The sequence below is a fragment of the Bradyrhizobium arachidis genome (assembly GCF_024758505.1).
Classification (GTDB): Bacteria; Pseudomonadota; Alphaproteobacteria; order Rhizobiales; family Xanthobacteraceae; genus Bradyrhizobium; species Bradyrhizobium manausense_C.
On sequence record NZ_CP077970.1, the window covers coordinates 620,917 to 736,259 of the forward strand.

The 115,343-nt window shown below is 64.3% G+C and carries 94 protein-coding genes and 1 riboswitch (2 of these 95 only partly in view); of the genes, 37 read left to right on the forward strand and 57 right to left on the reverse strand.

Translation table 11 applies throughout. The features are described from left to right. On the reverse strand, positions 1-1,023 hold the 5' portion of the coding sequence (gene solA / locus KUF59_RS02945) for an N-methyl-L-tryptophan oxidase (RefSeq protein ID WP_212460764.1). 165 nt of this gene lie to the left of the window's left edge; 1,023 of the gene's 1,188 nt are visible here — the first part of the coding sequence; it begins with the start codon at positions 1,021-1,023; its stop codon lies beyond the left edge, outside the window. A 230-nt stretch (positions 1,024-1,253) separates the two neighbouring features. On the opposite strand from solA, the gene KUF59_RS02950 reads away from it, so the two are divergent. Further along, the gene (locus tag KUF59_RS02950) at positions 1,254-2,810 is read left to right on the forward strand and encodes an amidase family protein (RefSeq protein WP_212460763.1); all 1,557 of its coding nucleotides are present in this window, start codon (positions 1,254-1,256) and stop codon (positions 2,808-2,810) included. A 62-nt stretch (positions 2,811-2,872) separates the two neighbouring features. Here the strand turns inward: KUF59_RS02950 and KUF59_RS02955 are convergent, their stop codons facing one another. Then, a complete protein-coding gene (locus tag KUF59_RS02955; RefSeq protein WP_212460762.1) occupies positions 2,873-3,121 on the reverse strand; it encodes a hypothetical protein in 249 nt (82 codons plus the stop codon). Between the two features lie 263 nt (positions 3,122-3,384). Between KUF59_RS02955 and KUF59_RS02960 the strand changes: the two genes are divergently transcribed. Together KUF59_RS02960 and KUF59_RS02965 are read left to right on the forward strand one after the other, a co-directional pair. After that, positions 3,385-4,221, forward strand: a complete 837-nt coding sequence (locus tag KUF59_RS02960) for a hypothetical protein (RefSeq protein ID WP_212460761.1) — start codon at positions 3,385-3,387, stop codon at positions 4,219-4,221. 226 nt (positions 4,222-4,447) lie between these two features. Then, positions 4,448-6,031 (forward strand): sensor domain-containing diguanylate cyclase, encoded by a 1,584-nt coding sequence (locus KUF59_RS02965; protein WP_212460760.1) that lies wholly within the window; start codon positions 4,448-4,450, stop codon positions 6,029-6,031. Between the two features lie 97 nt (positions 6,032-6,128). On the opposite strand, the gene KUF59_RS02970 is transcribed toward KUF59_RS02965, so the two are convergent. Beyond that, positions 6,129-6,689 (reverse strand): carboxymuconolactone decarboxylase family protein, encoded by a 561-nt coding sequence (locus tag KUF59_RS02970; RefSeq protein WP_212460759.1) that lies wholly within the window; start codon positions 6,687-6,689, stop codon positions 6,129-6,131. A 167-nt stretch (positions 6,690-6,856) separates the two neighbouring features. Here KUF59_RS02970 and KUF59_RS02975 point away from each other — a divergent pair, with 167 nt between their 5' ends. Both KUF59_RS02975 and KUF59_RS02980 read left to right on the forward strand, forming a co-directional pair. Then, positions 6,857-8,032, forward strand: coding sequence for a cupin domain-containing protein (locus tag KUF59_RS02975; RefSeq protein WP_212460758.1), 1,176 nt, complete (start codon positions 6,857-6,859; stop codon positions 8,030-8,032). Position 8,033: 1 nt separating this feature from the next. Continuing rightward, a complete protein-coding gene (locus KUF59_RS02980; protein ID WP_212460757.1) occupies positions 8,034-8,609 on the forward strand; it encodes a hypothetical protein in 576 nt (191 codons plus the stop codon). Positions 8,610-8,627: 18 nt separating this feature from the next. Here KUF59_RS02980 and KUF59_RS02985 read toward each other — a convergent pair whose 3' ends face one another. Further along, the gene (locus KUF59_RS02985) at positions 8,628-9,791 is read right to left on the reverse strand and encodes a PLP-dependent cysteine synthase family protein (protein ID WP_258768192.1); all 1,164 of its coding nucleotides are present in this window, start codon (positions 9,789-9,791) and stop codon (positions 8,628-8,630) included. A gap of 108 nt (positions 9,792-9,899) precedes the next feature. After that, positions 9,900-10,364 (reverse strand): Lrp/AsnC family transcriptional regulator, encoded by a 465-nt coding sequence (locus KUF59_RS02990; RefSeq protein WP_212460755.1) that lies wholly within the window; start codon positions 10,362-10,364, stop codon positions 9,900-9,902. A gap of 163 nt (positions 10,365-10,527) precedes the next feature. Between KUF59_RS02990 and KUF59_RS02995 the strand changes: the two genes are divergently transcribed. Further along, complete coding sequence (locus KUF59_RS02995; protein ID WP_212460754.1) at positions 10,528-11,541, forward strand: 1-aminocyclopropane-1-carboxylate deaminase; 1,014 nt, start codon at positions 10,528-10,530, stop codon at positions 11,539-11,541. Between the two features lie 268 nt (positions 11,542-11,809). Here KUF59_RS02995 and recQ read toward each other — a convergent pair whose 3' ends face one another. The 4 genes from recQ to KUF59_RS03015 form a co-directional block, all read right to left on the reverse strand. Beyond that, positions 11,810-13,675: a DNA helicase RecQ gene (recQ, locus tag KUF59_RS03000; protein WP_212460781.1), complete on the reverse strand. Its 1,866-nt coding sequence runs from the start codon at positions 13,673-13,675 to the stop codon at positions 11,810-11,812. An 83-nt stretch (positions 13,676-13,758) separates the two neighbouring features. Continuing rightward, on the reverse strand, positions 13,759-14,754 hold the full coding sequence (metA, locus tag KUF59_RS03005; RefSeq protein ID WP_212460753.1) for a homoserine O-succinyltransferase MetA: 996 nt from the start codon (positions 14,752-14,754) through the stop codon (positions 13,759-13,761). A gap of 12 nt (positions 14,755-14,766) precedes the next feature. Then, positions 14,767-16,068 carry an O-acetylhomoserine aminocarboxypropyltransferase/cysteine synthase family protein gene (locus KUF59_RS03010; protein ID WP_212460752.1) on the reverse strand — a complete coding sequence of 434 codons (1,302 nt, stop codon included), beginning with the start codon at positions 16,066-16,068 and terminating at the stop codon, positions 14,767-14,769. Between the two features lie 166 nt (positions 16,069-16,234). Continuing rightward, positions 16,235-17,170 carry an alpha/beta hydrolase gene (locus KUF59_RS03015; RefSeq protein WP_212460751.1) on the reverse strand — a complete coding sequence of 312 codons (936 nt, stop codon included), beginning with the start codon at positions 17,168-17,170 and terminating at the stop codon, positions 16,235-16,237. A gap of 151 nt (positions 17,171-17,321) precedes the next feature. On the opposite strand from KUF59_RS03015, the gene KUF59_RS03020 reads away from it, so the two are divergent. After that, complete coding sequence (locus tag KUF59_RS03020; protein ID WP_212460750.1) at positions 17,322-18,209, forward strand: branched-chain amino acid aminotransferase; 888 nt, start codon at positions 17,322-17,324, stop codon at positions 18,207-18,209. A gap of 60 nt (positions 18,210-18,269) precedes the next feature. Here the strand turns inward: KUF59_RS03020 and KUF59_RS03025 are convergent, their stop codons facing one another. The 4 genes from KUF59_RS03025 to KUF59_RS03040 form a co-directional block, all read right to left on the reverse strand. Next, on the reverse strand, positions 18,270-18,881 hold the full coding sequence (locus KUF59_RS03025) for a class I SAM-dependent methyltransferase (RefSeq protein ID WP_212460749.1): 612 nt from the start codon (positions 18,879-18,881) through the stop codon (positions 18,270-18,272). Positions 18,882-19,048: 167 nt separating this feature from the next. Further along, positions 19,049-19,921, reverse strand: a complete 873-nt coding sequence (locus tag KUF59_RS03030) for an acyl-CoA acyltransferase (RefSeq protein ID WP_212460748.1) — start codon at positions 19,919-19,921, stop codon at positions 19,049-19,051. Positions 19,922-20,000: 79 nt separating this feature from the next. Next, positions 20,001-20,981, reverse strand: coding sequence for an amino acid--[acyl-carrier-protein] ligase (locus tag KUF59_RS03035; RefSeq protein WP_212460747.1), 981 nt, complete (start codon positions 20,979-20,981; stop codon positions 20,001-20,003). Between the two features lie 67 nt (positions 20,982-21,048). Continuing rightward, the gene (locus KUF59_RS03040; protein ID WP_212460746.1) at positions 21,049-22,269 is read right to left on the reverse strand and encodes an acyl-CoA dehydrogenase family protein; all 1,221 of its coding nucleotides are present in this window, start codon (positions 22,267-22,269) and stop codon (positions 21,049-21,051) included. A gap of 329 nt (positions 22,270-22,598) precedes the next feature. Here KUF59_RS03040 and KUF59_RS03045 point away from each other — a divergent pair, with 329 nt between their 5' ends. The 3 genes from KUF59_RS03045 to mtnA all read left to right on the forward strand — a co-directional run bounded on the left by KUF59_RS03045 (position 22,599) and on the right by mtnA (position 25,112). Next, a complete protein-coding gene (locus tag KUF59_RS03045; protein WP_212460745.1) occupies positions 22,599-22,871 on the forward strand; it encodes a phosphopantetheine-binding protein in 273 nt (90 codons plus the stop codon). Positions 22,872-23,113: 242 nt separating this feature from the next. Then, positions 23,114-23,989 (forward strand): S-methyl-5'-thioadenosine phosphorylase, encoded by an 876-nt coding sequence (locus KUF59_RS03050; RefSeq protein ID WP_212460744.1) that lies wholly within the window; start codon positions 23,114-23,116, stop codon positions 23,987-23,989. A 16-nt stretch (positions 23,990-24,005) separates the two neighbouring features. Further along, the gene (gene mtnA / locus KUF59_RS03055) at positions 24,006-25,112 is read left to right on the forward strand and encodes an S-methyl-5-thioribose-1-phosphate isomerase (protein WP_212460743.1); all 1,107 of its coding nucleotides are present in this window, start codon (positions 24,006-24,008) and stop codon (positions 25,110-25,112) included. A 98-nt stretch (positions 25,113-25,210) separates the two neighbouring features. Here mtnA and KUF59_RS03060 read toward each other — a convergent pair whose 3' ends face one another. Continuing rightward, complete coding sequence (locus tag KUF59_RS03060) at positions 25,211-25,846, reverse strand: HAD-IA family hydrolase (protein ID WP_212460742.1); 636 nt, start codon at positions 25,844-25,846, stop codon at positions 25,211-25,213. Positions 25,847-25,940: 94 nt separating this feature from the next. On the opposite strand from KUF59_RS03060, the gene KUF59_RS03065 reads away from it, so the two are divergent. The 3 genes from KUF59_RS03065 to KUF59_RS03075 all read left to right on the forward strand — a co-directional run bounded on the left by KUF59_RS03065 (position 25,941) and on the right by KUF59_RS03075 (position 31,800). Then, positions 25,941-26,702, forward strand: coding sequence for a S1 family peptidase (locus tag KUF59_RS03065; protein ID WP_212460741.1), 762 nt, complete (start codon positions 25,941-25,943; stop codon positions 26,700-26,702). 119 nt (positions 26,703-26,821) lie between these two features. Further along, on the forward strand, positions 26,822-28,324 hold the full coding sequence (locus KUF59_RS03070; RefSeq protein WP_212460740.1) for a flavin-containing monooxygenase: 1,503 nt from the start codon (positions 26,822-26,824) through the stop codon (positions 28,322-28,324). Between the two features lie 347 nt (positions 28,325-28,671). Beyond that, entirely contained in the window at positions 28,672-31,800 is a 3,129-nt protein-coding gene (locus tag KUF59_RS03075) for an autotransporter outer membrane beta-barrel domain-containing protein (protein ID WP_212460739.1), read from the forward strand. 180 nt (positions 31,801-31,980) lie between these two features. On the opposite strand, the gene KUF59_RS03080 is transcribed toward KUF59_RS03075, so the two are convergent. From KUF59_RS03080 to KUF59_RS03100, 5 genes are all read right to left on the reverse strand, one after another. Further along, positions 31,981-32,805, reverse strand: coding sequence for an MlaD family protein (locus KUF59_RS03080; RefSeq protein ID WP_212460738.1), 825 nt, complete (start codon positions 32,803-32,805; stop codon positions 31,981-31,983). A gap of 78 nt (positions 32,806-32,883) precedes the next feature. Then, positions 32,884-35,103: an acetate--CoA ligase family protein gene (locus tag KUF59_RS03085; protein ID WP_212460737.1), complete on the reverse strand. Its 2,220-nt coding sequence runs from the start codon at positions 35,101-35,103 to the stop codon at positions 32,884-32,886. Positions 35,104-35,248: 145 nt separating this feature from the next. Beyond that, a complete protein-coding gene (locus KUF59_RS03090) occupies positions 35,249-36,241 on the reverse strand; it encodes a glycosyltransferase (protein WP_212460736.1) in 993 nt (330 codons plus the stop codon). A gap of 179 nt (positions 36,242-36,420) precedes the next feature. Next, complete coding sequence (locus KUF59_RS03095) at positions 36,421-36,987, reverse strand: class GN sortase (RefSeq protein ID WP_212460735.1); 567 nt, start codon at positions 36,985-36,987, stop codon at positions 36,421-36,423. 216 nt (positions 36,988-37,203) lie between these two features. Then, positions 37,204-39,474: a marine proteobacterial sortase target protein gene (locus KUF59_RS03100; RefSeq protein ID WP_212460734.1), complete on the reverse strand. Its 2,271-nt coding sequence runs from the start codon at positions 39,472-39,474 to the stop codon at positions 37,204-37,206. Positions 39,475-39,660: 186 nt separating this feature from the next. Between KUF59_RS03100 and KUF59_RS03105 the strand changes: the two genes are divergently transcribed. After that, positions 39,661-40,419 (forward strand): helix-turn-helix domain-containing protein, encoded by a 759-nt coding sequence (locus tag KUF59_RS03105; protein WP_212460733.1) that lies wholly within the window; start codon positions 39,661-39,663, stop codon positions 40,417-40,419. Between the two features lie 9 nt (positions 40,420-40,428). Continuing rightward, positions 40,429-41,880 carry a glycosyltransferase family 2 protein gene (locus KUF59_RS03110; protein ID WP_212460732.1) on the forward strand — a complete coding sequence of 484 codons (1,452 nt, stop codon included), beginning with the start codon at positions 40,429-40,431 and terminating at the stop codon, positions 41,878-41,880. A 3-nt stretch (positions 41,881-41,883) separates the two neighbouring features. On the opposite strand, the gene KUF59_RS03115 is transcribed toward KUF59_RS03110, so the two are convergent. The 3 genes from KUF59_RS03115 to KUF59_RS03125 all read right to left on the reverse strand — a co-directional run bounded on the left by KUF59_RS03115 (position 41,884) and on the right by KUF59_RS03125 (position 45,991). Beyond that, positions 41,884-43,077, reverse strand: a complete 1,194-nt coding sequence (locus KUF59_RS03115; protein ID WP_212460731.1) for a sulfotransferase family protein — start codon at positions 43,075-43,077, stop codon at positions 41,884-41,886. Between the two features lie 61 nt (positions 43,078-43,138). Continuing rightward, positions 43,139-44,362 carry an ABC transporter substrate-binding protein gene (locus KUF59_RS03120; RefSeq protein WP_212460730.1) on the reverse strand — a complete coding sequence of 408 codons (1,224 nt, stop codon included), beginning with the start codon at positions 44,360-44,362 and terminating at the stop codon, positions 43,139-43,141. Between the two features lie 75 nt (positions 44,363-44,437). Further along, positions 44,438-45,991, reverse strand: a complete 1,554-nt coding sequence (locus KUF59_RS03125; RefSeq protein ID WP_212460729.1) for an acyl-CoA synthetase — start codon at positions 45,989-45,991, stop codon at positions 44,438-44,440. A gap of 271 nt (positions 45,992-46,262) precedes the next feature. Between KUF59_RS03125 and KUF59_RS03130 the strand changes: the two genes are divergently transcribed. From KUF59_RS03130 to KUF59_RS03160, 7 genes are all read left to right on the forward strand, one after another. Continuing rightward, positions 46,263-47,399, forward strand: a complete 1,137-nt coding sequence (locus KUF59_RS03130; protein WP_212460728.1) for an acyl-CoA dehydrogenase family protein — start codon at positions 46,263-46,265, stop codon at positions 47,397-47,399. A 119-nt stretch (positions 47,400-47,518) separates the two neighbouring features. Next, positions 47,519-48,682, forward strand: a complete 1,164-nt coding sequence (locus KUF59_RS03135) for an acyl-CoA dehydrogenase family protein (RefSeq protein ID WP_212460727.1) — start codon at positions 47,519-47,521, stop codon at positions 48,680-48,682. Next, a complete protein-coding gene (locus KUF59_RS03140) occupies positions 48,682-49,338 on the forward strand; it encodes a glutathione S-transferase family protein (protein ID WP_212460726.1) in 657 nt (218 codons plus the stop codon). Before KUF59_RS03135 ends, KUF59_RS03140 begins: the two co-directional genes overlap by 1 nt. A 206-nt stretch (positions 49,339-49,544) precedes the next feature. Next, positions 49,545-50,351: an AraC family transcriptional regulator gene (locus KUF59_RS03145; protein ID WP_212460725.1), complete on the forward strand. Its 807-nt coding sequence runs from the start codon at positions 49,545-49,547 to the stop codon at positions 50,349-50,351. 175 nt (positions 50,352-50,526) lie between these two features. Next, positions 50,527-51,393, forward strand: a complete 867-nt coding sequence (locus KUF59_RS03150; RefSeq protein ID WP_212460724.1) for a beta-keto acid cleavage family enzyme — start codon at positions 50,527-50,529, stop codon at positions 51,391-51,393. Between the two features lie 146 nt (positions 51,394-51,539). After that, on the forward strand, positions 51,540-53,156 hold the full coding sequence (locus KUF59_RS03155; RefSeq protein ID WP_212460723.1) for an acyl-CoA carboxylase subunit beta: 1,617 nt from the start codon (positions 51,540-51,542) through the stop codon (positions 53,154-53,156). Continuing rightward, positions 53,153-55,129, forward strand: a complete 1,977-nt coding sequence (locus KUF59_RS03160) for an acetyl-CoA carboxylase biotin carboxylase subunit (RefSeq protein ID WP_212460722.1) — start codon at positions 53,153-53,155, stop codon at positions 55,127-55,129. The genes KUF59_RS03155 and KUF59_RS03160 overlap by 4 nt, the downstream gene beginning before the upstream one ends. 44 nt (positions 55,130-55,173) lie before the next feature. Here the strand turns inward: KUF59_RS03160 and KUF59_RS03165 are convergent, their stop codons facing one another. The 6 genes from KUF59_RS03165 to kce all read right to left on the reverse strand — a co-directional run bounded on the left by KUF59_RS03165 (position 55,174) and on the right by kce (position 61,764). Next, positions 55,174-56,160: an ABC transporter ATP-binding protein gene (locus tag KUF59_RS03165; protein ID WP_212460721.1), complete on the reverse strand. Its 987-nt coding sequence runs from the start codon at positions 56,158-56,160 to the stop codon at positions 55,174-55,176. Beyond that, positions 56,157-57,167: an ABC transporter ATP-binding protein gene (locus KUF59_RS03170; RefSeq protein WP_212460720.1), complete on the reverse strand. Its 1,011-nt coding sequence runs from the start codon at positions 57,165-57,167 to the stop codon at positions 56,157-56,159. The genes KUF59_RS03165 and KUF59_RS03170 overlap by 4 nt, the downstream gene beginning before the upstream one ends. Then, complete coding sequence (locus KUF59_RS03175) at positions 57,167-58,060, reverse strand: ABC transporter permease (protein WP_212460719.1); 894 nt, start codon at positions 58,058-58,060, stop codon at positions 57,167-57,169. The genes KUF59_RS03170 and KUF59_RS03175 overlap by 1 nt, the downstream gene beginning before the upstream one ends. A gap of 10 nt (positions 58,061-58,070) precedes the next feature. After that, positions 58,071-59,018, reverse strand: coding sequence for an ABC transporter permease (locus KUF59_RS03180; protein WP_212460718.1), 948 nt, complete (start codon positions 59,016-59,018; stop codon positions 58,071-58,073). Between the two features lie 40 nt (positions 59,019-59,058). Then, a complete protein-coding gene (locus tag KUF59_RS03185; RefSeq protein ID WP_258768193.1) occupies positions 59,059-60,657 on the reverse strand; it encodes an ABC transporter substrate-binding protein in 1,599 nt (532 codons plus the stop codon). 183 nt (positions 60,658-60,840) lie between these two features. Continuing rightward, a complete protein-coding gene (gene kce / locus KUF59_RS03190) occupies positions 60,841-61,764 on the reverse strand; it encodes a 3,5-dioxohexanoate:acetyl-CoA acetone transferase (RefSeq protein ID WP_212460716.1) in 924 nt (307 codons plus the stop codon). An 87-nt stretch (positions 61,765-61,851) separates the two neighbouring features. Here kce and KUF59_RS03195 point away from each other — a divergent pair, with 87 nt between their 5' ends. Further along, positions 61,852-62,628: an SDR family oxidoreductase gene (locus KUF59_RS03195; protein WP_212460714.1), complete on the forward strand. Its 777-nt coding sequence runs from the start codon at positions 61,852-61,854 to the stop codon at positions 62,626-62,628. A gap of 109 nt (positions 62,629-62,737) precedes the next feature. Here the strand turns inward: KUF59_RS03195 and KUF59_RS03200 are convergent, their stop codons facing one another. Both KUF59_RS03200 and KUF59_RS03205 read right to left on the reverse strand, forming a co-directional pair. Next, the gene (locus tag KUF59_RS03200) at positions 62,738-64,288 is read right to left on the reverse strand and encodes an AMP-binding protein (protein ID WP_258768194.1); all 1,551 of its coding nucleotides are present in this window, start codon (positions 64,286-64,288) and stop codon (positions 62,738-62,740) included. A gap of 18 nt (positions 64,289-64,306) precedes the next feature. Further along, entirely contained in the window at positions 64,307-65,461 is a 1,155-nt protein-coding gene (locus tag KUF59_RS03205; RefSeq protein ID WP_212460712.1) for an iron-containing alcohol dehydrogenase, read from the reverse strand. 355 nt (positions 65,462-65,816) lie between these two features. Here KUF59_RS03205 and KUF59_RS03210 point away from each other — a divergent pair, with 355 nt between their 5' ends. The 4 genes from KUF59_RS03210 (at position 65,817) to KUF59_RS03225 (ending at position 73,876) form a co-directional block, all read left to right on the forward strand. Continuing rightward, the gene (locus KUF59_RS03210) at positions 65,817-67,016 is read left to right on the forward strand and encodes an efflux RND transporter periplasmic adaptor subunit (RefSeq protein WP_212460711.1); all 1,200 of its coding nucleotides are present in this window, start codon (positions 65,817-65,819) and stop codon (positions 67,014-67,016) included. Further along, positions 67,013-70,171 carry an efflux RND transporter permease subunit gene (locus KUF59_RS03215; protein ID WP_212460710.1) on the forward strand — a complete coding sequence of 1,053 codons (3,159 nt, stop codon included), beginning with the start codon at positions 67,013-67,015 and terminating at the stop codon, positions 70,169-70,171. Before KUF59_RS03210 ends, KUF59_RS03215 begins: the two co-directional genes overlap by 4 nt. A gap of 263 nt (positions 70,172-70,434) precedes the next feature. Then, positions 70,435-71,625, forward strand: coding sequence for an ABC transporter substrate-binding protein (locus tag KUF59_RS03220; RefSeq protein WP_212460709.1), 1,191 nt, complete (start codon positions 70,435-70,437; stop codon positions 71,623-71,625). Between the two features lie 301 nt (positions 71,626-71,926). Then, entirely contained in the window at positions 71,927-73,876 is a 1,950-nt protein-coding gene (locus KUF59_RS03225) for a DEAD/DEAH box helicase (RefSeq protein ID WP_212460708.1), read from the forward strand. 9 nt (positions 73,877-73,885) lie between these two features. Here KUF59_RS03225 and KUF59_RS03230 read toward each other — a convergent pair whose 3' ends face one another. The 4 genes from KUF59_RS03230 to KUF59_RS03245 are packed head-to-tail and all read right to left on the reverse strand — an operon-like array spanning position 73,886 to position 78,487. After that, positions 73,886-74,275, reverse strand: coding sequence for an MAPEG family protein (locus tag KUF59_RS03230; protein ID WP_212460706.1), 390 nt, complete (start codon positions 74,273-74,275; stop codon positions 73,886-73,888). A 27-nt stretch (positions 74,276-74,302) separates the two neighbouring features. Beyond that, a complete protein-coding gene (locus KUF59_RS03235) occupies positions 74,303-75,385 on the reverse strand; it encodes a lipocalin-like domain-containing protein (RefSeq protein ID WP_212460704.1) in 1,083 nt (360 codons plus the stop codon). After that, positions 75,375-77,837 carry an ABC transporter permease gene (locus KUF59_RS03240; protein ID WP_212460703.1) on the reverse strand — a complete coding sequence of 821 codons (2,463 nt, stop codon included), beginning with the start codon at positions 77,835-77,837 and terminating at the stop codon, positions 75,375-75,377. The genes KUF59_RS03235 and KUF59_RS03240 overlap by 11 nt, the downstream gene beginning before the upstream one ends. Then, a complete protein-coding gene (locus tag KUF59_RS03245) occupies positions 77,834-78,487 on the reverse strand; it encodes an ABC transporter ATP-binding protein (RefSeq protein ID WP_212460702.1) in 654 nt (217 codons plus the stop codon). The genes KUF59_RS03240 and KUF59_RS03245 overlap by 4 nt, the downstream gene beginning before the upstream one ends. 148 nt (positions 78,488-78,635) lie before the next feature. Here KUF59_RS03245 and KUF59_RS03250 point away from each other — a divergent pair, with 148 nt between their 5' ends. Then, positions 78,636-79,952: an MFS transporter gene (locus KUF59_RS03250; protein WP_212460701.1), complete on the forward strand. Its 1,317-nt coding sequence runs from the start codon at positions 78,636-78,638 to the stop codon at positions 79,950-79,952. Positions 79,953-80,147: 195 nt separating this feature from the next. Here KUF59_RS03250 and KUF59_RS03255 read toward each other — a convergent pair whose 3' ends face one another. The 4 genes from KUF59_RS03255 to KUF59_RS03270 form a co-directional block, all read right to left on the reverse strand. Further along, positions 80,148-81,863, reverse strand: a complete 1,716-nt coding sequence (locus KUF59_RS03255) for an N-acyl-D-amino-acid deacylase family protein (RefSeq protein WP_212460700.1) — start codon at positions 81,861-81,863, stop codon at positions 80,148-80,150. Between the two features lie 205 nt (positions 81,864-82,068). Continuing rightward, entirely contained in the window at positions 82,069-83,280 is a 1,212-nt protein-coding gene (locus KUF59_RS03260) for an MFS transporter (protein WP_212460699.1), read from the reverse strand. A gap of 330 nt (positions 83,281-83,610) precedes the next feature. Then, positions 83,611-83,772, reverse strand: coding sequence for a hypothetical protein (locus tag KUF59_RS03265; RefSeq protein ID WP_212460698.1), 162 nt, complete (start codon positions 83,770-83,772; stop codon positions 83,611-83,613). Positions 83,773-83,877: 105 nt separating this feature from the next. After that, complete coding sequence (locus KUF59_RS03270; protein ID WP_212460697.1) at positions 83,878-86,148, reverse strand: TonB-dependent receptor; 2,271 nt, start codon at positions 86,146-86,148, stop codon at positions 83,878-83,880. A 112-nt stretch (positions 86,149-86,260) separates the two neighbouring features. Beyond that, positions 86,261-86,457, reverse strand: a riboswitch (cobalamin riboswitch). Positions 86,458-86,591: 134 nt separating this feature from the next. On the opposite strand from KUF59_RS03270, the gene KUF59_RS03275 reads away from it, so the two are divergent. From KUF59_RS03275 to KUF59_RS03295, 5 genes are all read left to right on the forward strand, one after another. Continuing rightward, complete coding sequence (locus KUF59_RS03275; protein ID WP_212460780.1) at positions 86,592-87,617, forward strand: FecCD family ABC transporter permease; 1,026 nt, start codon at positions 86,592-86,594, stop codon at positions 87,615-87,617. Beyond that, positions 87,614-88,393, forward strand: coding sequence for an ABC transporter ATP-binding protein (locus KUF59_RS03280; RefSeq protein WP_212460696.1), 780 nt, complete (start codon positions 87,614-87,616; stop codon positions 88,391-88,393). Before KUF59_RS03275 ends, KUF59_RS03280 begins: the two co-directional genes overlap by 4 nt. A gap of 2 nt (positions 88,394-88,395) precedes the next feature. Beyond that, the gene (locus KUF59_RS03285) at positions 88,396-89,223 is read left to right on the forward strand and encodes an ABC transporter substrate-binding protein (RefSeq protein ID WP_212460695.1); all 828 of its coding nucleotides are present in this window, start codon (positions 88,396-88,398) and stop codon (positions 89,221-89,223) included. Positions 89,224-89,463: 240 nt separating this feature from the next. Beyond that, the gene (locus KUF59_RS03290; protein WP_258768195.1) at positions 89,464-90,792 is read left to right on the forward strand and encodes an HlyD family secretion protein; all 1,329 of its coding nucleotides are present in this window, start codon (positions 89,464-89,466) and stop codon (positions 90,790-90,792) included. Positions 90,793-90,804: 12 nt separating this feature from the next. Beyond that, entirely contained in the window at positions 90,805-92,979 is a 2,175-nt protein-coding gene (locus KUF59_RS03295; RefSeq protein ID WP_212460694.1) for a glycosyltransferase, read from the forward strand. Between the two features lie 114 nt (positions 92,980-93,093). Here the strand turns inward: KUF59_RS03295 and KUF59_RS03300 are convergent, their stop codons facing one another. The 8 genes from KUF59_RS03300 to soxX all read right to left on the reverse strand — a co-directional run bounded on the left by KUF59_RS03300 (position 93,094) and on the right by soxX (position 98,974). Next, complete coding sequence (locus KUF59_RS03300) at positions 93,094-94,134, reverse strand: MBL fold metallo-hydrolase (protein WP_212460693.1); 1,041 nt, start codon at positions 94,132-94,134, stop codon at positions 93,094-93,096. Positions 94,135-94,339: 205 nt separating this feature from the next. Beyond that, positions 94,340-94,795 carry a DsrE family protein gene (locus KUF59_RS03305; protein ID WP_408918105.1) on the reverse strand — a complete coding sequence of 152 codons (456 nt, stop codon included), beginning with the start codon at positions 94,793-94,795 and terminating at the stop codon, positions 94,340-94,342. Continuing rightward, positions 94,795-96,546 carry a thiosulfohydrolase SoxB gene (soxB, locus tag KUF59_RS03310; RefSeq protein WP_258768197.1) on the reverse strand — a complete coding sequence of 584 codons (1,752 nt, stop codon included), beginning with the start codon at positions 96,544-96,546 and terminating at the stop codon, positions 94,795-94,797. The genes KUF59_RS03305 and soxB overlap by 1 nt, the downstream gene beginning before the upstream one ends. A gap of 46 nt (positions 96,547-96,592) precedes the next feature. After that, a complete protein-coding gene (locus tag KUF59_RS03315; protein WP_258769934.1) occupies positions 96,593-96,907 on the reverse strand; it encodes a hypothetical protein in 315 nt (104 codons plus the stop codon). A 5-nt stretch (positions 96,908-96,912) separates the two neighbouring features. Beyond that, positions 96,913-97,776 carry a sulfur oxidation c-type cytochrome SoxA gene (gene soxA / locus KUF59_RS03320; protein ID WP_212460690.1) on the reverse strand — a complete coding sequence of 288 codons (864 nt, stop codon included), beginning with the start codon at positions 97,774-97,776 and terminating at the stop codon, positions 96,913-96,915. Next, the gene (soxZ, locus tag KUF59_RS03325) at positions 97,776-98,087 is read right to left on the reverse strand and encodes a thiosulfate oxidation carrier complex protein SoxZ (RefSeq protein WP_258768198.1); all 312 of its coding nucleotides are present in this window, start codon (positions 98,085-98,087) and stop codon (positions 97,776-97,778) included. Before soxZ ends, soxA begins: the two co-directional genes overlap by 1 nt. A 15-nt stretch (positions 98,088-98,102) precedes the next feature. Beyond that, positions 98,103-98,594 (reverse strand): thiosulfate oxidation carrier protein SoxY, encoded by a 492-nt coding sequence (gene soxY / locus KUF59_RS03330; RefSeq protein ID WP_212460688.1) that lies wholly within the window; start codon positions 98,592-98,594, stop codon positions 98,103-98,105. Positions 98,595-98,620: 26 nt separating this feature from the next. Then, positions 98,621-98,974, reverse strand: a complete 354-nt coding sequence (soxX, locus tag KUF59_RS03335; RefSeq protein ID WP_258768199.1) for a sulfur oxidation c-type cytochrome SoxX — start codon at positions 98,972-98,974, stop codon at positions 98,621-98,623. A gap of 233 nt (positions 98,975-99,207) precedes the next feature. On the opposite strand from soxX, the gene KUF59_RS03340 reads away from it, so the two are divergent. Then, the gene (locus KUF59_RS03340) at positions 99,208-99,879 is read left to right on the forward strand and encodes a DUF938 domain-containing protein (protein WP_212460686.1); all 672 of its coding nucleotides are present in this window, start codon (positions 99,208-99,210) and stop codon (positions 99,877-99,879) included. A gap of 141 nt (positions 99,880-100,020) precedes the next feature. On the opposite strand, the gene KUF59_RS03345 is transcribed toward KUF59_RS03340, so the two are convergent. After that, the gene (locus KUF59_RS03345) at positions 100,021-102,099 is read right to left on the reverse strand and encodes a prolyl oligopeptidase family serine peptidase (protein ID WP_258768200.1); all 2,079 of its coding nucleotides are present in this window, start codon (positions 102,097-102,099) and stop codon (positions 100,021-100,023) included. 195 nt (positions 102,100-102,294) lie between these two features. On the opposite strand from KUF59_RS03345, the gene KUF59_RS03350 reads away from it, so the two are divergent. Both KUF59_RS03350 and KUF59_RS03355 read left to right on the forward strand, forming a co-directional pair. Continuing rightward, a complete protein-coding gene (locus KUF59_RS03350) occupies positions 102,295-103,545 on the forward strand; it encodes an MFS transporter (protein ID WP_212460684.1) in 1,251 nt (416 codons plus the stop codon). A gap of 135 nt (positions 103,546-103,680) precedes the next feature. After that, entirely contained in the window at positions 103,681-104,910 is a 1,230-nt protein-coding gene (locus KUF59_RS03355) for an MFS transporter (protein WP_258768201.1), read from the forward strand. Positions 104,911-105,090: 180 nt separating this feature from the next. Here KUF59_RS03355 and KUF59_RS03360 read toward each other — a convergent pair whose 3' ends face one another. The 7 genes from KUF59_RS03360 to KUF59_RS03390 form a co-directional block, all read right to left on the reverse strand. Then, the gene (locus KUF59_RS03360) at positions 105,091-105,585 is read right to left on the reverse strand and encodes a VOC family protein (RefSeq protein ID WP_212460682.1); all 495 of its coding nucleotides are present in this window, start codon (positions 105,583-105,585) and stop codon (positions 105,091-105,093) included. Between the two features lie 90 nt (positions 105,586-105,675). Next, a complete protein-coding gene (locus KUF59_RS03365; RefSeq protein WP_258769936.1) occupies positions 105,676-106,752 on the reverse strand; it encodes a M48 family metalloprotease in 1,077 nt (358 codons plus the stop codon). Positions 106,753-106,780: 28 nt separating this feature from the next. Continuing rightward, entirely contained in the window at positions 106,781-107,215 is a 435-nt protein-coding gene (locus KUF59_RS03370) for a DUF2846 domain-containing protein (RefSeq protein ID WP_258768203.1), read from the reverse strand. Positions 107,216-107,339: 124 nt separating this feature from the next. Next, a complete protein-coding gene (locus tag KUF59_RS03375; RefSeq protein ID WP_258768205.1) occupies positions 107,340-108,362 on the reverse strand; it encodes an LLM class flavin-dependent oxidoreductase in 1,023 nt (340 codons plus the stop codon). Between the two features lie 248 nt (positions 108,363-108,610). Next, positions 108,611-110,632 carry a YgiQ family radical SAM protein gene (locus tag KUF59_RS03380; protein WP_212460679.1) on the reverse strand — a complete coding sequence of 674 codons (2,022 nt, stop codon included), beginning with the start codon at positions 110,630-110,632 and terminating at the stop codon, positions 108,611-108,613. A gap of 84 nt (positions 110,633-110,716) precedes the next feature. Next, complete coding sequence (locus KUF59_RS03385; protein ID WP_212460678.1) at positions 110,717-111,583, reverse strand: beta-keto acid cleavage family enzyme; 867 nt, start codon at positions 111,581-111,583, stop codon at positions 110,717-110,719. A gap of 40 nt (positions 111,584-111,623) precedes the next feature. Beyond that, positions 111,624-111,917 carry a DUF1330 domain-containing protein gene (locus tag KUF59_RS03390; RefSeq protein ID WP_212460677.1) on the reverse strand — a complete coding sequence of 98 codons (294 nt, stop codon included), beginning with the start codon at positions 111,915-111,917 and terminating at the stop codon, positions 111,624-111,626. An 89-nt stretch (positions 111,918-112,006) separates the two neighbouring features. Here KUF59_RS03390 and KUF59_RS03395 point away from each other — a divergent pair, with 89 nt between their 5' ends. After that, positions 112,007-113,098, forward strand: coding sequence for a hypothetical protein (locus KUF59_RS03395; protein ID WP_212460676.1), 1,092 nt, complete (start codon positions 112,007-112,009; stop codon positions 113,096-113,098). Positions 113,099-113,121: 23 nt separating this feature from the next. Here KUF59_RS03395 and KUF59_RS43965 read toward each other — a convergent pair whose 3' ends face one another. The 3 genes from KUF59_RS43965 to KUF59_RS03410 form a co-directional block, all read right to left on the reverse strand. Continuing rightward, entirely contained in the window at positions 113,122-113,994 is an 873-nt protein-coding gene (locus KUF59_RS43965; RefSeq protein ID WP_309500924.1) for a hypothetical protein, read from the reverse strand. A gap of 110 nt (positions 113,995-114,104) precedes the next feature. Beyond that, the gene (locus KUF59_RS03405) at positions 114,105-114,782 is read right to left on the reverse strand and encodes a hypothetical protein (protein ID WP_212460675.1); all 678 of its coding nucleotides are present in this window, start codon (positions 114,780-114,782) and stop codon (positions 114,105-114,107) included. A 196-nt stretch (positions 114,783-114,978) separates the two neighbouring features. Continuing rightward, positions 114,979-115,343 carry the 3' end of a peptidase M15 gene (locus KUF59_RS03410; RefSeq protein ID WP_212460776.1) on the reverse strand. 895 nt of this gene lie beyond the right edge of the window, so 365 of the gene's 1,260 nt are visible here — the last part of the coding sequence; its start codon lies beyond the right edge, outside the window — the gene reads right to left on this strand; its stop codon occupies positions 114,979-114,981.

Sequence of the window (115,343 nt, forward strand, 5' to 3'; positions counted from 1 at the left end):
GTCCGGATGGCGATCGATGATGAAACGCGCATCCTTGACCTTGGTGTACAGGCAGACTTCAGCCCGGACGCACTGCGATGTGACGCCGTTGAAGAACGGTTCGACGTAGGTCGCAAACATCGAGCGCCGTTCTTCCTCGGAAACGACACGAGACACGCTTTCAGGCGTATCTTCCGTCTGCTCCTGTTCCGTCGCGATCTTCACGCCATCCGAAACGCCGCCCAGCGCAGGAAGTCCATAGATATTCTGATCTCGACCCGGAACCATCCAGATGAAAGCCGGAAAATTCTCCGGCTGATACATCTCCAGGGATTTCCGGTCTGCAAGCGCGAACCAGTACAGCACCTGACGCTGCACCTTCAGCTCTACGGGTGAACGCAGCAACTGCGGAAGCCAGGGCCCCGCGGTGATGATGAGTTGACCGGCGTGATAGACGCCGCGATCCGTAACGACGCAAACTCCGCCCGATACACTCTCGTAAGAAGTGACGCGCTCGTTGATTCTGATGTCAGCCTTTTGTTGACGGGCGCGGACAAGCTGCGCACGGATGCACGCTTCAGGCGTCACGTACCCACTGTCCTTGTCGAAATAGACTTTCTCGTCGTCTGAGATCCGGAACGCGGGATGTCTGGCCATCAATTCGGCAGGTGAGAGTCGCTCATATTTCACACCCGCCAAATCGGCCGCTTCTTCGGTCGTTTCGACAAAGCGGGGATTCTGATGTCGATGCGCGCCTCGCGGGCCGCCTATGACGGCAAGCCCATTCAGCCTCATAAGACTGACATCAAGCTGCTCTTCGAGTTCGGTCCAGATGCGATGGGAGCGCCTTGCGAGAGCCGAATACATGGGACCTTCACCGCAGGCCACGCGGGTGATCCGGCTCTCGCCATGCGTAGAGCCAAGCCGGTGGGGAGGGTCGTACTGATCGATTCCCAGCACGCTCACATTCCGCGACGCGAGCTGATAGAGCGCCGAAGAGCCCATGGCACCGAGGCCGAGTACAATCACGTCGTAATGCTTCATCTTGCTCCCGAGACGGCCGCCCGCGCTATCGAATGATCCGTCGACGCCGCCCCATGGCGCGCGAAAGCCCGAAGCATCATGCAAGCTGCTCCCATTGGCAATCGAAAGTCGCATTGGTCGCTGACAATTCGTCGCATCGGCGCGCCGTTGCAGTGGCCATGCAGAATCGTACCTGTACACATCATTGCATCCCCCATAACCTTCGCCGCGCAATTTTTGGGGGATGCGACGTGGCGAAGAAGACTGTGACGAAGAAGAAGGTAGTGAAAAAGGCATCGCGCCATACCGCGGCAGCGAAGTCGGCGAAGAAAGCAACCAAGACAACGGTCAAGAAGGCCGCACCGGACAAGGCGGCCAAGCCGCGTCGTCCCAAGGGACAGATCTGGCAATGGTCCGCCGTCGAGACCGCGGCGGCGATCCGCTCCGGCGCCGTCTCTGCCGTGGAGGCCGTGGAATCTCATCTCGAGCGCATGCGCGCCGTCAATCCGAAGCTCAATGCCGTTGTCGTCGATCTCTCCGAGGAGGCGCTTGCAGCGGCGCATGCTGCGGACAAGCAGCGCGCCAAGGGCGGCGAACTTGGCCTGCTGCACGGCGTGCCCGTCACGGTGAAGGAAAACGTCGACTACGAGGGCCGACCGAATTTCAACGGCGTGCCGGCAAACAAGGATCTCATCGCGCCGTCGGACTCGCCCGTCGTGCGCAACCTGAAGAAGGCCGGTGCGATCGTCATCGGCCTCACCAACACGCCGGAATTCTCCTTCCGCGGCTTTACCGACAATCCGCTGCATGGCCTCACGCTCAACCCGTGGGATCCTGATATCACCTGCGGAGGTTCGTCGGGCGGCGCAGGCGCGGCAGTCGCCGCCGGCATCGGCACCATTGCGCATGGCAACGACATCGGCGGCTCGCTGCGCTGGCCGGCGCATTGCAACGGCGTCGCGACCATCAAGCCGACGCAGGGTCGCATTCCCGCATTCAACCAGAGCGCCACCTCTGAGCGCCCGATGCTCGCGCATCTGATGTCGGCGCAGGGGCCGCTCGCGCGCCATGTCGGCGACGTCCGCCTGGCGCTGGAGGTGATGAGCCAGCGCGATCCGCGCGATCCCTGGTGGGTGCCCGCGCCCCTGGTTGGGCCGAAGCCGAAGGGGCCGATCAAGGTCGCGCTGGCTAAGATCCCCGAGGATATGGACGTCGATCCGCAGGTCGCCGCGGCGCTGCGGCAGGCTGCCGATCACCTGGAGCGCTCCGGCTATCGCGTCAGCGAAGTCGAGGTGCCCGATATCAGCGGGGTCTGGCAGACCTGGTGCGACATCATCACCAACGAGACGGTGGTGATGCAGGAAGAGGCGATGCTGAAGGTGACCTCGGAGGACTTTCACAAAGCCTGGGGTGGCATGAAGGCCAAGGCCGATGTGCTCGATCTCAAGGCCTGGATGCGCGCCACCGCCGCGCGCAACGGCCATATCCGCGCCTGGCAATTGTTCTTCGAGGAGTATCCGGTCGTGCTGGCGCCGACGACGGTGAAGCCGACGCCGGGCCCGCGCGAGGACACGGTCAGCGCCGAGCGCGTGCAGGAGATATTTTGGGGCGAGATCCGCTTCATCTCCGCGATCAACGTGCTGGGCTTGCCCGGCGCCGTGGTGCCGGTGGCGGTGCATGACGGCAAACCCATCGGCGTGCAGCTCATCGCCGGCCGCTATCGTGAGGACCTCGCGCTGGACGCGGCGGCCGCGATCGAGAAGCGCGCCGGCGTGCTGGCCCATCAACTATGGGAGCGGATGGGCTAGGCTGTTCGGATCGGCTCGCCCTCTTCCGTTGTGTGGGAGAGGGTCGGGGTGAGGTGAAGGGGTTAGGCGCGCGCGTCCAGCACCGCTCTCGCTGCGGCGACATAGTCGCGCCAGTGGAGGTCGGCGTAACGCTCTGCCTGTCGTGCGCAGGTCACGTCAGGCGCGTGGGCGGCGGCGATCATCCGTGCGTAGCGTTCTTCAGCCACCGTCATGTCGGATGCTGCGACGGGCGGTACGAAGGCAGAGACGGCCTGCGGTGCTGCGACAAGCCCGGCCATTCCGGCAAGCATGGTGCGGCGTGACGTCTTCATCGCTATCATCCTATCTGGTCTGCTGACGTATTTGGCGGGCAAGCGTTGTCGCTGTTGCATCAGGGTACCTGCGCCGGCGCCAACAGTCTAGGAGCCGTGGATATGGCTTGACGCTTGGAACGCCTGCGTTCCATCTAGGGGCGGATATGGCGTCGAACCGTCAGGCTGTCGGACGATCACGTGGCCTCCCTGGTCAAACATTGAGATCGGCGTCCGGGGCGCTCGCATGGCTTCCCGGTGCGGCGCTGGCGTGCGTCCTGTCGATGACCTCTGTGGCGCTCGGCGCTGAGGACGGGGAAGACGAGCCGGCCAAGCCGTCGGTCCCGAACGTCTATCTCGACCTGCGAACGAGCTATGCGGCGCTCCCTGCCGGAACGCTCGGCCTCGGCTTCGGCCACTCGTCGATCTCGGCGGCGCTCGAGGCGCTTGTGGCCTTGAAGGGCACCTCGTTTCCAAGCGGCCTGCCGCCGGCGCAGTCGATCGTCGTCGATCTTCCGCTCACCGTCGACGTCACCGATCGCGTGTCGCTCTATGGCGGCGTGTCCGGCAGCAGCATCAATCTCGGCAACAGCGGCTGGTCGTCGCTGGCGATCACGAGCTGGAACATCGGCGTTCAGGCCGATCTGTACCAGCAGAACGGCGGCACCATCCCGACCGTCACGCTGCAATCGACGGTGACCCAGTCGATACCCAACGTGCCTGGTGCGACGACCTCGTTCAACAACATCGTGGAGTTCGACTACGCGCTGGACGAGGACGAGACGCGCGGCTGGCTTGCCGGCATGCAGCACACCTATACCGACATCAACAGCCAGGCCGCACGTATCGGCACCAACAAGATCTTCTACGTCGGCGGCTACTATCAATGGCCGAGCAACTGGAAGTTCACCGGACGCGTCGGCATCCAGTCGTTCGCCGGCGCGCAACTCCTGAACCAGACGCCTTTCCAGCCCTTCACCCAGCCGATCGTCCGGCTCGACCTCGACCGCATGGACGACAACGACAACCGCCTGTTCGGCATCACCGCGCAGATCGCGTGGATGCCAAAGCCGGCCTATCAGGCGACGCTGCGGACGCCGCTCTACGCCGTGCGCAACTGACCGGTGGGCATGGTGGATTTTGAGTAAAGATTTCCCGCCGAAATTCTACGGACAACGACATCCCGCGCCGCACCGGCTTCATTGATGCCGAAGGGATTTTCGCGCCGGCGTCGCGGCCAGAAGGCGTCAACCCTTCGTTAGCCTTCGGTCGAGATCGCCTGCCTTCTTATACCGGTGCAAGGGGCTTTGAGGCAGATTTGGGTTCCTTTCGCCTGGGAGACTGCGAATGTCCCGCTTGGTATCGGAACGAACGTTCCTGGCCGGGAAGATCATCTTCAATTTTGGCCAGTCCTCGATCAACTGCGTCGTGCGCCGGTTGTCGGGGCAGGGGGCGACGCTCGAGATGGAGAGCGGCCTGGGCGTGCCCGAGCACTTCCAATTGCGGGTCGCCGGTCAGGATCTGCTCTCCTGTCATGTGGTCTGGCGGTCGGAACGGCAGGTCGGCGTCGCCTTCGAGCAGCCGGGCAGCGTCGAGCGCCCGACCGGCGAGGATCGGGAACGCTCGCCCGATCAGCTGCTGCGCGGCCAGATGCTGGCGCTGCGCGCCGCGCTCGATCATGTGCCGACCGGCATCGTGCTGCTCGATTCCAACCTCAGGGCGCGCCTGATCAACCGGTCGTTCCGGCAGATGTGGCGCCTGCCTGACGAAGTCGCCGACAGCAATCCGTCCATTATGACGTTGCTTCTCCACGGCCGCGACACCGGTGCCTATGAAGTGCCGGACCCCGAGCTCGATGCCCATGTGGCGGCACGCGTCCGCACGATCGAGGCGGGCGATCCGACGCCGGTCGACGTACGCCGGACCAATGGCGATGTCGTGCGCGTCCAGTGTACGCCGCTGCCCGACGGTGGGCGCATGCTGACCTATACGCCTGTGACCGACATCGTGCGCTTCTCCGACGAGCTGAAGCTGCTTAGGGACGCGCTGGAGAATGTCGAGGACGGCGTGCTGCTGCTCGATCGCGATCTCAATGCGACTTTCATGAATAGGCGCGTGCGCGATTTCTGGGAGATCAGTGAGCACGAGGCGGCCGAGCACCCGGCCTATGCATCGCTGGTCCGTCGCACGCGACGCATGGGTGCGCCCGATCAAAGCGCGGCCGAAGCGGCCAAATTCCCGGCCAAGCGTGTGGAAGAGGTGAAGGCGGGCAACCATGTGCGCGACCTCCAGGCCCCTGACGGCCGCAGGCTCCGGACCCACTGCACCACGATGCAGAACGGCGGCCGCATGCTGACCTATGTGGATATCACCGACCTGACGCAAAAAGCCCAGATGCTGGAAACGCTGGCGACGACCGATCCGCTCACGGGTCTGGTCAACCGCCGGCATTTCCTCACGTGCCTCGAGGCGGAATGGAGCCGCTTCCAGCGCTACTATCGCGCCGTCTCCGTCCTGATGATCGACATCGATCACTTCAAGTCGATCAACGATCGCTACGGCCATGCGGCCGGTGACGATGCGATCAAGGCCGTGGCGGCTGCCTGTATCGAGCGCAAGCGCAAATCCGATGTTGTCGGCCGCATCGGCGGCGAGGAGTTTGCGGTGATGCTGCCGGAGACCAGCCTGTCACGCGCCAGGACGGTTGCCGATCGCATCCGCAAGCGCGTGATGGCGCTGCAGCTCCGCTCGGATCAAGTACAGTTCGGCGTCACGATCAGTGTCGGCATTGCCGAGGCGGCGGTGAGCATGTCCGGCATCGACGCGTTGATGAATGCGGCGGATCAGGCGCTGTATCGCGCCAAGGCCGAAGGTCGCAACCGCTGCATCGCCTGGTCGCCTCCGCCGCCTGCGCCAAAGGCCGCGGAGTAGTCGCGGTATCAGCTAAAGCGCGATCTCATCGCGCCTTAGCTCTCTGTTTGAGCATGATCTCTTCGGAAAAACGCTGCGCACTTTTCCGGTTCATGCTCTAGTCCGGCACCGGCACGTCAAATGTGTTCAGCGTGACCGAGACCATGCAGTAGACGCCCACGAGGTAGGACAGTTCGGCGGCGCCATGCTCGCCAAACTCCTTGACCGCCGCGCGCCAGGTCAATTCCGGCAGCACGCCGCCGCTGACCAGTGCGGAGGCCATGTCGTAGGCCACCGCCTCCTGCTTGGTCAGGTCGACGGGCCGCTGACCGGCGACGATGGTCGCGAGCTTGTCGTCCGGCAGGCCGCGCTGCTCGGCAACCAGCACATGCGCGTAGAGCTCATAGCCGGAGCGGAAGTGCGAGCCCGTGACGAGGATCGCGACCTCACGCACGTTCGGGGGCAATAGCGGATTCGACGCGATCGCCTTGACTAGCTCCCACACCGGCTTGCCGAAGCGCGGCTCGCGGAGCCAGGGATTCCAGGGCCCGAGCAGCGCGCCATCGTCGCGCATGTTCACAAAGCCCTTGAAATGGTCCTTGATGCCGGTTTGCATGTCGTCATAGAGCGGCTTCTGCTCGTCACTCAGGTCTTTTGGATCGAGAATGGGAAGACGCACGGCAAGGTCTCCTCGTTGAGAACGGCGGACCGTCGCCTGCGGTCTCGCTCAAGGCAAGTGAAGTTAAAGTGACAGGCATGTCCCGGGCGCCGGGTGGCGTGGAGGTGCCGACACGACCGTGTTATGTCTCTTCGGGTCAAGGGAAGCAGCGTCAGCGGGAGAGCGGCATGTCCGATTCGCAGCGCCGGGATTTTTTGGTCGCGGCCGCCGGCGTCGCGACGCTGGCAGCGCTCACCGGTTCGCAGCCTGCCGTGGCCGGCGATCCCAGCTTCATGAACAACGTCCCCGATGCCGATCTCTCGGGCAAGGAGCTGCCGACCTTCAAGTTCGCTCTGGAGAAATCGCAGGGCAAGGTGATCGGCGGCAGCTTTGGCAAGGAAGCGACCGTCACGCAGTTGCCGATCTCCAAGGGCATCGCCGGCGTCTCGATGCGGCTTGAGGTAGGCGCGATGCGCGAGCTGCATTGGCACGCCACCGCCGCCGAATGGGCCTTCGTTCTCGAAGGGCGCGTCCGCACCACCGTGATCGATCCCAAGGGATTTGCCGAGACCAACGATTTCGATCCCGGCGACGTCTGGTATTTTCCGCGCGGGCATGGCCATATGCTGCAATGTCTCGGCGACAAGCCCTGCCATTTCATCCTGATCTTCGACAACGGCTACTTTTCGGAGTTCGGCACGTTCTCGATCACCGACTGGGTCGGCCACGCGCCGGCGCCGCTGCTCGCAAAAAATTTCGGCCTGCCGGAGTCGGCGTTCGCAAGCTTCCCGAAGGACGAGGTGTATTTTGCCCGCGGCAAGCCGCCGCCGGCCGAGCCGTCGGTGCCGCTGCAGGGCTGGAAGCTGCCGGCGGAGACCCACAAATATCGGCTGCTGGCGCAGCCGCCGCATGCGACCTATCCCGGCGGCCGCGAATGGCGGGTGGATTCCAGCCGCTTCCCGATTTCGAAGACCGTCACCGGCGTCATCCTCGATCTCGACGCGGGCGCGCTGCGCACGCTGCACTGGCATCCGAACGCCGACGAGTGGCAATACGTCATCGATGGCACCGTGAGCGTCACGCTGTTCGGCTCACACGGCCGCTTCCGCACCGAGCAGCTCGAGCGCGGCGACGTCGGCTACATCCCGCAGGGCTATGGTCATTCCATCGAGAACATTGGCGACCGGCCGGCGCGCATCCTGATCGGCTTCAATGCCGGCCTCTATGAGACGATTGATTTGTCGCAATGGATCGCCGGCAATCCGGTCGACGTGCTCGCGACGAATTTTGGCCAGCCGGCGGAGCTGTTCGAAAAGTTTCCGAAGCAGGATGTGTTCATCGCTGACAGGAATGGGCGAGGATAGGGTGACAGATCTAATCGTTGGGCTCGATAGCTGGGTCATCCAGGATGGAAACTACGGTGAATTCAAGCGAGGCATGACTTCGTCATTCGCTCTTGAATTCAGTCCAATGGTTCCGATTCGAATATGTGGGAGATTCGATAAGAAGGCCCTTTTACTCGTGCACCTGGTGGAGAACGCGTACGAGGTTGTCGGCCAGGTGATGCACGTCGGAAGCGATTGGTGGGCTCTCGATGTAGGGCTTATCCTTTATCGCGATGAGAGTCCTCCCGCTGATATCGGCGTTGGCACGTGGCTACATGGACCGGTCAGTATCGGGATCGATCCGTTTCCCTATTTTGAGAGGCACGGACATGTATCTGGCGCTCCTGCCCTGATCTACGATTGGAAGATCGACAAGATAGAGCGGCAGACGAGTCCTTGGATAGAGACTCAGCCGGGTCAGATGCAACGAGACTTGGACAAACTCGGGTTGGAGGAGGTCATCGAGACCAAGGCATGGGGCAATGACGAAGAGTATTTGCTCCATTGCACTCGCCTTGATGGCCCGCGCTGGCCAAAAAGCAGAGATCGTCCCTGATCGGCGGCGGCGTTCTGGCTATGACACCTCGGAGCTCCGCAGGCTCTGTGGATTGTGCACATCCTCGACCGTGAGGTTGAGAGGCGTGCCCGTCTCCAGGAACGATGACAATTCGGCCTCATAAGGTGCGGGGTCGAGACCGCGCGCATTGAGCCACGCCGGCTCGTAATAGGTTTGCCGGTAGCGCTCGCCGGAATCGCAGATCAGCGTCACCAGCGACCCCGTCACATTCGCCTTCCGCATCTCGGCGGCCAGCCGGCACAGCACCAGAAAATTGGTGCCGGTGGATCCGCCGACGGCTCGCCGCAGCCTTCGCGACAGCACGTGCATCGCCGCGATCGTCGCGGCATCCGGGATCTTCATCATGCGGTCGACCACGCCCGGCACGAACGACGGCTCGCAACGCGGACGGCCGACGCCCTCGATCAGGGATGGGCGCTCGCAGACTTCCGTGCGGTTCTGGTTGCGGAAACAATCGAAGAAGGCGGAATGCTCGACGTCGGCGACGCAGAGCCGCGTCGGATACTGGCGATAGCGCAAGTACCGTCCGATCGTCGCTGAGGTGCCGCCGGTGCCGGCGCCCATCACGATCCAGTCCGGGATCGGGCGCGGCTCGCCCTTCAACTGCGTGAAGATCGATTCGGCGATGTTGTTGTTGCCGCGCCAGTCGGTTGCGCGCTCGGCAAACGTGAACTGGTCCATGTAGTGGCCGTTCAGGCGCGCGGCGAGCGCAGCGGCCTCGGCATAGAGCACGCGGCCGTCGTCGATCAGATGACAATTGCCGCCATAATGCTCGATCGCGGCAATCTTCTCCGCCGATGTCGTACGCGGCATCACGGCATAGAAGGGTACGCCGATCATCTGCGCGAAATAGGCCTCCGACACCGCGGTCGATCCCGACGAAGCCTCGACTACCGGCGTGCCTTCGCGAATATGTCCGTTGCAGAGCGCGTAGAGAAACAGCGAGCGTGCGAGGCGATGCTTCAGGCTACCGGTCGGGTGCGTGGATTCGTCTTTGAGATAGATGTCGATCCCGGCGAGAACAGGCACGATCAGCCTGATCAGATGAGTGTCGGCAGTGCGACACTGGTCTGCCTCGATCGCAGCGACCGCCTCGTCCACCCAGCCCCGCCGGTAGGCCGGTGCGACAGGATTTTGCTGGCGGTAGGGGAGGGGCTGCATCGGACGAATCTCTCATGATGCGCATCGCGCATCAATAGCTCTGGATTTTTGTTTTGACGCGTTTTCTTGACGCGAACCGGTTTCCACTTCGCTGGAAAACGCGTCCGCTCAAAACTCCAGCGGTGCGTTGTCGACGACTTCCTTCATCACGAAGAAGGTGCGGGTCTGCCGCACGCCGGGCAGCGCGATGAGCTGCTCGCCATGGATGCGGTTGAAATCCTCCATGTCGCCGACGCGGATTTTCAGGAAGTAGTCGAAATCGCCGGCGACGAGGTGGCAGTCGAGCACGAATTTCAGCTTTGCGATCGCCTGCTCGAAGGTGGCAAAGCTCTCCGGCGTCGAACGGTCGAGCACCACGCCGACCATCACCAGCGTGCCCTTCGCCACCTTGCGCGGCGCGACCATGGCGCGGACGGAGGCAATAAAGCCGTCTTCGAACAGGCGTTGGGTGCGGCGATGGCAGGTTGCGGGGCTGATCGCGACCCTCTCGGCCAGCTCCGCATTGCTGAGGCGGCCGTTATTCTGAAGTAATCTCAAGATCTTAAGGTCGGTGCGGTCAAGTCGCGCGGACATGGAAGAAGCTTTCGTAGTATGGCTAATTTTCGGAAGAAACTATATCCATCTACGCATATTGCGCAACGATAGGTGCAGTAGGTGCGCAGTATTCGAAAGCACATTTCCTCCGGCCGATGCTAGTCGCTTCCCCGACCTCAACGCCAAATCGGGATGACCTCGCATGCTGGAGAAATTCGCGCGCTATCCGCTCACCTTCGGGCCGACCCCCATCGAGAAGCTGGAGCGGCTGTCAAAGCATCTCGGCGGCAATGTCGAGATCTATGCCAAGCGCGAGGACTGCAACTCCGGCCTCGCCTATGGCGGCAACAAGCTTCGCAAGCTCGAATACATCATCCCCGACGCAATCGCCTCGAACGCCGACACGCTGGTGTCGATCGGCGGCGTGCAGTCCAACCACACCCGCATGGTCGCGGCCGTGGCGGCCAAGATCGGCATGAAGTGCCGCCTGGTGCAGGAAGCCTGGGTGCCGCATGAGGACGCCGTCTATGACCGCGTCGGCAACATCCTCCTCAGCCGCGTGATGGGCGCCGACGTGCGCCTGGTCGAGGACGGTTTTGACATCGGCATCCGCAAGAGCTGGGAGCAGGCGATCGAGGAGGTGAAGGCGGCCGGTGGCAAGCCTTACGCGATTCCGGCCGGCGCCTCCGTGCACAAATATGGCGGGCTCGGCTATGTCGGCTTCGCCGAAGAGGTGCGCGCGCAGGAGAAGGCGCTCGGCTTCAAGTTCGACTACATCATCGTCTGCACGGTCACCGGCTCGACCCACGCCGGCATGCTGGTCGGCTTCGCCGCCGACGGTCGCGCGCGAAAAGTGATCGGCATTGATGCCTCCTTCACGCCTGATCAGACCAAGGAGCAGGTGCTCTCGATCGCGCAGAACACGGCAAAGCTGGTCGAGCTCGGCAAGGAGATCGTCGCCGACGACGTGGTGCTGATCGAGGACTATGCCTATCCCGCCTACGGCGTGCCCTCGGACGAGACCAAGGACGCGATCCGCCTCACCGCGCGGCTGGAAGGCATGATCACCGACCCCGTCTACGAAGGCAAATCGATGCAGGGCCTGATCGATCTCGCCAAGAAGGGCCATTTCGAGAAGGGCGCAAAGATCCTCTACGCCCATCTCGGCGGCGCGCCGGCGCTGAACGGCTATGCGTATGCGTTCCGGAATGGGTGAGGTGGGCTGAGCTGAGGCCTCCTCTCAACCGTCGTCCCGGCGAAGGAGGGGACCCATAGCCCCAGGGAGTAGTTGTGGCGCGAGATTGGCGACCGCGAGTCTTCGCCAAACGCCTGCCTGCGGTTATCGCGACGAGCGCAAGCGCTCGCGCGGGGATCCCGGATCTGCGCTCCGCTCCTGACAACGCTCCGCGTTGCCAGGAGCTACGCTTGTCCGGGATGACGTGGGAGGGAGTGGGGTGCCAACTCCCAAAGAATACGCACGCCGACTACCTTGTCCGCACCAGCCGCAACAGCTCTTCGCCATAATGCTCGAGCTTCTTGTCGCCGATGCCCGGCACGTTGCGGAGCTCGTCGGGCGTCGTCGGCCACGCCCGCACGATGCCGTCGATGGTGGCGTCGTGCAGCACCACATAGGCAGGCACCCCGCGCTCGCGTGCGATGTCGGAGCGCCAGGCGCGCAACCGCGCGCGGAGTTCGGGATCGACGTCGCCCTGCGGTGCGGCGGCCGCCGGCGCGAGATCACCGCGGCGCGATTTGGCACGGCTGGCGCGAATGCGCGTGCCCGGTGCCTCCTCGCGCAGCCAGATGTCGGTCTCACCGCGCAACACCGCGCGCGAGGACTCCGTCAGCTTCAGCGCGCCAAAGGCTTCGCTGTCGCTCTGCAAATGACCCATCGCCACCAGTTGCCGCAGTACCGTGCGCCACTGCTTTTCGTTGAGCTCGCGGCCGATGCCGAACACCGAGAGCTTGTCGTGTCCGAACTGCGTGACCTTCTCGGTCAGCCGACCGATCAGCACGTCGATCAGATGCATCGCGCCAAAACGTTGTCCGGTGCGATAGGCGCAGGAGAGCAGCTTCTGCGCCAGCACTTTTCCGTCGCGCAAGCGCGGCGGGGTGAGACAGTTGTCGCAATTGCCGCAAGTGTCGCCCTGCAACGTTTCGCCAAAGTAGGCGAGCAGCCGCTTGCGCCGACAGTGCGCGGTCTCGGCGAGGCCGACCAGCGCATCGAGCTTGCCGATCGACACCCGCTTGAAATCGTCCGACGCGCTGGACTCGTCGATCATCCGGCGCTGCTGCACGATGTCCTGGAGACCATAGGCCATCCAGGCCGCCGACGGTTTTCCGTCGCGCCCCGCACGCCCGGTCTCCTGGTAATAGGCCTCGATGCTCTTGGGCAAGTCGAGATGCGCGACGAAGCGCACGTCCGGCTTGTCGATGCCCATGCCGAACGCAACCGTCGCGACGATGACGATGCCGTCCTCGTTGAGGAAGCGATCCTGGTTGCGCGAGCGAATGCTGCCGTCGAGCCCGGCGTGATAGGGCAGGGCCGGGATTCCGGCGTCACTGAGCGCGGACGCGACCTCTTCCACACGGTTGCGGGAGAGGCAGTAGACGACGCCGGCGTCGCCCGCATGGCGTTCCCGGATGAACTCCTTGAGCTGCGACACCGCATTGCGCTTGTCGACGATCTCGTAGCGGATGTTCGGCCGGTCGAAGCTGGAGACGAATTGCGGCGCGTCCGTGAGCGAAAGCCGCTGGACGATCTCCTTGCGCGTCAGCTCGTCGGCGGTCGCGGTAAGCGCGATCCGCGGCACGTCCGGAAAGCGTTCGGCGATGACAGACAGCGCGACATACTCCGGACGAAAATCATGGCCCCATTGCGAGACGCAATGCGCCTCGTCGATCGCAAACAGCGCGACATTGGCTTGCGCCAGCATCGACAGGCAGCGCGGCGTGACCAGACGCTCGGGCGCGACGTAGAGCAGATCGAGGTCGCCGGCGATCAGCCGCCGCTCGACGTCGGAAGCCTCCTGCGGCGTCAGCGACGAGTTCAGGGCAGCGGCGTTGACGCCGGATTCGATCAGGCCCGCGACCTGGTCGCGCATCAGCGCGATCAAAGGCGAGACCACGATGCCGCAGCCCTCGCGCAGCAGCGCCGGCAGCTGATAGCACAGCGACTTGCCGCCGCCGGTTGGCATCAGCACCAGGCAGTTGCCGCCCGCGGTCACGTGGGAGATGATCTGTTCCTGGGCGCCGCGAAAGCCTGATAGCCCGAACACCGAATGCAGCGCGGAGAGCGCATCGCGGCCTTGGTCCGGTGCGGTCAGCGGAGCGGTTGAGGAAACGGGCATCGGCGTGACGGAATCGGCCATGGGACTGCGCTGATCGCCAGTCGCATGGCGGCCCGCCCAAGACAAGCCTGTTGATGAGGCTGTTAACGCGCCGGAACGGCCGTGGCGGCGTCCTCGGCCAAAAAGCCGAGCCAATTCCTGAAGATCGCGGCGGCCGCGGATCCCGCCGCGATATCGGAGCGCAGGTTCAGGGCCGGCAGCTCGCCGGCGAGGGCCGGGTGGCGCTGATGTTTCGCCCGCTTCTCGAAGCGCGCGAGCTTCTCCTCGGTTACGGCGTCAAAATAGCTGACGGGCACGGCCGGATAGGTCTCGCGCTCACGCGCGAGGAACCTGCCGATGTCGCGCAGATATTCGCGCTGGAGCGACAGCGCGTCATATTCCGGATGACCCTGGAAGAACACGAAGCGGCTGGCATATTGCCGGACGAAGATGTCGACGCCGGCCTGGCCCGAGCGCGTCAGCACCTCGTAGCCATGCCTGGTGAGATCGCTCTCCGTCACTTCGTTGAGCCGTGAATGTGAGACCTTGAGCGGCGCGGGCGCGGCGCGGGTCAGGGGATCGGCCGTGATCGGTACGCAATCGAAAATGCCGGAGCATTTGCCAGGCAGCCGCCGCCGCTCGATCCCGTCGAGGTGCAGCACCGCAGCGTGCGCGGCGAGGCAGGACCAGATCGTCGAACGCGTATTCGACTTGGCCCAGTCGATGATATCAGTGAGATCGCGCCAGTATGGTTCCTGGTCGAGATTTGGCGTCACCGGCTCGGCGCCGGTGACGATCAACCCGTCAAACTTCTGGCGCTTGAGATCGGCGAGGTCGGAATACTCGCTTTCGACATGCCAGCGCGCTTCCGGGGAGCGTTTCACCGACGGCAGCGAAAAGCAGTGGAAGCGGATGCGGCGCGAACCGCCCGCGGCCTGCAGCAGCTTCATGAACTGCCGCTCGGTCGCCTTCAGCGCCGTATCCGGCATGTTGTTGATCAGCCCGATGGTGAGCGCCGTGTCGTCGCGCGCGAGATCATCAGCGGCCGGCACCAGCGCCGGGCTCAGCACACCCTGATCCTTGTCGATCAAGATGGACATCGGCGGGCTCGTCTACTCCGCGGCCTGGAGGCGCGTTGACGGGCAGGCTTTTGCCAGCGCCTGGTCGATGTCCTCGATAATATCTGCGGAGTGCTCGATGCCGATGGACAGGCGGATCGTCTCCGGCAGCACGCCGGCGGCGCGCTGCTGCTCTGCTGACATCTGGCGATGCGTGGTCGATGCCGGGTGACAGGCCAGCGACTTTGCGTCGCCGATATTGACGAGCCGCGTGATCAGCTTCAGCGCGTCGTAGAACGCCTTGCCGGCTTCCATGCCGCCCTTGATGCCGAAGGTGAACAGCGATGAGGCGTTGCCGTCGAGATATTTTTGCACCAGCGGATGGTACGGGCTGTCCGGGAAGCCGGTGTAGTTCACCCAGGCGACGCGCGGATCGGCGCGGAGGAATTCGGCGACCTTGCGCGCGTTCTCGACATGACGCTCCATGCGCAGCGCCACCGTCTCGATGCCCTGCAGCAGCAGGAACGCGTTGAACGGCGACATCACCGAGCCCATGGTGCGCTGATAGACGCTGCGGGCGCGCTCGATGAAGGCGGTCTTGCCAAAACGCTCGGCATAGACGAGGCCGTGATAGGACGCATCGGGCTTGTTGTAGGCCGGGAATCGATCGGCGTGGTTGGCCCAGGGGAAGTTGCCGGAATCGACGATGGCGCCGCCGAGCGTCGTGCCATGGCCGCCCAGAAATTTGGTCAGCGAATGCACTGATATGTCGGCGCCGTAGTCGAACGGCTTCATCAGGATCGGGGTTGCCACGGTGTTGTCGACGATCAGCGGCACGCCATGCGCGTGCGCGATTCTAGCCAGCGCCTCGATGTCGCAGACATTGCCGGCGGGATTGCCGATGGTCTCGGCGAACACCGCGCGCGTGTTCTCGTCGATCAGTTTTTCGATCGCCTCAGGCTTGTCGCTATCGGCGAAGCGGCCGACGATGCCCTGGCGCGGCAGGATGTGGGAGAGCAGGGTGTGCGTGGTGCCGTAGAGCTGCGGCACGGAGACGATGTTGCCGCCGTGATCGGCGACGTTGACGAAAGCGAAATGCAGCGCGGCCTGTCCGGTCGCAACCGCGAGCGCGCCGACGCCGCCTTCGAGCTCGGCAATGCGCTTTTCGAGCACTGCAGAGGTCGGATTGGCGATGCGGCTGTAGCGATAGCCTTCGGCTTCGAGATTGAAGAGGGCGGCGCCATGGTCGGCGCTGTCGAACGCGTAAGCTGCGGTCTGGTAGATCGGAACGGCGACCGCGTGCGTGGTGGCTTCGGGCTCGTAGCCGGCGTGAATAGCGATTGTTTCGTTGCGCATCGTCCACCTCCGCGTCGACGGGCCGCACTTTTCGGTATGCGTTGGCCGTCGTCTTCGTGTTAGAGGCGGGTGGTAAAGCCGGCAATAATTCGTCTAGAGATCGACGAAGTAACCCTAACGAATGCTGCCGAATTAGCTAAAATTTAAGTCAATTGCGAAGCAGCGATCACGAACTGACCGCGCGCCGGACCTGCTCACCGATCTGTGACAGCACGAGCTGCGCCTGCGGCAGGATCGCGCCCATGGCGTGGAAATTGTGAACCATGCCGTCATGGCAGACGTGCTCGACGACGACGCCCGCCGCCAGCAGCTTTCGCGCATAGGCGTTGCCCTCGTCGCGCATTGGATCGAATTCGGCGGTGTGGATGATCGCCGGCGGCAGACCGGCGAGCCGCGTCGCGCGCAGCGGCGAGATGCGGGGATCGGCGGCGTCACAGCCATCAGGCAGATAGTCGGCAAGATCGGCTTCGATCGTGACGCGGTCGATCAGATGCCCCTCGGCGAACGCCTCGCGCGAGGGCGAGGTCTCCTCGAAATCCAGCACGGGGCAGATCAGGCATTGCGCGACGATGGAGAGCCCGGCGTTCTGTGCCGCCTCCTGGCACACGACGGCCGCCAGCGTGGCGCCGGCAGAATCGCCGCCGACCACCAGCCTGTCCGCATCGATGCCGAGCGCTGATGCCTGCCGCGCCACCCATTCCGTCGCGGCGATCGCGTCGTCGATCGCCGCGGGAAATTTGTGCTCGGGCGCGAGCCGGTAGTCGACGGAGATGAGGCGGCAGCCGGTTGCATGGGCCAGGGCCGCTGCGATCCGGTCGTGGGTCTGGACACTGCCTGCGACCAGCCCGCCGCCGTGAAAGAACACGAAGCCCGGCGCTGCGGCTGCCGCATCGGCGGGCTCATAGAGCCGGTAGGCCAGCTCGCCCCCGGGGCCGGGTAGGGTGCCGTCCGAAGTCACCACATCAGGCGCCTCGGCGCGCGCAAACTGCATCAGCTTTGCCAGCGACTGGCGCCGTGCCTCGACGCTCGGCCGGGTTCGCCCGGCGGGCACAGCCGCGGCCATCATGGTCAACAAACGCTTTGCCAGCGGATCGAGCGGCATCGGGATGTCTCGCGAAGTCGTGTGGTGCAGCAATCCAGAAACGAGGCCTTCAGGTCAAGTTCCCCGCAGCAAATCCTTTAGGAATTGGGACAATAGTGACGCCACATTGCGGTACTATGCCAGCGACGAATTTTCAAAGGGGAGGCCGTAGATGGCCGACATCAAGAAGCCCATCGACTACTCGCCGAGCTGGACCTTCTTCGAAGGCCAATGGCATGAGGGCAATGTGCCGATCATGGGACCGCGCACGCACGGCGCCTGGCTCGGCTCGGTCGTGTTCGACGGCGCGCGCGCCTTCGAAGGCGTTGCGCCCGACCTCGACCGTCACTGTGCCCGCGCCAATCAATCCGCGATCAATTTTGGCCTGAAGCCTGTTGTCGAGACCGACACTTGGCTCTCGCTTGCGCGCGAGGGCATCGCGCGCTTCGCACCCAAGGCCGAACTCTACATCCGACCGATGTACTGGGCGCAAAACGGTTCGGGCGGCGGCGTGCTGTTCGACCCCGAAACCACCAACTGGTGCCTGTGTATCTACGAGGCGCCGATGCCAAAACCGGTCGGCAATGCGATCACGCTGTCTCCGTTCCGCAGGCCGACCGCCGAATGTGCGCCGGTCGATGCGAAGGCAGCCTGTCTCTATCCGAACAATTCGCGCGCCTTGGCGGAAGCCGCCTCGCGCGGCTTCCAGAACGCGCTGATGCTCGACATGCTCGGCAATGTCGCGGAGTTCGGCAATTCCAACGTGTTCATGGCCAAGGACGGTGTCGTCTACACGCCGGCGCCGAACGGCACCTTCCTCAATGGCATCACCCGCCAGCGTGTGATCGCGCTGTTGCGGGGCGATGGCGTCACCGTCGTCGAGAAGACGCTGCGCTATGCCGACTTCCAGACTGCCGACGAGATCTTCTCGTCAGGCAATTTTGCCAAGGTCGCGCCCGTGATCCGCATCGACGATCGCGCGCTGCAGCCGGGACCGTTCTACACGAGGGCACGCAAGCTCTATTGGGATTTTGCGCACGCGGTGCGGCTGGCGGCTTAGGCTTTTCGTTTTGACGCGTTTTCTTTACGCGAACCGGTGCCCACTTCGCTCGAAAACGCTCTAGCCTCGCCGGAACCGGCTGAACTGAAACGCCTGCGTCGATTTCCAGGGCGTGCTGTGGATCTCGTTGCGCGTCTCGATCAACTCGAACGGGGCACCGAGCTCCGTCGCCAGGCTGTTGCCATCGTAGCGTTGCACCGGCAGGCCGCTGCATTTCTCCGGGCCGTCAAGCGCAAAGGTGCCGATGATGACCTGCCCGCCGGGGCGGATGGCCGATTGCAGGCGTTCGATATACGCCGCCCGGTCGTGCGGCTCGGTCAGGAAATGGAACGCCGCCCGGTCGTGCCAGACGTCGTAGGATCGGGCCGGATGCCACGTCGTGACGTCGGACACGATCCAGTCGACGTTGGACGCTGCGGGACCAATCCGCGCTTTTGCTGCTTCCAGCGCATTGGCTGACAGATCGAGCACGGCGAGCGAGCGATACCCCTCCTGCAGCAGGCAATCGACAAGCCGCGACGCGCCGCCACCGATATCGACGATGGCTGCTGCGTGGTCAGGGTTGGCGGCCTTGATCAGCTCGAGCGAGATGGCTGGAGAATCCTGAAACCAGCTCACCTCGGTCTCGCCCTTGGTCGCGTAGACGTTTTCCCAATGGCTGCGGGTGGACACGGGGTGGCTCCGGTTGACGTGAGGTTCTACCACACACTCGCTGTCATCGCCCGACTTGATCGGTTGAATCCGCTCAGTATTCCAGAGACGTTGGTCGTATACGGGAAAGCCGCGGCGTACTGGATGCCCCGGTCAAGCCGGGGCATGACAGCGGAGATTGACGAGCCTCACGGCCCGTACAGCACGAGCTCCGTATCGGTGAGATCGGCAAGCCGAGGCGGCTTCGGCCCCTTGAAATACTTTCGCCCGCGCGCCTCGGTGTAGACACCTGCGAGCCCTTCGATGGGCCCGTTCGAATCGACACTCACCGAGATCTTGCCATGCTGCAGCACGATGCGGCCGATGGCGCGGGCGCAGCCGACGTAGTCGGCGATGTCGCGGCAATAGATCAGCTGCATCACCGGCGGCGCGATCCAGCCGCGGCGGATGCGCATCGGCTGCAGGATGAACGGAAAGGTACCTTGCGGCGTCCGGCACACCAGGCTCAGGCAGCCATAGCGGGCATGACGCGTGAGCAATTCGACTTCCGCCACCGAAACGTCCTCGATCCGCGTCACATCGGCCGGGACGATTTCGATCGCGACGTCGGTCGCGGCGCGTGACAGCAGCGGGAACGAGAAGAACAATCCGCGACAATAGGATTGAAAGCCCTGCGTCTCGATGATCGGCCAGGTCTTGGTCGCCGGGCTGATATTGAGATAGGTGACGTCCTTGTGCCGCTGCGCGACCCTCGTCAGCATCGTTGCGTAGTTGCGGAAGGCGGGCTCGACATACCAGCTCGACAGATTGCACTGGATGGCGGTCTCGCTACTCTCCTTGCGCACCGTGTAGAGCAGCAGCAGCACGCCGACCGGCGCGCCGTCATTGTCGAGCATGTAGCCGAAGCGGGGATAGCCCTCGGGCACGCTGCGAAGTGCCTGGCGTCGCAGGCCCTGCATCCAATAGGCGCGGGACCGGCCGAAGCCGCGCGTCAGCAGGTCCGCGACGGCATCGACGTCGGACTCCCTGATTTCGCGGCATCGGACCATGGTCTGCGCCATGTTGGCATTGCCTGTTGCACAAAGCGTTTTCGAGCGAAGTGGATCCCGGTTCGCGTAAAGAAAACGCGTCAAAATGAATCTAGCGCCAGCCCTCGCCATGGGCACTGGCCGCGACCTGCGGCTGAAGCCCCAAGATGTCGCGGACCTTGGCGGGCCAGATCGAGAGGTCAATGCCGTGGGTGTGGAACATCGCGACCGCAAGCCGGTCCATGCCGAAGGCGACGCAGCCGGTATGCGCGGGCTCGCCATTGGCGTCCTGGATGCCCCAGGTGGTGCCAAAATGCTCGCGGTGATAGTTGAAGCTCATGCACGCCGTCGGCTGCTCCTCCGAGCGCAGCGGAATCAGGAGCTCGAACTTGAGCTGCTGCTGCTTCTGGCTCACCGCCTTCATCTGGCCGACGCGGCCGAAGAACGGGTCGCTGGCATAGTCGACGCGGAAGGTCAGGCCGAGGTCGCGCGCGATCGCCTGCGCGCGCACCATCCAGCGCTCGCGGAAATCGGCGACGTCGTCGGGGCTGCCGATGCAGACATATTCGCGCATCCGGAACGACTGCAGCCGATCGAGATGCTTCGACGGCTCGCGGCGGAAGCAATCGGCGGCGACGTCGAAGCGCAGGCCGCCCTTCGGCAGTTGGCCGCGGCTTGCCGCGATCGGATAGACGGGATAGCAGGCCGCCGGCGACAGCACGAGGTCGGCGGGCGACAGCGACGAGGTCCAGTCGCCGCCGGCATCGAAGCGGCTCACCGCGGCGTTGATCTCGCGTTCGGTGCCATGCAGGCCGCAGACGCAGCCGAGCAGGTTGGGAAAGCTCTTGAGGTAGCCGGACTTTTCGAGCTGCGCGCGGCTCATCACCGGCGGAAAGCGCATCACCTCGGTGCCGGCTTCGCGATGCCGGCTGATCAGCGCGGCCAGCCGTTCCACGACGTCCTCATAGAGCGCGGTGCGGGCGTAGACGCCGTCGGAGCCCATGCGGTGGAACAGGGTGTCAGTGAGATGATCGAGCGGATCGACGGCTTCCGGCACGGTGTCGGGCGAGCTTGGGAGAACGGCAACGTTCATGGGTCAAACTTCCTGCTATCGGCAATTGTTCTTGTTGGTCGTTGAGTCTTGTCGGTCGTGAAGGCTCTTAATCGTGAAGGCTTGCCGGCACGCCGCTCATCAGCGTCGAGGTTGCGGCATTGGCGAGAATGCGGTCGTTGTTGATCATGATCGGCGAGGAGAGAATGTCGCGCAGGTGACGGCCCATGGTGAAGTCGCCGTCGTTGCGGTAGCCGGAGAGGCCCGTCGTGCGCATCGCGTGCATCACGGTCTCGACCGCGAGCTCCGAGGCCTGGACCTTCAAAAGCGTGATCGAGGACTGGAAGTCGAGCGAGCTGAGCGCCCGCTCGTCATGCTCGTGACGGGCGAAGGCGCCGACATTCGAAGCGATGAGCGCGCGAAGTTTTGCGAGCGACATTTTTGCCGCGGTGAAATGGGCAGCCGCCGGCGGCATCTGTCCGCCGGACGAACGTGCCGCCTTGCGGATGAAGGCCTGCGCGCGTTCGACCGCGGCGGTGGCGACGCCGGCCCAGGCCGACGACCAGCACAGATGCGCAAACGGCGTCATGGTCTGGGCGTGGATCTTGTCATAGGCTTCGGGAAATACGCGGTCGGCCGGGCAGTCGACCCGGAGTTCGAAGCCGGTCGAGCAGGTGCCGCGCATGCCGAGCGTTTCCCAGCCGAGCGTGCGCTTCAGCGCATAGTCGTCCTTGGCGAGCGCAAGCAACACCTGGTCGGAAGATGCAGCATCGTTGGCGCGACGCGCGACGGTCACGAGGCCGTCGGCCTCGGCGCCGTAGGAGATCACGGTCGCGTCGCGCAGCAGCGAGATCATGTCGTTGTCATGTCCGACCGCCGCAGCGCTCGAGCGGATATTGCCGCCGTTCTGGCCTTCCGTGGTGGAGGAGGCGAGCAGCCACTGGTCGCGGCCGACCCGGCGCATCATGGTTTCCATCCAGGGAATGCCGTGGCCGTGCCTGATGACGCAGGCGACCTTGGTCTGGTGCATCGCATAGATCATCGCCGTGGAGGCGCAGGCGCGCCCGAGCGTGTAGCAAATATCGGTGACGTCGTAGATCGAGGCGCCGAAGCCGCCGAACTCGACCGGGATCATGACGCCGAGCAGCTTCTCCTCGCGCGCGACTTCAAAGGCCTTGTGCGGAAAGCGGGCTTCGCGGTCGACGCCGTCAGCATCCGTGGCAGCGGCCTTGGCCATCTTGCCGGCGCGCTCGATCAGCGAGGGCATCGGGTCCAGAAAGCTCGCCTGAGCGTCGTGGGCAGGTTGAAGGGTGGCTTCACGCACGTTCATGACTGTCCGCCTCCGGTTCGTCGTTCGAGATCGATCGGCATCAGCCGATGCGTGAACGATCATCCGACCATGTTTGCTTGGGTCCGGAGGCTACGGATTTAATTCAAATTCGTCGACGAAATTGAGGGTAAACAAAATTCAATCGAAGCGAACAGTTAAGGTCTGGTTTGCGGCGCCCCCCAGATTCCTAACATCGGGTTAGCGATTTCGAAGAAGTATAATTTTATTCAACGTGAGCCATCGTTTCCTAAGACAGCTCGGCTATGGTGCCGCCGATTGCAGGACTGGCCTATAACAAGACCGGCCTATAACAATAAGGGAGCTTTCAGATGCAGGCCTTCGAGACCGATGTTCAGAATCGCATCATCAAGCTGGTGCAGGGCATCCTCGCGCAAAATTCGTTGTCTGCCGACGTGACGTCAGCCGCGCGCCTCGTCGACATCGGGCTGACCTCCATGGACATGGTCAATCTGATGCTGGGTGTGGAAGCCGAATTCGATTTCACGATCCCGCAAGCCGAGATCACGCCGGAAAACTTCCAGTCGGTCGAGTCGCTGCTGCGGATGGTGGTGAGCCAGTTGCAGCCGGTGAAGGCGGCGTAGTCTACCGACGTCGTCCTGGCGAAAGCCAGGACCCATAGCGCGGAATCCATCGATCGCGGATGGTGCTAGTCCCAACGACCAATCTTCGCCAAATGACCCGTTGGGGTAATGGGTCCTGGCTTTCGCCAGGACGACACCGAGTGTGTCATCTGCGCTTGCGCTCCTGGCGGTCGGCCATTCCCCGTTCCAAAATCCTCCCAAAACTGGCATAGCTTGCTCCCGTACACAGGGGTGAAGCAGGCATGACGCAGGCGGTATTGGGCATCATCGGGGGCTCCGGCATTTACGACCTGCCGGGACTTGAGAACGCTCGCGAAGAGGTCATCCAGAGCCCCTGGGGCGAGCCGTCGGCGCCCGTGCGACGCGGCAGCATAGCTGGCCTGCCGATCGTGTTTTTGCCGCGCCACGACAAGGGCCACCGGCTGTCGCCTTCCGACATCAACTACCGCGCCAATATCGACGTGCTGAAGCGCGCCGGCGTCACCGACCTGATCTCGCTGTCGGCCTGCGGTTCCTTCAAGGAAAATCTTCCGCCTGGAACCTTCGTCCTCGTCGACCAGTTCGTCGACCGCACCTACAAGCGCGAGAGCTCGTTCTTCGGCAAAGGCTGCGTCGCGCACGTCTCGATGGCGCATCCGGTCTCGCCGCGCCTGCGGATTCATCTTGCCGCGGCCGCGGATGCCGAGGGCATCGCGATCGCGCGGGGCGGCACCTATGTCTGCATGGAGGGGCCGCAGTTCTCCACCTATGCGGAGAGCATGACGTACAAAAATCTCGACTATTCCGTGATCGGCATGACCAACATGCCCGAAGCGAAACTCGCCCGCGAGGCGGAGATTTGCTACGCGACCGTCGCCATGGTCACCGATTTCGATTGCTGGCATCCCGACCATGATGCCGTCACGGTTCAGGATATCATCCGGATGCTGACCTCGAACGCCGACCGCGCGAAAGCGCTGGTGGCGCGGCTGGCAAAGGATTTTCCGCGCGAGCATGAGCCGTGCCCGATCGGCTCGGACCGCGCGCTCGACACCGCGCTGATCACCGCCCCCGAGGCACGCGACCCCGAGCTTTTGAAAAAGCTCGACGCGGTGGCGGGCCGCATCTTGCGGGCTTGAGACGAAAGGCGTTGCGATGAAGGTCGATGGCAAGCATTTTCGCAGCATCTGGCGCGAGCGCGATGGCTGGTCGGTTGGCGCGATCGACCAGCGCAGGCTGCCGCACGAGTTTGTCGTCGCGACGCTGACATCCTGCGAGGACGCGGCCGTCGCGATCCGCGATATGCTGGTGCGCGGCGCGCCGCTGATCGGCGCCACTGCGGCTTACGGCATGGCGCTCGCGATGCGCGAGGACAGTTCCGATGCGGGCCTGAAACGTGCCTATGACACGCTCGTCGTGGCGCGGCCGACCGCGATCAATCTGAAATGGGCGCTGGACGAGATGCGCGCCGCGCTGGCGCCGGTCGATCCGGTGGAGCGCGCGGAAGCGGCCTATGCGCGCGCCGACGAAATCGTCGAGCAAGACGTCGAGATCAACCGCGGCATTGCCGGCAACGGGCTGGCACTGATCGAGGCGATTGCGGCGAAGAAAAAGCCTGGCGAGACCGTCAACGTGCTGACCCACTGCAACGCAGGTTGGCTCGCGACCGTCGACTGGGGTACGGCAACCGCGCCGATCTATCTTGCGCATGAGCGCGGCATCAAGATCCATGTCTGGGTCGACGAGACGCGGCCGCGCAATCAGGGCGCCTCGCTCACCGCCTGGGAGCTCGGCCATCACGGCGTGCCGCACACGGTGATCCCCGACAACACCGGCGGGCACCTGATGCAGCACGGCATGGTCGATCTTGCTATCGTCGGCACCGACCGCGTCGCGGCCAATGGCGACGTCTGCAACAAGATCGGCACTTATCTGAAGGCGCTCGCCGCGCACGACAACAAGGTGCCGTTCTATGTCGCGCTGCCGTCGCCGACGATCGATTTCGCGGTCAATGACGGCATCAAGGATATTCCGATCGAGCAGCGCAGCGGTACTGAAGTCACCGACATGACCGGCCGCACCGCCGACGGTCGGCTGGAAACGGTGCGCATCGTGCCCGAGGGATCGCCGGTCGCGAACTACGCATTTGACGTGACGCCCGCGCGACTGGTGACAGGCCTCATCACCGAGCGCGGCGTGCTCAAGCCCGACCGGGCGTCACTTGCGGCCGCGTTTCCGGAGCGAATTGCGTCGGCGGAGTAAGCGCTCCACATGCGTCATTGCGAGCGCAGCGAAGCAATCCAGACTGTCACCGCGGAGAGATTCTGGATTGCTTCGCTGCGCTGGCAATGACGGAAGAACTAACCCAGCTTCAATCCCGTCGCCGCCTCGAGCTCGGCAATCGCCTGCGCTCCGCTCGTGACCTTGATCGTGGTCATGCCCATTTCGCGCGCGGGCTTGAGGTTGACGCCGAGGTCGTCGAGATAGACGCATCGCTTCGGATCTACCTCTAGCGTCTCGACCATCCTCCGGTAGATGCGCGGGTCGGGTTTGCGCAGCCCGATCTTGGCTGATTCGATGACATGGTCGAACAGCGTCATCACCTCGGCGACGTAGAGCGTGCGCCCGGTCATGCTGCCGATCGCGTTGGCCGGCAGATTGTTGGTGATGCAACCGGTCTTGTGCTGCGCCTTGATGCGCTTCAGCGCCTCGACCATCTCAGGGCGCAGATCGCCTTGCAGCAGCGGCAGCACGTCGCGGCCGCGGACCTCGGCGCCGAGCGCGAGCGATTCAGCCGCGAACAAATGATCGAAGGTTTCGATGTCGACCTCGGCGCGCTCGAATTTTGCCCAGGCGTTTTCGAGGTGATTGGTGGCGTTGGTGCGACGGATGATGTCGGCGGGCAGGCCGCGCTCGGTCTCGAACCGCGTGAACGCCTCGAACGGCGAGGTCGTCAGCACGCCGCCAAAATCCCAGATCACCGCCTCGATCGCCAATGTCTTGTCCTCGCTGATGACAGGCGACGACGGCTAGCATGCGGGGGCGGCCGGGACTAGCCCGCAGCGCTTCCAGCGGCTATGCCATGTCGCCATGAAGACAGCGACATTCTTGTCCATCGCCGCAGCATTGCTGTTCGCGGCCCCGGCAGAGGCTATCGTCAACGGTGGCACGCCGCAGACCGACGGCGTCGCGCGCGCAATCGTCACCATCGTCGGCTCCCGCGGAAACTTTTGCAGCGGCAGCCTGATCGCGCCGAAGCTCGTTCTCACGGTCGCGCATTGCGTGCAGCCGGGCGCCGATTACAAGATCGTCGCCTATGGCGCGGACGGCAAACCGGAGCTTCAGAACATCCGGACGATTGCGATTCATCCCGGCTTCAACATGCAGGCAATGCAGTCGCATCGCGCGACCGCCGATGTCGCGCTGTTGCAGTTGGAAATTCCACTCAAAGGAAAATCGACGGTGCCGGTGGGCTCGCCGCAAATTCCAATTCAGGTCGGCGGCCGTTTCACCATTGCAGGTATCGGCGTCACCGTGCCTGGCGACGGCAAGAGCGGAGGTGCCACGCGCGTCGCAGGCCTCGTTGCAACAGGTAAGCCCGGCACCTTGCAGATTCGTCTCGTCGATCCCGTAACCAACGGTATCAGCGGCGGAATCGGCGCCTGCACAGGGGATTCCGGCGGTCCTGTGTTCGAGGACAAGCCGAATGGTCCCGCTATCATCGGCTTGATCAGCTGGTCGACGGGACCGAACGGCAGTGCCGGCTGTGGCGGACTGACCGGCGTCACACCACTCACGCTCTATCGCGACTGGATATTGCAGACAGCGCGGAGCTGGGGTGCGGCGCTGTGATTTGATCGCGATCTGATCTATGTCATTTTGAAGCGGAAGCGCGATGGGCGACCTGCCTGTCGCGGAGGAAACGCGCTGTCCGGTCAAGGACGGCCACACAAGCAAGGCAAGAACTAACAATGAATGTCGCCGTTCGCACTGCCCAAAACACTAAGCAAGCTTCAGAACATTTCGACGTCTTGATCGTCGGCGCCGGCATCTCCGGCATCGGCAGCGCGTATCATCTGGCAAAGCAGCTTCCCGGCACGAGCTTCGTCATTCTGGAGACGAAGGATACGTTCGGCGGCACCTGGGTCACGCATCGCTATCCCGGCATTCGTTCCGACAGCGACCTCCACACCTTCGGCTATCGCTTCAAACCCTGGGTTGGACCGCCGATCGCCTCGGCCGAAGAGATCCTTGCCTACATGAATGATGTGGTCGAGGAGAACGATCTCGGCAAGCACATCCGCTACAAGCACAAGATCAATTCCGCGACCTGGTCGAGCGAGGAAAATCTCTGGACCATCGAAGCTGTCACGACCGACGCCGGCGAGCTCAAGATCTTCACCGCGAACTTCCTCTGGATGTGCCAGGGCTATTATCGCCATTCCGACGGTTACACGCCGGAATGGAAGGGCACGGATAGGTTCAAGGGCCGCATCGTCCATCCGCAGACCTGGCCTGACGATCTCGATCTCACCGACAAGAAGGTGGTGGTGATCGGCTCCGGTGCGACCGCGGCGACGCTATTGCCAAACATTGCCGACAAATGCGCGCACGCCACCATGCTGCAGCGCTCGCCGACCTATTTCCGGATCGGCCGCAATGCCATCGAGATCGCCGAGGAGCTGCGCCGGCTCCAGGTCGACGAGGAATGGATCCACGAGATCACCAGGCGGAAAATCCTGTTCGAGCAGGACGCGTTCACAAAGCTCTGCATCGCCAACCCGGAAGCGGTCAAGAAGGAGCTGATCGGCCAGATCGCCGCGATCCTCGGGCCGGACTACGACGTCGAGACGCATTTTACGCCAAGCTACCGACCGTGGCGGCAGCGCATTGCTTTCGTGCCGGATGCCGACCTGTTCAAGGGCATCGCCAGCGGCAAGGCGTCCGTCGTCACCGACGAGATCGAGTGCTTTGTCGAGAACGGCATCCAGCTCAAGTCCGGCAAGCTGTTGGAGGCCGACGTCATCGTCACCGCGACCGGCTTCAACCTCTCAACGCTTGGCGACATCGAATTCGAGATCGACGGCAAGCCGCTCGATTTCGGCGACACCGTCACCTATCGCGGCATGATGTTCACGGGCGTGCCGAACATGGTCTGGGTGTTCGGCTATTTCCGCGCGAGCTGGACGCTGCGCGTCGATCTCGTCGCCGACTTCGTCTGCCGTCTGCTCGGGCACATGAAGGCGAAAGGAAAGAAGAAGGTCGAGGTGAAGCTGCGCCCCGAAGACCACAACATGCCGATCCTGCCCTGGATCGATCCGGAAAACTTCAACCCCGGCTACATGATGCGCAACATGAACCTGCTGCCCAAGCGCGGCGACAAGCCGGAATGGCAGCACAGCCAGGACTACTGGACCGAGAAGGATGAGATTCCGAAGGCGAATCTCGACGATGCGGCGTTTGTTTATGAGTGAGATGACGAGTTCGACCGCGGAATCGAAAAACGCCCGATCGAGGGCATCTGGAACGAGCTAACCTCCACGAACGACTGGGCAATTCTGGATACAGGCGCGCCCGCGCGGCACCGCGGCCGCCTACTGTGCATGGGGTTGTTTCGCGCTTCTTTTTTGACGCTGCGACGGATGACCGCGGAGACGGTGCCCGGAATGACAACCGCGCCCCACAAAACGTGGCTCGGTTGCAACATCGCGGCCTGAATCTGCTCCAGTTGTGAGCGAATCCGCCGATTCCCGCATCTGCGTAGTTTCACGGAGGGAACCGGTCGCCTAATTTACCGGCGGCGCCGCTGGGAGCGCCGGGAATGAGGGGCGTTGGGGTGGAAGTTCGGTTGCCATCGCGCGGGCAGGGTGGGCTGTGCCGCGGCACGGCCGTGTCGTCCGTCGTGGCGGTCCTGCTGGGCCTTTGCCTCTCCACGACCGCCCGGGCGGTCTGTACGCCCGACCCAGCCACGAGCGGCCAGACGGTCACCTGCAGCGGCATCGATGTCGACGGCTTTCAGGCTGGCGTCGGCGTCAACAGCCTGACCGTGAATGTGCTGACGGGGGCGACCGTCAACGACAACGGCACGGCGGCGATCAGCGTCAACGATCTCAACGTCGTCACCAACAACGGGACGATCACGGTGGCCTCGGGCCTGACCGGCATCAGCGCCGGCAGCAACAACACCATCACCAACAACGCCGGGATCGTGGCCCTGGACAACGGCATCGGCATCCAGGCCGTGAACAACAACACGATCGCCAATAACGGAACGATTGCGACCGGCGACTTTGGCGTGGCGATCACTGTCTTCGACAACAATACGGTCACCAACAGCGGCTCGCTCATCACGGGAGCCTCGAGCTCGGCCATCTTTGCCGGCGCGAACAGCACCATCACCAATACCGCCACCGGCATCATCACCGCGCTTAACGACTCGAATGCCATTTTCGTAGCGGGCAACAGCACGGTCACCAACGCCGGGTCGATCACGATCGGCGATGCGGCCGCGCTGGGCGCCGGCATCTCCGCGATCAATGATCACAACACGATCACCAATACCGCGACTGGTACCATCACCGTCGGGGATAACTCCTTCGGCGTTTTCATGCAGGGCAATTTTGCCGTCGTGAGCAATGCCGGCACGATCAAGGCAGGCCAGTTCGGTGGCGGCATCGCCGTGTTCGGCGACGATGCGACGGTGACGAACGATAACTCGATCAAGATCGCCGACTTCGGTGCAGCCATCGGGGTGCAGGGAGACCGCGCCACGATCACCCAAAACGGGACGCTCACTGTTGGCTTCGCAGGCGCCGGCATCGCCTATGCCGGTTCTTCGGGTACGATCACGAACACCAAGACGATCTCGGGCGGGGATTCTGCCGAGGGCATCTTCGTGACCGGCGACGGCAATACGGTCACCAACCGCGGGACGATCAACGTCGGTGACGGCGGCGCCGGCATCGACGTGAGCGGTTCGGGCGTGGTCATCAACCAGATCGTCAACACCGGCACGATCACGGTCGGCAACGGCGGCGTCGGTATCTTCGTGAGCGGCGGCGGCAACGTCTTCAATTCGGGTACCATCAATGCCGGAACCGGCACCGCCATCGAGTTCTGTAATTGTGCCAACAACACGCTCACGCTGGGGCCGGGCAGCAGGATCTTCGGTCAGGTGATCGGCGCGGGCACCGACACGCTCCAGCTCGGCGGCACCGGCAATGATTCCTTCAGTCTCTCCGACATCGGTGCCGGCCAGCAGTATGATGGCTTCACGACCTTCAACAAGGTCGACAGCTCCAACTGGACCGTGAACGGCATCGGCAATCAGGACTGGACCGTGCTCGGCGGCACGTTCACTGTGCAGGGCGTGATCTTCGGCAACGTCACCGTCGCTGCCGGTGGCACGCTCAGCGGCGAGGGCGAGATCGGCAACGCCATCATCAATGGCGGCACCTTGGCGCCTGGCAGTCCGACCGGCACGTTCACGGTCAACGGCAGCCTCTCGATGACGACCGCATCGACCTACATGGTCCAGATCTCGGGTGCGAACAACGGCTTTGCTGCGGTCGCCGGCACGGCAACGCTGAACGGCGCCACGGTCGTGGCCGTGCCGGTCGGCACGATCCAGAAGCACTACACCATCCTGTTCGCAGCCGGTGGTGTCGTCGACACGTTCAACCCGGTCGTCGCAGGTCTGTCGCCGAATCTGCACGCGACCCTGAGCTACGATCCGAACAACGTCTTCCTGGATTTCGCGCTGAACTACGGCACCGGCCTCAACATCAACCAGCAGAACGTGGCCAACGCCCTGACGCGCGTCTTCAACACCACGGGCAGCATTCCCGTGGCGCTGGCCAACCTCACGTCCCAGGGCCTGACGCAGGCCTCGGGCGAGCCGGGCACCGGCTCGCAGCAGGCGACGTTCAACGCCATGAACCTGTTCCTCGGCCTCCTGACCGATCCGTTCTCGGCGGGCCGCGGCGGCGGCACGCCCGGCGCCACGCCGTTTGCCGAAGAGGCGAGCGCGAACGCCTATGCGTCCACCGGCAAGAGCGCGCGCGACGCCTTCGCGTCGATCTACCGCAAGGCGCCGGCCGCCGATTTCGACCAGCGCTGGAGCGTGTGGGCGGCCGGCTATGGCGGCTCGCAAACCACCGACGGCAATGCGGCGCTTGGCTCGAACAGCACGACCAGCAGCGTCTACGGCACTGCTGTCGGCTTCGACTATCGCTTCTCGCCTTCGACGATCGCCGGTGTCGCGCTCGCTGGTGGTGCCACCAATTTTGGCGTCAACGGGCTCGGCTGGGGTCATTCCGACCTGTTCCAGGCCGGCGCCTTCGTTCGCCACAATTCCGGTCCGGCCTACATCACGGCGGCGCTGGCCTATGGCTGGCAGGATGTCACCACCAACCGCGTCGTCACCGCAGCCGGCTACGACCAGTTGCGCGCGCAGTTCAACGCCAACGCATTCTCGGGCCGCGTCGAGGGCGGCTACCGCTACGTGACACCTTGGATGGGCGTGACGCCTTATGCCGCGGTGCAGGCGACCAACTTCAATCTGCCGAACTACGCGGAAAACGCCGTTGTCGGCACCAACGCATTTGCGCTCGGCTATGCAGGCAAGAGCGTGACCGACACCCGCACCGAGCTTGGCCTGCGCAGCGACAGATCCTTTGCCGCCTCGAACGGCGTCGTCACACTGCGCGGCCGCGTCGCCTGGGCGCATGATTTCAATCCGGACCGCACCATCGGTGCGGTGTTCCAGACGCTGCCGGGCTCGGCCTTCGTGGTCAACGGCGCGGCGCTATCCCGCGACTCCGCGCTGACCACGGCTTCAGTCGAGATGAAGTGGATGAACGGCTGGTCCGCGATCGGAACTTTTGAAGGTGAGTTCTCGAACGTCACACGGTCCTACGCCGGCAAGGGCATCGTGCGCTACGCGTGGTGAGGTGCTTCACCCTCCCCTGGAGGGGGAGGGTCGATCGCGCGAAGCGCGAGCGGGGTGGGGTGATCTCTCCCCTCGGGCAGTGCGCGGTGTGGAGAGACCGTCACCCCACCTCGGTTCATATTTCGCTTCGCTGCATACGAACCGATCCTCCCCCTCCAGGGGAGGATAAGGGCAGAGCGCTCACTGCTTCTGTTGCTGCGGCGGCCTGCGCGGTGGACGCGGCGGGGCGGGCGTGCCGGCCATCTTGTTGGCGGCCTCGCTGACGTCGAGCAGCATGCGGCGGCCGTCCTCGATGAACGACGCCGACTTCTTCTTCATGCTGTCGGTCATCTCGCGCAGCGATTTGACCTTCTCGAACAGCTCGTCTGCCTTGCCGTTGGCAAGGCTCGGCACCACGCCCTCGATCTTGTTCACCGCGCCATCGATGCTTGCGAACGCGTTCTCGGTCTTGGCCATGATGGCGTCGATCGCCTCGCCCTTGCTCTTGAGGTCGGCGGTATAGTTCTCGAAATTGTGCAGGCCGTCCTTGATCAGGGCCTCGTTGCTGACGATCATGCGATCGACATTGTGCAGGGTCTCGACGATGGACTCGGCATCGCTGAGATCGGCGATCAGCACGGGAACGCCGTCCTGGTCCAGCGGCACCGGGGGCGCGGCGGGCGCGCCGCCGATCAGCGACACTGCGGCAACACCGGTCAAGCCCTGAAACTCGATGCCGGCCACCGTGTCCTTGCGGATCGGCGCGTTGTTGTCGAGCATTACCAGGGCCACGACCTTGCGCGGATTGTCCAGCTTGATCGACAGGATCTGGCCGGCCGGAACGCCGTCAAAATTGACAGGGCCGCCCTTGCGCAGGCCGCTTGCAGAACCGCCTTCGTACACCACGCGCAGCAGGCTGCGCTGCTGGGCCGTGCGGAATTTCTGCACGGCGAGCACGCTGCCGAACGCCACGGCCATCACGGCCAGCGTCACGGTTCCGATCACCAGGTTGCTCTTGCGCGCCATCGCTCCTCGGCTCTCGACCCCTGATCTCACGGAGTCGGCAGCCGATTTTATGGGCAAAGGCGGCCAAGTGGAAGACGATCAATGCCTCGCTGCCCGCTTTGCTGCGGCATTGTTAAGGACGATGAGCGCGTCCACGGCGACGCCGGTTTTGGGGTTGATCAGGAACGGATTGATGTCGATCGAGGCAATACGGTCGCCGGCATCCGCGATCAGGTTGGACAGCCCGACCAGCGCCTTCACCGCCGACGCCTGATGCAGGGCCGGCTTGCCGCGATAGCCCGCCAGCTTGATGCCGGCCTTGGTGCGGCCGATCAAGGCCCGCGCTTCCGCTTCGTCCAGCGGCGCCCCCGCTAGTGCTACGTCCTTCAACAGCTCGATATCGATTCCGCCGGTGCCGAACAGCACCACCGGTCCCATCTCGGCGTCGAGCGAAGCGCCGACCACGAGCTCGAGATCGGCCTTGACCTGCTGGGCGATCAAAATGCCCTCGAGCTTCGGCTTGCCTTTCAGCTTCTTCACCCGCGCGGTGATGCCGTTGAACGCCTTCTTCACCTCGGCGGCGCTGTTGAGGTTGAGCACCACGCCGCCGATGTCGGATTTGTGCAGGATCTCCGCGCTGACGACCTTGGCCACAACGGGAAAGCCGATCTGCTTGGCGAGCTTGACGGCCTCTGCCGCTGTCTGGGCGATGCCCTCTTTCGAGATCGGAATGCCATAGGCCTTCAACAGCTTCTTGGAGGCGACTTCATCGAGCGCCGCTCCCTGCGCCTGCTTCAGCGTCTTCTCCAGTACGGCGCGGGCGGATGCCTTCGAGCCCGATACGATGTCGGGCACTTCCTTGCGCAGCCTGGCATAGTCGAGCAACGACTCGATCGCGGTCACCGCGCGGTCGAGGCCCTGCATGACCGTGATATGCGGCAGCGACTTGCGCAACCCCTTGGTGAACTCGGTGAAGCCGATCGACATCGCGCTGATGTAGATCACCGGCTTGCCGGCCCGGCTCGCCATGTCGTCGACGATCCGCAAGTTCCGCTCGCGCAGCTCATGCGGTGCCTTCGGCAGCTCGGCGTCGATGATGACGACGTCGATGTCGGGATCGTCGATCATCAGCTTGATCGACTTCATGTAGACGGACGGATCGACCACGGCGGCGAAACCGGCATCGAGTGGATTGCCGACAATCGAGCCGGGCCCCAGCATTTTTGCAAGCTCCCCGCTGGCATGCGGGCTCAGCGGCGCAAAATTCAGGCCGTCCGCGTAGAATGCATCGATCAACATGCCGCGCTTGCCGCCGGACAGCGAAACCGCCGCGAGCCGATTGCCCATTGGCACGGACGCGTGCACGAAGCACTCGGTAGTCTCGATCAGTTCGTCCAGACCGCGCACCCGGATCACGCCCTCGCGTGTTGCGATCGCGTCAAAAGTTTCGATGGAGCCGGCAAGCGCCCCGGTATGCGCCATGGCCGCCGCGCGGCCGCCTTCGGACGCACCGAGCTTGAGCGCGATCACCGGCTTGCTCGCCGCGCGCGCGGCCTTGCAGGCGTCGCGGAACGCCTTGGTGTTCCGCACGCCTTCGAGATAGACGACGATGACGCGGATGCTCGGATCTTCAGCAAAATAGCGCATCAGGTCCGGTGTCTCGAGCCCGGTCTCGTTGCCCGTCGTGACCATGTAGCCGACGCCGACGCCGCGATCCTCCAGCGCCTGCCGGATCGCCATGACGATGGCGCCGGATTGACCGGCGATCGCCACCGCGCCCTGTTCCATGGTCACGACGCGGTCGTCGATATTGGTGAAGAGCTTTTCACCGGCGCTCAGGTTTCCCAGACAATTGGGACCCGTGACCGCAAGCCCGGTCTCGCGCACCGCTTGCTGCAATTCGCTTGCGAGCTTCTGGCTCTCATCGTCCTGCAGTTCGCTGAAGCCCGAGGTCACGATGGTGGCCGAGCGCGCGCCGGCCGCGGCCGCATCGCGGATCACCTGCACGGCGAAGCGCGCCGGCACCAGCACCAGCACGTGATCGGGTTTTTCGGGCAGGCTCGCAAAGTCCTTGTAGCAGGTGACGCCCCAGATCGCCTCGCGCTTTGCGTTGACGGGATAGAGCCCGCCTTCGTACTGGTACTTGACGAGATTGTTCCAGATGCGCTCGGCATAGTTGCCGGGTTTGTCGGTCGCGCCGACCAGCACGATGTTGCGCGGGTGCAGCATCGCGTGAATGCCTTTGACGACGTCGCTGGCATCTGATGCAGGCGACCATGGGCTCGGAGAAACGGATGCTTTGGTCACCTGAGCTTCCATGGCGCGTTCCCTACATTTTGTTAGCTGCGCCGTTCTCGGCGGCGCGTGGCTCTTTTGTAAGGTGAGATTGGAAGAGTGGCAACCTCGTGCGCCGTATGCCGCGTGACGGAATGGACGCTGATCACCTTCGACCCATCAGCCGCAATCAGTAACGCAGCGCGCCGAATTTGTAGCCGTAGTGATAGGCGATCTGGAGCGCCAGATATGGTGCGATGGCTCTGCGGATCTCGGCCTGCGTCGGATCGAAGCCGAGCGAGCGCCGCCGCAAGATGCCCATCTCCCTGACGCCGACCGCGTAGGTCGCTGCAGTCTTCTGCGCATCATGGATGCGGAAGCAGGCCAGGAATCGCGGCAGGCGCTGGAATTTGAATCCGACTGCCTGCGCACGAAGGATGAAATCCCAATCCATCGCGTAGTGGAGGCTTTCGTCGATCGGTCCGATCTTGTCCCAGACCCGCTTGCGCCAGAACATGGTCTCCTGCGGGATATAGTCGGCATATTGCAGCACTTTGCCATTGTAGGGCGGCAGCACGGCACGGCCGACCTCGAGCCCGTCGCGATCGACGAAGACGCGATGGCCGTAAACGATATCGATGTCGGGATGCGTCATGAAGTGGTTCGCGACATAGGCGAGCGTGCCGGGCAGCAGCATGTCGTCGCTGTTGAGATAGGCCATGATCTCGCAATCCGTACCGGCGAGGCCGAGGTTGATTGCGTTGGACTGACCCGCGTCGCGCTCGCTGCGCCAACTGATGCTATCGCCACGGCTCTTCAGGAGGTCGAGCGTGCCGTCGATCGAGGCGCCGTCCTGTACGTGATAGTGCAGGTTCGGATAGTTCTGGCGGACGATGCTGTCGATCGTGGCGCCGAGATATTGCGCGTGATTGTAGCTCGGCGTGACCATCGCAATGCGCGGTGCGTTCGCAGGGGGAGGCGGCGCCGGCTGAAAGCTCTTCATGTTGAGCAGGCGCGGCGGATATTGCTCGAAGGTCCACATCGGCGGACGCCGCCACAGGCCGCGCAGCGTCGATCGCCGCTGGCCGGCTGCGATGAGGTGCTGGTTTCTTTCCAGAAGCGCGATGCGGTTCTCGAGCTGCTCCACTTGCTGCAAGAGCTTCTTTTGAAATTCGTCGTCCATGCCGATGTCCTGCAGCCCCGGAATAAAAGGGGTTCCGCGCGCCAACCCCGTTTATAGGTCTACGGCCGGCAACACCAGTTCAGTTCGGCCCAAAATGGCGGCATCCTGAATCGTGCTTCAGATGAGAAGCCTCCAGCGGATCAAGCAGATGGCGGCGTGGGAGCGGATGGCCGATTTGGTTAATCAAGGCCGATCATGGTGGCGTGCAGAATGTAGCGCTCGGGTCCCGGCGTCAGTGCGTCGAACGGCCAGCAGGTCGAAAGCACCAGCTCGTGATCGTGGGTCGCAAGATCGATGCCGGAGGCGTCGAAGCGCACCACGGTAAGATAGTCGGCACGGTATCGGAAGTGCTTGCCGTCGCTGCGCGTGATGTCGATTTCGTCACCAACAGACACATTTTGCAAGAAACGGAAATGCGTATCGCGATGCGCCGAATAGACGGCAACGCCGCGCTCGCCGGCATTGGCGGTTTGCTCAACATGGCCGGGTCCGAAGGCGAGCGCCTGGCCGCTACTGCCGGCGAGCACGATGGCGTGCGCGCCGATCCGCTTCACCTCGATCCGCGCGACCGGCCAGGTGTCTGCCCATGACCATGGCTTGATCGGCCTGCCGGTCGCGACGCTCTGCGCAAAGGCGCGTTCGAGCAGCACCTGCGCCAGCCATGCCTTGGCTTGGATATAGGCGCCGTCGCCGAACAGGATGGCGCCGACGAGGGCAAGGGCGAGCGGAGAGATGAAGCGGAGCATTTTCCTGCACTCGTGTCATTGCGATGAGCGAAGCGACGAAGCAATCCAGACTGTCTTCGCGGAGGGACTCTGGATTGTTTCGCTTCGCTCGCAATGACGCATGAGAGAGCGGTACGAAACCTTGAAGAAAAAGGCGCGCGCGGCCGTTGAGACGGGACGGGCAGCCGCGCGCGCACAAGAAGAGGAGTCGGGTGAGGTCTCCTCTTTCACCCGGCGTCAATGAGCAAGGAGTTGACGCCGGTTGAACACGAACATGATCAGGCCGAGCAGCAGCAGGAGAAGCCCTGCGATCATCTGCAACTCGGAGGTCGTCGCCGTCTTGGGCAGCCGGACCGTGTCGGGTTGGGCGGCAGGCGCGGGCCGTCGCGTCGCCGTCCGGCCGCTCGCATCCGCGCGACGCTCCCGAAGCTGTGCCGGCGCCTGCTGCATCTGTTCGCCAAAAACCTTCTCGAAATCCCAGCCGGCCGGCAGATTGATCGGCAATTCGCTGAGCTTGAGCGGTTCGCCGGCGGGACGGCTCGGCGTCTTGTCGACGGCCACGAGGCTGGTCAATCGCGTGACGAGCTGATGCTCGAGCGCCAGCGCCAAAATGGTCTTGTCGGCATCTTCCTGGGGCAGCTCGCGCATGGTGCGGGCGACCTCGGCATCGCCGATCTTGCGGTTGGCCCAGAGTTTTGACAGGCCCTTGCCTTCGGCAGCATTGCCGAGCGGCAGCGTCACCGACCACGGCCGGTCGCCGACGCGGCCCTTGATCTCGAAGGAGCCATCGAGCTTGTCGAGTTTTGCGGCCAGCACCAGCGGCTCGTCGCGATAGACGTCGGGCACGATCGTCGGCGCGATGTCGGCATGGGCGTCCGAGAACCTGACGCTCAGGCCGGTGACGGCTGGATTTTCAAGCTTGGCGAACAGGCCGCGCATGCGTTCTTCGACCTGCTCGACCGATCCGATATGGGTGAAGGCGCCGCGCCCGAGCTCGGAGGCGCGCGTCATCAGATAGGTGTTGGGTGCAGAACCGATGCCGACCATGAAGATGCGCGAGCGGCCGCGCATCGCCGTGATGGTTTCGAACAATTGCTGTTCATTGCCGATCGCGCCGTCGGTCAGGAACACGACCTGGCGAACCATGTTGGTGTCGCCGATTTTGTCGGTCAGCGCCGCGCGCATCGCCGGCACCATTTCCGTACCGCCGCGCGCCTGTAGCGCGCTAACGAAGGAGGTCGCCTCGCGAACATGGTCGGCGTCGGCGGGCACCGAAGTCGGAAACAGCACGTCCATGGTGTCGTCGAAGCGGATGACGTTGAAGCGGTCGTTCGGCTGGAGACGGCCGAGCGCGTAGAGCAGGCTGGCCTTGGCCTGCACGATGGACGTGCCGCCCATCGAGCCGGAATTGTCGATCACGAACACCACCTCGCGAGGCAGCGGCTTCTGCGCGGCCTGATCCAGCGCCGGGGGCGTGACGAAGGCGAGCAGATAGTCTGCGTCCCCGACATGCTCGCGGAACAGGCCGACGGATGGCGCCTTCTCGGCTGCCGGCTTCCAGGTCAGCTCGAAATCGCGGTCGGCAGGAACGGTGTCGTCCGCAAGTTTTACGATCCGGGTCATTGCGTCAGGACTGTCGGTCTTGACGGCGTGATGATGGCTCTTGACCTCGCCGAGCGCAAAGCCGGCCTGCAGGCGAACCGTGATGCTGGTCGGATTGACCGGCGGATGCTTCCGGGGATCGAGCACCGGCGGCGAGATGCGGTCGCGATCCGGCACCGGATCAGTCTTGGTCGCGCCCCAGCCCGAGCCGTCGGGACGGAAGTCGACGCTCTGCACGATCGGCGAGGGATTGTAGCGCGGGCCCACCACCAGCGGCAGGCGCAGCGAATATTCGTTGCCGGATTGGTGGACGGGCTCCTGATATTCGATCTGCACCAGCACGGTCTCGCCGGGGCCGATATTGGCGACCGAGTTGGTGAAGATGTTCGGCCGTTGCTGCTCGGTCAGCGCCGCCTTCTGGCCGGTGCGGCGCGCCTCTTCGTAGATCACGCGCGCCTGCTGTCGCTCCTTGATGTCGCCGACGATGACGCGGTCGCCGACCACCATCTTCAGCGTGTCGACTGCGCCGTTGGTCGCCAGGGGATAGACATAGGTCGCTTCCACCCAGTCCTTGCCGGGGTTGCGGAAGATCTGGGTGACGCGTGCGCGCAGGGTCGGGCCGGAGACCGTGATGTCGATGTCGATGCCGAGCCTGACGGCCTCGGTCGTGACGCCGTCCTCCTTGAGCAGCAGCGTCCCGGAGCGCGCCTCGCCGGGTTGCAGCAGGGTCGCCTGCTCTGAGGTGGCCGACCAGGCCGGGTCAAGGCTGACAAAGAGGCTGACAAGAAGGGCCACAAATCCGATCAGGATCACGGCGATGCCCTGCGCCAGGAGAACCAGCCCCAGCCGGATCAATCGCCTCAGCATGGTGTGCTCGTCGCTTTCGATGTCGCTGATGGTGCTCATTTCCCTTGCTCCCGAAGACCGTTTGGTCACGCTCCAAATCTGCCGGGAGGGCGGATTTTCGCGAGCAGAATGATCGGCAATGTTCGGCCGCCCTCCGTCCGGGGAGGGCGCGGCGGAGGTGGCGATGTACGGTTTTGTGCGGATTTGTCCGTCTGCTAGACTGGCGCCATGGGAGCAGGAAGCGAGATGCATACGCCGGACAAGCAGCTCACGGACGAGCAAAGCCGTGAAGTCGCCGAGAAGATTCGCGAGGAGATCGCGAAACGCCGTATTTCCCGCCAGACACTGGCCGAGCAGGCAAAGCTCAGCCTGTCGACACTGGAGAAGGTGCTCGGCGGACGCCGGCCGTTCACGCTCGCGACAACGGTGCGGCTCGAGCAGGCGCTGGGCGTCTCCCTGCGCCGGAGTTCGCCTGTGCCTGTCGCCCCGAGCGGCAATGATGTCGCGCCCGACAGCCTCGGCTCCTACTCGCACCGCGCCGTGACCTGGCTGGAGGACGTCTACATCACGTTGCGGCCGTCCTTCGGCGACAAGGACGCGATCTTCGCCTACCGCACCGAAATCGCCTGGGAGCCCACGGTCTCGTCACTCGTCTTCCGCGAGGGCGAACGGACCGATGCCGCCTACGAGCACACCGGCGAGGTCGCTGTCCCCCACCAGTCGGGCTTCATCTATCTCGTCATCAACCGCCATGGCCAGCACCGGGTCATCACCGTGTCGCGGCCGACGGTGGCCGGAGAGATGTACGGGATTATCTCGACGCTCCGTGCCGGCCCCGGATCGCAACTGACGCCGATTGCCGCGCCGATCGCCCTCGTGCCGCAAAGGAACGTCAAGAATCCCACGCTCGGCCGCGTTGCACCCGACAACGCCAACTATGCGCTCTACCGGGATCATCTGCGCCGCACCGTCGAAGAGCCGTTTGCGCTATTCCTGCCCGTCTAGCAGCCTCGCATGTTGGACGTGCAACCGCCGCTGTTTTCCGTCATCATCCCGCTCGAATATCATCGCGGGCAATGGGAGCAGTCCTGGCTCGGCTGGAAGTCGCAAACCGTCGACCGGTCTCTGTACGAGATCATCCTGGTCGTGCCGCCGGACTTCTCTGCGCGCGGGGAGCTGAAGGCGCTGGCCGGCGACGGCGCGCGTCTCGAGTTCACGGAATCATCACACGACATCGGGCTCTGCGCCTTCGGCGCAACCAAGGCGCGCGGCCAGTACCTGTTCTTCACGGAGTCGCACTGCTGGCCTGAGCCTGACGTGATCGAACTCTGCATCAAGGCCATCGCAGCGCACCCGGAATGGTCCGGATTTTCCTGCAAGTCCGTCCCGATCTGTCACAACCGCCTGTCGGAGGCGGAGGCGCAGATGTACCAGGCCGATATCGAGTTCGGTATGAAGGTGCATCCTTGGCGCAAGGTGCTCGACCAATGTTTTGTGACCCGGCGCGACGTCTACGAAGAATGCGGTGGCTTGCGCGAGGAGCTCGGCCATTTCGCCGAGTGGGTGCTCGCGGCGGCCTATCATGCGCGCGGCCACGCCATCGGTTATCTCGAGGCCGCGCGATTCCACCACTACTATGTCGGCAAGCTCGGTGATCTCAAGAGGTTCACGCTTGACTTCGTGCAAGGCGAGATCCGGTATTTCAGTGAGGGTCGACGCGGTCCCGGTAGCGAGCTTCTGGAAATTCCTATCGAATGGAGCTGCCAGGATAATTTCGATTCCGGCCTTGCGCGTGCTGCATTTGCGGCGCTGCTGCGCGAGGGTTTTTCGCGTCGAGACCGGCAGAGGTCCGGCGAGACGTGGCCCGCATTTCGGCGCTGGGTCGAGCCCGCCTTGTTCGGTGATCGTGCTGCACGTGTAATGGCGTGGCTGGTTGCGGTTCATGCGCGTTGCGTACTGACCGCCATGGTGAGGGTTGGTTCGCGTGCCCGCATTTCGCGGGAGCTGAAGCGCTACATCGCCGCACTGATCTATCTTCAGCGCCTCGACTGCATTCATGGTGTTCGTTCGAAAGACCGAGGTGCCTTGCCGCGCCTCGGCGAACGGGTGCTCGCCCAGGCCGGCTTTCACGGCCTGGAAGCCTGGCAGGGTCGCAGCTTTCGCTGGAGCGAGCCGGAGGCTGCGGTCCGGATCTGCGCACAGCCCGGCCGCAATGTGGTTCGAATCGAATGCCTCGACGTACGCGGGCCGGTGGATCGGATCGGGGTCCGCTTTCATCTCGACGGCGCGCGCATCGCGGATGCGTCGATCATGGCGCGTGGCGGTGCCTTCGAGGTGAGCCTCGATCGGCCGTCATCGGCCACGTTCATCCTCGCCTGGACTTGTCCGCGCTTCGAAGCCGTCGGGGATGAACGTCGTCTCGGCTTGCCGGTTGCGGCCATCGACGTCACGTCGGGCGCCGGTTGACGATTAGTCGAGTTGCAGCCGCGCGATCGCGAAGCCGAGCTGGCGGACATCAGGCGAAGTGGTATCGAGATCGTGCGGGCTTCCCATGACCGGACATTGGAACGTCAGGATAGCGCGGGGCAGGCTGTCCGCCCAGGCGCCTTCGGGAATGTCGCTCTCGACGAGAATACCGCCCTCGGCTGCGCGCTTGCGCAACACCAGTGGTCGCTCGTTGAGCTTGATCTCGAGCGTATTGAGCGTGTGCTCGTTGAACACGTGCGACAGCAGACATTGGAATTGCCGCGGCATCGTTGCCGCGCGCAGGTTCAGCGTGGCTGATGGCGCGGAATTCCAGCACAGCCAGCGGCCTTCATGATGCTCCCGTTCGTGCCAGCCCACGCCATGCAGGGGCTGATCGGGCGTAAAGCCGTCAGCCCCGATCGGGGTCGCCAGCTCTGCCGCATCTTCACCTGACGGCAACGCCGCAAGTCTTTGCTCGAACAGCCGACATGCCTCCTCGTAGAGCCGCAGGTCGAGTTCATTCCAGGAACGAAGGATCCGGAGCGATCCTGGGTCAAGTTCGGGTTGGCTTGATCGCGGTGTGCGGTTGAGATGGGGCAGGGGACCGAGCGGTCCCCAGCCCATCATCCGTCCGAGCAGTTTCAGCGTATCGGCTTGCCGTTCCAAAATGCCGGTGAGATCGATGCGCGCGAGATTGTTCAATGCGGCGCCCAGCAGGCGCGGGTCATCATCGCGAAGGCCAGACAACGGGCTGCCTGCCAATTGTCGCGTTTGGACGTTGGCGAGCCAGTACCGCGCGAGCGCTTCCTCTTCGGCGAGAAAGCGCGCCGGGCCGAGGGCACGCGCACGCTCCTGAAACCGGCGCCGAGCCGCGTATTCGTCGGCGCTGAGCTCCGTCGCGAGCGTACGGAAGAAGGGCTCGCTGTGACTCTGGAAGAAATCATAGGCGGAGATGCAGCGCGACATCGGCTCGCGCAAAACGGTGAAGATGGTCGGATGGGTCGGGAAAGTCCCGGCATAGTCGAAGCCGACATGGCCGGTCACAAACAGCGCGCCGCCGGGTTGCTGCGGGCCGCTCAGGGAATGAGCCTGATAGAGGATTCGGTCCGCGGAAAAGCGGTTGGCCAGCAGCCCGCGCAGCGAGACGCCCGCGGTCTTGCGGATATGAAGAAGGAAAAACGGCCTTTCGGCCGTCATTCCCTGTGTATCGGGAGCCGTCCCTGCCAGGGGCGGCTCCTCGATGCCGTGCGTATGGGAGCTAGCCGCCGGTCTCCGCGCTGATGATGTCACCGAACAGCTCCCACTGACCGCCCTTGAACCGCATCATCTTGAGCTGTTCGATCGGCGCGAAGTCGTTTGCCCCGGTTGTGATCGTGATCCCCGGAATCAGGGTATCGGCCGAAAAGCCTTTGAGGCTTGCGGCCTGCTTCATCACATTGTCCCGGGTCAGGTCGTCCCCGCACTGCTTCAGCACCTGTACCATGGTTTGCGCAGCGGCGTAACCGTAGACCAAATTGGTATCGGTGATGTTGGCGCCGGGCATGTACTTGTCGACGAAAGTCATGAACTTCTTCATGCCCTCGTCGTCCTTCCACTGCGGGTCGGAGGCGTCTTTCAGATAGCCCGCCGATAGCACGCCCTCGGAGGCATCCAGCCCCGCTGGCTTCATGACGGCGCCGATCGAGATCGAGACGTCCGTCATGATATGCATTGGCTTCCATTCGAGCTCGGCGATCTTCTTGATCGCTTGCGCCGCGAATTTCGGTGTCGAGATGTTGACGAAAACGTTGGCGCCGGTGCCCTTCAGCTTGACGATGTGGGAATCGATCGAGGGCTCGCTGGTCTCGTAGCTCTCCTCGGCGACGATGATCGAGGACGCCTTCTCGCCGAAAACATCCTTCAGGCCTACGAGGTAGTCCTTGCCGAAATCGTCATTGGCGTAGAACACCGCGACCTTCGCGTCAGGCTTGGCCTGCAAGATGTACTTTGCAAAGATCCGCGCCTCGACCCGGTAGCTCGGCTGAAAGCCCATGGTCCAGGGGAAGGCTTTTGGATCGTTCCACTTGCTGGCGCCGGTGGCGAGGAAGAGCTGCGGCACCTTCTTGGCGTTGTGATACTTTTGCACGGCGGTCTGGGTCGGCGTCCCCAGCGCGTTGAACACCAAGAACACCTCGTCGCTCTCGATCAGCTTGCGGATCTGCTCAACCGTCTTGGGCGGGGAATAGCCATCGTCATAGGAGATCCAGTTGATCTTGCGGCCGTTGATGCCGCCCTGGTCGTTGATCATCTTGAAATAGGCTTCCTCGGTCTTGCCGATGATGCCGTAGGCCGAGGCCGGACCGGAATAGGCCTCGACATTTCCTATTCTGATCTCGGTGTCGGTAACGCCGGTGTCGTATTTCTTCTGCGCGTAAGCGGCTTGGATTGCGAGCAACGAAAAAGCGGTTGCTGCGGCAAATAGGGACAGTTTCTTGTTGTTCATGAGTATTCCTTGGTTTCTTCTGGGTTGGGCAGGCACGAAAGAAAGCAATGGCGCGCGGCTTTGCGGCCGCGGCGCTCAGGCGTCCGTGGCCTTTGCCTTGTCCACTTCGGACGTCACGGAAAATTCCTTGCGCAGGGTCGGCTTGTGGATCTTGCCGGTGGCATTGCGCGGCAGCGCGTCGACGAAGCGGACCTGGCGCGGGCATTTGAAGCGCGCGAGATTGGCCGCGCAGTGCGTCATGACGTCGGTCTCGCTCAGCTTTTGGCCGGGCTTGACTGCGACGATGGCCATGCCGACCTCGCCCCATTGCGCGTCGGGAATGCCGATCACCGCGGCCTCCGCAATGGCGCCGAGCTGATGCAGGACGTTCTCGACCTCGGCCGGGTACACGTTCTCGCCGCCGGAGATGTACATGTCCTTCCAGCGGTCGACGATGTAGTAAAAACCCTGTTCGTCGACGCGGGTGGCGTCGCCCGTGTGCAGCCAGCCATCGGTGAAGGATGATTTGTTGGCTTCCGGCCTGTTCCAGTAGCCGGGCGTGACGTTCGGGCCCCGAACCCAGAGCTCGCCGAGCTCGCCGATGTCGGCGTCGCTGCCATCGGGACGGACGATTCGCACTTCCGTATGAAGCACCGGCTTGCCGGCCGAGCCGGCCTTGCGCGCCGCATCCTCGCGATCGAGCACCAGCACGGATGGCGAGGTCTCGGTCATGCCGTAACCCTGCTGGAGTGCGACGCCGCGCGCTTCCCAGGCTTTCAGCATCGGCACCGGCATCGGCGCGCCGCCGACGCCGCCAATGATGAGCCGGCTGAGATCGGTGGTCGCAAAGGCCGGATGCTGCGCCATGAACTGGTAGATCGCGGGCACGCCGAAGAACACGTTGATGCCTTGCGCGGGATCGCCAATCAGTTGCAGCGTCTGTCCGGGATCGAAAGCACGCATGATCAGCACGGTGCCGCCGGCATGAAGCGCGGGGTTGGTGTAGCAGTTGAGCCCGCCGGTGTGGAACAGCGGCAGCACGGTCAGCAGCACGGTAGACGGATTGATATAGGCCGGGCCGCCGAGATTGACGCAGTTCCAGAACGTCATGCCATGGGTGATGATCGCTCCCTTGGGATGACCCGTGGTACCCGACGTGTACATGATGGTCGAGATGTCATCGAGCGTGACGTCCTCGGCGCGCGCGAGCGGCTTCCCCGCAGCGATGCCGGCCTCATAGGAGCCACCGGGGCCGAGCAGCAGCGCGGAGGCGACGTTGCAGAGCGTTGCGACGCTAAGCGCCGTCTCGGCGAGATCGGTGTCGTAAATCATCACCTTGGGCGAGGCGTCGCTCGCGATGAACTGCAACTCGGGCACCGTGAGACGGGTGTTCAGCGGCAGGAAGACGGCGCCGAGCCGTCCGCAGGCGAACTGCACCTCCAGCGTATCGGTCGTGTTGAGCGCGAGCACTGCGACGCGATCGCCGCGCGAGACCTTTAGGGCATCGCGCAGATGCGTCGCGAGACGTGCGATGCGATCGTTGAACTCAAAATAGGTGAAGCGGCGTCCGCTTGCGAGGTCGAGGACCGCGGTCTTGTCAGGTGTGCGGCGGCTGTGATGGGCGATCCAGTCGTAGTAGCGAACGGGCAATCTGTCCTCCACGCGCGGTCTTGGGCCGCCTGAATTTCAACGCCTGGCAAGATGTTGGGCCGGCCCCGAGGGGCCGGCCGGAAGTCATTGCGTTAGGTTCTTTTTTATCCGCGAGTTGGGCGTGGCGCTGCGAAAACTGTCTTGCGTTGAGTTGCTGGAGCGTGGCTTGATCGACGCGCAGAGCTCCGGTCAGCCACTCCACGCAAGTGGATGCGCTCCGTTCCGGCCATGGTGCCTCACGAAGAATCGCCGAGAAGCGAAAGCAACAGCGATGAAGAGCCCGTTCTATACCGCCGAGCACGACGCGTTTCGCGAAATGATGCGCCGCTTTGTCGAGAAGGAGATCGAGCCGTTCGCCCATGAATGGGACGAGGCCGGCGAATTCCCGCGCGCGCTCTATCGCAAGGCGGCGGAGATCGGACTTTTGGGGCTGGGATTCCCCGAGGAATACGGTGGGATCGCCGCCGACCAGTTCATGAAGATCGTGGCCAGCCAGGAGCTGGCGCGGGCCGGTGCCGGCGGCGTCAGCGCCAGCCTGATGAGCCACACCATCGGCTCGCCGCCGATCGCGCGCGCGGCGCGGCCTGATGTGAAGGCAAGAGTGTTGCCGCAGGTTCTCGCCGGCGAAAAAATCTCTGCGCTCGCGATCACCGAGCCGAGCGGCGGCTCCGATGTCGCGAACCTCCGCACCAAGGCGCGCCGCGACGGCGATCACTACGTCGTGAGCGGTGAGAAGACCTTCATCACCTCAGGAATGCGTGCCGACTATCTGACTGTTGCCGTGCGTACCGGAGGCGAGGGCGCTGGCGGCGTCAGCCTGCTCCTGATCGAGGGCAATACGCCCGGACTGTCGCGCACCAAATTGAAGAAGATGGGTTGGTGGGCCTCCGACACCGCGACACTTCACTTTGACGAATGCCGCGTGCCGGCCGAGAACCGGATCGGCGAGGAAGGCCAGGGTTTCAAGATCATCATGCAAAACTTCAACAGCGAGCGCATGGGCATGGCCGCGGGCTGCACCGGCTTTGCGCGCGTCTGCGTCGATGAGGCCATCGCCTATGCCAGGGAGCGCAAGACTTTTGGCAAGCCGCTCGCGCAGCATCAGGTCATCAGGCACAAGATCGTCGACATGGCCCAGAAGGTCGCGGCTTCGCAGGCGATGTTGGAGATGCTGGCCTGGCGGCTGGAGCAGGGCGAAAGCCCGGTCGCCGAAATCTGCATGATGAAGAACCAGGCGACGCAGACCATGGCATTCTGCGCCTCGGAAGCGGTGCAGATCTTCGGCGGCGCCGGCTTCATGCGCGGCATCAAGGCCGAGCGCATCTACCGCGAAGTCAAGGTCAACGCCATCGGCGGCGGCACCGAGGAGATCATGAAGGATCTGGCGTCGCGGCAGATGGGGTTGTGACCAGGGTGTCATTCCGGGGCGCGCGCAAAGCGCGCGAACCCGGAATCTCGATATTGTAGGACTCATCTCTGGATTCCGGGTTCGCGCTACGCGCGCCCCGGAATGACGAAGGGAAGGAAATGCTCTTTACCGCCGACCACGACGACATCCGCCGCTCCTTGCAAAAGTTCATCGCGGGCGAGATCAATCCTCATGTCGATGAATGGGAGAAGGCCGACATTTTTCCGGCGCATGAGCTGTTCAAGAAGATGGGCAGCCTCGGCTTCCTCGGCCTGAACAAGCCGGTCGAGTTCGGCGGCTCCGGCCTCGATTATTCCTACGCACTGATGATGGCGGAGGAGCTGGGCGCCATCACCTGCGGCGGCGTGCCGATGGCGATCGGGGTGCAGACCGACATGGCGACGCCGGCGCTGGCGCGCTTCGGGTCGGACGAGGTGCGGCGCGAATTTCTTAGCCCCTCCATCGCCGGCGATTTCGTCGCCTGCATCGGCGTCTCCGAGCCCGGCGCGGGCTCGGACGTTGCTTCGATCAAGACCAATGCGCGTTCTGATGGCGACGATTACGTCATCAATGGCGGCAAGATGTGGATCACCAACGGCACGCAGGCCGACTGGATCTGCCTGCTCGCCAACACCGGCGACGGGCCCGTTCACCGCAACAAGTCGCTGATCTGCGTGCCCATGAAGAGCAGGGGCGTCACGGTCGCGCGCAAGCTCGACAAGATGGGCATGCGCTCGTCCGACACCGCACAGATCTTCTTCGACAATGTCCGCGTGCCCAAGCGCAACCGGATCGGCGAGGAGGGCAAGGGCTTCACCTACCAGATGATCCAGTTCCAGGAGGAGCGGCTCTGGGGCGCGGCCGCCTGCCTCAAGGCGCACGAATACATCATCAATGAGACCATCGAATACACCCGCAACCGCAAGGCCTTTGGCCAGAGCATCCTCGACAACCAGGTCGTACACTTCAAGCTGGCGGAGATGCAGACCGAGGTCGAGCTGCTGCGCGCGCTGATCTATCGTGCCGCCGAACAGTTGGTTGCCGGCGAGGATGTGACGCGGCTTGCGACCATGGCCAAGCTCAAAGCCGGCCGGCTGGGGCGCGAGCTCACTGATGCCTGCTTGCAATATTGGGGCGGCATGGGCTTTACCAACGAGACGCCGGTCAGCCGTGCCTATCGCGACAGCCGCCTGACCTCGATCGGCGGCGGCGCGGATGAGGTCATGCTGATGGTCCTCTGCAAGATGATGGGAACGCTGCCCGGCAGCAAAGGAAATTCTTGATGATCACGCTCTATCATTGCGACGGTGCACGCTCCTTCCGCCCGCTCTGGATGCTGGAGGAGATGGGGCTGCCGTATGAGTTGAAGATGCTGCCGTTCCCGCCGCGGGTGTTCGCCAAGGAGTATCTCGCGATCAATCCGCTCGGCACCATTCCCTTTATGATCGATGGCGAGACCAGGATGACGGAGTCATCTGGCATCTGCCACTATCTCGGTACCAAATACGCGCCGACGCCGCTGATGGTGGACGTCGAGGATCCCGCTTATGGCACGTTCCTGAACTGGATGTATTTCAGCGATGCCACATTGACCTTCCCGCAAACCCTGGTGCTCCGCTACACCCAGCTCGAGCCGGAGGAGCGGCGCAATCCGCAGGTCGCCGGTGACTATGCAAAATGGTTCCTGGGACGCCTGCGCGCCGTCGAGGCAGCGACTGCGAATGCCGAAACATTGTGCGCCGGTCGTTTCACCGCCGCCGACATCGTGATCGGCTACGCACTCCGCCTCGCGGAAAATATCGGCCTCGCCAAGGACTTTGGGCCAAATGTCGCAGCCTATTGGGCACGCCTCCAACAGCGCGACGGCTTTAAGCGCGCGGTCGCCGCGGAACGTAGGGCCGGAGTGGACCAAAACGTGGCGCCGAGGGTGAGGGCGTAGGTTAGCGCCGTCATTCCGGGGCGCGCGTAGCGCGAACCCGGAATCTCGCGCCGCAATCTCCAGGTTCCGGGTTCGGTCCTTAGGACCGCCCCGGAACGATGAATCGTGTGGTCATGACAGCGCTATCCCTTCGTGACAGCGCCTGAATTTCCGCTAAGGTGGCCCCCGTCCGCAGCGGCCTGAAGAGCCGCGCGAGGAGGACCGCCATGGAAGATAAGGGTCGCGAATCCGACCATCTGATGCTGATTACACCCGAGCGCGTGTTCTACGCCGGCCTGCTAGGCCGCCCGCGCCAGCGCTGCCCCGGCTCGTGCCACGTCTATGTGGCGCTGAAGGGCGGCCTGCATCTGACCACCGATGATGGCGAGAGCCACGGCGACATCCTCGTCACCCTGCCGAACCAGCGGCACACCATCACCAGCGACTATCGCACCGTCGTCAGCGTGACGCTCGAGCCGGAAAGCATGCCCGATGGAACGCTGGAGGCGCTCGCCGAACGGCTGACCGGACCGGACAAGGCGTTCCACGCCCGAAAGATCCTTGCCGCCTATGAGCTGCTGCGCCAGCGCCGCTATGGCAACATTGGCAATGCCGAGTTTGACGAGATGTGCTTTGGCGAGGCGTTGCCGCGCCGCACGCTCGACCCGCGCGTGACGCGGGCCGTCGCGCGCATCGGTCGCTTCTCAGGTGAGCCGGTGACGGCCGATAGTTGCGCTGCGGAAGCCGGCCTCTCGGCCTCGCGCTTCCTGCATCTGTTCAAGGAGGAGACCGGCATCTCCTTCCGCTCATTCCGGGCCTGGAAGCGTGCGCGCCATCTGCTGCACTTCGCCAATCAGGACCTCAACCTCGCCCATCTCGCGCAGGACATCGGCTATCCCGATTCCACCCATTTCAGCCACTCGATCCGCCGCTTCTACGGCTTGAAGCCGCGCGCGATCTTCGTCGGCTCGCGCGACCTTGCGATCTATCGCAGTGGCGAAACGACGGTGAAGGAGCTTGCGGAAGCAAGCTAACTGGGATCGTAGGGCGTAACCCACCACTTCTCTCAACGCGGAGAGTAAAGAGGTGGGTTACGCCTTCGGCTAACCCACCCTACGGCCGCGCCACTAGCTTCTCCGCGCAAGAAGCCGCATGTCGCGCGTCACATGATCGCAGCGTTGAATTCTCAACCTGCGAGATGTCCAAGGCATGAGCGACAAGGCCGTCATCACCTGCGCGCTGAACGGCGTGCTCACCGATCCCAAGCAGCACAACGTGCCGGTCACGCCGGAACAGATGGCGCGTGAGGCCAGGGCCGCGTTCGACGCCGGCGCTAGCATCATGCACATCCATCTGCGCCAGCAGGCGCCGAACAAGGGACACCTGCCGTCCTGGGAGGTCAGCGTCAGCAAGGAGATCCAGCAGGCGATCCGCGAAGCCTGCCCCGGCGTGATCATCAACCACACCTCGGGTGTCTCAGGTCCGAACTACTCTGGCGCGCTGGATTGCATCCGCGAGACCAGGCCGGAGATCGCGGCCTGCAACGCCGGCTCGCTGAACTATCTGAAGGTCAAGGCCGACAACACATGGGCCTGGCCGCCGATGATGTTCGACAACGCGGTCGAGAAGGTGAAGGACTATCTCGACGTCATGAACGCGGTCGGCACCATTCCCGAGTTCGAATGCTTTGACGTCGGCATCGTCCGCTGCGTCGGCATGTACACCCAGGTCGGCATGTACAAGGGGCCGCTGGAATACAACTTCGTCATGGGCGTCGCCTCCGGCATGCCGTCTGATCCCGAGCTATTGCCGATCCTGATCAAGCTGAAGCGCCCCGAGGCGCATTTTCAGGTCACCGCGATCGGGCGCGAAGAAATCTGGCCGCTGCATCAGCGCTGCGCCGATCTCGGCGGCCACCTGCGCACCGGGCTGGAGGACACTTTCTATCTCGCCGACGGCAGGAAGGTGACCTCGAACGGCCAGCTCATCGAAGCCGTCGCCGCCTGCGCAAGGCGCGCGGGCCGCGAGATCGCGAGCCCGGCAGAAGCGCGGAAGATCTTTGGGACGAATCGGTAGCCACATCCTTTCATTCCGGGGCACGCGAAGCGTGAACCCAAATGCGCAATCGCGCATTTTGAAATCTCGAGATTCTCCGATGCGCAATTGCGCATCGTAGTTCGATGCTGACGCATCGCCCCGGAATGTCGGAGCAAGTTGAGTTCATGTCCATCATCGAAAATACCATCTCCCCCGGCGGTGCGGCCTACCAGGCCAACCGCGACGGCATGCTGGGACTGATCGACCGGATGCGCACGCTGGAAGAGCGCACGCGCGCGGCATCTGCCGCCGCAAAAGATCGCTTCCACAAGCGCGGCCAACTCCTGCCGCGCGAACGCGTTGCGCTGGTGCTCGATCCCGGTGCTCCCTTTATCGAGCTCTCGACGCTCGCCGGCTACATGTTCGACGTGCCGGATCCGAACAAGAGCGTGCCCGGTGGCGGCGTCGTCGCCGGCATTGGTTTCGTCTCCGGTGTCCGCTGCATGGTGAGCGCGAGTGACGCCGGCATCGACGCCGGCGCGCTGCAGCCTTACGGCCTCGACAAGACGCTGCGGGTGCAGGAGCTCGCGCTGGAGAACAAGCTGCCTTACGTGCAGCTGGTCGAGAGCGCCGGCGCCAATCTCTTGCGCTACCGCGTCGAGGATTTCGTTCGCGGCGGCAACATCTTTCGCAATCTTGCGCGGCTGTCGGCGGCGGGCCTGCCCGTCGTCACGGTGACGCACGGCTCCTCCACCGCGGGCGGCGCCTATCAGACCGGCCTGTCCGATTACATCGTGATGGTGCGCGGCCGCACGCGCGCCTTCCTCGCCGGACCGCCGCTGCTGAAAGCCGCCACCGGCGAGGTCGCGACCGAAGAAGAGCTCGGCGGTGCCGAGATGCATACGTCGATCTCGGGCCTCGGCGATTATCTCGCCGAGGACGACCGTGATGGCTTGCGTATCGCCCGTGAGATCATGGCGGCATTGGAGTGGGACCGGCCGGGCAGGGCAGCCGCGCAGTTCAAGCCGCCGCGTTACGACCAGGACGAGTTGCTCGGCATCATGCCAATGGACCACAAGCGTCCCGTCGACATGAAGCAGGTGATCGCGCGCATCGTCGACGATTCCGATTTCACCGAGATGGCGCCGAATTACGGCCCCGCCACCGTCTGCGGCCATGCCCGCATCGAGGGACAGGCGATCGGCATCATCACCAATAACGGCCCGCTTGATCCGGCCGGCGCCAACAAGGCGACGCATTTCATCCAGGCCTGCTGCCAGACCCGCACGCCAATCCTCTATCTCAACAACACAACGGGCTACATGGTCGGCAAAGCCTATGAAGAGGCCGGCATGATCAAGCATGGCTCAAAGATGATCCAGGCGGTGACTTCGGCGACGGTGCCGCAGATCACGATCTATTGCGGCGCGTCCTTCGGCGCTGGCAATTACGGCATGTGCGGGCGCGGCTTTCATCCACGCTTCTGCTTCTCCTGGCCCAATGCGAAAACCGCCGTGATGGGCGGCGAGCAGGCCGCCGAGACCATGGCGATCGTGACGGAGGCCGCCGCCGCACGCCGCGGCAAGCCGATCGAGAAGGAGAAGCTCGAGGCCATGAAGGCGCAGATCGTCGGCGTGTTCGACGGCCAGATGGACGTATTCTCGACCAGCGCGCGCGTGCTCGACGACGGCGTGATCGATCCGCGCGACACCCGCGCGACCCTCGCCGAGGTGCTTTCGATCTGCCGCGAAGGCGACGTCCGCGCGCCCCAGCGCATGCAATTCTCGGTGGCCCGCCCATGAGGAACGGATCAGTGCAGCATCGGGCGTTCTTCAAGGTTTTGGTCGCCAACCGCGGCGAGATCGCGCTCCGCGTGATGCGCAGTGCGCGCCGGCTCGGGCTCGGCGTCGTCGCGGTCTATTCGGACGCCGACCGCGACGCGCTTCATGTGCGGCAGGCCGACCAGGCCGTGCGCATTGGCGAGGCGCTGCCGGCGCAGTCCTATCTCAATATTCCTGCGATCATCGACGCGGCGAAGGCGAGCGGCGCAGATGCCGTGCATCCCGGCTACGGCTTCCTCGCCGAGAACGAGGAGTTTGCAAAGGCTTGCAAGGATGCTGGCCTCGTCTTCATCGGTCCGTCGCCGCAGGCGATTTTGGCGATGGGTAACAAGGCCGGCGCCAAGGAGATCATGAGGAAGGCCGGCGTCCCTATCGTCCCCGGCTATCAGGGTGCCGATCAAGGCGCCGAAGTCATGCTCGCGGAGGCCAAGAAGATCGGCTTCCCCGTGATGATCAAGGCCGTCGCCGGCGGTGGCGGCCGCGGCATGCGGCTCGTGAACGACGCGGCGTCGTTTCCCGATGCGCTGCGCAGCGCGCGCTCCGAGGCCAAGGCCGCGTTCGGCGATGGCAGCGTCATCCTCGAACGCGCCATCCAGAACCCGCGCCACATCGAGATCCAGGTGTTCGGCGATATCAACGGCAACGCCATTCATCTCGGCGAGCGCGATTGCTCGGTGCAGCGCCGGCACCAGAAGCTGATTGAGGAGGCGCCGTCACCCGCGGTCACGTCGGAACTGCGCGCGAGAATGGGCGAGGTCGCAGTCGCCGCCGTCAAGGCACTGCACTATGAGGGCGCCGGCACGCTGGAATTTTTGCTCGACGAACACGGCGAGTTCTACTTCATGGAGATGAATACGCGTCTCCAGGTCGAGCATCCCGTGACGGAAGCCATCACCGGGCTCGACCTCGTCGAGCTGCAGTTGCGCGTCGCGCGCGGCGAACCGTTACCCGTCAAGCAGCAGGACATCACCTTCTCGGGCCACGCCATCGAGGTGCGGCTCTGCTCGGAAGACGCTACGCATGATTTCATGCCGCAATCCGGCCGCATGGCGCGCTGGCAGGTGCCGAACGACATCCGCGTCGAGCACGCGCTGCTATCAGGGTCGGAAATCCCGCCATTCTACGATTCCATGATCGCAAAAGTCATCAGCCATGGCGCCACGCGCGAGGAAGCGCGGGGGCGGCTCATCGTCGGCCTGGAGCAGCTCGTGGCCTTCGGCGTCACCACCAACCAGGCGTTCTTGATGTCGTGCCTGCGTCATTCCGGCTTTGCGCGCGGCGAGGCGACCACGGCCTTCATCGGTGCGCATCGCGACGAGCTGCTGGCGCCGCGCAAGGATGGTGCGTCCGACACAGCGCTTGCGGGCCTCCTGCTCTATGTCACCAATCCCAATGCTCCGTCGTGGCGCAGCGGGCGGAGCCTGGCGGCGACCTTCCCGCTGCCGGTGCAGATCGAAATCGATGGCAAGGCGCACGAGCTGGAAGTGACGCGCGAACGCGACGGCAGCTATGTCGTCGCGATTGGCGAACAGACGCACACATTCGAGATCGGCCAGCTCGATCCGGACACCATCCGCTTCCGCCACGACGGCGTGATGGACACTGCAAAATTCTATCGCGACGGCGACCGGCTCTACGTCCAGCATCGCGGCCTGCCGCTCGCGGCAACCGACCTCACGCTTGCCCCGCCAAAGGCGGCGGCTGCCAATGGTGGCGACGGAAAGGTGCGTGCCGCCATGAACGGCCGCGTCGTCGCTGTCCTCGTCAAGCCCGGCGACCGCGTGACCGCGGGCCAGCCGGTCATGACGCTGGAAGCGATGAAGATGGAGCACGTCCACAAGGCTGGCATCGACGGCGTCATCGCGGCGATCGACGTCGCCGAGGGCGAGCAGGTGACCACGGGCAGGATCGTGGTGGAGATCGGGGCGGGGTAGCCGCCTCAAATTCAACTGTCGTCCCGGCCTTCGCCGGGACGACGTCAAGGTGATCGTCCCGTTCCCTCATTCAGCAGACACGCCACCTGGTGCCCGCCGCCGGCGTCCACCAGCGCCGGCCGCTCGCTCTTGCAGCGGTCCATCGCAAAGCGGCAGCGGGTGTGAAAGGCGCAGCCGGATGGCGGATTGACCGGGCTCGGCACGTCGCCGTCGACCAGCGGCGCAAGCCGCTTTGCGTGCGGATTGGCGATCGGCACCGAGGCGAGCAGGGCCTGCGTGTAGGGATGGCGCGGATTCTTGAACAGCTCGTCCTTGTCGGCGATCTCGACGATGCGGCCGAGATACATCACCGCGACGCGGTGGCTGATATGGGCGACCACCGCAAGGTCATGCGCGATGAAGAGATAGGAAAAACCGTGCTGGCGCTGCAGGTCGATCAGGAGGTTGATGACCTGCGCCTGGATCGAGACGTCGAGCGCGGAGACCGGCTCGTCGCAGACGATCAGGTCTGGCTCCAGCGCGAGCGCGCGGGCGATGCAGATGCGCTGACGCTGGCCGCCGGAGAATTGATGCGGAAAATTGCGCATCTGGTCGGGCCGCAGCCCCACCTGCTCGAACAGTTTTGCGACGCGCGCCTCCAGCTCCTTGCCGCTGGCGAGGCCATGCACCGCGATCGGTTCGCCGACGATGTCGCCGGCGGTCATGCGCGGGTTGAGCGAGGCAAAAGGATCCTGGAACACGATCTGCATCGAGCGGCGGTGAGGACGCAGTTCGGTCTTTGAGAGGCGGGTGATGTCCTCGCCGCGCAGCCGGATCTGGCCCGAGGTCGGCTCGACCAGCCGCAACACGCTGCGCGCCACCGTCGACTTGCCGCAGCCGGATTCACCGACCAGGCCGAGCGTCTCGCCCGGGGCAAGGGCGAAGCTGACGCCATCGACCGCATGCACGGTGCCGACCTGCCGCCGCAGCACGCCGGCGCGCACCGGATAGTGCTTGATGAGGTCGGTGACCTCTAACAGCGCCTCGGTCATGCCACCGCCTCCGCGACATCAGCCGCGCGCCAGCAGGCGGCGAGGTGGCGGCCGCCAAGATCTTCCAGCGGCGGATACTCCTCCTGGCAGCGCTTGACCGCGAGCTTGCAACGCGGCGCGAAGGCGCAGCCTTTCGGCAGCCGCACCAGTGACGGCACCGTGCCGGGAATTTCGTTGAGCCGCGCCTGCGCCGCGACGCCGGATGCCGGCACGGCCGGGATCGAGGCCATCAGGCCGCGCGTATAGGGATGTTTGGGGTTGGCGAACAGCTGCTCCACCGTCGCTTCCTCGACCTTCTTGCCCGCATACATCACGATCACGCGCTGCGCCGTCTGCGCAACCACGCCGAGATCGTGCGTGATCAGCACGAGGCCGGTGCCGAGCTCCTTCTGCAGGTCGAGGATCAGCGCCAGGATTTGCGCCTGGATGGTGACGTCGAGCGCGGTGGTCGGCTCGTCGGCGATCAGCAGCACGGGACGGCAAGCCAGCGCCATCGCGATCATCGCGCGCTGGCGCATACCGCCGGAGAGCTGATGCGGATATTCCCTGGCGCGCCGCGCCGGCTCGGGAATGCGCACCAGGCGAAGCATCTCGACCGCGATGGCCTGGGCTTCTTTGGTCGAAAGCTTCCTGTGCAGCCGCACCGCCTCGGTGATCTGATCGCCGATCCGCATTACCGGATTGAGCGAGGTCATCGGCTCCTGAAAGATCATCGAGATGCGGTTGCCCCTGATCGCGCGCATCTGCGCCTCGTCCAGCGCCAGCAAATCGGTGCCTTCGAGCGTCACGGAGCCGCCGACAATGCGGCCGGGCGGATCCGGCACCAGCCGCATGAGGGAGAGTGCGGTCACGCTCTTGCCGCAGCCGGATTCGCCGACGATCGCCAGCGTCTCGCCGCGCTTCACGCTGAACGAGACGTCATCCACCGCCTTGAACAGGCCGGAATTGGTGAAGAACACCGTCTTCAGGTTCTTCACATCGAGCACGATATCGGGGCCATCTGCCATCAGCCGCGCTGCCTTGGATCGAGGATGTCGCGCAGCGCGTCACCGAACAGGTTTGTGCCGAACACCGCCAGGCTGATCGCAACACCTGGAAAGATCACCAGCCACGGCGCGGTGCGGACATATTCGGCGGCCGATTCCGACAGCATGCGGCCCCAGGACGGATAGGGTTCGGGAATGCCGAGGCCGAGGAACGACAGCGAGGCTTCGGTGAGGATCGTCGAGCCGAGCTGGGCGGTGGCGAGCACGATCAGCGGCGCCAGCGTGTTCGGCAGCACGTGGCGGAGCGCAATCCGCACCTCGCTCATGCCGATCGATTTCGCCGCCTCCACGAAGGGCTGCTCGCGCAGCGCCAGCGTGTTGGCACGGATGACGCGCGCCACCGTCGGGATCAGGGGAATGGCGATCGCGATGATCACGTTGGGCAGCGATGGCCCGAGCGCCGCCGTCATCACCAGCGCCAGCACCAGCAGCGGCAGCGCCTGGAGGATGTCGGAGACGCGCTGGAACACGAGGTCGACCCAGCCGGACAGATAGCCCGACGTCAGTCCGACGATGACACCGATCGAGGCGCCGAGCGCGGTCGATCCGATGCCGACCGCGAGCGAGATCCGCGCGCCGTGGATGATGCGGCTGAACACGTCGCGGCCGAAGGAATCGGTGCCCATCCAGTGCGCCGCACTGGGACGGGCCAGGGCATGCGCGGCGTCGACGGTGAGGGGGTCGAAGCGGGCGATGAAGTCGGCAAAGACCGCCGTGAAGACGAACAGAATCATGATGACGAGGCCGGCTGCGCCCAGCACATGCCGCTGCGCCAGGAACAGCACACGCCGCCAGCCTCCCGTCGCATTGGCGCCGGCGCGCCTCAGTTCGACATCAAAGTCGATCGCTGCCATGCATCCCCTCCTAATCCGTAAAGCGGATGCGCGGGTCGAACACCGCGTAGAGCATGTCGACGATAAAGTTCGCGAACACAACGACGACGGCGATGAACATCACGAGATTCTGTACGATCGGGTAGTCGCGCCAGCGGATCGCCTCGACAAGGAAGCGGGCGACGCCGGGAATGTTGAACACGGTCTCGGTCACGATCAGGCCGCCGATCAGGAAGGCCGCCTCGATGCCGATCACGGTGATGACGGGCAAAATCGCGTTCTTCAGCGCGTGGTGATAGTTCACCGATGCATCCGAGGCGCCCTTTGCCCGCGCGGTGCGGATATAATCCTGCCGCAGCACTTCCAGCATCGAGGAGCGCGTGATGCGCATGGTCAGCGCCGCGCTGCGGAAGCCGACGGCCGCCGCCGGCACGGCGTAGGTCGCGAATGCTTCAAGGAACGTCTTCGGATTGGGATTGAAGATCGGCATCTGGCCGAAGAACGACACCGACGCCGTGAGGATCAACAGGCCGAGCCAGAACGAGGGCAGCGACAGGCCGCTGAGGCTGATCACGCGCAGCGTATAGTCGAGCCGTGTGCCCTGCTTCACCGCGCTAATGACGCCCAAGGGAATCCCGATGGATGCGGAGAACAACAGCGCCAGCCCGGCCAGCCGCGCCGTGATCGGAATCCGCGGCAAGATCTCCTGGAGTGCCGGCTTCTCCGAGACGTAGGAGTAGCCGAAATCACCGCGCAGCAAGCCGCTGATCCAGTGCCAGTACTGCACCACCAGCGGCTGGTCGATGCCGAGTTCTTTTTCCAGATTGGCCTTGTCGGCGGGATCGACATAGCCGGCGGCCGCGAACAGGATGTCGACGATATTGCCGGGCACGATGCGCAACAGGAAGAAGATGACGACCGAGATCCCGAACAGGGTCACGAGCATCAGGAACAGCCGCCGCACCAGATAGGCAAACATCCTTCGCCCTCCGCGAGCCGCTAACCTTCAACCTATCGCGCTACTTGTCCAGCCAAACATCCTCGTAGCGAAAGCCATTATAGGAACTGTTGGACATGATCGTGATCCCCTTCACGTAGGGCTGCCAGCAGGTGCCGGCGCGCGCATGGAAGATGATCGGGCGAGCCACGTCCTCCTGCAGCTTCTTGTCGATGTCCCAGACCAGCTGCTTGCGCTTGCTCACGTCGATCTCCTGCGACTGCGCGTCGAACAGCTTTTCGATCTCCTTGTTGCAGTAGTTGGTGTAGTTCCGTTCCGACCCGCAGGAATAGTTCTCGTAGAAGGACTGATCGGGATCGTCGACGGAATTGCCGGTCAGATTGAGGCCGAGCATGTAATCCTTTCGCGCGACCTTCGGGAACCAATTCGCGGTCTCCACGACGTCGAGCTCGCCGTCGATATAGATGCTCTTGAGCTGGTCGATCAGGATCACCGCGGGATCGCGATATTCCGCGAGATTGCGCGTGGAAACCTTCACCGCGAGATGCTTGTCGGGACCGTAGCCGGCCTTCTGCATCAGCTTCTTCGCTTCCTCGCGGTTCGCGTTCACGTCCGGGCCGTAGCCGGGAATGCTCTCCAGCCTGTCCTTGGGCATGCCCCAGATGCCCTGCGGCGGCGGCAGCATGGTGCCGCCGATATCGGCTTGGCCTTCGAACAGGATGTTGACGAAGGCCTTGCGGTCCAGCGCCATCGCCATGGCACGGCGGATATCGATGTTGTCGAACGGCGCCGAGGTCGAATTGACGATGATGTTGGTCGAGACGTTGGTCGGCTCGACCACGCAAACAGCGTTTGGCGCCTGGGATTTCACGTCCTTCAGCAGCGGGATCGTGATGTGCGTCGGGAAGGTCATGTCAAACTTGCCGGCGACGAAGGCCAGGATCGCGGTCGAGCGGTTCGGGATGATGGTGTACTCGATGCCGTCGAGATAGGGCCGGCCCCTCTTCCAGTAGTCGGGGTTGCGGACGAGCTTGATCGATTCATTGGCCTTGAACTCGACGAACTTGAACGGGCCGGTGCCAACAGGGTTGGTGCGCATGTCGCCGGGCGAGACGTGGCAGGGATAGACCGGCGTGTAGCCCGAGGCGAGCAGGGCCAGCAGCGAGGGCTGCGGCCGTTTCAGGTTGAAGGAGACCTCGAAATCGCCGTTGGTCGAGATGTCGTTGACCTCGCTGTACCAGGCCTTTCGTGGGTTCTGCCGGAATTTCTGCTGCGACTTGCCCATCAGCATCTCGAAGGTGCATTTGACGTCCGCCGAGGTGAACGGCTTGCCGTCGTGCCATTTGACGCCCTGGCGCAGCTTGAAGGTCAGCGTCTTGTTGTCGTTGACCCAGGCCCAGCTCTCCGCCAGCTCGGGCCTCAGCGTATCGGGGCTGTTCTGCGCGATGTGCTGGTCGTAGATGACGAGATTGTTGAACACCCCCATGAACGGCACGTTGATCGAGTAGGTCGCGCCTTCATGGATCGAGGCATTGGCGGGGCTGTCGCGGTGATACATCCGCAGGACACCGCCTTGTTTGCCCTCCCCGGCGAAAATGGTGGTGGGAACCGTCAGCAAAGATAGCGCCGCCATTGCGGCGAGCGCCCGCACGCTCCGCATGCTCATCCTCCCTCGACATCGGCCTTTGCGGCCTGTTTGGATGGACGATAGCGACGGGCGCGGGGGCAGGCAACGGCTAAGGCCAGTTGCCGCCTTGGTAATTCGGATGACGGAAGGCCGCAGGCGACCCGTCTTTCACAATATGAGAGTGCGGGTGCGAACAACCGGCCGGACGCGGTCGCCTTACACCTGGAGCGTGTCGCCGCCCTTCAGGTGCAGCATCTCGCGGGCCTCGTCGGAGCTTGCGACCTCGAGGCCGAGGCCCTCGATGATCTTGCGGGCAAGCCGCACCTGCTCGGCATTCGAGGACGCCATGCGGCCCGGCGCCGCCCACAGCGAGTCCTCCAGCCCGACCCGGATATTGCCGCCCATGGCGGCGGCCATCGCGGCGATTGGCAGTTGATGCCGGCCGGCGCCAAGCACCGACCAGATGAACTTGTCGCTGAACAGCCGTTCCGCGGTGCGCTTCATGTGCAGCACGTCTTCCGGGTGCGGGCCGATGCCGCCCTGCAGGCCGAACACGGTCTGCACGAACAGCGGCGGTTTTACGAGGCCCTGCTGGAGGAAATAGTCGAGATTGTAGAGATGCGCCGTATCGTAGCATTCGAACTCGAACCGGGTTCCCGTCTGCGACAGCGTCTTCAATACGAACTCGATGTCCTGAAACGTGTTGCGGAACACAATGTCCTTGTTCTCGACATGCTTGCGTTCCCATTCGTGCTTGAAGGTCTTGAAGCGGTTGAGCATGCCGAAGAAGCCGAAGTTCATCGAGCCCATGTTCAGCGAGGCGACTTCCGGCTTGTAGACTGCGGCCGGTCGTACCCGCTCGTCCACCGTCATGGTCGGCGAGCCGCCGGTGGTGAGATTGATCACCGCGTTGGAACGCTGCTTGATGATCTTGAGGAACGGCGCAAACGCCTCGGGTGACTGATCGGGCTGGCCGGTCTCGGGGTTGCGCGCGTGCAGATGCACGATGGCGGCGCCGGCTTCGGCGGCTTCGATCGCGGCGTCCGCGATCTCCTGCGGTGTCACGGGGAGTGCGGGCGACATCGATGGCGTGTGGATCGCGCCGGTGACGGCGCAGGTGATGATGACTTTGCGGGCCATTACTTTGCTCACCATGGGTTGGGTTTGCACTCCGGCGTGGCTTTGATCTAACGTCACGCTTAGCATTTCGGACAGAGTGGAGCCATCATGGATCTCGACATCAAAGGGTTGCGCGTGCTGGTGACCGCGGGCGCGGGTGGCATCGGTCTTGCCATCGCCCGTCGCTTCGCCGGCGAGGGCGCCAGGGTTCATGTCTGCGACGTCGACGAGATGGCGCTGGCGGCGCTTGCGAACAGCGATCCCACTTTGTCGCGCTCGCAATGCGACGTGTCGGATCGTGCAGCCGTACAGACGATGTTCGACGACGCGCTGCGTCAGCTCGGCGGGCTCGATGTGCTCGTCAACAATGCCGGCATCGCCGGGCCGACCTCCAAGGTCGAGGAGATGAACCCGGAGGACTGGGATCGCTGCCTCGATATCTGCCTCACCGGCCAGTTCAACTGCACGCGGCTCGCGGTGCCCTTGCTGCGCGAGAGCCAGAATGCCTCGATCGTCAACATCTCGTCGGCCGCGGGCAAGGTCGGCTTTGCCATGCGCACGCCCTATGCGGCGGCCAAATGGGGCGTGATTGGGCTGACGAAATCGCTGGCGATCGAGCTCGGTCCCGACAAGATCCGCGTCAACGCCATTTTGCCGGGCCTCGTGGCCGGCGATCGCCAGCGCCGCGTGCTGGAAGCAAAAGCGCAGCAGCGCGGCATCTCCTACGCCGAGATGGAGCGCATCGCGTTCTCCTACACCTCGATCAAGGACTACGTGACGCCGGAGCAGATCGCCGACCAGATCATTTTCATGGCAAGCCCGCGCGGGCGCACGATCTCGGGACAGGCGATCTCGATCTGCGGCGATACGCAGATGCTGGGGTGAGACGCGTCAACAAATTCCGCCGTCGTCCCGGATCTGCGCTTACGCTTGTCCGGGACGACACCGAATTTGTTGGCGCACGCTTGCGCAATTCACGCGTCATACGACATCCTCACACGATCCGCGAGGTCTTGTTCCCCCAATAGCGATCGCGCAGCAGGCGCTTGTACAGTTTGCCCGTCGGAAGCCGCGGCAACTCCTTCTCGAAATCGACCGAGCGCGGTACCTTCTGGCGCGCCAGCGACTGGCCGCAGAAGGCGATCAGCTCTTCGGCGAGCGCCGGACCGGGGACGACGCCGGGCATCGGCTGCACCACCGCCTTAACCTCTTCGCCCAGATCGGCATTGGGCACGCCGAACACGGCGGCGTCCGCCACCTTGGGATGGGTGATCAAAAGGTTCTCGCATTCCTGCGGATAGATGTTCACGCCGCCCGAGATGATCATGAAGCTCGCGCGGTCGGTGAGGTAGAGGAAGCGGTCCGCGTCGACATAGCCGACGTCGCCGACCGTGCTCATGCTGCCGTCGGCCGAGCGCACCTCCTTGGTCTTTTCGGGGTCGTTGAAATATTCGAACGGCGATGCCGTCTTGAACCACACCGTGCCCGGCGTGCCGACCGGGCAGGCCTTCATGTTCTCGTCGAGGATATGCAAATCGCCGAGCAGCACTTTGCCGACGGTGCCGCGATGGGCGAGCCACTCCTGGGTGTTGCAGGCGGTGAAGCCGAGCGCTTCGGTGGCGCCGTAATATTCATGGATGATCGGGCCCCACCATTTGATCATGTCGTCCTTGACCAGGGCCGGGCAAGGCGCGGCGGCGTGGATCGCGATCTCCAGCGACGAGAGGTCGTAACGTTTACGCACCTCCTCCGGCAGCTTCAGCATCCGTGAAAACATCGTCGGCACGAGCTGGGTGTGGGTGATGCCCCACTTTTCCACGAGCTGGAGATAATGCTCGGGGTCAAAACTCTCCATGATGATCGCGGTGCCGCCCGCGCGGATCGTGAGATTGACCGCGGCCTGCGGCGCCGCGTGATAGAGCGGCGCCGGCGACAGATAGATCATGCCCTCGCGGTACTGCCAAAGCCTTGCCAGGAAATCGAACACCGGCAGATTGTGTTTCGGCGGCTCCTCCGGCAGCGGGCGCAAGATGCCCTTGGGCCGGCCGGTCGTGCCCGATGAATAGAGCATCGCGGTACCGAGCCATTCATCCGCGATCGGCGTCTTCGGCATGTCGGCGGTAACCTCGGCCAGGCCGACGATGCGGTCGCTTTCGCCGGGGCCATCGGCAACGATGCAGAGCCTGACGTCGGGGCAAGCCTGGATCGCCTCGCGCGCGATATCGAGTTTGGCGACCGACGTGATCAGGATCTTTGACTGGCTGTTGACGAGGAGATAGGCGAGCTCGCCCGCGGTGAGGAACGAGTTGATGCAGGTGTAGTAGAGCCCGCTGCGCTCGCCCGCGTCGCAGGCTTCGAGATAGCGCGAATTGTTCTCCATGAAGATCGAGAAATGATCGAGGCGCTTCAAGCCGTGCTTGCGGAACAGATGCGCGAGCCGGTTGCTGCGCGCCTCCAACTCGCGATAGGTCACTGTCTCGCCCGTACCGGCCATGATGAAGGCGGGTTGCAGCGGGCGTAGACGGGCGTGCGTTCCGGTGTACATCAGTCCTCCAGATCGGGATCAGGCGGCAAGAAACAGGATTTCGCGCACTTGCGCGGGAGATTCGATCTTGCGCGGGTTGCGCGGCACCCAGGGCGTGCGCATCGCCTGTGCAGCGATGGCGTCAAAGTGTTCGGGCGCGACGCGGACATCGGCGAGGCTGCGCGGCATGCCGAGCCCGCGGATGAAGGCGTCCAGCACGTCGGCGGCAGCAAGGCTCGGATGGCCCATCGCGGCTGCGACGATCGCCTGGCGGTCGGCATTGTCGCGCGCGTTCCAGCGCATCACCGCCGGCAGCATCACGCAGGAGGTGTAGCCATGCGGCACGTCGAAGGCGGAGCCCAGCACGTAGCCGATGCCGTGGCTCGCGCCCATCGGCACGCCGGCCGACAGTGCCCCCATCGACAGCCACGTACCGATCTGCGCGTCCATCCGCGCGTCGAGATCGGCAGGGTTGGCCTTCACCCGCGGCAGCGCGTCGGCGAGCATCGCAAGTCCCTTGACCGACTGCGCGTCGGCAAAGGGATGCGTCTCGCGCGAGCAGATCGCCTCCACGCAATGATCCACCGCGCGGATGCCCGTCGAGAGGAACAGCCATTCCGGCGTGTGCACGGTGACGGCGGGATCGAGGATCGTCACGCGCGGCACCACCAGCGGGTGCCGGAGCATCTCCTTGACGTTGATCTTCCGGTTGGTGACGCCGGCGATGGAGCTGAATTCGCCGCCTGCGATCGTGGTCGGCACGCTGATCTGGCGCACGATGGGCGCGGCCATCTCGGGCGCGACACCCTTGTGGACGCGGATCTTCTCGATGCCATCGATCGTGTCGATGCCGTTGGCAAGGCAGAGCTGCACCGCCTTGGCGCCATCGGTGATGGAACCGCCGCCGACGGTGACGATGATATCGGCGCGCGCCTCGCGCGCCGCATTCGTCGCCGCGATCACGGCCTCGCGCGGCGTATGCGCCGGCATCGCGTCGAACACCCCCACGCAGCGGGAGCCCAGGGCCTGCCTGATCTTCTGGATTTCATCGGTCTCGCGGTTCAGCGTGCCGGAGACCATCAGGAAGGCGCGGTTCAACCTGAGCCGGTCCAGCTGCTCGACGATGGCGCTTGCAGCCGGCAGGCCGAACACGACCTCGTCGATCGCGCCGTAAACGACACGTCCTTGGTACACGCTGTCCTCCCGGGGACATCAGTCTTGTTTTTCTTGAGATAATCTAGCCGAGCCCGCCGCATCAGTCATGCGCGAACACGCTGGCACGATGTCACCCTCCTCCTCCAGGGGAGGGTGACATGACCCGCTCCTCGATTCATGAGCCCAGTCACTAAGTCTATTCGCGCGCCGCCGGCTAATCGCCGTGCACGCGATTGGATCTGTCTCTGTCAACCTGTCCACGTGGGCAGGCATCCCAGCGGGGATTGCGCGGGTCGCCGTCTTGAAGAGTTCATTATTGAGACCCATCTTGTGCCGCCTGCGGGTAAGGGGCTACCCTGTTTGCTGCCGCAGCCACCAAGGAAGGGGGCACGAGATGAGCGAGCCGAACCAGGGGCAGCATTTTGCGCGACGGCTATCCGCGTCGCCTCCCTTCCTGAGCGTTGTGGCCCTGAGCTTTGCCGGCCTTCTTGCCGGTTGCGACCGGCCGGCCCAGCAGGCAGCCGCGCCGCCACCGCCGGCGGTGACCGTCGCCCAGCCCACAAAACGCACCGTGACCGATTGGGATGAGTTCACCGGCCGCTTCGAGGCGGTCGAGGAGGTGCAGGTGCGTGCCCGCGTCGGCGGCTTCGTCAACTCCGTCGAATTCCAGGACGGTGCGATCGTGCGCACCGGTGACCTGCTTTATGTCATCGACCCCCGTCCGTTCGAGGCGGCGGCCCAGCAGGCCGACGGCAAGCTTTCTGACGCGCGCGCCAAGGTCGAGCTTGCCAAGCGCGAACTCGACCGCGCTCTCAACCTGGTCCAGACCAATGCCGTCTCCGAGCAGGTCGTCGACCAGCGCCGCCAGGCCTTGCAGGCCGCCCACGCCGCCGAGATGCAGGCCGAGGGCGAACTGAAGGTGGCCAAGCTCAATATCGAGTTCACCCATGTGCAGGCGCCGCTCACAGGACGTGTCAGCCGCCACCTCGTCAGCCCCGGCAATCTCGTGCAGGGCAGCGACAACGGCGCCTCGACCTTGCTCACCTCGATCGTCACGCTCGATCCGATCTACATCTATTTCGACTTGGACGAGGCGACCTATCAGAGAAATTCGCGGCTCTGGCACGAGGGCAAGCGGCCGAGCTCGCGCGATACGCCCAACCCGGTGCAGGTGACGCTCGCCGGCGAGACAAAACCGTCGCATGACGGCGTCATCAACTTCCTCGACAACCGTCTCGACGCCTCGACTGGCACGCTGCGCAGCCGTGCGGTGATCAAGAACACCGACCTGTCCATCCTGCCCGGCCAGTTCGGCCGCGTGCGGCTGATCGGCAGCTCGCCCTATGAGGCGCTGCTGATCCCGGACACAGCTGTCGCAACCGACCAGTCCCGAAAAATCGTCTTCGTGGTCAAGCCCGACGACACCGTCGAAGCGAAACCCGTGATGCTCGGCCCGCTCGACGACGGCCTGCGCGTGATCCGCGAAGGATTGAAGGCCGACGACCGTGTCATCGTCGACGGCATCCAGCGCGCCCGCGTCGGAGCCAAGGTCACCACGCACACGGCCCAGGCGCCGGCCGGTGGCAAGTCATGAATCTCGGCCGCCTCTCCATCAACCAGCCCATTTTGGCGATGGTGCTGTCGATCGTGCTCCTGATCGTGGGCGCGCTTGCCTACACCACGCTGCCGGTGTCCGAATATCCGCAAGTGGTGCCGCCCACCGTGGTCGTCACCACGCAATATCCCGGCGCCTCCGCGCAGACCGTGTCGGATACGGTCGCCGCTCCCATCGAGCAGGAGATCAACGGCGTCGAGGACATGCTGTATCTCTACAGCCAGGCGACCTCGAACGGGCAGTTGACCATCACGGTCACCTTCAAGCTCGGCACCGATCTCGACAAGGCCCAGGTGCTGGTGCAGAACCGCGTCGCGATCGCGCAGCCGCGTTTGCCCGAGGAAGTCCAGCGCAACGGCGTCACCACGCGCAAGAACTCGCCCGACATTTTGATGGTCGTGTTCATGCTGTCGCCCGACGACACCTTCGACCAGCTCTACATCTCCAACTACGCGCTGCTCCAGGTGCGCGACCAGCTCCTGCGGCTCGATGGCGTCGGCGACATCCAGATCTTCGGCGCGCGCGATTATTCGATGCGGCTGTGGCTCGATCCCGACCGTATCGCCAATCTCGGCCTGACCTCGACCGAGGTGCTCGCGGCGATCCGGTCGCAGAACGTGCAGATTGCTGGCGGCCAGATCGCCGAGCCGCCGATCGCGGACCGCGCCTTCCAGCCGAACCTCACCTTCACCGGACGGCTGAAGGACCAGAAACAGTTCGAGGAGATCCTGATCAAGGCCGGCGCCGACGGCCGCACGGTGCGCCTGCGCGACGTTGCCCGCATCGAGCTCGGCGCGCTGTCCTACACCACCAACAGCTTCCTGCTCCGGAAATCGGCCGTCGCCATGCTGGTCACGCAGCGGCCCGGGTCGAACGCGCTGGCGACTGCCAAGAACATCTCCGACACCATGACGCGGCTGAAGGCGAGCTTTCCGAAAGGCCTCGACTACAACATCGGCTATAACCCGACCGAGTTCATCGCGCAATCCGTCCACGAGCTGATCAAGACCATCTATGAGGCCATGGTGCTCGTGGTCATCGTGGTGCTGGTGTTCCTGCAGGGCTGGCGTCCCGCGATCATCCCGATCATCGCGATTCCGGTGTCGCTGGTCGGCACCTTTGCCGTGATGGCGGCGCTCGGCTTCTCCATCAACAACCTCACCTTGTTCGGCCTGGTGCTCGCCGTCGGCATCGTGGTCGACGACGCCATCGTGGTGGTCGAGAATGTCGAGCGGCATCTTGAGCATGGCATGAGCCGGCGCGATGCGGCGCTGAAGACCATGGAGGAGGTCGGCGGTGCGCTGGTGTCGATCGCGCTGGTGCTGTGCGCCGTGTTCGTGCCGACCGCATTCATTGGCGGCATCTCCGGCCAGTTCTTCCAGCAATTCGCCGTCACGATTGCGGTCGCCACTGCGATCTCCTGCTTCTGCTCGCTGACGCTGTCGCCGGCGCTGGCCTCGCAGATCCTGGTGCCGCATGAGGAGAAGCGGCCGCCGGCGCGCTGGAATTTTGTCGCGCGCGGCTGGGACGCATTCACCGGCGTCTTCAACCGCACCTTCGACCGGCTGGCGCATGGCTATGCAGGCGTCGCCAACTTCGTGATCCGCCATTCCGTGGTGATGCTGCTGTTCTACGTCGCACTGATCGGCAGCGCCGGCTGGCTGATCGTGACCACGCCGCAGGGCTTCATCCCGTCGCAGGATCGCGGCTACGTCATCATCTCCGTGCAACTGCCGGGCGCGGCGTCGTTGGCCCGCACCACGGAGGTCGTTCGCGAGATCGAGCGTATCGCGCTGGACACGCCTGGCATCGTCCGCGTCGCCGCCTTCGCCGGCTTTTCCGGCGCGACACGAACACAGGCCGGCAATGCCGCCGCGCTATTTCCGGTGTTCGATGAGCCGGAGGTGCGCCTGAAGAAGGGTCTTTCGGCGACCGCCATCACCGGCGAGCTGCGCAAGCGCCTGTCCGCGATCCAGGGCGCCTTCATCATCGTCATCCCGCCGCCCGCCGTGCCGGGCATCGGTACCGGCGGCGGCTTCACCATTCGCGTGCAGGACCGGCAGGGCCGCGGCGCGCAAATGCTGGCGGCGGCGACCGACGAGCTCGTCGGCGCCGCGCGAAAATCGCCAAGCCTCACCTCGGTGTTCTCGCCGTTCACGGCCAACACGCCGCAGGTGTTCGTCGACATCGACCGCACCAAGGCGCAAAAACTCGGCGTTCCCATCGCCAATATCAACGACACCATCCAGACCTATTTCGGCTCGACCTACGTCAACGACTTCAATCTGTTCGGCCGCACCTATCACGTCACCGCGCAGGCCGATCAGCCGTTCCGGAAAGAGACCAGCGACCTGTCGCGGCTGCGCACCCGCAATGCCGCGGGCGACATGGTGATGCTCGGCAGCGTGGTCGATTTCCGCGACGTCTCCGGCCCCGACCGCGTCGCGCGCTACAATCTCTATCCGGCGTCCGAGCTCCAGGGCGAGCCGACGCCGGGCACGAGCTCGAGCACCGCGCTCAACGCGATCAAGAAGCTTGCCGACGACACCTTGCCGAGCGGCTTCAGCTTCGAATGGACCGACCTGTCCTATCAGCAGGTCACCGGAGGCAATGCCGGCCTGTTCGTATTTCCCATCTGCGTGCTGTTCGTCTATCTCGTGCTCGCCGCGCAATACGGCAGTTGGACCTTGCCCTTCGCGGTGATCCTGATCGTGCCGATGTGCCTGCTCGCCGCCACCATCGGCGTGCGGCTGATGGGCCAGGACGTCAATATCCTGACCCAGATCGGATTCGTCGTGCTGGTGGGCCTAGCCGCCAAGAACGCCATCCTGATCGTCGAGTTCGCGCGCGATATCGAGCTCGAAGGCAAGCCGCGACTGGAGGCCGTCATCGAGGCCTGCCGGCTGCGGCTGCGGCCGATCCTGATGACGTCCTTCGCCTTCATCCTCGGCGTGTTGCCGCTGGTGATCTCGACCGGCTCAGGCTCGGAGATGCGGCAGGCCGTCGGCGTCGCCGTGTTCTTCGGCATGATCGGCGTCACGCTGTTCGGCCTCGTCTTCACCCCGATCTTCTATGTGGTGGTGCGGAACTTGGCTGAGGGGCGGAATACGAAGAAGGCCGAGACCGCAGCGTGATGTTCCCCCAACGTCGTCCTGGCGAAAGCCAGGACCCATTACCCCAGGGAGCAGTTGTGGTGCGAAGTTGGTGGTTGCCGATCTTCGCCAAACTTCTCCCTGGGGTAATGGGTCCTGGATCTGCGCTTCGCTTGTCCAGGACGACGACGTTTGCGGGACCTTGTGCCCATACTAACGGCTGAGACCGAAATGGATGGGCACGGCTGGGGTTCTTCACTAGTATCCGCGCGATTTCAAAACAGAACACTGCTGGGAGACAACATATGAAATCAGCACTTTTGGCGGCCGTTGGTGTGAGCGCGCTGCTGTTAGTGGCGCCTGCGTCCGCACAAGGCGTCAAGATCGGCATCCTCAACGACCAGTCCGGCGTCTACGCCGATTACGGCGGCAAATGGTCGGTCGAGGCCGCCAAAATGGCGATCGAGGATTTTGGCGGCGAGGTGCTCGGCCAGAAGATCGAGCTCGTCACCGCAGACCACCAGAACAAGCCGGATCTCGCGGTCTCGATCGCGCGGCGCTGGTATGACGTCGAGAACGTCGACATGATCACGGAGCTGACGACATCCTCCGTCGCGCTCGCGATCCATGAGCTTTCCAAGGAAAAGAAGAAGATCGACATCGTCGTGGGTGCGGCGACCTCGCGTCTCACGGGCGACGCCTGCCAGCCCTACGGCTTCCACTGGGCCTATGACACCCATGCGCTCGGCGTCGGCACCGGCGGCGCGCTGACCAAGGCGGGCGGCGACACCTGGTTCTTCCTGACCGCCGACTACGCGTTCGGCTACGCACTGGAGAAGGACACCAGCGACATCGTGCACGCCAATGGCGGCAAAGTGGTCGGCTCGGTGCGCGTACCGCTCAACTCGTCCGACTTCTCCTCCTTCCTGCTGCAGGCGCAGAGCTCGAAGGCGAAGATCGTCGGCCTCGCCAATGCCGGCCTCGACACCACCAACTCGATCAAGCAGGCGGCCGAGTTCGGCATCGTCACCGGCGGCCAGAAGCTCGCCGGCCTCTTGATGACGCTCGCCGAAGTCAACGGCCTCGGTCTCCAGGCTGCGCAGGGCCTCGTGCTGACCGAAGGCTATTACTGGGACCTCAACGACAAGACGCGCAATCTCGGCGAACGCTTCCTCAAGCGCACTGGCAGAATGCCGAGCATGATCCATGCCGGCACCTATTCGTCGACGCTGAGCTACCTGAAGGCGGTGAAGGCCGCCGGCACCAAGGATCCGGACGCGGTCGCCAAGAAGCTGAAGGAGCTGCCGGTCGACGACGACTTTGCAAAGGGCAAGGTGCTCGAGAATGGCCGCATGGTCCACGACATGTATCTGTTCGAGGTCAAGAAGCCCTCGGAGTCAAAGAAGCCCTGGGACTATTACAAGCTGCTCGCGACCGTGCCGGGCGACCAGGCGTTCTTCTCCGCCAAGGACAGCGGCTGTCCCGCGACGAAGTAAACTGCCTCTTCCCATCAATTGGGATGCTGATTGTGTCATCGTCCCGGCGCCTCGCCGGGACGATTTTCTTTGAGCGCTTCGGCCCGATGCATGCCAGCAATGACCCCATAGACGCCCGAATCGGCTCCAAAATGCCGAATCTGTGGGGTCCGGCGCCTCGCGGGGCATGGTGCTTTGGCCGCTCTTGGCGTAAAGCGTGCATCAAATTGCCACGCGTGCGGCTGTGCCGTCTGCCGGGCACGCAGCCCGGGTCATTTGACCTGACGTTCTGCGCCTGAACCCAACCAAGGCTTTCCATCTCGTGTCATTCCCGACCACAAGTGCGCCGCTCGCCCGAGCATTGGCCGAGCGCAGCTACGATCGTCCGACCCCTGTTCAGCTTGCCGTGCTTGCGGACGAAGCGGTCGACCGCGACCTGCTCGTCTCGGCTCAGACCGGCTCGGGCAAGACCGCCGCCTACGGATTGGCGATCGCAAACAATCTGCTCGGCACGGACGAGAGATTCGAACAGGCGGCCGCACCGCTTGCCCTCGTCGTGGCCCCGACCCGCGAGCTCGCCTTGCAGGTCCAGCGTGAACTTGCATGGCTCTATGGGCACGCCGGTGGTCGCGTCGTCTCCTGTGTCGGCGGCATGGACCCGCGCCGCGAGCAGCGCGAGCTTGCCGCGGGCGCGCACATCGTGGTCGGGACGCCCGGCCGCTTGTGCGATCATCTGCGGCGCGGCCGTCTCGACATTTCCGAGTTGAAAGCGGTCGTCCTCGACGAGGCCGACGAGATGCTCAATCTCGGCTTTCGCGAGGATATGGAGTTCATCCTCGAGACGACGCCGGAGACGCGCCGCACGCTGTTGTTCTCGGCGACGTTTCCGCGCGGCATCGTCGCGCTGGCAAAGCAGTATCAGCAAGACGCGTTTCGCATCGAGGTCGCAGGCGACGAAGGCGGCCACGCCGATATCGAGTACCGTGCCATCCGGATCGCGCCTGCCGATGTCGAGCACGCGGTCGTCAACGTCTTGCGCTACTTCGAGGCGCCGAGTGCGCTCGTGTTTTGCAACACGCGCGAGGCCGTCAGGCATCTGCAGGCGGCACTTTTGGAGCGTGGTTTTTCCGTGGTCGCTCTCTCCGGCGAGTTGACGCAGAACGAGCGAACCCAGGCGCTGCAGGCGCTGCGGGATGGACGCTCCCGCGTCTGCGTGGCGACCGATGTGGCGGCGCGCGGCATCGACCTGCCGAGCCTCGACCTCGTCATTCATGCGGACCTGCCAAACGACGCGGAAGTCTTGCAGCATCGCTCCGGTCGCACGGGCCGTGCAGGCCGCAAGGGCGTCAGCGTCCTGCTGGTGCCGCCAGCGCGACGACGGCGTGCGGAACTGCTGCTCAACCTGTCCGGCTCGGATGCGATCTGGGGCACGGCGCCGCAGGCAGATGACATCCGCAAGCTCGATCATGAGCGCATGCTGAAGGATGCGGTCTTCTCGGAGGAGACGACATCAGACGATCTTCTTCTGGCGCAGGCATTGCTCGCCGAGCGGTCGCCCGAGGATATCGCCGCGGCGCTCGCGCGACTTTATCGCGCGCGGCTTCCCTCGCCCGAAGATATCATCGATCCCGGCGAGGATCGCGGCCGGCCGCGTGACGGTCGCGGCCGGGATAACGCCCGATCCTCGCGCGACGATGATCGCCCGGCCGCGCCGCGGTCGAAGTCGGGAAAATCATCGTCGCGTCACGGCATGGCGGAGCCCAGCGTATGGTTTCGTGCCGCGATCGGAAAACGCAAGAATGCGGAAGCGCGCTGGCTGCTGCCGATGATCTGCCGTCGCGGCGGCATCGACAAGCGCGACATCGGTGCGATCAAGATCATGGACACCACGACCGAGTTCGAGATCGCCGAGCGGGTCGCCGACTCCTTCGCCGTCAAGGTCCGGCGTCCCGACAAGGAAGACAGCATTCGTATCGAGCCGCTGGCAGACGCTCCGCAGGCGCCTTCAGAGAAGCGCTCGCACGCGCCCCGGCGCGAGGCCCGCGACGGCGATCACGGTGCGCGTCGAGAGGACGATTCGCGTGATACTACCGGACCGAAGCATCGCGGCAAGCACAGCGACGGCGGGTCAAAATTCGGCGGCGAGCCGGCTTTCGCCAAGAAAAAGAAACGTCAGAACAAGCCCGGCCACGTCGAGCAACCGCGCGGCGTGACCGAATGGTCCGCGAAGGGCGGGTCCGGAAAGAAATCGAAGAAGAAGCGCCGCGGCTGATCCGCCGCCTCAGTGCGCCAGCCGCCACGCCACCGCACCCAGCGCGCCGATCCACAGCGCCAGGCTTGCCATGGCCTGGATCGCAAAGCCCGGGCCGCGCTTGGCGGCTTCCTTTGAATAGCCGATGAAGTAGACGATGCGGCCGATGATCCAGACCGCGCCGATCGCGGCCGCGATCGCATCGCTGAAATAGATCGCGAACAGCCACAGCGACGGCAGGAAGATCGGCATCCATTCCAGCGTGTTCATCTGGATGCGGAAGGCGCGCTCGAAATCCGGATGGCCCGACATCGCCGGCGCCTTGACGCCCGTCGCGACGCGCGACCGTGAGACGTTGATGCTGGTGTAGAAGTAGAGCGCGATGGCAAGCAGCGTGACGAGGGCGGTGAGGTGGTGCATTGCTAGGTCCTTCAACGAGCTGGCGGTTCAATAGCCCGTCAATTCGAGATAGCCAACGCCATTATGCGTGCCGGCAAAGCTGATCGGTCCTTCCCAGTAGGAAAATCCCGTCCCCATCCAGGCCTTTGAATTGAGCGGCTTGCAGGAAATCAAGAAAGATCGCGACGGGATCGCGATCTGCCATTCGACGGGCAGCTTGCGTCCGGCAACCTCCGCCGTTGCCTTTGGCGTCATCTGGATGTCGCGGCCGGTGATCGCTTCCGTACTGCCGTCCGCTGCGATCCAGTTGCCGAAGGGATAATCCTGCCCGTCCTTCTGCCGCAGCCGGTACAGCATCAGCTTGTCGCCGGACGAAAGATGCAGCGACAGCCAGTCCCATCCCGTTTGATCTGACGCGAGCGGCTGGCTGCTCCATTCGCGGTCCATCCAGGCCTGGCCCGACACATCCACGGTCTTGTCGTCGACCGTCAGCGTACCCTGGGCGCGGAAGAATGGCTGGCTGTAGTAGTAGGATGCCTGGCCGCGTTCGGATTTGCGACTGAAGCCGGCATCGCCTTGCAGCACCACTGCGCGATCGGCCTGCAGCGTCAGCGCGTAGCTGAAATTGGCGGCCGATGCCTTCAACACCACCGGCGCCAGCGTGCGATCGTCCGTGGTGTCTGTCCCCTTCATCTCCCAGGCATCGATCCAGGCCGCAAACGGCTTTGCCGTCACGCCGGCCTGTCCGACGCCACCGCGCGCAAACAATTCGCTGAAGCGATGGGTATCGGCGCGGGTCACGGCCGCATGCGCCATCCAGATGTGTTGGTTGGCCCAGCCCTCGCGTTGCGGCGGCGCTGCTGCGGCCTGCCGAAACAGCGTCCATTGCAACCCGCATGGCGCGCCCGTGGCGTCGACGAGGTTCGCCGTCAGGTACCACCATTCGATGCGAAAATCCGGATGCGGGCCGTGATCGGCGGGGAAAGCGAAGGTCTTTCCCGGCACGACCGGCGCAAAGCCGTCGGCGGTCTCGCCCAGCCCCGCATATCCCTGCGCGAATGCCTGGCGCGGCAGAGTGAGGGCGGCGAGGCCGCCCGCAAAGGCGCGACGCGATATCCGGTCACCGCTCATTGGCAAACACCTTCACGAGATTGGCTGGCTGCATCCGTGCAAGCCGCAACACGGGCAGCAGTGCCGCGAGCAGGGATGCCAGGAGCGCTACCGCGACGAGCTCCACCAGTTGCAGCGGAAACACGTGGAACGGCAGCCGCCAGCCAAAGGCCTTCACGTTCACGATCGCGATCAGGCACCACGCCACCAAGAGTCCCAGCGGCAGCGCGAGCAGGGCGGTGAACAGCGCGACCGACAGCGTCTTGGTCAGCTCGATCGCGGCGAGCCTCGGCCGCGTGATGCCGATCGCCCAGAGCGGCGCGAGCTGCGGCAGGCGCGAATTGGCGAGCGTCAGCAGGCTGGTCAGCAGCGCGATGCCGGCGACGCCGAGCGTGAAGGCGTTGAGCGCCGACGTCACCGCAAAGGTGCGGTTGAAGATGCGTATCGATTCCGCCTTCACCGTGGCCTGGTCGGCGACGCCGCGGTCGTCGAGCGCAAACTGTTTTTGGAGCGCCGAGATCAGTTCCGGAATCTTGTCCCGTGGCACGATGAGCCCCATCCGCGTCTGAGGAACTTGCGGAAAGTGCCGCATCAGGGCCGCGACATTGACGGTGAGCTGCCCCTTGGGATTGCCGTAATCGGCATAGATGCCGGCGATGTCGACCTCCCAGGCGCCGCCCGGCGCCGGGATCTCGATGACGTCGCCGACGCGAACGTTCAAGCGCCGGCTCAATTGCTCGCTGATGAAGGCGGCATTGCCCGGCACGAGCCGTTTCCAGGCCTGCGGCGCCGTCTCCAGCAGCGGCCAGCGCTCGCGATAGAGCGCGTGATCAGGCAGCCCGAGCAGTTCTACCGGCTGTCCTGCGACTTGAGTCTCGGCGCGCCCGCCCGACAGAATGGCTTCGACCTCGCTCCGCTCGCGCAGCCAGCTCCTTATCGCGACCGCCTTCGCATTGTCTGATGCGCTGACGTAGACGTCGGCTGCGAGTCGCCCGTTCAGCCAACCGAGGAAGGTGCGACTAAAACTTTCGACCATGGTGGAGACGCCGACATTGACGGCGAGCGCAAGCAGCAGCGCCATCAGCGCCAGCGACAGGCCGGAGAGCTGCTGGCGGCTATCGGCCCAGAACCACAGCGCGAGCGGGGAGCGCGCGCTGCGCTGGCCGGTGCGCAGGATGATCTCGAGGAACGCCGGCAGGATCAGTGCCGTGCCGAGCATCAGCGCGGCCAGCACGCCAAAGCCTGCGATCAGGGAATCGCCATAGCGCAGCAGGAGCGCCGCCACTACGAACACCGCAAGTGCCGCCGACCCTTGCAAAATCAGCCAGCGGTACTGGGCCTGCTGCCAGGCCTGCGGCTGCGCCGTCGCGAGCAGCGGCAGACGGATCGCCTTGGCAAGGCTGGTCGCGGCCGCTATCAGCGCGCCAAAGATGCTGATGCCGATGCCGGCGAACCACCATTCCCCGCGCAGCGCTAGCTGCCCCGGAATCTGCGCGCCATAGAGCCCGCGCAGCGACGCCGCGACGTCAGGCAGCAGCGCCGCCGCGATGAAGTAGCCGCAGACGAGCCCGACGATGCCGGCAACGAGTGCCAGCGCCACCAGCTCGAACACCAGCACCGTGTTCAGCAGGCGCGCCGAAGCGCCGCAGGCACGTAACGTGCGCAGCATCGGCAGCCGCTGCTCGAATGCGAGACCAACAGCCGAGTTGACGATGAAGAGGCCCACGAAGAACGACAGCAGGCCAAAGGCGGTGAGATTGAGGTGAAAGCTGTCGGTGAGCCGTTCGAGCTCGGTCTCCGCGTCTGGTTCGACCAGTTGCAGGCGGTCGCCGACGACGCTGGCGAGTGGCGCCGGCTTGCTCTTGGCTTTGCCGATCAGGAGTCGCGAGATCTGGTCCGGCTTGCCCAGCAGGCGCTGCGCGACGCCGATGTCCACCACCAGCACGTCTGATACGAGCTGCGGCTGCACGCGCAACGGCGGCAATTTTGCGCCATTGCTGATCTGGAGCGCGGTGCCCTCGATCGCCTGCAGATCGCCGAGCGTTTCCCGCGCGATCAGGGTCTGGCCGGGTGGACCGACGAAGGCGGCGAGATCGGAGCCACCGAGGCTCGGCGCGTTGCCGACATCGGCCGGCAGCGTCACCGGCTCGATGCCGAGCAGGCGGATCGATCGCCCGTTGACCTGGACGCGTCCCTCCAGCATCGGCGACACCGGCCAGCCGGCGCGCCGCAGCTTGACGAAAAATTCCTGCGGGAAGGTTGCGCTGTCAGGCGCGACCAGCATCGCCGTGCGCGTGCCGCCAAACGTTGCGGCGGCGCGGTCATAGGCATTGCGCGCCTGCTGGTTGATCGCCTGCACGCCACTCCACAGTGCGGTCGCCGAGATCAGGCCGATCAGCAGCGTCGCAAGCTGCATCGGATGCCGCCGCCAATGGCTGAGCAGCACGGCCAGGATCCACAACGCGCGTCTCACGACACGCGCCCCGCATGCAGGGTGACGTGGCGGTCGAGCGTGGCGGCGAGATGCAGGCTGTGCGTCACCATCAGAAAGCCGCAGCCGGTGCGCGCCACGAGGTCGCGCGCCAGCGCCAGCACCTTGTCGGCGGTCTCCTCGTCGAGATTGCCGGTCGGCTCGTCCGCGAGCAGCAGGGTGGGCTTGATCGCCAGAGCGCGGCCGATCGCGACGCGCTGCTGCTGGCCGCCGGAGAGCTGCTCGGGATAGCGCTTCAGCAGCTTTCCAAGCCCGAGCCGCTCGATGAGCTCGCCGTGCCAGGCCCCATCATGCCGGCCGGCGATCCGCGCCTGGAAGGCGAGGTTGTCGTCGACCGACAGGCTCGGGATCAGATTGTATTGCTGGAAGACCAGCCCGAGCCGGTCGCGCCGGAGTGCCGCGCGGCCTGAGTCCGAGAGGCCGGTGATCTCGGTGCCTTCGAGCGCGATGATGCCGCCATCGGCGGCGTCCAACCCCGCGATCAGGTGCAGCAGCGTGCTCTTGCCGCTGCCGGATTCGCCGGTCAGGGCCACGCGCTCGCCGGCTTTGACGTCGAGATCGACGCCGCGCAGCACGTGGACCGGCTCGCCGGCTGAGGTGAAGGTCTTTGAGAGGTTCTTGATATGAAGCACGGTGAATAGCGTCTGACGGAATTGACCTTCATGTTGCGTAGCACACTTGCTGCGGAAATGCCGGGGTTGCGTTGCCACCAAGCCCGTTGCTAGCATCCGCGCCGGCCAAACCAAAAAAGTGCCAAAAAAGACAGGACGGGGGAGAGATATGAGCGTGCAAGCAACGCCCGGGACGCCGGGCGAGACGACGCCGAAGGGCGCCTGGACCATCACGTTTCTCCTGTTCCTGTTCATGTTGGTGAACTTTGCCGACAAGATCGTCGTTGGCCTCGCCGGCGTGCCGATCATGACCGATCTCAAGCTCGAGCCGGAGCAGTTCGGCCTGCTCGGGTCGTCCTTCTTCTTCCTGTTCTCGATCGCCGCGATCGTCGTCGGCTTCATCGTCAACAAGGTGCCGACGCGCTGGGTGTTGCTGGTGCTGGCGCTGATCTGGGCGCTGGCGCAGTTTCCGATGGTCGGCACCGTCAGCTTCACCACGCTGCTGATCTGCCGCATCATACTCGGCGCCGGCGAGGGGCCGGCGTTCTCGGTCGCGGCCCACGCCATCTACAAATGGTTTCCCGACGAGAAGCGCACGCTGCCGACCGCGATCCTGTCGCAGGGCTCGGCCTTCGGCGTCATCCTCGCCGTGCCGGCGCTGAACTGGATCATCGTCAACTATTCCTGGCACTACGCCTTCGGCGCGCTCGGCGTCGTCGGCCTGATCTGGGTCGCGGCCTGGCTCGCGCTCGGCAAAGAGGGGCCGCTCGAGAGCACGCACCCCTCGCTCGCGTCCGAGGTGAAGATTCCTTATCTTCAGCTCCTGACCTCGCGCACCTTCATCGGCTGCTGCGCGGCGACGTTTGGCGCCTATTGGGCGCTGTCGCTCGGGCTCACCTGGTTCACGCCCTTCATCGTCAAGGGGCTCGGCTTCTCGCAGAAGGAGGCCGGCTTCGTCTCGATCCTGCCCTGGGTATTCGGTGCCACCATCGTCATCCTCGCTGGCTGGATCTCGCAGGTGATGATGGCGCGCGGCTCCACCACCCGAATCGCCCGCGGCGTGCTCGGGTCGGTGCCGCTGGTAGCAGGCGGGTTGATCCTCGCGATGATGCCCTATGCCAACAGCGCCGGCCTGCAGATCGCGTTCCTCGTCGTCGGCTCCGGCCTCTGCGGCGCCATCTACGTGGTGTGCCCGCCGATGCTCGGCGAGTTCACGCCGGTGTCGCAGCGCGGCGCCGTGATCGCGATCTACGGCGCGATCTACACCCTCGCCGGCATGATCGCGCCGTCCGTGATGGGCAGCGTGATCCAGCGCGCCGGCTCCACGCTCGACGGCTACCTGACCGGCTTCACCATCAACGCCGTGGTCATGGTGGCGTCGGGCCTGCTCGGCCTGCTGCTGCTCTGGCCGAACACGGAAAGGGCACGGCTGACGCGCGCCGCGCCGCAGGCGGATGCGTTGAAGAGCGCGGTGTCGCCGACGTAGGATTTCAGCGAGCGTCGTTCTTACCCTCCCCTGGAGGGGGAGGGTCGATCGCGCGCAGCGCGAGCGGGGTGGGGTGACGGTCCCTCCGCATCGAACACTGCCCGTGCTGAGGGATCACCCCACCCCGTCTCACATTTCGCTTTGCTCAATGTGAGCCGACCCTCCCCCTCCAGGGGAGGGTGATCTGCGATCCCGCTACCGCATCCCCTGCGCCCCGCGGATCAGCCGCCCCGGTCGTTGCCCTGTGGCTTCGCCATGCCGCCGCGTCACCACGCCCGACACGATGGTCGCGTCGTAGCCGTCGACATCCTGCAACAGCCGTCGCCCGCCGACCGGCAGATCGTAATGCACCTTTGGCGGATGCAAATGCAGGCGGTCGTAGTCGATCACGTTGACGTCGGCCTTGTAGCCCGGCGCAAGCAGGCCGCGATCATAGAGCCCGACCGACAGCGCGGTCTTGCGCGACTGCGCGGCGATGACGAACGGGACCGACAGCTTTTCGCCGCGCTTGCGGTCACGGGTCCAGTGCGTGAGCAGATAGGTCGGAAAGCTGGCATCGCAGATGATGCCGCAATGCGCGCCGCCGTCGGAGAGGCCGGGCACGGATTGCGGATCGGTCAGCATCTCGCGCGTCGCATCGAGATTGCCGTCGGCATAGTTGAGGAACGGCACGTAGAGCATGCCGCGGCCCTCGTCGATGAGCATCGCATCATAAGCGAGCTCTTCCGGCAGCCTTCCTTGCCTGCGTGCCTGCGGACCCAGCGCGTTCTCCGGCGGTTGCTCGTAGTCGGGGGGATCGCCGAGCAGAAACATCTTGTCATAGTCCGGCTTGAAGAATAGCGGATCGTCAGTTGCGGTCGCCGTCTCCTTCATGATCGCGGCGCGCACCTCCGGCTGGCGCAGCCGCGCGAGCCGCTCCTTCAGCGGCAAATGCGCGATCGCCTTGTAGCTCGGATGGGTCTGGAACGGGTTGCGCGACAGCTCGAGCCCAAGCAAGAGGCCGACCGGCCGTGCCGCGATCTGCGCGGTGATGGAGAGGCCGCGCTTCGCAGCGGCGTTGATCTCGTCCAGCGTCTGGCGCCAGCGTTTTGGCGCGCGGTCGTTCTGGGTGATCGAGAAGGAGATCGGGCATTTTGTGGTGTCGGCGACCCGCAGCATCATCGGCAGGTCTTCGTGGATGGTGGAGAGATCGAGCACGAATTGCAGCACGCTGCGCCCCTCGCCGTGCATCGCGCCGGCAATCGCGGTCAGCTCGTCCTCGCCGGCCTTCAAGGTCGGCGTGAAATCGCCGGTCGAGGTGCGGTGGTTGAGCGTGCGCGAGGTCGAAAAACCGAGCGCGCCGGAGCGCACCGCTTCGCCGGCAAGCTTTGCCATCGCCGCGTTGTCTACGGCGGTGGAGGGATCGCGGCGCGCGCCGCGCTCGCCCATCACATAGACGCGCAGCGCCGCATGCGGCAGTTGCGCGCCGACGTCGATGTCGAAATCGCGTTTTGCCAGCCAGTCCATGTAGTCAGGAAAACTCTCCCAGGCCCAGGGAATGCCGGCGCTCAAGACAGGCTCGGGAATGTCCTCGACGCCTTCCATGAGCTGGATCAGGCGGGTGTGGTCGGCGGGCTTGCAGGGCGCAAAGCCGACGCCGCAATTGCCCATGATCGCCGTCGTGACGCCATTCTGCGAGGACGGCGTGATGTCCTGGCTCCAGGTGACCTGGCCGTCATAATGGGTATGGACGTCGACAAAACCCGGCGTCACCAGCCTGCCGCGCGCGTCGATCTCCTCGCGCCCTTTTGCTGTGACCTTGCCGACTTCGCTGATCCGGCCGCCTGTGACGGCGACATCGGCCTCATACAGCTCACCGCCGTGTCCATCCGCGATCGTGCCGCCGCGGATCACCAGATCAGGATTGCTCATGGCGTTTCTTCCCGTTGTTGTTGTTTCTTTCGTCGTCCCGGACAAGCGCAGCGAAGCGGAGCGCAGATCCGGGACCCATAACCACAGGGAGAAGTTTGGCGAAGATTGGAAACCACGAGTCTTCGCCAAATTACTCCCTGGGGTTATGGGTCCTGGCCCCCGTGCGCAATTGCGCATTCGGCCAGGACGACACTTGAGTTTGTGGCTACGCCGTCGCCGTCCGCTCCCGCCGCTCCGTGAGCAGCGACAAGAACACGGTCGCGACCATGAACATCACGGAGGCGCCAAACACCCAGTGCGGCGCGTTCTGGTCCATGATCCAGCCGAACAGCAGCGGGCTGATGATGCCGCTGAAGTTGAAGCCGGTGGAGACGATGCCGAAGGCGCGGCCAGCGGCGCCGGCGGGCACTGCGTTTCGCACCAGCATGTCGCGCGACGGCGTGATCACACCTCCCAGGAAGCCGGCCGAGGTCATTGCCACGGCGAGCAGCCACGCGGGCATGGCAACGGTTGCGATCGCCAGCACGACCAGCGCATTCACCGCGAAGCAGAAGGCAGCGAACTGGCCATGCCGGTGGGTGCGGTCGGCAAGGAAGCCCCCGGCGAGCACGCCGACGGCGCTTGCGGCGAGGAACGCGGTCAGCGCAGCATTGGCGGACGAATAGGACGCGCCGTAGCCGCCCATCAGTGCCACCACGCCGAAATTGTTGATGCCGGCGTTCGACAGGCCGAGCAGCATGAAGAAGATCGTCAGCAGGATCAGCGCCGGTGAGATGATGTTCTGCTTCGCGATACTCTCGCCGCCGGCCTTCATCCTGTGGGCGCCGGCATCGGGAAGATTCATCGCCACCAGCAGCAGCGCGACCAGCACGCCGACCGCGCCGGATATGATCAGCGCCCCGGCGCCGCCGGTCGTGGCGACCAGCGCCGCAACGATCGCGGGCGCGACCGCCCCGCCGACGAAACCGGCAAAGGTGTGGATCGAGAACGCGCGGCCCATCCGCGCCTCGTCCATGTGCTCGGCCAGGATGGCGTAGTCGGCCGGGTGATAGACGCTGTTGGCAAGCCCGAGCAGCACGGCGCAGGCGATCAGCGAGGAATAGCTCAGATGCAGGCCGAGCAGGATCAGCGCCAGCCCGCCCATGACGAGGCCGCCGAGCAGGATCTTCCGCGCACCAAAATGGTCGACGAGATAGCCGGTCGGCGCCTGCGTCAGGCCCGACACGACCGCGAACACCGTCAGCGCAAAGCCGAGCTCGATATAGCCGACCCCGAGCTGCGCCTTCAGGAACGGGAACAGCATCGGCAGGACCAGCAGATGAAAATGGCTGACCCAGTGCGCGATCGAAATCCCGGTTAGCGTGCGCAGCGCACTGTCCGCCTTGCCTTGCTGCGGTGCGGCGAGAACGTCGACCATCAGTTCCGTTTCACTCCCGAATGGAGGCGCAAACTATCGGGGGAAGCGGATATTTGTCCATGAATACGGGCGCATGGCAGGTAGTGCGCGAGGGGTGTTTACGGCCGGAATCGCAATCGCGTTCGCTGGCCGAATGAGCGCTCGATATCTCTCCAACCGTCGTCCTGGCGAAGGCCCAGGACCCATAACCTCAGGGAGGAGTTTGGCGAAGAACAGGAGTTACCTTGGTACTCCCATCGCGTGTCATCGATAGATCACGCGGTATGGGTCCTGGCCTGCGCCAGGACGACAGTGGAGAGCGTGGCGCGAGCGTGCCGCCAAACGCCACCCCTACAACGGCTCGTCATCCGTCCCGTAACGGTCGCGCTTGGGGGTGGCGATGTCGCCGTCCTCGTCATCGTCGTCGGTGTCGCGCGGCGGCGGCTTCTTGGCCTTGTCGTCGGTCTTCTTGACGTCGGCCACCTTCGGCGGCGGGTTCTTGTTGCCGGCCATGGCATTCCTCGAATGGTGATGCTTGGGCCGATGTTAGCCGGAAATCGCGTGATTTTCTTGACCTTTCTCAACCCGGCCGGACTGCACCGGCCGGGCATCGATCGCTCAGAACGTTGCGCCGGCCTTCAGCAGATAGGTGCGGCCGGGCAGCGGATAGGCGCTGAAGCGGCCGCTCGTGAAGGTGCTCGCGATCGCATAGTCGTAGTAGAGCGCGTTCAAAACGTTGTTGACGCTGAACGACCAGAAGAAGCGCTCGTACTGGCCGGAGAGCTTGAGATCGATCGTGGCGTCGGCCGGGATCATCCTTTGCGTATTGGCCTGGTCGTTGTCCATGCGGCGCTCGGACCAGAAGCGCGCGGTGGCATCGAGCACGACGAAATTCTGCCAGATGTTCCAGGTCAGGCCCGCATTCGCGGTGTAGCGCGACACCAGCGGAACGTCGTTGCCGGCCCAGATGCCCTCGCGAAAGGTCGCCCGCGTGTAGGCCATGCCGGTCCGCAGCAGCAGCAGCTCGTTGACGCGATAGGAGACACTGGTCTCCGAGCCGTAGCGCCGGGTCGGGTCGAGATTGGTGTTGAAGAACAGCACCGGGCTGAAATGGAGCTCGTTGCTGAGGTCCATCAGGTAGACGCTGGTCTGCATCTGCAGCCCGCCGCCCTTGATGCGCAGCCCGCCTTCGACGTCCTGCGAGGTCTGGGTCTTCAACTGGAAGGTCTGCGGGATCGGCAGGAAGGTGAACGGGTCGAACGACGGCCCCGACGACACGCGCTCGTCGACGTCGGGCGTGCGGAACGCGCGCGCGGCGCGGCCGAATATCGAGAACACGTCATTGAGCCGATGTTCGGCACCGAGATGCAGCGCATATTGCGTCTCGTTGCTGTCGAGAGGCAGCGCACCGATATCGGCGCCGAAGATCGCCGTGTTGAAGGGCGCTGTCGCGTCGAACCGGTCGCGCGCCGACAGATTGATGTTCTGCATGCGCGCGCCATAGGAGATATCGGTGGTCGGAGCGACCCCGACCGTGTGCTGGAAATAGCCGGCGACCGTCTGCTGGCGGAGGTCATAGGTGTGCCATGGCGCGAGGCCCTGGCCGGCACCGCGCTTCTGCTCAAAGCTCGCATCGTAATAGTCGATGCCGGTGAGCAGCGTCGACGGCATGCCGAACAACATGCTCTTGACGCTGAGCCGCGGCGTGATCGACCAGGTCTGCAGATGCGCATCCACATAGCTGGAGGTGAAGAGGGCCGGCACCGGCGTCGGACTGGAGAAGAAAGCGCCCTGCTGCTTCTTGTCGCGCACGCCGCCGTCGATGATCAGGTCGACGCCGTTGATGAGCGTTTTGGTGAAGCCGGCGGTCGCGCTGGCGCCCTGCTGGTTGGCGTAGTCGAACGGCGTGGTCGCGCCGCGGCGGTCGGTCGTGACCAGGTCGACGCCGATGGAGGGATCGACGAGGCGCCCGCCGGGCAGCCGCAGCTCCTGATTGTCGCCGGTCACGTTGAAGAACGCGGTGAAGCCGGGCGAGGTGTAGTTGAGATTACCGACGCCGTTCTCCTGGACGTACTGGTTGTTGGCGCGATAGCCGTCGGTCTTCACCGCGTTGCCGTAGAACGAGGTCGACCAGTTGCCGAAATTCAATGCGGTCGAGACCGCGCCCTGTCGCGTGTTGAACGAGCCAAAACCGCTCTCGACGCGCAAGGACACCGGCGGGCCGCCGACGCCGGTCTTGGTGACGATGTTGATGGTGCCGCCGACCGCGTTGTCGCCATAGAGCACCGCGCCGGAATTGCCGCGGGTGATCTCGATGCGTTCGATCGAATCGAGCGGAATGGTGGAGAGGTCCACCTGCGCCATGTCGATGTCGTTGAGTCGGCGTCCGTTGATCAGCACCAGCGTGTTGGCGCTGGCGAATGCGCCGAAACCGCGCAAATCGACGGTGGTCTTGGCGGCAACCGGGCCGCCAAAGAGGGTGGTGAGCTGGGCGCCCGGCGTCTGCGTCGCGATGATCTCGGCCAGCGATTGCGCCGGCGAATGCGCGATGTCGGCGGCCGTGATCACGGTGGTGGCGGCGCCGACGATGCCGCCGGACGGTGCGGTATTGGCGGTGCCGGACGCAGTATTGCCCGCGCCGCTCGATGTTCCGCTCGCCGTGCCGCCGCCCTGCGACGCGGTGGACGGCGCGCGGCGTGGCGCAGGCGAAGCCTGGTCGGCGGTCGCGCGCGCCCGCGTCTGGTTCTGGTCGCCGGGCCTGGTGATCTCAACCGGCGGCAATTGTTCGGTGACGATTTGGGCGCGGCCGGCGGTTGCACTGAGGACCAGGAAACCGGAGGCAAGCAGAAGCGAACTGTGTCGCCTCGCGGCTCGATCAACGGAAGGCATGGGTGGACCTCGGCATGACGTCAGTGGCACGTCACAGCGAACGAAGTCTCACCGGCGCGCGTCCCGCTTTCCGACGAGGCCAATGTCCGTACACCCCGACCGACATCATCGCGTGTGACCACGGCTGACGGCAGGTCTCCTGGCTTGCGGGTCGTTACCCTCCGTCGCCTTCCCAGGAACCGAGGACCCCAGTGGCTTTTTGACGAAGAATTCGCCGCTTACAGTTGCGGGGGCAGCCGCGGCCTAGGGAAAAAATCCCGCACCGCATTCCCATTTCGTCCCCGAAGGGAACCGTCCCGTTCATCTAGGAGGCCGCCGAAACAAGAGTCAATCCCGCTACTTTCGATAGGGCCGGTACGTGGTTTGTTCGCCACGCGCTTGTGCCCCGTTCCAGTCGATGTATGAGCATCGTCGCGATGGATTATCAGAACGTACAGACCTTGATGCATGGCGCCGACGCGGCCGCCCGCCGGCGCGCGGGGGTGATCGGTGCGCTCGTTGCGCTGGTCGTCCTGCTGGCGCTGGTCTCGCTCGGGATCGGCGCTGTCAGGCTGTCGCCGCTGACAGTCGTTGAGGCGCTGGTCGGCGGCGGTAGTGATGTCGCTGAGGTGATCGTGCGCGAGATCCGCCTGCCGCGCACGATACTTGCGATCGCGATTGGCGGCATTCTTGGGCTCTCAGGCGCGGCGTTGCAGGGGCTTTTGCGCAATCCGCTGGCCTCGCCGTCGCTGTTCGGCGCGCCGCAATCGGCGGCCTTCGGTGCGGTGCTGATCATCGCGCTGGGATTGGCCGATGTGCGCTCCTATGCGCTGCCGGTGGCGGCGATCGTTGCGGCCTTCGCCTCGGTGTTCGCGCTGCTCGCGATCGCCGGCCGCAATGCCGGGCTGTTGATCCTGATCCTCGCGGGGCTTGCGATCTCCGCGCTGGCGGGCGCCGCGACTGCGCTGGTGATGAATCTCTCCAAAAATGCCTTCATCGTGCTGGAGATCGCGTTCTGGCTGCTCGGCTCGCTGGAGGACCGCAGTTTTCGTCATGTCGCGCTGGCGCTGCCGTTCATCCTCGTCGGCGGCATTATTTTGCTGAGCCAGCGCAGCGCTTTTCGCGCGCTCAGCTTAGGTGAGGAGGCCGCGCAGAGCCTCGGCATCGATGTCGATCGCCTGCGATTGCTGGTCATCTCGGGCGTCGCGCTCGGCGTCGGCGGCGCGGTCGCAGTCTCCGGCACCATCGGCTTCATCGGCCTGGTCGCGCCGCATCTGGTGCGACCCTTGATCGGGCATGATCCGTCGCGGCTCCTGGTGCCGAGCGCGCTTGCCGGGAGTAGCCTGCTGCTCGCCTCCGACATTGCGGTGCGGATTATTCCCTCGACATCGGACATCAAGGTCGGCGTCCTGACCTCGATCATCGGCGTTCCCTTCTTCCTCTATCTCATCGTGCGCGAACGCCGCGCGCTCAGTGGAGGGGTCGCATGAGTGACGCCTTCCTCACCGCGCAAGGTGTCAATGTCAGCCTCGGCAGCCGTGCCGTGCTGCACGATATTTCGCTGTCGCTGTCACCAGGCCATCTCGTCGCGCTGGTCGGGCCGAACGGTGCGGGCAAGACCACGCTGCTGCGCGCGCTCGCGGGCCTCGTGCCGGCAACCGGCAGCATCGAGGTCGGCGGCCGCGCGCTGGCCTCGCTTTCGTTGCGCCAGCGGGCAAGACGCTTCGCCTATCTGCCGCAGGGCCACATCGTGCACTGGCCGCTGCCGGCGCGCGACATCGTCGCGCTCGGCCGCTATCCGCATGGTGCGACCGATCCGGCCCGGCTGTCGCCGCGCGATGCCGAGGCGGTCGCGCGCGCAATGCAAGCCGCCGACGTCGTGGAGTTCGCCGACCGCCGCGCCACCGAACTTTCCGGCGGCGAGCGCAGCCGCGTCGCGCTGGCGCGGGTGCTGGCGACCGAGGCGCCGGTGATCCTTGCGGACGAGCCGACCTCGTCGCTCGATCCGCGCCATCAGCTCGACGTCATGCAGACGCTGCGCAAGGCGGCCGATTCCGGCGTGCTCGTCATCGTGGTGACTCACGATCTCGGTCTCGCGGCCCGTTTCGCCGATCGCGTGCTGGTGATGTCGGCAGGAAAGCTGGTGTCGCAGGGCAAGCCGGTTGAGGCACTATCGGAGCAGGTGCTGGCCGACGTGTTCCGCGTCACGGCCTATCGCGCCGAGCACGACGGCGAAGCCTTGATCGTGCCGTGGGCGGACATTTGACGATGCGGTGCGCGGCGCTGATCATCGCGGCAGTTCTCCTGACGACAGGTCCCTCGCGCGCGGCGCAGCCCCGCATCGCCTCGATGAACGTCTGCACCGACCAGCTCCTGTTGTCGCTCGCCGATCCCGGCCAGATCGTCGGCCTCAGCCGCTATGCGCGCGACGACTGGCAATCCTGGCGCGCCGCCGACGCGCGCAAATTTCCGGTGCTCTCGGGCGGCGCCGAGGACATCCTGGTGCTCAGGCCCGAGGTCGTCGTCGCCAGCCTGTTCGACAAGCGCGCAACGCGCGAATTGCTGCGGGCGAACGGCGTGCAACTCGCAGAGTTCTCCGTGCCGAGGACCGTGGATGAGGTGAAGGCGCAGATTTTGCGGATGGGCGAGATCGCTGATCAGGCCAAGCGTGCCAATGCTGAGATCGCGCGCATCGACGCGGCCGTTCGGCACGCGCGCGAAACGCTCGGACAGCGAAACGATCGCGTGCTGCCGCTGTCGCGCCGCGGCTGGGTCGCCGGCCGCGACAGCCTGCTCGGCGTGGTGCTGCGGGAGGCGGGCTTGCGCAACGCCGCCGACGAGCTCGACATCGCCGACGGCGCCTTCATCTCGCTGGAAGGCATTTTGGCGCTGAAGCCGGACATTTTGCTGCTGTCGGAGGCCGGTGACCGCGCCGAGGACGAAGGCCGCGCCTTCCTGCTGCATCCGGCGCTGGCGCGGTTCTATCCCCCCGACCAGCGCGTCGTGATCCCCGACCGCCTCACCGTGTGCGGCGGCGTGATGCTGGCCGAAGCGCTGGATCTGCTGGTGAGTGAGATGAAGCGGATCGGACGCTAGACGGCGCGCCGACTTCAAGCCGGAACAAGCTGGCATCTTGATTTCCGGTCGGGGGCCGTAATCGTCCGGTTTTGACACGGCGTAACCTAATGTGGTGAAAGCTAGCTTCACTTCTCTCGGTTGTGAAGACGAGTCTGCCGTCGCGGCGCATCCTGGTTTCGACTAGCAGAAATGCGGTCGAGTTGCTCAGTGCCTCGAGGCGCGGACCTCATCCCAACGCTCGAGCCCGCGGCGATCGGCTTGCGCTTCGGGCAGATGCAGCGACCAAAGCCCATTGGAGATCCAGCCGTGGCTCGCTTGCATGTCGAACGTTTCATTCGTAGCCGGATTGTTCGCCGATCCCTGGCGCTCGGGATCATCGCTCTGAGCGGATGGGCCCTGTTGCCCTATGTGACCTACCGAATCGCTCCCTCCGCATTTGTCAATGCCGAGCTCATGCGGGTGACTGCACCGATCGCGGGTCAGCTCTCGCCTGATCTTCCACGCAAGGGTGAGTATTTCGAGCGCGCCCGGATGGTGTCGCTGGTCGAGGCGCGTTCGCCGGATCGCCGGCACCTCATGGACCTTGATCAGCAGCTTGCCGTGTCCACCAAACGCGCCGAGCTTGCACGTCGGCAACTCGAGGAAATTGCCGAGCTCGATCGCAAGCTCCGCGAGCGCAGCGAGGACTATCGTTTGGGGATGATAGCGCGCCTGAACCACGAGATCGACGAAACGGAAGTTGAAAAAGGCGGCTGTCTCGCCGAGGCGCGGCAGCGGAACGATGTCGCGGGCCGGATGGAGAGGCTCGTGAAGCTCGGCATCAGCTCGCAGATACGCTCCGGTGAGGCCCAAGCTTCGCAGGAGGCAACCATAACTCGGTGCCAGATGGCCGACGAACGGCTGCGGCGCCTCAAGACCGAGTTGGGGGCGGCCGAGAAGGGCATCTATCTTCGTGGCGATGCCAACGACGTGCCCTATTCCCAGCAGCAGCGCGAGCGGCTTGTCCTCCGCCGCCAGGAGCTCGAGACGGACCTGTTGCAGAACAGCTCACGTGCCGCGCAGCTGGCCGCGGAAACCGCAGAGGAACGCACGCGACTTGATCGTCTCGATCACTACGATCTGTCCTTGCCCGCAGCCCATGTGGTCTGGTCGGTCGCGGCCAGCCCGGGCTCGATGGTCACGGAAGGGCAATCGGTCTTCGATTTTGCAGATTGCGGACGCCGGTTCATCGTCGTTGAACTACCCGAGCGCGATTTCGAGAAGATCAAGGCCGGAGATGCGGCTACCGTCCGCCTGATTGGGAGCAGCGAATGGAAGACCGGCCAGATCCGGCAAGTCCGCGGATCGGCGGCGTATGGCGATGATCGGCTGCTTGCGGCTCGGGTGCCGCGGCCTGATCCGGGCAACATTACCGTCGAGATATCGCTTCCGCCCAATGAGACGTCGGCCGACCGCAACAGCTCCTGCGATATCGGACGGTTGGCTGAGGTGCGCTTCGAGCGCAGAGCCGACGGCCTGCTACGATTGGTCAGCTCGAAGTTGAGGTGGCTGACCGCTCGCCTGGAGCTCGACCAGTCATTCCTGTGAGCGTGACGTTCCATGCAGGCCATGACTCTGACTCTCTCTCAGCTGTTCGCGCCGATGGTGGGCATCTTTGCTGCGATGTACCTGTTGGCGCCGACCTTTCCAGTCGCGCGCCCTTGGGCGCGTGTCGCGGTCTTTGTCGCGGTTTGGCTTGTGGTCGCCCGCTATCTCGAATGGCGTATCTTCTCCACTGTGCTGCCGGCAGGCGGGGCCTGGTATCAGGTCGGCTGGATCTGGTTCTGTCTCTTCGTCGAGCTTCTGACCTTCACAGATCAGTTCATCCTCTATCTGACTTTCCTTCGCAGGACCGATCGCCGCAGCGAAGCAGATCAGCACGAGCGTCGGCTTCGCGGCCTGCCGGATGACGAGCTGCCCTCGGTCGACGTCCTTATTCCGACCTATGACGAGCCGTTCGAGGTGCTGGAAAAGACGATCACTGGCGCGCTGTGTCTGGACTATCCAAACTTCCAGGTCTGGGTCCTGGATGATGGTCGCAGGCCCTGGCTCACGGAACTCTGCAAGCAAAAGGGCGCCGGCTATCTCACGCGCGCCGACAATTTGAATGCCAAGGCCGGCAATATCAATCATGCCCTGACGAAGACGAGCGGCGAGTTCTTCGCGATCTTCGATGCGGACTTCGTACCGCAGCGCAATTTCCTGATGCGCACGATGGGCTTCTTCGCCGATCCAAAGATCGGAATCGTTCAGATCCCGCACACCTTCTACAATGAGGACCCGATGCAGGCGAATCTCGGCCTGCACAGGGGGCTGCCGGACGAACAACGATTCTTCTTCGATTCGATCATGCCCGCGCGGGACGGCTGGGATGGTGCCTTCTGTTGTGGTTCCAACTCCGTCACGCGTCGCGCAGCGCTCCGCGCGGTGGGCGATGCCTTGCCGACGCAGTCCATTACGGAAGACATTCTGCTGACGCTCGTCCTGCTGCGGAAGGGGTACGTCACCCGCTATCTACGCGAGCCGCTGGCGATTGGACTGGCGCCGGAAAGCCTTGACGCCTTTTTCGTGCAGCGGCAACGCTGGGCGCGTGGCGCGATCCAGACGCTGTATCTCGCCGCCGGCCCGCTCGGCCCCGGACTGGGCTTGATGCATCGGCTCCTGTTCTTTCCTGCGCATTGGCTCTCAATGGGCCTGCGGGCACTCGCGGTCGTGGTGGTCCCGATCGTGTTCATGTGGACGGGCCTTGCGCCTGTCGTCGACGTCACTCCTGAGTCGGTCTTCTACTACTTGTTCCCCGCGATCCTGGCGCTCAACGGCGGCATCTCCTGGTTCGCGCCGCACGAACACTTTCCGCTCGCCGCTCAGGTGTCGGCAACTATCCAGAGCTTCAAGATCCTGCCGACGGTGCTCGGGACTCTCGTCAAGCCGACGGGACATGCGTTCAGGGTGACGCCCAAGGGAGCTGCCGCGCGGCGCGAAAGCTACGCCGCTGAGATATTCTGGCCGTCGGCGGCCCTGATGGCGTTGACGGTGGTCGGCCTGGTTCTGAACACCATCCCGGAATGGCGGATGATCGATCATCCGGCCGCCTTGCCGATGGTCGCCTTCTGGTCGGTCGTGAACATCGTCGTGCTCTTCTTCGTCTGCATGACCTCGCTGCAGGCGCGGATGGGACGTGCCGAGGAGCGGTTCGATATCGACGAATCAATCTTGGTCCAGACTGAGACCGGCGAGCGGTTGTCGGGGCGCGTGAGCAACATCTCCCTCTCCGGCGCCGGCATCCTTCTCGGTTCCAGCATTGACGGTCTTCGTCCCGGAGAACCGCTGCGCGTGCACATCATGCAGGTGGGCTGGATCGACGCGATGATCGTGCAGCAAAGAGGCCAGCTCGTCGGGGTGCAATTCAAATTGCCGCAATCGCTTGAACGAGACCTGCTGATCCGCAAGCTCTTTACCGTCGCCCGTCTGAAGGGGAACGGTGTCATCGCGTGCTCGGTGAACAGGGCGATGCTCAAGAATATCTGGTCAATGGCCGCGCCGTTGCCTCACATTGTTACGAACGGCGCCAAGTCCGCATCGCTTTCGCCGGCTGAGCGTCTTCCGGCAGAGAGCCTGCTCATTCGACCTCAACCGCGGATCGACGATTTGGCACATCTTGCCGGAGTTCGAAGCGGGCATCCGGCAAGTTTCACTGAACCTGGCTTTGGCCCGGTAGCCGGCACGGTGCTCTAGGCCATCAAGCTGAGCTGATTGCTGTTGGTTCGTCGACAGGTCCGTCGATGACGACCAAGCCGGGTGACCTGCGTTGTGCCCTCGGGAGCTGTCATTTATGAGTAAATCACCCAGCTAGCCCCGCACCACCGGCCCGCCCGCCTTCTTCCAGGCATCGATGCCGCCGGCGATGTGCGCGGTGTTGGTGAGCCCGGCATTCTTGGCGGCGGCCACGGCCATCGCCGAGCGCTCGCCGAAGGCGCAGAAGAACACGACGCGGCGGCCGGTGGCGGCCGCCACCTCGCGCAGCATGCCGCCGGGCTTGAGACTGTCCTCGACGGACGGGTAGGGTGTGTGCAGCGCGCCTTCGAGCATGCCGTGCTTGGCGCGCTCGTTGGCCTCACGCAGGTCGACCAGCAGGATATCGGGCCGGCCCAGCGAGCGGATCGCCTCCACGGCGCTGAGCGCGCGGCCTTCCTTCTCCAGCTCCTCCTGATGCAGGCCGACATGCATGTTGGCCGGCACCGCCACATCCATCATCTTCGGATTGGGCAGCTTCAGGTTCGCCATCAGCTCGATATATTCGTCGACCGAGCGCACCTGGAGGCGCGGATTGTAGCGCTTCTCCTCGCCGATGGTGGAGACGGTGTCGCCCTTGTAGTCGTGCGCGGGGAACACCAGCGTCTCCTCGGGCAGCTTCAACAGGCGATTGAAGATCGAATCGTACTGCGCGCGCGACGAGCCGTTCTGGAAGTCGGTGCGGCCGGTGCCGCGGATCAACAGCGTATCGCCGGTGAAGACGCGGTCGCCCATCAGATAGGAATAGGAATCATCGGTGTGGCCGGGCGTATACATGACGTCCAGCGACATACCCTCGATCGTCACCTTGTCGCCGTCGGAGACCCGCATCGCCACCACGTCGGCCTTGCTCTGGTCGCCCATGATGGTCATGCAATGGGTGCGGTCGCGCAATTCACCGAGGCCGGTGACGTGGTCGGCATGGAGATGGGTGTCCACCGCCTTGACCAGCTTGAGGTCGAGCTCGCGCAGCAACTGGCAATAGCGGTCGACCTTCTCCAGCACGGGATCGAGGATCAACGCTTCGCCGCCGGGGCGGCTGGCGAGGACATAGCTGTAGGTGCCCGAAACGCTGTCGAAGAGCTGGCGGAAGATCATGGCGGACCCCCTGCGGGTGGCGATTTCCAAATTCTACTACGCAGCGGGACAAAAAGAGAAGCGCTTCACTGTTGGATGAAGAATAGTTGAAATATTTTTGCTGTGCGGAATGGCGCAGCCGTCCCACAATCCCAGTGTCGTCCCGGATCGGCGCTCCGCTTCGCTGCGCTTGTCCGGGATGACGGGGGAGAATGTTGCGAGGCCGTTACGGCCTGACCAGCGTGTAGCCGTTCTCGGTCAGGAACAGGATCTGCGCGACCCCGACCTGGACTGGGGTTGCGGAGGGGATGTAGTCCGGCCGCTTGCCGGTCTCCCGCTCCAGCGTGTCGACGGTGTTGAGGCAGATGTCGAAGCGCACGCCCTGCGCAATCAGGCTTTCGACCTGCTTGCGGTGGTCGCTGCCACTGCGCAGCAGGTCGATGCCGGGGCCGAACGCCACCACCTCGAGCGCGACCTTGTCCGGGTCGTAGTGCTTGATGAGGTTGTTGGCGACGCTGAGCACCAGCGCCTGCTTCCTGGCGTCGCCGTCCGAGAGTTGCAGCACGATCTTGTGCTCGGCGAACGGCTTGTCCTGCAGCGGCGCCTGCTGGGCCGCGGCCGGCGAAAAGATCGCCCACGCCAGCAGCGCCGCCGTCATCGCGCCTGATATCAGCGACTGCATCATCCCTGTGCCACCATGCCGGGATTGCCGTCCACGCCTTTCAGCGTGACGCCGGGCCCGAGGCGCTCCGGCGTCATCCGGCCCGAGCGGAGATATTTTGCGACCACATCCCAGACCGGGGCGCCCTGTTGCGCGTTGACGGACGCCCAGCCGGCTACCTTGTAACGCCCGTGCGCTTCCAGCGAACGGCCGCTATCGAGCTTCAGCTCGGAGATGCGGCTTCCGATGGTGTCAGTCGGCGTGCAGGTGTAGCTGAGGCCGCCGGCGCGCACCATGTCGCCGCCCTGCTGGTAATAGGGATCGGCGTTGAACAGATTGTCGCAGACGTCTTCCAGCACGTCCTTGATCTGGCTGCCGGTCATCTCCTGCACATAGGTCTCGGGATAGGAGATCGCGGTTTCCGCGAGCAGATCCTCCATTGTCATGGGCTGGCCGGACAGCGCGGTGACGCCCCAGCGAAAACCCGGCGACAGCGCGATCTCGGCATCGAGCTCGCGCCGCAGCGCCGTGCAGATCAACTGATCCATCGGGCCCTGAAAATTGCCGCGGCGGTAGAGCAGCCGGTCGGGCGTTGCGATCTTGCCGGACCAGTCGTTGACGTGCGGCGCGCGGACCTTTCCGATCAGTTCGGCCATCGCCGGGTCCGGCTTCAGGAGCTCGGAATAGACCGGCAGCAGATGATACCTGACGTCGCCGACCTTGCCCTTGTCGAGCGCGAGGTCGAGGACCGCCAGAAATTTTCCGTTCGAGCCGGCATTGGTGACGAGCGTGGTGCCGCCGGCGTTCTTCACCGCGACCGGCTGCGGCACGGCATCATGGGTGTGGCCGCCGAGAATGACGTCGATGCCGGTGACGCGGCTTGCGAGCTTGAGGTCGACATCCATGCCGTTGTGCGACAGCAGGATGACGGCATCGACCTTCTCGGTGGCGCGCAGCGCGTCGACATGCTTCTGCAATTCCTCGTCGCGGATGCCGAAGGTCCAGTCCGGCGTGAAACGCTTGGGGTGCGCGATCGGCACGTAAGGAAAGGCCTGGCCGACGATGGCGACGCGGTGGCCGCTGAGCTCCTTGATGGTGGAAGGCTTGAACACGCGGCCGGTTGCCTTGTCGAAGGCGCGGGCGTCGTTGAAGGCGGCTTCCTCGGTCAGGAACACGTTCTGCGCCAGGAACTCGCCCTTGAAGCGTTCGAGATTGTCCCGCAGCACCTGCTCGCCATAGGTGAACTCCCAATGGCCGGTCATCGCCTCGATGCCGAGCAGATTGGCGACCTCGACCATGTCGCGGCCCTGCATGGTGTTGGCAAGTCCGGTGCCCTGCCAGAGGTCGCCGCCGTCGAGCAGCAGCGAATGCCCGCCGCCGACATCGTTGCGCAGACGGTCGATCAGCGTTTTCAGGTGCGCGAAGCCGCCGAGCTTGCCGAAGCGCGCCGCCGATTTCTCGAACTCGAAGCAGGTGAAGGCGTAGGCGTCGGCGCTATCGGGCCGGATACCGAAATGATCGAGGAACGCGCGCCCGACCAGATGCGGCGGATGTCCTGCCATCTCGCCGATGCCGAGATTGACGCTCGGCTCGCGATAGTACACCGGGTTGAGCTGCGCATGCGTGTCTGTGATGTGCAGGATGCGCGCATTGCCGAAGCGCTCGAGGTCATAGATGCTCGCGCTGTCGGCGCCGCGCGCAAGGCGCGGCAGGCCGACGGAGACGGCGGCGGCGCCTGCACTTTTCAGGAAATCGCGGCGGCGGATCGCCATACTCAATTCTCCGCGCCTCCTCGAACGCCCCGGATAGTCCGGCAGTCTAGCGGATTTCCATCGCCTTCCAGGCTTCTTTTTCGCTCACTGCCTGGTAGATCGAGGCTTTTGCCAGCGCTTCAGCTTCCTTCGCAGCGGCGGTGGCGCGGTCGAAATCGCCGCCGTCGGCGGCTTTCTTCGCGGCTGATAGTGTCGAGACCGTGGTGGTCCATTGGTGGCGCAGGGCGGCCGCCTCCTTGGCTGCAGCTTCCGCCGCCGCATAGGCGGCCTTGTAGTCGGCTTCCGTTGCCGCAATTGCCGACGGCGTTGCCGCCATTGTCAGCAGCAGAGCCAGCACGAATGGGAACAATCTGCTCGTCATCGTGCTCATGGCCGCGCTCCCGGTCCGGAAATCGGCAGGCCGTTGCTGACATAGGAGAGGAAGTACTCGACGTCGCGATATTCGTCCGATTGCGGTTCCAGCGGAACCGCGCGGGTCTGGCTGTTGCAGGTGACGAAGCGGCGGCTGGTCGTGCCCATGCCGCTCCATTCCGAGCGATAGATCGGCATCGCATTCATGATGCCGAGCGCCGGCGCCAAAATCTCGGCGCGGATGCGCTCGCCCGGGCTCTGCACATGGCAGCTCGCGCAGGAGAAATTCATCTGGCCGCGGCGGGTGTAGAAATAGCGCTTGCCGTTCTCGAAAGCTTCGAGCGCGCGCGGATCGTCAGGGATCTTGATGTCGAAGGGCTTGCCGCGCGAGGTGAAGGCCATGTAGGCGGTCAGCGAGGCCATCTCGTCCTTGACGTAGGAGTAGGGCGCCTCGCCATTGGCCTCGCGGCAGCGGTTGAGCGCGAGCTCCAGCGTGATGACCTTGCCCTCTTTCACATCGAAATAGGGATAATTCTGGCGGATGCCGATGCCGCCATTCGGAAAACAGTCGGCGTAGGTCTTGCCGTTCTTGAACGGGGTCGCAAACATCTCCTTGCCGGCATCAAGCGCGAATTCGTAGGGCGGAAATTCTTCCTTCTCCTGCCACTGCCGCTTCAGGTCCTCGTTCATGGAATAGGGACCGTTGACGAATTCTTCCGGCTTCAGCTTGGGAAACTTTTGGAAGAAGAAGTTCTGGAACGCCTTGGCGTCCGCGGCCGGATCGACCTTGTCGGCGGCAACGACGCGCGGCGACACCGCCACGAGCGCCGTCAGCGCGGCGACGACAGAGCCAAGGAGAATTGCGAGACGCGGCTTCATCACGAAATCTTCGCGGTGGTCGTGTCCGACGCACCCTTGTTGTCGACCCAACTGATCCTGAGTTCGTCGCCCTTCTTGGCGCCCTTGAAGCTGAACTTCACATAGGGGTCCTTGGAGACCGCGGGGCCCCAATCGGCAACGAAGACGTCCTTGCCGTTGTATTCGAACTTCAGCTCCTGGATGAAATGCGCCGGGATGAGCTCGCCCTTGGCGTCCTTGACGAAGCCGGAATCCATCGGGTGCTGGATCAGCGCCTGCACCTCGGTGATGTCGCCGTTGTTGGTGGCGCGCACGCGAATGGTCGATGCCATGTAGCCCTCCTTCGCCTAACCGCCGCAGCCGCCGACGGTGACCTTGACTTCCTTGGTCGCGCTGAAAAGCTTGCCGTCGGCTTCGACCAGCACCAGCACGTTGGTGGTCTTGGCCATCTTCAGACGGTTGGCGACGGTCGGGATCGTGCCTTCCGGGATCCTGTAGCTTGCGGCCAGCGCGTTGGGATTTTCGGCGACCAGGAACGAGATCGACGTGACCTTGTCGAGCGTCGTCGTCACCGAGATCGGCACCACGCCGCCGTTCTCGGCGATCTCGGGCGCGTCGAGCTTGATCTTGTCCGACGGCTCGGCGGGCCTGCCGTAGAGCGACTTGATGGCGTCGGCCTGGCTCTTCTGCTTGAAGGCGTCTTCCGGATATTTGTCGTTGGCCGCCGCATGCGCGCTCTCGCTGCCAAATGGCAGATTGCCGAGGCCGATCAACGCGACGCAAGCCGCGCCCTGAAGGATCAGGCGCCGCGTCGGAAGAGGGCCGGGGGTTGCGTTCATCTCGAATCTCCTGGGCCGGCCGGCCGTTACAGGGTCTGGAGGAAATCGACGATCGCGTTGATTTCCTGCTCGGTCAGAATCCGGTTGCGGCCGAACGGCGGCATCACGGATTGCGGGTTGCGTTTGGGCTCGTCGCTCACGATCGCGACGAGCTCGTTTCGGTCGGGGTACTTGGCCTTGATGTCCTTCAGCTCCGGCCCGATCGAGCCGGGCAGGTCGCCGCCCTTGATGACATGGCAGGTCAGGCAGTTGCCTTTGCTGCGGTCGAAGGCCAGCTTTTGGCCATCGGCCGCGGACTGCGCATAGGCCGGGCTGGCGAGCAAGCCGACCAAAAGGGTCAGCGTGACGGCAAAAGCCACTTTGCGAGGAAAGGCTGTCAAGGCGTCGTTCCCAGGCATTAAGTCGATCGTCCAAAGCTGAAATATAAGTGCTCAAAGCACAAAGGGGATCGTCTGACAATCGAGACTATGCGCCAGCCGAATTGCGGTTAATATGCTCATCGCATTGCAACCGATAGAACAATTGTTCCCGCCAATTCGGGTGGAACAGACCAGATATTGCGGGGCTTTGAGCCGCCCCATCTTTTGTATCGTCCATTTTCCGGGGATCTCAATTGGCTGAATATGTCGTCGAATTCGGCAGGGACGGCGGGCGGGTCGAGCCCGATGGCCGCCTCGATGCACCTGCGTTCCAGCGCAACCATGAGCCGATCTGGGCCGTGCTCGCCAAACATCTCACTGGGCAGGCCGGCGACGTGATCGAGGTCGGCAGCGGCACCGGCCAGCACGTGGTGCACTTTGCCCGCCATACGCCTGATATCGTCTGGTGGCCGAGCGACCTCAATCAGCGGCATCTCAGGAGCATCGAGGCCTGGCGCGCCCATTCCGGCTTGCAAAATATCCGCAGCCCCCTGCGGATCGATCTGTCCGATCCCGACTGGTGCCCCGAGTTGAAGGCGGGGCAGGGTCCGAAGGACGTCGCGGCCGTGTTCTGCGCCAATGTCATCCACATCGCGCCGTGGCACGTGGCCGAGGGCCTGTTCACCGGGGCCGGCCGCTATTTGCGCTCCGGCGGCAAGCTGTTCCTCTACGGCCCCTTCAAGCGCGCCGGTAAGCACACCGCGCTCAGCAATGCCGTGTTCGACACGAGCTTGCGTGACGGCAATCCCGAATGGGGCGTGCGCGACATCGGTGACGTCGAGAAGCTCGCGCATAACGCCGGGCTGGCGCTCATCGAGGAGAACGAGATGCCGGCGAACAATCTGACGCTGGTGTTTTCGCGGTAGCCAAAAAAGAGGTCGTCATGCCCGGGCTTGTCCCGCTCATCCACGTTCTTTGTACCGAAGGGCAAGGCGTGGCTGGCCGGGACATAGGCGAGCGGAAGCGACGCCGTCCTTCGGACGGCTAAGCCCGGCCATGACGAAGCGCTATTCGTCCACCCAGCCGATCCTGCTCTTCAAGAATCTGAAACCCAGCACCTGGAAGCCGGCGCGCTCCTTGTTGTCCTTGCCGTAGCCGTGGCCGCCCGCGGCGGGCTCGTAGAACCAGGCCTCATAGCCCATCGCCTGCAGCTTTGCGGCCATCTTGCGGGCATGTCCGGGATGGACGCGATCGTCGCGCCGCGTGGTGGCGATCAGGATTGGCGGATAGGGCTGGCCCGGCTTTGCGTTGTGATAGGCCGAATAGGTCTGCAGCCAGTCCCACTCTTCGGGTTTGTCAGGATCGCCATATTCCGCGATCCAGCTCGCGCCCGCGAGCAGCTTTGTGTAGCGGCGCATGTCGACCAGCGGGATCGTGCAGAACAACGCGCCAAAGCGCTCGGGATAGCGCGTCAGCATGTTGGTGATGAGAATGCCGCCGTTCGATCCGCCTTCGGCGGCGATGCGTTTTGCGCGCGTCACGCCGCGCCGCACGAGATCGGCGGCGACGGCCGCAAAATCGTCATGCGATAGTTTCTTGCCGGCATAGCGGCCAGCGTCGTGCCAGCGCGTGCCGAACTCGCCGCCGCCGCGCAAGTTCGCCTGCACCGTGGTGCCGCCGCGCTCGAGCCACAGCTTGCCGAGCGCCGAATTGTAGTACGGCTTCACGGAATGCCCGAAGCCGCCATAGGCGCTCATATAGACCGGTGCATCGCCGGTCTCCTTGGCAGGACCCGTCTGCACATAGGGAATGCGCTCGCCGTCGATTGAAATGGCTTCGTGCTGGGTGACGACGAGTCCGTCGGCATTGAATGTCTTCGGCGCCTGCTTCAGCACGGTCGGGCTTTCAACGCCGCGTTCGATCAGCATCAGCGACGGCGGCGTCAGCGGATCCTGCACATTGGCGAGCAAATCGCCATTGCTCTCGGATTCATGATGATCGAAGCGCCAGACGTCGACGACGCCGATCGTGGGCAGGCCGCGCAGCGTCTCGCGCGTCCAGCCTTTGGCGGCCCCTTGGGCGGATGGCGAGCAGATCTCGAACACCGGCCGCAACTCGTCGAGGATCGGCAGCACGAGCTTGCCCGCAGTCCAGAACAGGCCCTGCAGCGCGCGCCGCGGTCCGGGTTCGAACAGAACAGTGAAATCGCGACTCCCGGCCAGAAAGGCCGACAGCGAGATGACGAGCACGGTATCGGTCGCGTGCGTTCGCCCTGCGACCGTCCATGGCTTGCGCAACTTCAACGCAAACCAGTCGCCATGCGCCTGCATCCAGACATCGGTCGGCAGATCGAGCTTCGTCATCGTGCCATCAGCGTCGCGAAGCCAGATGACGAAATTGAAAAAGTCCGACTGATCGACGATCCAGGAACGCGGAGCATCGCCGGTATGATCGACACCGGCATAGACCCTCATATTGTCGGCGCTGATCTCGAAGATCACCTCGGCCTGATCGACCGGCTGGCCGCGCCGCCACAGGCGCACGGTGCGAGCATAGCCCGAGCTCGTCGCCATGCCGTCGCCGAGCGCGCTCGACAGCAGCATCGTGTCGTGATCGAGCCAGTCGAGGCCGCTCTTGGCCTCGGCCAGAACGAAGCCGTCGGCTACGAAACTCTTCGTCTCGACGTCGAATTCGCGCAAGGTGACGGCATCGCTGCCGCCGCGCGACAGGCACAGGATCGCGCGGGACTGATCGCCGGGTTGCGAGGTCACCCAGCTGAGTAGCCAGTCCTCGCCTTCGCTCGCGGCGAGCTGATCGATGTCGAGCAGGGTCTCCCAGAAGGGGCTGGCTTTTCGAAACTCATCGAGTGTCGTTCGCCGCCAGATGCCGCGCGGGTTCTTGGCATCCTTCCAGAGATTGTAGAGATGCTTGCCGCGCCGTCCGACATAGGGAATGTTGTCCGGACGGTCGTAGATCGCGGCCAGCGCATCGCGGTCGCGCTCGAACGCGGTGTCGGAGAATTTTTCCAGCGTCACGCGATTCTGCTGTTCAACGAATGCGAGTGCGCGCGCGCCCTCGACCTCTTCAAGCCAGAGATAGGGGTCGTCGTCGGGAGCTTCGAGCGTGGGCCTGTCGTCGAGGGACATGATCAAAACTCCACGGGCAGCGGCATCAACTTGATCGATCGCAAAGCCATGACTAGCGCGGGCCGCTATTCCCTGTCCAATGTGTACCCAGGGCATGGCTTGCGTCCGTTTACGCCAGTTGCCCGCACCTGCGGGTCACTTCATAGTGACGGGAATCGCCCAGCTCGCCATCCCCTCCCGTACCAGACATTGCCGATGCTCGATGTGACAACAGCCGCCGACGAGATTGCCGACGACGCACGCGCGCGTGCCAATGTGGTGCGGCTTGCGGCGGCGCAGGCGCTCACCGGCGCCAATTCGGCGGTCATCTTCGCCACCGGCTCGATCGTCGGCGCCACGCTCGCGCCAAATATGTCGCTCGCGACCGTGCCGCTGTCGATGTACGTGCTGGGGCTCGCCGCCGGCACGCTGCCGACCGGTGCGATCTCGCGGCGTTTTGGCCGCCGCGTCGCGTTCATCGTCGGCACCGCTTGTGGCGCGCTCACCGGCCTGCTCGGCTGCTGGGCTATCCTCCACACTTCGTTCGCGCTGTTTTGTCTGGCGACCTTCCTCGGCGGCCTGTACGGCTCGGTCGCGCAATCCTATCGCTTCGCCGCCGCCGACGGCGCCAGTGCTGCGTATCGCCCCAAGGCGGTGTCCTGGGTGATGGCGGGCGGCGTGTTCGCCGGCGTGCTCGGTCCGCAGCTCGTGCAGTGGACCATGGACATCTGGTCGCCCTTTCTGTTCGCCTTCAGCTTTGTGGTGCAGGCTGCGGTCGCGCTGATCGCGATGGGCATCGTCGCCGGCGTCGACATGCCAAAGCCCGCGCCGGCCGATCTGCATGGCGGGCGCCCGCTGCTGCAGATCGTGCGGCGGCCGCGCTTTATCGCGGCTGCGCTGTGTGGCGTCATCGCCTATCCCATGATGAATCTGGTGATGACCTCGGCGCCGCTCGCGATGAAGATGTGCGGCCTCAGTGTCAGCGATTCCAATTTCGGCATTCAGTGGCACATCGTCGCCATGTACGGGCCGAGCTTCTTCACGGGCGCGTTGATCGCGCGCTTCGGCGCGCCAAAAATCGTCGCGACCGGCCTGCTGCTCGAAGCCGCCGCGGCCGCGATCGGTCTCTCCGGCATCACCGCGATGCATTTCTGGGCCACGCTGATCGTGCTCGGCGTCGGCTGGAACTTTGCTTTCATCGGCGCATCCGCGCTGGTGCTGGAAACCCATCGCCCGAACGAGCGCAACAAGGTGCAGGCGTTCAACGACTTCCTGGTCTTCGGGATGATGGCGATCGGGTCGTTCTCCTCGGGCCAGTTGCTCGCGAGCTACGGCTGGTCCGCGGTGAACATGGTGGTGTTCCCGCCGGTGCTGCTCGGGCTTGCCGTGCTCTCGCTCGCTTCTTACGCGCGCCGCCGCAAGGCGCGGCTGGAAGCTGCCATGGGTGAGTTCCCGGATCCGCTCTGACTGGCAGGAGGCTGTCAGCAGCGTTGATACTTCGATCGCTGTCGAAGTGATTTTCTGGCCGGCATTGTTACATGATGGTCGTCATAGCCAAGCCGGCGTGGCGATCGCGACGCGGGGGAACAAGGAGAAGCGCAAATGCTCGACAATCCCCGCCACGTTGCTTCGATCGACGAATCCTCGCTCCGCTACGAAGGCTGGCGTATCGTTGCGGTTTGCTTCCTGCTCGCAACCTTCGGCTGGGGGCTCGGCTTCTACGGCCAGAGCGTCTACGTCGCCGAGCTGCAGCGCCAGCACGGCTGGCCGGCGTCGCTGATCTCGGGCGGCACCACCTTCTTCTATCTGTTCGGCGCGCTGATCGTCGTGTTCGTCGGCGAAGCCGTCCGGACGCTCGGCCCGCGCATCTGCCTGATCGCGGGTACGCTGGCGATGGCGGCCGCGGCAGTCGCGATCGGCGCGGTGCGCGAACCCTGGCAGCTTTATCTTGCGGACGCCGTGCTCGCCTTCGGCTGGGCCGGCACCAGCCTTGCCATGATCACCAACACGCTGAGCCTGTGGTTCGACCACAAGCGCGGCATGGCGATCAGCCTCGCGCTCAACGGTGCGAGTTTTGGCGGCATCGTCGGCGTGCCGCTTCTGATCACCGCGATCGGCCAGATCGGCTTCTCCAATGCGATGTACCTGACCTCAGCCGCGATGCTGGTGCTGATGGTGCCGGTGATCCTGATCTTCGTCGGTCGTCCGCCGGAAAGCCACGGCTGGCACGCGGCGGCGAAGCCGCAATCATCGGCGCAGATCCGAAAGGACGCGATGCGCGATGTCGGCTTCCTCACCGTGACCATTGCGTTCGCGCTGGTGCTGTTCGCGCAAGTCGGCTTCATCGTGCATTTGATCTCGTTCCTCGATCCCGTGATCGGGCGCGAGCGCGCCGCGGTGGCGGTCGCGGTCCTGACGGCGATGGCGGTGGTCGGCCGCGTGCTGTTCTCGATGGTGATCGACCGGCTCAACCAGCGGCTCGCTGCGGCGCTGTCGTTCCTGAGCCAGGCGGTCGCACTATCAGTCATCATCAACCTGCACAATGACTATGTGCTGATCGCGGCCTGCGCGCTGTTCGGCTTCTCCGTCGGCAACCTCATCACCATGCCCTCGCTGATCGTGCAGCAGGAGTTCGACCCGCGCTCGTTCGGCGTGCTGATCAGCCTGAACGTGGCGATCAACCAGGTGACCTACGCCTTCGGCCCCGGCGTGGTCGGCCTGCTCCGCGATCTCTCCGGCGGCTATGCGCTGCCGTTCTATGTCTGCATCGCGCTGCAGGTGATTGCCGCGGCGATGATCATGGTGCGGGGACGCCCAGCGACGACTGCGTAGCGGACGACGCGCGAAAACTGCGTAGGGTGGGTTAGCCTCGCGGATTGAGCGAAGCGCAATCGGCGGGGCGTAACCCACCACTTCTGCTAACGCGGAAACACAAGAGGTGGGTTACGCCCAGCGAACTGCGCTTCGCGCAGTCGCAAGGCTAACCCACCCTACGGGTCGGTCCGTTGGGGACTAGACCTCCCGCTCCTTCAGCAACGCCTCCAGATCCAGGCGCTTGGTGAACATCGCAAGCTTGCCGTCCGGCGTGAACGGCCATTGCTCCCTGGGCTTGTCCCAATAGAGCTCGACACCGTTCTGGTCGGGATCGCGCAAATACAATGCCTCGGACACGCCATGATCGCTCGCCCCATCCAGCGTAATGCCGGCCGTGAGCACACGATGCAGCGCGTCCGCCAGTGCCGGCCGCGTCGGATAGAGGATTGCGGTGTGAAAAAGCCCCGTCGTGCCCGGCGGAGGCGGCGAGCCGCCCTTGCTCTCCCAGGTGTTGAGCCCGATGTGGTGATGATAACCGCCGGCCGAGATGAAGGCCGCGCCCGAGCCCATGCGCTGCATCAGCTCAAAACCGAGCACGCCGCAATAGAAACCGAGCGCGCGATCGAGATCGGCGACCTTCAAGTGAACGTGGCCGATCCGTGTTCCGGCGATGACGGCTGGATTTTGCGACATGGTGCTGCTCCGTTTCGCTACCTCATGTAGCGAGTGCTCCGGGCAGCGCCACTGGCAGTTCCCGAAACCCAGCGTTTCCCGATGCGTTCCTCACATGCCGACGCTGACCCAAGCCTGCGCCTTCTTGCGCCAGTCCTCGTCGAAACGTGCGGCAAGGTCCCTGGCTGCGTCAGGCGTAAGCAGCCGGTCGATGGCGGAGGTCCGGACCTCGTCGATCTCGGGAATCTCGGTATAGCCGAGGTTGGCAAGCCGCTTGTCAAAAGGGGGGTGCGTCGAATCCGGCTCGTGCTCGCGGCTCAGGCCCGCGACGGCAGCAGCGGCCATCGGGCCGGGCGCCCTTATATCTTCGAGCTGCTCAAGAATCCGCGCAAAGGGCGGGCGTGGCGCGTTGATCGCGCCCAGCACCTCTTTCTCCAAAGGCTTGAACACGAGATCGGTGAGACGCGTTCCGCACGCCTCCATCAGCACCAGGGCGCGCGCAGCCTCGGTGCGTCCAACCTGTTCGGCTGCGCCGAGATCGGCGCAAAGCTCGTTCTCCCGTGACAGCGCGCGATATTCCTTCTCGAGCCATTCGAGCATGGAATGGAGGAGGGCCCGGGCGATACGCCCGGTAATGGTTTGCTCCGGATCGGCGTAGAACAGAACGTTCTCCGAAGCCGCGATGAAATCCGCCAGGTTGGTGCCTCCTGAGGTATGCCGAAGCTGGGCATGCGCCACCTCATGGGCGATGACGGCGCGAACGGCACGCTCGTCAAGGATGATCAGCAACGGAAGACCGACGGTCATCGTGACGTGTCGCCTGAACAGCCCGGCGTATCGGCTCACCTCGCCGATCGATGCGTTGAAATCGGTGTCGATCAGCAGGGTGCGGTTTGATCGGACAAAGCTGTGATCGAGATCCTTCCACATCGCCCAGAGGCCCGGGGCGGTCTCCTCGTTCGCTTCGAAGCTTCGATGCTTTCGCGAGGGCAGGAGCAGGAGGCCAATTGCGAGCGCCACCGCGGCCGTGAAAATCGGGAACACAAGCGGGGCCGTGACCAGCGCCGCGATCGTATAGCGATCCATGGCCATCAACCAAATGGCCAGGATCGCGCAGGCCAATGCCACGACCGGAAGAACCGCGTAGCGACCAAGACGCAGGATGATTTTCAGGACAAGGCGATTCATCCGCGTTTTGACAGCGGAGCGATTCGAATCATGCCTTGCCGCAAGAGCCATTGCTCTGATGCAGACTGGCGGTGTCGGCGCGGCCCTGGCTTTCCGTGACCTGGATGAGCGTGATCGCACCGGGCGTCACGATTCCCATCTGCGGCTGGGCGGAGAGGTAGGTGGTGCTGCCGGCGCGCAGGTCGACGCTCACCTTCTCGCTCCCTTGCCCGAACAAATTGCTGCTCAGCGGCAAATTGTTGACAGCGACCTCGTGGCGGCCCGGAGGCAGCTCGCACGCTATGAACCCCGCCGCTTGACTGCCGCCAATCACGCGTCCATCGACGGCATAGTTAGGCTGAATCGCAAATCCCAGGGCCGAACTGCGATAGACCACCAGCCGTGCAGCACCTGACTTGACGTTATCAGTGAGAGCCTGGCCGCCCATCGGCCCCGATGCACATCCCGCGAGAAACGCGGCCACGACAAAAATCCCCAGACACCTTCGCATTCTCGCCCCAAGATCATTCCAATTGTCCCCGCGGCATCATTGTCAGGGTAGTGGCTGAAGTCAACATCGACCTCAGGTCGTGGAGGGCAGGTTGGTGTTAGCGCCACCCAAGTGCCGGCGCGACGTGGGTCAAAATCGCTTCGATCGCATGGGCGCAGTAGGCCACGCCCAACTGGTTCGGCACGGTCAGCAGCAGCGTGTCGGCCTCGGCGATGGCTTCGTCCTTCCGTAGCTGCTCGATCAGCACGTCAGGCTCCGCCGCATAGCTTCGGCCAAAAATCGCGCGGGTGCGCGGGTCGATGAAGCCGATCTGGTCTTCCTCCTCGCCGCCGCGGCCAAAGTAGGCGCGGTCGCGATCGTCGATCAGCGCAAAGATGCTGCGGCTGACGGAGACGCGCGGGGTGCAGGTGTGGCCGGCCTCTTTCCACGCGGCACGGTAGGCGCGGATCTGCGCGGCCTGCTGAATGTGAAAAGCCTCGCCCGTCTCGTCGCTCTTGAGCGTCGAGCTCTGCAGGTTCATGCCGAGCTTTGCCGCCCACACCGCCGTTGCGTTCGAGCCGGCGCCCCACCAGATCCGTTCGCGCAGGCCTTCGGAATGCGGCTCGAGCCGCAGCCGCCCCGGCGGGTTCGGAAACATCGGCGTCGGATTGGGTTCTGCAAAACCTTCGCCGCGCAAAATGTCCAGAAAGACTTCGGCGTGACGGCGGCCCATGTCGGCGTCGCTCGCGCCCTCGGCGGGGCGATAGCCAAAATAACGCCAGCCGTCGATCACCTGCTCCGGCGAGCCACGGCTGATGCCGAGCTGCAGCCGTCCGCCGGCGATGAGATCGGCGCTGCCGGCGTCCTCGGCCATGTAGAGCGGGTTCTCGTAGCGCATGTCGATGACGGCGGTGCCGATCTCGATGCGGCTGGTCTTTGCGCCGACGGCTGCGAGCAGCGGAAAGGGCGAGGCGAGCTGGCGCGCAAAATGATGGACGCGGAAATAGGCGCCGTCCGCGCCGAGTTCTTCCGCCGCGACCGCAAGCTCGATGGATTGCAGCAGCGTGTCCGCAGCCGAGCGGGTCTGCGATTGCGGCGAGGGCGTCCAGTGCCCGAAGGAGAGAAATCCGATCTTTTTCATGGGACATCTATGGATGAACGGGCGGGATTAGTCTTCTGACATTTGGGCGAGGCGCAAGACTTTGCCGCGACCGGCTTCTGAAATTGCAGGGATTGCGCCGGCGCACCCGATCTGCCCGACGCGTCAATAGCTTCGCAACATCCACACCGCACCGCGCCGGCGATCGCCGGCCTACTGTGTATGGGGTTGTTTCGATGCTTTTGTTGCAGGGGCACAAAAGCGTCGGGCCGAATCCAATCTTTGACCCGCTACTTCATCACCCGCAGGCCCTTGGTCGTGAAGCGCTGGGTCTTGCCGCCGGGGCGCAACGGGCGCTTCGTGCCGGCGGCCTTGCCCGTGCCGGGCGGCTGGTGCGCCGGCACGAGTTGTTCCGGGCGCGGGCCGATCAGATCGGCGCGGCCCATCTGCTTCAAGGCCTCGCGCAGCACCGGCCAGTTGTCGGGGTCGTGATAGCGCAAAAACGCCTTGTGCAGCCGGCGCTGCCGCAGGCCCTTGATCGCCTCGACCTTGTCGCTGCCGCCGCGACGCACCCCGCGCAGCGGATTGACGCCGGTGTGGTACATCGCCGTCGCCGTTGCCATCGGCGAGGGCAGGAAGGTCTGCACCTGGTCGGCGCGGTAGCGGTTCTTCTTGAGCCACAGCGCGAGGTTCATCATGTCCTCGTCGGTCGTGCCCGGATGCGCCGCGATGAAATAGGGGATGAGGTAGTATTTCTTGCCGGCCTGCTCGGCGGCGGCATCGAACATCCGCTTGAAGCGGTTATAGGCACCGATGCCCGGCTTCATCATCTTGTCGAGCGGACCGCGCTCGGTATGCTCCGGCGCGATCTTCAGATAGCCGCCGACGTGATGGGTGACGAGCTCCTTGATGTATTCGGGGCTCTCCACCGCGAGGTCGTAGCGCACGCCCGAGGCGACCATCACCTTCTTGATGCCCTTGGTCTCACGCACCTTGCGATAGAGGCGGATGAGATCGTCATGCGAGGTGTTGAGGTTCGGGCAGATCTCAGGGAAGACGCAGGACGGCCGCCGGCACGCCGCCTCGACCTTCGGATCCTTGCACGCCATCCGGTACATGTTGGCGGTGGGGCCGCCGATATCAGAGATCACGCCGGTAAAACCCGGCGTCTTGTCTCTGATACGCTCGATCTCGCGCAGGATCGAGCCTTCGGAGCGGTTCTGGATGATGCGGCCCTCATGCTCGGTGATCGAGCAGAAGGTGCAGCCGCCAAAGCAGCCGCGCATGATGGTCACCGAGAATTTGATCATCTCCCACGCCGGGATGCGCGCATCGCCATAGGAGGGGTGCGGCGCGCGGGCGTAGGGCAGGTCGTAGACCGCATCCATCTCCTCGGTGGTGAGCGGGATCGGCGGCGGGTTGAGCCAGAGGTCGCGGTCGCCATGACGCTGCACCAGCGGCCGCGCGTTGCCGGGATTGCTTTCCCGGTGCAGCACGCGTGAGGCGCGCGCATAGGCTTCCTTGTCCTGCTCGACCTGCTCCAGGGCCGGCAAACGGATCACGGTGTTGCCGCGCTGCCGCGCCGCGCCCTCGTCGGCGGAGTCGAGATCGTCAGCATGCAGCTCGGTGTAGTCCTCAGGCACGCGGCGGAACAGCGCGACGCCCCTGATGTCGTCGAGCTCGCGCGGCGCTTCGCCGCCAGCTAACCGATGCGCCACCTCGACGACGGCGCGCTCGGCATTGCCATAAAGCAGAAGGTCGGCCTTGGCGTCGGCAAGGATCGAGCGGCGTACCTTGTCGGACCAATAGTCGAAATGCGCGATGCGCCGCAGCGAGGCCTCGATGCCGCCGAGCACGATCGGCACATCCTTGAACGCCTCGCGGCAGCGTTGCGCGTAGACGATGGTGCAGCGGTCCGGCCGCTTGCCGCCTTCGCCGCCGGCCGTGTAGGCATCGTCATGGCGCAGGCGGCGGTCCGCGGTGTAGCGGTTGACCATCGAATCCATGTTGCCGCCGGTGACGCCGAAGAAAACCTTGGGCTTGCCCAACGCCTTGAACGGCTCGGCCGAATGCCAGTCCGGCTGCGCGATGATGCCGACCCGGAATCCCTGCGCCTCCAGCAGCCGGCCGATGATCGCCATGCCAAAACTGGGATGGTCGACATAGGCATCGCCCGTCACCAGCACGATGTCGCAGGCATCCCAGCCGAGCGCATTCATCTCGGCGCGGCTCATGGGGAGGAACGGAGCCGGCTTATTGGGGCGCGCCTGGGCCATCAGGGGCTTGTCGGCGGCGATAATCTGGATGTTCATGGGCCTACGGATAAGACTCCGGGCCGGCGAATTCAACCAATAGACGCCTGATAGATCGCGGTTCCGCGCATGGCGGCCGTAGTCTTACGCCCCGCCGAGTGCCCGCCGCACGTCTTCGGCGGTCGCCGGTTCCGCGCCCTCGGCGCGCACCAGGCGCACGGCATCCTCGACCAGGCGGAGATTGGTTGCCGTCGAGCCCAACAGCGCATCCTCGAGTCCGACCCGGATATGGCCGCCGCGGGCGACCGTGTCGACGACCAGCGGCGTGATATCGACGCCGAGGCCGGAGATCATCCAGGGCGCGCCACGCGCTTCCTCCTCGACAAGCGTCACGAGCGCCGCCAGTCCGTAGGGCTTTGGCGGAAAGCAGAACGCAAACTGCTGCGAGAACATGAAGCGGTAGATCGGTGTCTTCACGCCGCTCGCGCGTGCCAGCGTAGCACCTGCGCGGATAAACCCCGGCTCGTAGATGGCAAACGCCGGGTGGATGCCGTGCCGCACGGCAACGCTGAGCCCGTGCCTTATATGGCTCTCCGGGTTGAGATAGGTCTCCGCCGGCTTGGCCTGCGCCGTCGTCGTTGTCAGCGTAAAATTGACGCTGCCGGGATCGACCACCGCGAATTCGAGGAGGCCGCGTTCGGCGAGCGCCTCGATATGGGCGAAGCGCGCCGTGGGGTCCGCAACATTGCCGCGCGCGTCGAGGCCGGGAATGGACGGATAGACGGGAACGTCGATCGTGGCGCGAATGCCCTCGATGATGCGCGCATAGACCTGCCAGTCAAACGTCTGCGGCCCGCCGCCGTCATAGGCGTGGGTGTGGATGATGGCCGCGCCCGCGCGGGCGCAGGCGATGCCCTCGGCGACGATGGCCTCGATCGTATCGGGGATGCCGGGCTGGTAGGCGCGGCTCCACGGCCCGTTCAACGCCGCCTCGATCCAGACTTTTCGCATGGCGAGACCTCCCGTCGGTTGTTTGGCGTGGCGACGAGTTCTACTCGACCGCTTCGACGATCCGTATGTCGCGCTCGGCGCCGTCGCCGAGCAAATCATGCGCGGCCTGATAGGCCGGGCTGGCGTACGCCACCCTTGCGCTTTCCACACTATCGAACTCGATGAGAACGACCCGCTCCATCAGGCCGAGTTCGAAGGCCGCCGCCGGGATGCCGCGCGCGAGCACGCGGCCACCAGCAGCTTCGAGGGCGGGCCGCGACGCCTTGGCATAGGCTGCCATCGCGTCGGGGTTCCTGATCGAGCGGTATGTCGCGACCCAGTATGCCTTGGGCATGTGTTCTCCAATCATGCTTCGCCGCTTCCAACCTGCGCGGCTGGCGATTACGCTCTCTAGCACGCAAATCAGGGAGTTCCGAGCACTGCATGGCCGCATCGCGTCATCTTGCCGTTGTCATTGCGGTCTCCGCCTTCGCACTTCTGTGCGCGACGCTTGTCAACGCAGCAGCTGCCACTGCGCTCGCGCCGCGGCAGTCCGAGGCGCGCGACGCCTATGATCGCGCATTGAGTAACTTCAGATCGATCCTCGGCGAGCGCCGCCGCCAGATCGACGCCAAGGAGCCGCTGCCGGACCTGCCGGGGCAGGCGCTTTACCTTGCCCGCGTCAGCGTCATGAGCACCTACAAGGATCTCACGGACGCGCTGCCGTCGAAGATCGGGCGGCCGAACAAGTTCGAGATCCCGCCGGCCTATTTTGACGCCGACAACGAGCCGCTGCTGGACGAGTACCGAAAACTGTTCGACGTGATGGAGCGGCCGCCGGCCTATGCGCAGGCCTCGCCGACGCCATTCAAGGATGTCGTCGATCTCGCCATCGCGATCGCACGAGCGAAAGGCCTTGATGCGAAAGACGCCGAGGCCGCGGGCCGCATCAGCCTCGGGATGTTCTTTGCGGAGACCAACGGCAATCAGAACGTCGGAAACGGGCGCTCGAACAGCTACAAGGGCAGCTATCAGACCGGGCCGTCCGAGGATCGCAACGGCCGCAAGCGCTGGGCCGCGATCAAGGAGAAGATCGCCGCCGAAGATCCGCAGATCATCGCGCGCGACGCCAAGGAAGAGGTGCGCGCCGCCGGTATCGACCAGCGCTACAATCACTGGACCGCTGTCAGAAACGGATTGATGAATGCGCATGCCGATCTGTTTGTGCAGATACCCGCCATCGCAAAAATGCTGCCGGACCCGGTCGACCAGATGAAGGTGTTTGAACTGATCCAGATCGTGCCGGCGCCGACAAGGGCGGCGCTACGATCGGGCAATTTCCTTCAGACCCGGGTGTCCGATCCGACCATCATGAAATATCTGCGCAACAACAGCGTGTTCGCGTTCGGACAGGCCGACCGCGCGCGGACATCTGCGACCTTCCGCGAGATCATGGATGCGATGTGGCTGTTCAACGTCAAGTTCGAGCGCGCGCTGGCTGAGTTCGACGTGGTCAAGGCGCGGGGCCGTCCGTGAAAATCGGGCTGACGGCCGCTTGTCTACCAGGCGAGCTGCATGAGCAATGGAAGCACGATGCCGATGGCCCGTTCGATGTCGCGGTAGTCGTCACGGTAATGCCGTTGCGCGGCCATCTGGCGATGCCTTGGTTTGGGCTGAGCCAGTCTTTCGCGCTTGCCGCTGGGGGCAGCCTTTGTATCCGCCGGATTGCCTTCAACCGGCGCTGCGATCGCCGGCCTTTGTTCGACGGGCGCTGCCTGAACGGGCTTCGTCACGGTCACGGCGGGCCGCTCGACATAGGTCGGTGTGGCCGGCTTTTGCTCGGCGGGCGTAGTCTGAACGGGCTGCGTCGCTGATATGGCCGGCTGGTCGACAGGAAGTGCGGAGGCAGGCGTTTGCTCGATGGGTGTTGCGGCCTGAGCGGGCTTTGCCTCGGTCACAGCAGCAGACTCAGGTGACGCGATGGCCGGCTTTGGTTCGACTGGCGGAGCCGGAACGGCTTTCGTCTCCGTCACAACAGGCGGTACGACAGGCGATGCCGGGGTCGGCTTCTGCTCGATGGGCGCAGCCTGAACAGGTTTTGTCTCGATCGGTGCATGCGGCTTGGCGGCCGTCGGTTTATGCTCGACAGGCGCGGGCTGACCGGGTTTCGCCCTGGCTGCCGTGCCGTCTTCCTCGTCCATCACGGCGCGGCATCCGGGGCTGAGACTGCCCTTGTTCCGCCGCATGCACGCGATGATCCTCGAAATGTTTGGTATTTCCGAGCTGCAAAGGCGGAACGCGTCGCCCGTGCACATCTGGCGCGCCCGGGCGCTGTAGGCAGAGCTCGGCGAGCTCACGACGCTCGAGAGCGAAAGCGCGACACCCAATGTCAGGCCGATCTTGCGGAGTGTACCGATGCGGGGCGCGGTCATGCTTGCGTCCGTCGTTCGATGGGTGAACTGGCCAAGCCTGCCCCATCGAGACGGATACGACTGTGATCAAGCGCACGTTAAAAGGCGTCGAACGATGACCGATGCTGGCGTTAGCCCGGCCCGGCCGCATCATTGGCGGCATAGCGCAGCAGCAGCCGATGCGTCGGGTAGAAGATGATGGCAGGCAGGCCGACCATCAGCATCACGAACCAGAGCGGGCCCGGCATAAAACTCTGGACCGCGGCGTCGCTCGGGCCGAACACGTAGTTGATGTTGACCGGCAGATTGTCGGCCGCGGCGGGAGGAGCCGGCATCAGGAAGTAGCAGACCGACAGCAGCACCCAGGACGCAACGGTCCACACCGCGAAGGCGCGGCGATCATAGCCGAGGCGCCAGACCAGGTAAGCCAGCACGAAGGGCAGCCAGAAGTGGAAGAACGACAGGCCGCGCGTGAACAGCGGCAGCTTTGCGTCGAACATATAGGCCGTCATCCCCGTCAGCGGCACGCCGGCGGCGGCGCCGAGGAAGTCGACTGCCCAAAGCGCCTGCGGCAGCAGGATGCCGACCGCGGGCGCCGATGCCAGCAGCGGGTTCTCCAGCCAGATCGCAAGCAGGCCGGTGAGCAGCGCGATGTCGCAGAAATAGAGGAAGTTGGTTGGCCCGTAGGCGACGAGATAGGTCGGCACCAGCACGGCGCAGAAGGCGCTATAGGCGAGCTTGAACCAGAGCGGAATGCGCGGCTCGGCGGTGGTGTCCGTCGGAGTTGCAGCCAGGTCTGATGCTTGCATGGTGATGGCGAGTGCTGTCTGCGATGAAGGGGCGCGCGGGAATCTCGATTGCGCTTCAACCGGCACGAGAGTGCGGTCGCATGCCCCCTGCGTCAAGCAACGGTATGGCGCAAAGTTAATGAGAGATTGAATTTGGTGCTGTGGAGATTGTAGCGCGCATGAGCGAAGCGATATGCGGGCTACGATCCGTCGTTCGTCAGCTCGTCTTCACCTTCGACAGCCCTGCGGCTTTCGCGGGTTTTGCCGGCGCGCGATGGTCCCGCGCCGTCACGCGCTTCGTCTTCTTCGCGTCCGCGGTCGCGTGCGCCACCTTCGCGCCGCCGCGGCGGGACGCATATTCCTGGCCGTCGATCGGGCCGACATGTGGCGGGTCGCGATCGAGATAGGGACGTCCGATTCCATACGCCTTGCCGTTGGCGTCGACCCATTTCCAGAGCTTTTCGGTCGACACCCAGCGCTGCGCGCGATTCCTGCCGTCGACGCTGACGATGTCCGCCGCGAGCCCATGGCCGTAGCCGCCGCGCAGGCTGCCGCCATGGTACGACCGGTTGCTGGCGGCCT

What these genes read in the sequence shown, in the direction of transcription:
- KUF59_RS03270 (WP_212460697.1), bottom strand. Translation starts at nt 86,148, where the DNA reads ATGCCTTCCGTTGATCGAGCCGCGAGGCGACACAGTTCGCTTCTGCTT.
- KUF59_RS02960 (WP_212460761.1), top strand. Translation starts at nt 3,385, where the DNA reads ATGACCTCTGTGGCGCTCGGCGCTGAGGACGGGGAAGACGAGCCGGCC.
- KUF59_RS03045 (WP_212460745.1), top strand. Translation starts at nt 22,599, where the DNA reads ATGCAGGCCTTCGAGACCGATGTTCAGAATCGCATCATCAAGCTGGTG.
- KUF59_RS02985 (WP_258768192.1), bottom strand. Translation starts at nt 9,791, where the DNA reads ATGCAGCCCCTCCCCTACCGCCAGCAAAATCCTGTCGCACCGGCCTAC.
- KUF59_RS03365 (WP_258769936.1), bottom strand. Translation starts at nt 106,752, where the DNA reads ATGAATCGCCTTGTCCTGAAAATCATCCTGCGTCTTGGTCGCTACGCG.
- KUF59_RS02995 (WP_212460754.1), top strand. Translation starts at nt 10,528, where the DNA reads ATGCTGGAGAAATTCGCGCGCTATCCGCTCACCTTCGGGCCGACCCCC.
- KUF59_RS03315 (WP_258769934.1), bottom strand. Translation starts at nt 96,907, where the DNA reads ATGACGAGCAGATTGTTCCCATTCGTGCTGGCTCTGCTGCTGACAATG.
- KUF59_RS02975 (WP_212460758.1), top strand. Translation starts at nt 6,857, where the DNA reads ATGTCCGATTCGCAGCGCCGGGATTTTTTGGTCGCGGCCGCCGGCGTC.
- KUF59_RS03345 (WP_258768200.1), bottom strand. Translation starts at nt 102,099, where the DNA reads ATGTCCCTCGACGACAGGCCCACGCTCGAAGCTCCCGACGACGACCCC.
- KUF59_RS03395 (WP_212460676.1), top strand. Translation starts at nt 112,007, where the DNA reads ATGGCCGCATCGCGTCATCTTGCCGTTGTCATTGCGGTCTCCGCCTTC.
- KUF59_RS03050 (WP_212460744.1), top strand. Translation starts at nt 23,114, where the DNA reads ATGACGCAGGCGGTATTGGGCATCATCGGGGGCTCCGGCATTTACGAC.
- soxY (WP_212460688.1), bottom strand. Translation starts at nt 98,594, where the DNA reads ATGAACGCAACCCCCGGCCCTCTTCCGACGCGGCGCCTGATCCTTCAG.
- KUF59_RS03195 (WP_212460714.1), top strand. Translation starts at nt 61,852, where the DNA reads ATGGATCTCGACATCAAAGGGTTGCGCGTGCTGGTGACCGCGGGCGCG.
- soxA (WP_212460690.1), bottom strand. Translation starts at nt 97,776, where the DNA reads ATGAAGCCGCGTCTCGCAATTCTCCTTGGCTCTGTCGTCGCCGCGCTG.
- KUF59_RS03275 (WP_212460780.1), top strand. Translation starts at nt 86,592, where the DNA reads ATGCATGGCGCCGACGCGGCCGCCCGCCGGCGCGCGGGGGTGATCGGT.
- KUF59_RS03030 (WP_212460748.1), bottom strand. Translation starts at nt 19,921, where the DNA reads ATGGCGCAGACCATGGTCCGATGCCGCGAAATCAGGGAGTCCGACGTC.
- KUF59_RS03095 (WP_212460735.1), bottom strand. Translation starts at nt 36,987, where the DNA reads ATGCTCCGCTTCATCTCTCCGCTCGCCCTTGCCCTCGTCGGCGCCATC.
- KUF59_RS03200 (WP_258768194.1), bottom strand. Translation starts at nt 64,288, where the DNA reads ATGTACACCGGAACGCACGCCCGTCTACGCCCGCTGCAACCCGCCTTC.
- KUF59_RS03260 (WP_212460699.1), bottom strand. Translation starts at nt 83,280, where the DNA reads ATGGTCGACGTTCTCGCCGCACCGCAGCAAGGCAAGGCGGACAGTGCG.
- KUF59_RS03250 (WP_212460701.1), top strand. Translation starts at nt 78,636, where the DNA reads ATGAGCGTGCAAGCAACGCCCGGGACGCCGGGCGAGACGACGCCGAAG.
- KUF59_RS03135 (WP_212460727.1), top strand. Translation starts at nt 47,519, where the DNA reads ATGCTCTTTACCGCCGACCACGACGACATCCGCCGCTCCTTGCAAAAG.
- KUF59_RS43965 (WP_309500924.1), bottom strand. Translation starts at nt 113,994, where the DNA reads ATGACCGCGCCCCGCATCGGTACACTCCGCAAGATCGGCCTGACATTG.
- KUF59_RS03100 (WP_212460734.1), bottom strand. Translation starts at nt 39,474, where the DNA reads ATGAGCACCATCAGCGACATCGAAAGCGACGAGCACACCATGCTGAGG.
- KUF59_RS03120 (WP_212460730.1), bottom strand. Translation starts at nt 44,362, where the DNA reads ATGAACAACAAGAAACTGTCCCTATTTGCCGCAGCAACCGCTTTTTCG.
- KUF59_RS03170 (WP_212460720.1), bottom strand. Translation starts at nt 57,167, where the DNA reads ATGGCAGATGGCCCCGATATCGTGCTCGATGTGAAGAACCTGAAGACG.
- KUF59_RS03015 (WP_212460751.1), bottom strand. Translation starts at nt 17,170, where the DNA reads ATGCCGCTCGATCCGCTGGCAAAGCGTTTGTTGACCATGATGGCCGCG.
- soxZ (WP_258768198.1), bottom strand. Translation starts at nt 98,087, where the DNA reads ATGGCATCGACCATTCGCGTGCGCGCCACCAACAACGGCGACATCACC.
- KUF59_RS03405 (WP_212460675.1), bottom strand. Translation starts at nt 114,782, where the DNA reads ATGCAAGCATCAGACCTGGCTGCAACTCCGACGGACACCACCGCCGAG.
- KUF59_RS03130 (WP_212460728.1), top strand. Translation starts at nt 46,263, where the DNA reads ATGAAGAGCCCGTTCTATACCGCCGAGCACGACGCGTTTCGCGAAATG.
- KUF59_RS03390 (WP_212460677.1), bottom strand. Translation starts at nt 111,917, where the DNA reads ATGCCCAAGGCATACTGGGTCGCGACATACCGCTCGATCAGGAACCCC.
- KUF59_RS03230 (WP_212460706.1), bottom strand. Translation starts at nt 74,275, where the DNA reads ATGCACCACCTCACCGCCCTCGTCACGCTGCTTGCCATCGCGCTCTAC.
- KUF59_RS03110 (WP_212460732.1), top strand. Translation starts at nt 40,429, where the DNA reads ATGTTGGACGTGCAACCGCCGCTGTTTTCCGTCATCATCCCGCTCGAA.
- KUF59_RS03150 (WP_212460724.1), top strand. Translation starts at nt 50,527, where the DNA reads ATGAGCGACAAGGCCGTCATCACCTGCGCGCTGAACGGCGTGCTCACC.
- KUF59_RS03085 (WP_212460737.1), bottom strand. Translation starts at nt 35,103, where the DNA reads ATGGAAGCTCAGGTGACCAAAGCATCCGTTTCTCCGAGCCCATGGTCG.
- KUF59_RS03145 (WP_212460725.1), top strand. Translation starts at nt 49,545, where the DNA reads ATGGAAGATAAGGGTCGCGAATCCGACCATCTGATGCTGATTACACCC.
- KUF59_RS03075 (WP_212460739.1), top strand. Translation starts at nt 28,672, where the DNA reads ATGAGGGGCGTTGGGGTGGAAGTTCGGTTGCCATCGCGCGGGCAGGGT.
- KUF59_RS03065 (WP_212460741.1), top strand. Translation starts at nt 25,941, where the DNA reads ATGAAGACAGCGACATTCTTGTCCATCGCCGCAGCATTGCTGTTCGCG.
- KUF59_RS03115 (WP_212460731.1), bottom strand. Translation starts at nt 43,077, where the DNA reads ATGACGGCCGAAAGGCCGTTTTTCCTTCTTCATATCCGCAAGACCGCG.
- KUF59_RS03035 (WP_212460747.1), bottom strand. Translation starts at nt 20,981, where the DNA reads ATGAACGTTGCCGTTCTCCCAAGCTCGCCCGACACCGTGCCGGAAGCC.
- KUF59_RS03385 (WP_212460678.1), bottom strand. Translation starts at nt 111,583, where the DNA reads ATGCGAAAAGTCTGGATCGAGGCGGCGTTGAACGGGCCGTGGAGCCGC.
- kce (WP_212460716.1), bottom strand. Translation starts at nt 61,764, where the DNA reads ATGGCCCGCAAAGTCATCATCACCTGCGCCGTCACCGGCGCGATCCAC.
- KUF59_RS03285 (WP_212460695.1), top strand. Translation starts at nt 88,396, where the DNA reads ATGCGGTGCGCGGCGCTGATCATCGCGGCAGTTCTCCTGACGACAGGT.
- KUF59_RS03280 (WP_212460696.1), top strand. Translation starts at nt 87,614, where the DNA reads ATGAGTGACGCCTTCCTCACCGCGCAAGGTGTCAATGTCAGCCTCGGC.
- KUF59_RS03235 (WP_212460704.1), bottom strand. Translation starts at nt 75,385, where the DNA reads ATGAGCGGTGACCGGATATCGCGTCGCGCCTTTGCGGGCGGCCTCGCC.
- KUF59_RS03080 (WP_212460738.1), bottom strand. Translation starts at nt 32,805, where the DNA reads ATGGCGCGCAAGAGCAACCTGGTGATCGGAACCGTGACGCTGGCCGTG.
- KUF59_RS03090 (WP_212460736.1), bottom strand. Translation starts at nt 36,241, where the DNA reads ATGGACGACGAATTTCAAAAGAAGCTCTTGCAGCAAGTGGAGCAGCTC.
- KUF59_RS02990 (WP_212460755.1), bottom strand. Translation starts at nt 10,364, where the DNA reads ATGTCCGCGCGACTTGACCGCACCGACCTTAAGATCTTGAGATTACTT.
- mtnA (WP_212460743.1), top strand. Translation starts at nt 24,006, where the DNA reads ATGAAGGTCGATGGCAAGCATTTTCGCAGCATCTGGCGCGAGCGCGAT.
- KUF59_RS03255 (WP_212460700.1), bottom strand. Translation starts at nt 81,863, where the DNA reads ATGAGCAATCCTGATCTGGTGATCCGCGGCGGCACGATCGCGGATGGA.
- KUF59_RS02965 (WP_212460760.1), top strand. Translation starts at nt 4,448, where the DNA reads ATGTCCCGCTTGGTATCGGAACGAACGTTCCTGGCCGGGAAGATCATC.
- KUF59_RS03215 (WP_212460710.1), top strand. Translation starts at nt 67,013, where the DNA reads ATGAATCTCGGCCGCCTCTCCATCAACCAGCCCATTTTGGCGATGGTG.
- KUF59_RS03165 (WP_212460721.1), bottom strand. Translation starts at nt 56,160, where the DNA reads ATGACCGAGGCGCTGTTAGAGGTCACCGACCTCATCAAGCACTATCCG.
- KUF59_RS03040 (WP_212460746.1), bottom strand. Translation starts at nt 22,269, where the DNA reads ATGAACGTGCGTGAAGCCACCCTTCAACCTGCCCACGACGCTCAGGCG.
- KUF59_RS03380 (WP_212460679.1), bottom strand. Translation starts at nt 110,632, where the DNA reads ATGAACATCCAGATTATCGCCGCCGACAAGCCCCTGATGGCCCAGGCG.
- KUF59_RS03175 (WP_212460719.1), bottom strand. Translation starts at nt 58,060, where the DNA reads ATGGCAGCGATCGACTTTGATGTCGAACTGAGGCGCGCCGGCGCCAAT.
- KUF59_RS03155 (WP_212460723.1), top strand. Translation starts at nt 51,540, where the DNA reads ATGTCCATCATCGAAAATACCATCTCCCCCGGCGGTGCGGCCTACCAG.
- KUF59_RS03160 (WP_212460722.1), top strand. Translation starts at nt 53,153, where the DNA reads ATGAGGAACGGATCAGTGCAGCATCGGGCGTTCTTCAAGGTTTTGGTC.
- KUF59_RS03355 (WP_258768201.1), top strand. Translation starts at nt 103,681, where the DNA reads ATGCTCGACAATCCCCGCCACGTTGCTTCGATCGACGAATCCTCGCTC.
- KUF59_RS03295 (WP_212460694.1), top strand. Translation starts at nt 90,805, where the DNA reads ATGCAGGCCATGACTCTGACTCTCTCTCAGCTGTTCGCGCCGATGGTG.
- KUF59_RS03360 (WP_212460682.1), bottom strand. Translation starts at nt 105,585, where the DNA reads ATGTCGCAAAATCCAGCCGTCATCGCCGGAACACGGATCGGCCACGTT.
- KUF59_RS03105 (WP_212460733.1), top strand. Translation starts at nt 39,661, where the DNA reads ATGCATACGCCGGACAAGCAGCTCACGGACGAGCAAAGCCGTGAAGTC.
- KUF59_RS03140 (WP_212460726.1), top strand. Translation starts at nt 48,682, where the DNA reads ATGATCACGCTCTATCATTGCGACGGTGCACGCTCCTTCCGCCCGCTC.
- KUF59_RS03180 (WP_212460718.1), bottom strand. Translation starts at nt 59,018, where the DNA reads ATGTTTGCCTATCTGGTGCGGCGGCTGTTCCTGATGCTCGTGACCCTG.
- KUF59_RS03010 (WP_212460752.1), bottom strand. Translation starts at nt 16,068, where the DNA reads ATGCGCAACGAAACAATCGCTATTCACGCCGGCTACGAGCCCGAAGCC.
- KUF59_RS03305 (WP_408918105.1), bottom strand. Translation starts at nt 94,795, where the DNA reads ATGCAGTCGCTGATATCAGGCGCGATGACGGCGGCGCTGCTGGCGTGG.
- metA (WP_212460753.1), bottom strand. Translation starts at nt 14,754, where the DNA reads ATGTCCATCTTGATCGACAAGGATCAGGGTGTGCTGAGCCCGGCGCTG.
- KUF59_RS02955 (WP_212460762.1), bottom strand. Translation starts at nt 3,121, where the DNA reads ATGAAGACGTCACGCCGCACCATGCTTGCCGGAATGGCCGGGCTTGTC.
- recQ (WP_212460781.1), bottom strand. Translation starts at nt 13,675, where the DNA reads ATGCCCGTTTCCTCAACCGCTCCGCTGACCGCACCGGACCAAGGCCGC.
- KUF59_RS03020 (WP_212460750.1), top strand. Translation starts at nt 17,322, where the DNA reads ATGGCCGACATCAAGAAGCCCATCGACTACTCGCCGAGCTGGACCTTC.
- soxB (WP_258768197.1), bottom strand. Translation starts at nt 96,546, where the DNA reads ATGGCGATCCGCCGCCGCGATTTCCTGAAAAGTGCAGGCGCCGCCGCC.
- KUF59_RS03350 (WP_212460684.1), top strand. Translation starts at nt 102,295, where the DNA reads ATGCTCGATGTGACAACAGCCGCCGACGAGATTGCCGACGACGCACGC.
- KUF59_RS03210 (WP_212460711.1), top strand. Translation starts at nt 65,817, where the DNA reads ATGAGCGAGCCGAACCAGGGGCAGCATTTTGCGCGACGGCTATCCGCG.
- KUF59_RS03185 (WP_258768193.1), bottom strand. Translation starts at nt 60,657, where the DNA reads ATGCGGAGCGTGCGGGCGCTCGCCGCAATGGCGGCGCTATCTTTGCTG.
- KUF59_RS03265 (WP_212460698.1), bottom strand. Translation starts at nt 83,772, where the DNA reads ATGGCCGGCAACAAGAACCCGCCGCCGAAGGTGGCCGACGTCAAGAAG.
- KUF59_RS03220 (WP_212460709.1), top strand. Translation starts at nt 70,435, where the DNA reads ATGAAATCAGCACTTTTGGCGGCCGTTGGTGTGAGCGCGCTGCTGTTA.
- KUF59_RS03375 (WP_258768205.1), bottom strand. Translation starts at nt 108,362, where the DNA reads ATGAAAAAGATCGGATTTCTCTCCTTCGGGCACTGGACGCCCTCGCCG.
- KUF59_RS03070 (WP_212460740.1), top strand. Translation starts at nt 26,822, where the DNA reads ATGAATGTCGCCGTTCGCACTGCCCAAAACACTAAGCAAGCTTCAGAA.
- KUF59_RS03300 (WP_212460693.1), bottom strand. Translation starts at nt 94,134, where the DNA reads ATGATCTTCCGCCAGCTCTTCGACAGCGTTTCGGGCACCTACAGCTAT.